The organism is Salegentibacter agarivorans (genome assembly GCF_900113135.1).
Classification (GTDB): domain Bacteria; phylum Bacteroidota; class Bacteroidia; order Flavobacteriales; family Flavobacteriaceae; genus Salegentibacter; species Salegentibacter agarivorans.
The window spans coordinates 1-114,843 of the sequence record NZ_FOOH01000001.1; the positions used below are offsets into that span (position 1 = coordinate 1).

Sequence of the window (114,843 nt, forward strand, 5' to 3'; positions counted from 1 at the left end):
AAGAGGGATGAAGATAATAAATGCTCAAATATTTATTATCTTCACCCTACTTGATTGTATTCAAATTTTGAATCTTCTTAAGCTTTAGTAGCTTTAAGATTAACTTTTAAAGTAATATCGTCACTTACAAAGTTGTCTCCAAGTCCGTCAAAAACAGATTTAGAACCAAAATTCACATTCCAGTTTGTTCTATCTATAGTGAATTCTTCGCTGGTGATTTCAATACTATCATCAGATTGGTTAATGCTAACCGGGAAAGTAACGTTTTTAGTTTCCTCTTTTATTGTAAGGTTACCAGATAGCATTTTCTGGCCGTTTTCTTCAGTAATTTCAGTTACTTCAAAAGTAGCTTCCGGATATTTTGTAGCGTTAAAGAAATCTCCTTCTTTACCTTCTACAGTTCCCATTAAATGAGCTTCAAGATCTTTTTTATCGTCTCCTTCAAGATCGGTTACATTAATAGACTGCATATTAATCACGAAATTTCCGCTTTCAATAATGCTGTCATTAGCACTAAAAGTACCTTCAGCAAGTTTAATAGTACCAGTATGCTCACCTGTAGGTTTGCTACCTTTCCACTCAATAGTAGAAGCCGAAGTATCTACTGAAAACTCCATAGCTTCAGCTTGAGCAGTAGCTGCATCTTTAGCTTCAGAAGTTTCTGCTTTATTTTTATCGTTTTTACATCCTACAACCGCAGTTAAAAAAGCTGCAATTACAAAAGTGCTTAAAATTGATTTTCTCATTTGTGTTAAAATTTAGTTTTATTTTAGTCTGCAAAATTACATAAACTTCATACACCCTAATGCTAAATATTTACTAAATAATTTTAAGAATTATTGCGTAGTGACATTTTGACACCGAATCATAATTGGCAATGATTTTGACCCGTTGAGGCTGTATTAAAATGCATAAAAATGAGCAATAAGAAAGAAGATATAAGAGAAGAGCAACAGGACCAACCTGTTAAAGATCAAATTGAAGATGCTATAGATGAAGCTATAGACGAGGTAGAAGGTGAAAAGGAAAACGAGGATAACAATGACGACTCGCCTGAATTTACTGAGGAAGAAAAGCTAAAAGAAGATCTTCAAAAAGAAAAAGATAAATTTTTACGTCTTTTTGCAGAGTTTGAAAATTACAAAAGAAGAACTTCTAAAGAGCGTTTAGAGCTTTTTAAAACTGCCAACCAGGAAGTAATGACCGCCATGTTGCCAGTTTTAGACGATTTTGACAGAGCTTTAAAAGAAATTGGAAAATCTGGTGATAAAAATTTAGTACAGGGCGTAGAACTTATTCACAATAAATTTAAAGAAACGCTTAACAGTAAAGGGCTTGAGGCAATGAATGTGAAAGAAGGCGATGCCTTTGATTCCGAAATTCACGAAGCTATTACCCAAATACCAGCACCTAAAGATAAGCTTAAGGGCAAGATAGTTGATGTAGTAGAGCGAGGTTACAAATTAGGAGATCGTATTATTAGGTATCCAAAGGTTGTAACCGGCAAATAAAAGCTTTTTTAGAATTCGCAAAACGAGACCATGAAAGAAGATTATTACGACATATTAGGCATTAGTAAGAATGCTTCAACCGCCGAAATAAAGAAAGCATACCGAAAAATGGCCATTAAGTATCACCCAGATAAGAATCCGGGAGATGCTGAGGCTGAAGAAAAGTTTAAAAAATCGGCTGAAGCTTACGAAGTACTTAGCAACGAAGATAAACGAGCCCGTTACGACAGGTTTGGCCACCAGGCATTTGAAGGTGGCGGCGGAGGCGGAGGCTTCGGCGGAATGGATATGGACGATATATTCAGCCAGTTTGGAGACATCTTTGGAGGTGGCTTCAGTGGTGGCGGAGGCTTCTCTGGTTTTGGTGGCGGTTTTGGCGGTGGCCAAAGACGTGCTAAAGGAAGCAACCTTAGAATTAGGGTGAGTCTTACTTTAGAAGAAATTGCTAATGGTGCCGAGAAAAAGATTAAGGTAAAAAGAAAAGTCCAGGCTCCCGGTACAACTTATAAAACATGTACTACCTGTAAAGGTACAGGCCAGGTAACTCGTGTAACCAATACGATATTAGGAAGAATGCAAACTGCATCGCCTTGTACAGCTTGTAGCGGTTCTGGACAGATTATAGACCATAGACCGCCAGAGGCTGATGCGCACGGATTGGTACAAAAAGAAGAAACTGTTTCTATTAAAATCCCATCTGGTGTTGAAGATGGAATGCAGTTAAAAGTTGCCGGAAAAGGAAACGATGCTCCGGGTAATGGAGTTCCAGGAGATTTATTGGTAGCTATTGAAGAAAAAGAGCACCATAGCCTGCAACGTGAAGGAGATAACCTGCATTACGATTTGTACATTAGTTTGTCTGAAGCTGTTTTAGGTTCTTCAAGAGAAATAGATACTGTAACCGGTAAAGTGAGAATAAAGGTTGAAGAAGGCGTCCAATCTGGAAAAATTCTTAGACTTAGAGGAAAAGGAATTGGAAATCTTAACGGCTACGGCAAAGGGGATTTATTGGTCCATGTAAATGTTTGGACCCCGAAAAATTTAAATAAAGAACAACGCGATTTCTTTGAGAAAATGGCTGAAGACGAGAACTTCCAGCCGAATCCGGAGAAAAGTGATAAGTCATTCTTTGAAAAAGTTAAAGATATGTTTTCTTAGAACCCCGGTTTTAAGAAAAAATTTATATATTTGATTATCACTAAGTCTTTTAGTGATAATTTTTCTTTTTCATAGCAATTTTTTTCCCATCCTTAATTTATTAAGGGTGGGTTTTGTTTTTTAGAGCAATCTGGAAAGTTATAATTTCTTCTTAATCCAAAACATCTCTCGGGTGATTTCAATATATTTACTCGATAATGAAGATTAACATTAGCCATAATTGCCCGGAAAATTAAACAGCTGTTTGCTATGAATGCCCGGTGAATTATCTCTCGAGCTATTTTATTTTTTTTACCAACACTTTTATATGGAAAATCTTTTAGTAGCAGAAAATATCTACAAACAATTTGGCAATTTTACTGCACTAAATAATGTCTCAATAGCCATTCCGCGTGGTAGTATTTTTGGTCTTTTAGGCCCTAATGGTGCAGGAAAAACCACTTTGCTACGTATAATTAACCAAATTACCATGCCAGATAAGGGCCAGGTTTATCTAGACGGCAAACCTTTACAGCCCAATGATATTGCGCATATTGGTTACCTGCCGGAAGAACGCGGACTTTATAAATCTATGAAAGTTGGGGAGCAGGCACTTTACCTGGCTCGATTAAAAGGACTTTCTAAAGCTGAAGCCAAAGAACGCCTGGAATACTGGTTTAAGAAATTACAAATTGAAGGATGGTGGGATAAAAAGATCCAGGAACTTTCTAAAGGGATGGCGCAAAAAATCCAGTTTATTATCACCGTTTTACACAGGCCTAAGCTGTTAATTTTTGATGAGCCATTTAGTGGTTTTGATCCTGTAAATGCTGGTTTAATTAAGAACGAAATCCTTCAGCTTAAAGAAGAAGGAGCAACTATACTTTTTTCTACCCACCGAATGGAAAGTGTAGAAGAATTATGTGATTATATGGCTTTAATTCATTTGTCCAATAAATTATTAGACGGAAAAGTTTCAGAAATAAAACGGGAATATAAATCTAACACCTATGAAGTAGGTTTGGAAACAGAAAATGATACCGCTCTTTTAGCAGAATTAAAAGAAAAATTCGTGGTTGGTAATACTAATTTTAAAAGTATAAACGACGATCTTAAATTAACCATTCAGCTTAAAGAAGGTGAAACTCCTAACCAATTATTAAATTATCTTCTTGCTAAAGCCAAGATAAATCATTTTGTAGAAGTTATTCCATCAGTAAACGATATTTTTATAAAAACCGTAACTCAACATGCGTAATTTAAAGCTTATAATTCAGCGGGAATATTTGGCGCGGGTAAGGAATAAAACCTTTATTATCATGACTTTTTTAAGTCCGCTAATTCTGGTTGGGATGTTCGCACTTATCGCTTATTTAAGTATGCTGAATAGCAGCGAACAACGTATTATTGGTTTGTATGATGAGACTGAAATGTTTGCTTCAGAATTTAAAGATCAGGAACAGGTTCAATATTTAGACCTTTCTGGAAAGAGCTTTAAAGAAGCAAAACAAATGGTTAATGAACAGGATTATTACGGGCTTATATATATTCCTAAAAATATTAATAGAGATCTTCAAGGCGTTCAGTTTTTTGGGAAAGAATCTCCCGGTTTAGGAACTATCCAGGCTATAGAAAAAACCATTGCCGATAGGCTTACACGTGAAGAACTTATTGAGCGAGGTATTGATGTAAACCAATTAAACGAAGCTAAAACCGAGGTTAGAATTGAAATTCAGAATTTCTCTGGAGAGCGTACGTCCAAAATGTCTAATTATATAAAAATGTTTTTTGGTGGCGCTGCGGGTTATTTATTAATGATGTTTATTATCATTTATGGTAACATGGTAATGCGCAGTGTTATTGAGGAAAAAACAAATAGAATTATTGAAATTATTGTTTCTTCAGTAAAACCCATTCAACTTATGATGGGAAAGGTTTTAGGTACCTCTTTAGCAGGAATCACGCAATTCACCATTTGGGTACTATTAGCTGGAGTTTTAGCAATGACTTCGTTTTACGTGTTAGGCATTGATATTTTTACTGTTCAGAAATCACAATTAGAGACGGTTGAGCAAATTGCACAACCCGAAATAGCGCAGCTGGTAATGGATGTGCTTAATTTACCAATTCTTAAATTAATTATATTTTTCCTTATTTATTTTATTGGTGGTTATTTCCTTTACAGTTCTATTTACGCTGCAATTGGTGCGGCGGTAGATAGTGAAACCGATACCCAACAATTTATGTTTCCGGTAATTTTACCTTTAATGTTAGGTATTTATGTGGGTTTCTTTTCGGTAATAGAAAATCCGCATGGTACAGTTTCTACTATTTTTTCAATGGTGCCTCTTACTTCTCCAATAGTTATGTTAATGCGTATACCCTTTGGAGTGCCGTGGTGGGAACTCGCAATTTCTGTAGCACTTTTAATTATTACCAATTTTATAGTAATTTGGATAGCAGCTAAAATTTATAGAGTAGGAATTCTTATGTATGGTAAAAAAGCCAGTTACAAAGAACTATTCAAATGGCTCAAATATTAGAGAATGCAGGAACAGCAAAAATCAGAAACATCAGAGGCGATCTTAGAAGTGGTGGAAGAAGATATCTGGGGTAGCCTGGTGGACTTTTGGAATCTTATCCTTTTCAAATATGAGGTTAGTGGTACGCCAATAGAAATAACTGTAGGGCTTATTTTACTGGTAGTTATCGCATTTATTGTGACCAGTGTTGTTCTTAGGTTAATTAGATCTTTTATTACAAGTAAACTGGCCAAGGGAGACAAACAGAAGTTTATAAGCGTTTTTAAGTTTATAAAATATTTTGTCTATTTAGTGGTAATCTTAATCACCTTAAGCTCTGCCGGAATAAATATTACCATACTTTTAACAGCTTCGGCTGCACTTTTTGTTGGTATAGGTTTAGCTTTACAAGAGCTCTTTCAGGATATTATTGGAGGGGTTTTTATAATTATAGATAAATCGCTCTTAGTTGGAGATGTTATTGAAATGGAAGGCAGGGTAGGCCGTGTTTTTGAAATTAAACTAAGAACCACCCGTGCCCTTACCAGAGATGATAAGGTGATGATTATTCCCAATCATAAATTTATTAGCGATGTAATTTATAATTATACCCAAAACCATGCAACTACGCGGGAAGGCGTTCAGGTTGGTGTGGCCTACGGGAGTGACACCCAAAAAGTAAAAGATATTTTGTTGAAATGTGCCAGTGAAAACGAAAGTATTGTGAAAAGCCCTGAATCATTTGTTCTCTTTGACGATTTTGGAGCATCTTCTTTAGTGTTTTCACTCCATTTTTACGTAACCGATAGCTTTGTAGATCCAAAAATTAAAAGTGAGCTTAGATTTAAAATAGATGAAGAATTTAGGAAAAATAACATCACAATTCCGTTTCCACAGCGGGATGTGCATTTTTATCCTACCCAAAACCTAACCCAAAATTTATCAAAAAATGATGAAGACCTTTAAAATTATAGCTTTCCTGATGTTAGGAGCTGTAACTTTTCCGGCAACGTCCCAAACTACAGATTTAGCCCGAATAGAATATACTTATTTTCCGCAGTCAGATTCAGATAATTCATTTCGTAGATTTAGAACCTTTGTTAATTTACCCATTAAATTAAATGGAAAAGGAGCCTATTTAATTCCGGGAGTAGAATATAGAAACGTAAATTTTAAATATAAAAATAGCGAAGCTTTTACCACCAATAACCTGGATAGGTTTCAATCTTTTACAGGTAAAATAGGCTACACATTTAAAATGAACGAGTTATGGCGTTTTGGCGCTGAGACCGGGGTGAAAATTGCTTCTAACTTCGCTACCAGTGAGTTGGTTAAAGATGATTTTATTTACACCGGGTCGGTTTATTTTATAAAAATTAAAGAAGATGAGCGTTACATAGAACCCTGGCGGCTTATTTTGGGACTTAGTTATTCTACCACAACCGGTTTTCCGTTTCCATTGCCTGTAATAAATTATTATAAGCGTTTTGATGAAAATTGGTCTTATGGGCTTGGAATACCTAAAACCAACCTGAAATATTATTTTAACAACAAACATGAAGTTCAGGGATTTGTAACATTAGATGGGTTTTTTGCTAATATTCAGCAAAACTTTAATCCTTATCCGCAAACAAATCCTGGTGCAAACCGGCTTGCAGAAAGTATGTCTATGACCATAGTTTTAAGCGGTTTGGGATACCAGTATAATATCACAGATAATATAGCATTTTATACCTATGCCGGTTATACGGTTATGAATGATATTAGATTAAGAGATAAAGACAGGGAGGACCTGTATACAATAGACGAAAACAATACATTCTACGCCCGTGGCGGCTTAAAATTTAGTATTTTATAATATGGCACGTATTTTATTAATAGAAGATGAAGCAGCAATTAGAAGGGTTTTAGTTAAAATCCTTACCGAAGAAAATGATAGTTATGAAGTTGAAGAAGCAGGAGATGGCCTGGAAGGAATTGAAAAGATAAAAGACGAAGATTATGATCTTGTACTTTGTGATATTAAAATGCCCAAAATGGATGGAGTAGAAGTCCTGGAGGCAATCATGAAAATAAAGCCTGAAATTCCCGTGGTAATGATTTCTGGTCACGGAGATTTGGATACCGCCGTGAATACAATGAAAGTAGGCGCTTTTGATTATATCGCAAAACCACCAGATCTTAATAGACTGCTTAATACCGTTCGCAATGCACTAGACCGCAAAGAGCTTGTTGTAGAGAATACACGGCTTAAGAAAAAAGTTAGTAAGAATTTTGAAATGGTAGGCCAATCAGAAGGGATTGAGCGTATTAAAGAACTTATTGAAAAAGTAGCTCCTACAGATGCCCGGGTGCTAATTACCGGGCAAAATGGTACAGGGAAAGAATTGGTGGCTCACTGGATACATCAAAAAAGTGAACGTTCAAAAGGGCCAATGGTAGAGGTAAATTGTGCTGCAATCCCTTCAGAATTAATAGAAAGTGAACTTTTTGGTCACGTTAAAGGGGCGTTTACTTCAGCAAATAAAGATCGTGCCGGTAAGTTTGAAGTTGCCAATGGAGGTACAATTTTTCTTGATGAAATTGGTGATATGAGTCTTTCGGCGCAAGCCAAAGTATTAAGAGCGCTTCAGGAAAATAAAATCTCCCGCGTGGGTAGCGGCAAAGACATAAAAGTAGATGTTCGGGTTGTTGCAGCAACCAATAAAGACTTAAAAAAAGAAATAGAAGACAAAAAGTTTAGGGAAGATTTATATCACAGGCTTGCGGTAATTTTAATAGAAGTACCCTCGCTAAATGAACGCCGGGAAGATATTCCTTTACTTATAGATTATTTTAGCGAAAAGATTTCTGCGGAACATGGTTCGGGTAAAAAAGAATTTACCGAAGATGCCTTAAAAACTCTTAAAGAATATGACTGGCGCGGAAACATACGTGAACTTCGTAATGTTGTAGAACGGCTCATTATTTTAGGGGGCGATAAAATTACTGAAGAAGACGTAAAACTCTTCGGAAGCAAATTTTAGAGAATTTAATCGATTTTTTTCGGCGGCGGATTATATCTTAAAAAATACATAGTATCTCCGCTTGGGTGTTGCCATTCGTGGAATAATTCAAATCCAAATCGCTGATATACCAGTGCGTTTTTACGCATTCTGGTTTCGGCATATAGTGGAATTTGATATTCTATTGCCTGGCGGTAAAATTCGTCTTTCATTTCTTTACCAACCTGGGTATCTGCACCGCGAGATTCAGCCAAAATACCCCAGAACCAGCAGTAAAGATATTCCCCGGTTTGTGGGCGTTGTTTTTTAATATAATTCTGGTTTTTTACAATGCGATAAGCGTTTTTTATTCCGGTAACATTTAAAACCAAACCAATTTGGCTCCAAATATCTTTCAGAAAGTTATCGTCTTTTTTGCTGGTTTTAAATAAAATAGCAATTCCCATTCGGTTTTCAGAAATAATAAGAGCATCTTTTTCAATCGCCTTCTCCACCATATGTGTGGCGAGATATTCAAAACGTTTGTGACGGTTGCCTCCCTTTTTTACAATATCCATAGAGGACGGGATTTCCTTTAAAAGGCTGGTAACTTTGGTAATTATCTCTTCTTTTTCTGCTTTGTTCAAACTGCTATAATTTAGCGGCGAAGATATAAAATTTATCTTTTTTTAGGTTTAAAGTAAGTCGATTAAAATTCTGCAAATTCAAATACTTTTAAGGCATATTCTTTGTTATCACACAGGTAGCTAGAAATTGTTTCCTAAATTTTATAGAAACTATAAAGAATTAAAACAGAAGCTTCCAAAGGAATATTTATTTTAGCAGTTAAAACATGAAAATTTAAATCCTATTTTCCCGATGAAATTATACATTTTCGCCTTTTTTGGCCTTTTTCTTACACTAAATCTTAATGCACAGGCTCCTGAAACTAAAGAAGATTCTCTTAAAATTAGGGAGATATATTCTGCTGCGCTGGTAAATGGTAAAGCCTACAATTGGCTGGACCATCTTTCTAACAAAATTGGAGGTAGGTTATCGGGTTCGTTAAATGCGCAAAAAGCGGTAGAATATACTAAAACACAGTTAGAAGAACTGGGTCTTGATAAGGTTTGGCTACAACCGGTTATGGTTCCAAAATGGACGCGTGGAGCTCGTGAACACGCTTATATACAAACCGGCCCGGGAATGACTACAGAAGTAAGTATAACAGCTCTTGGGGGCTCTGTTGCCACTGCTACCGGCGGTTTAAAAGCAAATGTTATAGAAGTGCAGGGAATTGAAGATTTAGAAAATTATAAAGATGAAATAAAGGGCAAAATTGTTTTTTATAATCGCCCAATGAATCCTGAACTTATTCAAACTTTTGAGGCGTACGGCGGGTGTGTAGATCAGCGTTATTCGGGGGCTGAAGCCGCTGCTAAATACGGTGCTGCCGGCGTAATTGTACGTTCTTTAAGTCATAAAATAGATGAAAATCCGCATACGGGTTCAATGAGCTATGGCGATTTACCAAATAGTAAACGAATTCCAGCTGCGGCGATTAGTACTAAAGATGCCGAATATCTTTCCGGAATTTTGAAGCTGAAAAAAGACCTTGAATTTTATTTTAAATTGAGTTCAGAAAATCACGGCGAAGTACAATCTTACAATGTAATTGGGGAAATAACAGGTAGCGAATTTCCGGAAGAAATTATGGTAGTTGGCGGCCACCTGGATTCCTGGGATTTGGGAGATGGTTCTCACGATGATGGTGCGGGTGTAGTGCAATCTATGGAGGTTTTGCGCTTATTTAAAGAAACCGTCTATAAACCTAAAAGAACCATTAGGGTGGTACTTTTTATGAATGAAGAAAACGGTTTACGCGGCGGGAATAAGTATGCCGATGTAGCACATAGTAAAAACGAAAATCACATTTTTGCTTTAGAAAGTGATGCCGGAGGATTCACTCCTCGCGGATTTTCTTTTGAAGCCGATGATGCTCAATTTGCGCAAATTGAAAGTTGGAAACCACTTTTTGAACCTTACCTGATTCATTATTTTGAAAAAGGTGGAAGTGGAGCCGATATTGGTCCGTTGAAAAAGGGAGATATTGTACTTGCGGGATTAAGACCAGATTCACAAAGATATTTTGACCATCATCACGCGGCAACTGATACCTTTGAACACGTAAACAAACGTGAGCTGGAACTTGGAGCTGCTACAATGACTTCATTGATCTATTTAGTAGATAAGTATGGAATAAAGCGAATTAATCTGGAAAAAGATCAGAAACTTTAGATTTAAAATTTAATTATTCTTTATCGCAATTTAAATTTTAGAGCAGCAAAATCCTACTATCTTTGCCGCCTAAAATTATGTTTTGCAGCTAAGCGCCTACACACAAGAATTCAGCAAAAATTTAAATATCGCCTTTCCCGTAATGCTCGGGCAATTAGGCCATGTATTAGTTGGGCTGGTAGATAATTTAATGATTGGCCAATTAGGGCCGGCACCACTAGCGGCGGTTTCCCTGGGAAATTCGCTGGTTTTTATAGCCCTCTCTTTAGGAATTGGTTTTTCTTTCGCCATTACACCTTTAATTGCTGAAGCCGATGGCGCGCAGGATATAAACAAGGGCAGAAGCTATTTTCACCACGGTGTAATTTTATGTACTATTAATGGAATTCTTCTTTTTCTCACCTTACTCATAGCGAAACCGGTATTGTATTATTTAGACCAACCGCCAGAGGTGGTAGAACTTGCCATTCCCTATCTTAATATCGTGGCGTTTTCAATGATTCCCTTAATGATTTTCCAGGCATTTAAGCAATTCGCTGACGGACTCTCGCAAACAAAATATGCCATGTATGCCACTTTAATTGCTAACGTGGTAAACGTGATTTTTAATTATCTCTTAATCTACGGAATCTGGATTTTTCCAAGACTGGAATTAGAAGGAGCAGCAATTGGTACCTTGATTTCCCGATTCTTTATGTTATGGTTTGTTTGGGAAATTTTGAGACGAAAAAAGAAATTTGCCGAATATTTCAAATGGGGAAAAAAGGAATCTCTAAACTCTGATGTATTTAAAAGATTATTAAACCTCGGTTTTCCAACGGCGCTGCAAATGCTTTTTGAAGTTGGGATTTTTACCGCTACCGTATTCCTTGCCGGTTTGTTGGGTACTAATCCACAAGCGGCAAACCAAATTGCTTTGAATCTCGCTTCAATGACTTTTATGATTGCTGTTGGACTTGGAGTTACAGCTACTATTAGGGTAGGAAATCAAAAAGGTCTTGCTAATTTTAAAGATTTACGTAGAATTGCATTTTCAACATTTCTGCTTGTATTTTTAATTGAAGCAGTATTTGCTTTAGGCTTTATTCTGCTTAAAGATTGGCTGCCTACATTTTATATAGATAATGCCGAGGTGATTTTACTTGCTGCCCAATTATTAGTTGTAGCTGCGTTATTTCAGCTTAGTGACGGTTTGCAGGTGGTTATTCTGGGAGCTTTAAGAGGTCTTCAGGACGTGAAAATTCCCACGGTAATTTGTTTTATTTCTTACTGGATTATTGGCTTTCCTGTTTCCTGGTATTTTGGCAAAGCCGAAAATCTTGGAAGTATGGGAATCTGGCTTGGGCTCCTTGCCGGGCTCTCTGTTTCGGCATTAATGTTGTACATTCGATTTAACTATTTAACAAAAAAACTTATTTTGCAAGAGTCTAGTCTTGTTCAATCAAAAATATAATTATGGATTTCCCTAAATTTCTTCTCGGTGATAATACCGACTATCCCACTGCTATCTTCGTAATACATACCGAATTCCCACGATTTATCATTAATCTTGAGAACGATGAAGTAGAATGGCTGGAAGAATTTGATCAGCACGATGAAGAAGAACTAGAAAATGAAACCGAAAACCTTATTAAAGAAGCTTCAGAATTTTACGATAGGGAAATTGCAAGATACGAGGACGATTAATGGAGAAATTAATAGAGTTAGATCATAAATTATTTCTTTGGCTAAATAATCTCGGTAATGAAACCTGGGATTGGCTTTGGTTGCTCATTACCGATAAATGGACAGCAATCCCGCTATACGCTTTACTTTTATTCCTTATTTTCAGGAAATTCGGTTGGAAATCAAGCCTGGTCACGGTGGTATTTATAACCTTATTAATTACCGCTACAGATCAATTAGGAAATGTTTTTAAAGATGCTTTTGAACGTTTAAGACCCTGCCGGCAGGAAGGCATTATGGAATATACCCGGTTTGTGGCGGTTCGTTGCGGTTCTTATGGTTTCTTTTCAGCACACGCTTCTAACTCGATGGGCGTTGCTATTTTTCTTGGATTATTATTTAGAAAAGTCTTTCCTAAAATGATATTTTGGTTAGTTGCCTGGGCTTTACTTGTAGCTTATAGTCGGGTTTATCTAGGAGTGCATTATCCGGGAGATATACTTGTAGGAATGTTGATTGGTGGGCTCTTAGGCTTTATTTTCTATAAACTTCACGAATGGGCACAGCAGAAAATTTTCAAAAAGAATTAATCCAGATTTTCAAACTTTTCAATTAATAAATCGGCTGCGGCGAAAGCGGTTATCTTATTATTTTCTATAGCTTTTAATTGAATTTCAAGTTCGTTTTTCATCACAGGATTTTGGTAAAAGCGGTTTTTTAGATGTTCGTTTATAGTTTGTAGAAGCCAGAATTTATTCTGCTCTTTTCTGTTTTTCAGGAAAAAACCATTTTCTTTTCCTAGCTTTTCAAATTCTTTAATCAGTTCCCAAACACTATCAATTCCCGTTTGCTTTAAAGCACTGCTAAGAGCAACTTTTGGTTTCCAGCCGCTTTCTTTGCTTGGGTAAAGTTGCAGCGCACGGTTAAACTCCAGTTTTGCCTCCCTTGCAGCTTTTATATTGTCTCCATCAGCTTTGTTGATCACAATTGCATCGGCCATCTCTATAATTCCTCGTTTTATGCCTTGTAGTTCGTCTCCGGCTCCGGCCAGTTTCAGCAATAAAAAGAAATCGGTCATACTGTGCACCGTGGTTTCACTTTGGCCAACCCCAACGGTTTCAATAAGCACAACATCAAAGCCTGCAGCTTCACATAGAATAATGCTTTCGCGGGTTTTTTTGGCCACCCCACCAAGAGAAGAACCCGAAGCCGATGGCCGTATAAAAGCATTTTCTTCTTTTACAAGGTTTTCCATCCTGGTTTTATCACCTAAAATACTTCCGTGGGAAACACTACTACTGGGGTCTACCGCCAGTACCGCTACTTTTTTTCCTTGTTCGATTAAATATGAGCCAAAACTTTCTATAAAAGTACTTTTGCCCACGCCGGGCACGCCTGTAATTCCAATTCGAATAGATTTTTGAGAATAGGGCAGGGCGCCTTCCAATAACTGTTGCGCCTTTTTTCTATGTGAAAATTGATTACTTTCTACCAAAGTAATTGCACGGCCTAATGCAGTCTTATTTCCATTTAGAAGTTGCTGAAGCAAATCTTCTTCCTCAAATTTATTTTTTCGGGAAGCTCTAATCTTTTGAGCTGATTTTGGATTCACATTCGCCGAGGCCGGCTTACTGCCAGATTCACTTAATGCCGATTTTTGGTTCTTCTCGCTCAAACTATACTTATTTATGACAAATTTATGAATTCGATCTTTGGGAGCCTTGTTTATGCTTGGTATATTCAGGCCTAATTAATGTAACTTAAATAACGATGAAAAATTTGTATAAAACAACGGTAACTACAAAAGGAGCAAGAAAAGGCCACGCCAAAAGTGATGATGGAATATTGGACGTAAAATTAAGTATGCCAAAATCTATGGGCGGTGAAGGCGGAAATTATACCAATCCGGAGCAATTATTTGGAGCGGGGTATTCTGCTTGTTTTGGAGGTGCATTGCAGTTAGCTGCTAAGAATCACGGTATAGATATAGATGAAAATGTTAGTGTGAGCGCAGTAGTAAAATTAGGCCTGACTGATGAGGAAGAAAATTTACAACTATCTGTAGTATTAGACTGCTATTTACCAGGTGTAGATGTTGAAACTGGTGAAAAAATTGTAAATGAAGCCCACGAGATTTGCCCTTATTCTAGAGCCACAAGAGACAATATAGATGTGACGCTTAATCTTTTAGTAGACGAAGATTAAGGTGATATTTTCGAAATTTCGTTATCGTCATGCTGAACTTGTTTCAGCATCTAAGACTTTAAGAAATTAGACACTGAAACAAGTTCAGGGTGACTTAAATTATAAACCTCACAGGATTTTATGACCCTGTGAGGTTTAATTTTTTATGCTTTTTCAGGTTTTATAGGAACACTAACCAGCGTTTCGGCCCAGGCCAGGTTTAAATTTATAAATTCATTTTCTTCATTAAAAGCTATAGTAAATTGTTCAATAGTTCTTTGTAAATCTTTGGTAGGAACTTCCAGTACCAGCGCATCAAACTCAGGATCACGATAAGCTTTTTCCTCCATATCAATTCCCCAGGGATACATATTTTTATTAAAAATCACCTTCCAGGAATCTTCCATGGGGATGGTCCACAAGGTGTATTTCCCGGCTTCTAAAAGGGAACCATCTACCATTATATCTTTATTGGTTTCAAAAGTAGTGGCTTCGTTGGCACCGGTACGCCATACTTCATTATAAGGTACCAGTTCACCAAAAATCACCCGTTCTTTTTTATAAGGGCGGTTATAAAAAACTTCTATTTTCAAATCACCCTGTGTATAATTTACGGTGGCTTCGGGACTATGAGCTTTAGTACTGTAGCGCATTATAAATACCACTACAGCGGCTAAGACAATAATAATTCCGCCAATCTTTAAAAACGTTTTTACCGGTTTTTTCATTATTATTTTATTTTGAAATACTACAGTTCAAAAAGCGTGCAAACTAATTTTTCAGGCTTTAAAAAGGAAAAAACGTATTTTCAGCTACAAAATAACAGAAGCTTGCAACATTGCAAAAATAGTTTCGTCTTTAAAGTACAACCAATCAAAGAAAATGATACAGCATCAATTAATAGAAGCCTGTAAAAATAAAGATCGCAGGGCCCAGCTGAAGCTCTACAATCAGTATTGCCAGGGAATGCATTATGTGGCCTTGCGTTTTTTGAAAGATCCTTATGAGGCAGAAGACGCGATGCAGGAAGCTTTTATAAAAGCTTTTGCAAAACTGCAACAATTTACGGGGGAAGTTACTTTTGGCGCCTGGCTTAAGCGTATTGTAATTAATAAGTGTATAGATAAATTAAAAGCGAAAAAGCTGGAATTAGTTGCTATTAATGAACAGGTATTGAGCACAGCCGAAGAAGACGATAATTGGCAGGTAGACGATGGGATTGGAATGGAAGAAATAAAGCAAAGTATGGAAAAACTTCCCGAAAAATATAAATACCCACTGATGCTGTTCTTAATGGAAGGCTATGACCACGAAGAAATATCAGAGATTTTAAATATTAGGCCGGTAGCCTCGCGGACTTTAGTGCACAGAGGTAAGAAAAAATTGCAGGAAGAATTAAAGACTATAAAAAATGGCACAGGATATTAGAGAAATGTTCAGGAACGAGAAGGAGCCTAAACCCAACACTTTACCCAAAGGGCACCAAAAGCGATTTGAAGATCGCCTGGAGAAAGAATTTCCCGTAGAAAAGAAGAATAATACGTTCTTTTTTCTAAAGATCGCAGCGGTTTTAATTGTTGCGCTGGGCGTGGGATTCTTTTTTCTGAATTCAGGGGGAGATAATTTTACGAATGAGCCATCGGTAGCTGGCACTCCAAATCAGGAAAATTCAGAAGAAAAAGAAAATAAGCCGGGAACAACTGAAAATAATTTTCAGCTAAGTGAAGTTTCACCTGAATTCAAGAAGATTGAAGATTATTATATGGCCAGTCTTAATATTGAACTTTCCAAGATCAATATTACACCCGCAAATAAAGCCCTTATAGATTCTTTTATGAACCAAATGGCTGAACTGGATAAGGAATACCAACGCTTAAATACAGAAATTAAAGAAGCGGGGCCAAACGAGCAAACCCTGGAAGCGATGATAGCGAATCTTCAGCTTAGATTAGACTTGCTATATAAGCTAAAAAGCAAATTAAAGGAAATTAAACAATCAAAAGACAACGAATATGAAAACTACGAGGTATAATTTAATAGTTGCGCTGCTGCTCTGCCTTCCGGTAACATTGAGCGCGCAAACAAAAAAGCTGGATAAAACTTATAAAACCTCCGGCGATGTAGAAGTGAAAATTGATGCCAGTCACACCAATATTATTGTAGAATACTGGGATAAAAATGAAGTGCAAATTGAAGCCTCTCTGGAAACTGGTGAAATTGAAAAAAGTGAAATAAAAGATATTCTTGCGGCCTGGAAATTAAATACTTCCGGAAATGCTTCAGAAGTAAATATATCTTCAGGCGGGGGAATGCAGTGGAGCGGAGATATAGATCTAAGCGGATTGGAAAAACCACTGGCCAGTCTTCCGCAGATGCTGGAGCCATTAATGAATAATTTGGTGACGCCTTTGATGCAAAGTATGGGAGAAAGTATGGGAGCGCCGCTTCCGCCAGAATTCAGTGAAAAAATGGGCAATATCAAATTTGACTATGAAGCTTATAAAAAAGACGGTGACAAATACATTGCGAAGTTTGAAAAGCAAATGGAAGCGAATTTTGGTGAAGATTTTGAAAAAGATATGGAAAAATGGGCTTCTCAGTTTGAAAAAAATGCCGAGAAATGGGAGAAGAATTTTGAAATGAAGATGGAAATAAATAGTGAAGAGCTTGAAAAGTCTATGGAAAAATGGGCCGAAAGTTTTGGTAAAGATATGGAAGCCTGGGGCGAATCTTTTGGAGCGCAAATGGAAGCCCGTTTTGGTGATGCAGAAAATGGAAAACCAAAAGTGATAGGTTTAAGTAATTCTAAGGCCAAAAAGACCATTAAAGTAAAAATGCCTAAAAACGCAAAGCTTAATCTTGATGTACGCCACGGGGATGTAAACCTTTCGGGTACAACGAATAATCTTCACGCCGATCTTTCTCACAGTAAACTAACCGCCGATAGGATAAGCGGTAAAAGTACTAATGTAGAGGCAGCTTACACTCCGGTGAACATCAACTATTGGACTTATGGAATAATGGATGCCAGGTATGTAAAAAACTTTAAAATTAAGAAGGTTAAAAGCATCAAATTAAGTTCCAATTCCAGTAATGTAAATATTGAGGAGCTTGAAGATACCGGGATTTTATCGGGAAATTTTGGGGAGTTGAATATTGCAAGAGTAGGGGCTAATTTTAAAAATCTAGATATTAATTTAGAGAATAGCGATCTGGAACTTGGTTTGCCTTCATCAGCTTTTAATTTTATGTATAGTGGCACCCAGAGCGATATTAAACATCCTGGTTCTTTAAAGGTAACAAGTAGCGAATCTTACGATAATAAAAAACTTACGGGATTTCATAAAACTAAAGATTCGGGAGGGAATATTAGCATTCAAGCTAATTTTAGCGATGTCTTGTTAAATTAAATTTCAAGGTGTAATTTTAGCGATTCTTAAACGGCAAATCGTTTTAAAGATCGCTTATGGGAACCACAAATTTTTCTGAATTTCTTTCGCAGTTAACACCGGGTTTTACCCAGGTTCTGGATGTGAATTTAAAAGAAGAAGATTATATAATTATAGATTTATCTGAAAACAATGTAGAGCTCGGGAAAGTAGATATTTCTTCTTCCCGGGCTTTTTCTAATTATATAGCCGAATATTTAAATGCCTTCGAAAAAAAGGTGGCTTTTGGAGGCTATTCTGAAGTACGAAAACTTTATAAGAGAAGTGAGCTTTTTACAACTTCTGAAGATGAAGATTCTAACAGGAATATACACTTAGGCCTGGATTTTTGGGCTGATGCACATACCGATGTTTTAGCGGTTTTAGATGGAAGAATTCATAGTTTTAATGATAATTCCAGTTTCGGAGATTACGGCCCAACCATAATTTTGGAACACGAATTTGAAGAAAAGAAGTTCTATTCCCTTTATGGTCATTTAAGTAAATCTTCATTAAACGGTCTTGTTCCGGGGAGTTCTGTGAAAAAAGGCGAAAAAATTGCTGAATTGGGAACACCTGAAGAAAATGGCGATTATGCACCACATTTACATTTTCAGATAATTGAAGATTTAGTTGAAAAAATAGGGGATTTTCCCGGGGTTACTTCCCGCCGGGAATTGGACTTTTATCTACAAAACTGCCCAGATCCCAATTATTTGCTCAAATTGAAAAATTCCTGATTATTTTTTTCTTAAAATCAATGCAACAATAGCTGAGGTTACTACACCCATCATTAATGCACCGGCTATAGATTGTACTATATATGAGCTTAAGTTAAAATAAGCTTCAGCATCTTCCTGCTTCATAGCATTTCTTTCTACGCTGCTTTCTATAGCGTTTTCAAAATATTCGGGAGAAATAAGATAGTGTGTAATTAGTTGGCCAATAGGAGAGAGTAAGGCAATAACAATACTTAAAATTACTCCCGAAACGAATCCCTGTCTCCAGCTCATTTTTCCGCGGAAAAAATTCTTTCTTTTATCATGAATGGCAAAGAAGTAAATTGCTATTGCAATTAAACCGAAAAAGTTGGTGTAAATAGCGTGTTTGGCAATGAGCACATCGTGCCAGCCCATGAGTTTCTCAAAATACATCCAAAGTAAAGATGCAGCGAAGAAAATTACGCCCCACTTTATTTCTATTTGGTAGTTTTTCATTTTTTTGATGATTGGTTGAATGAAAAGCTAATGTACTCAAAAAAAGAAAGGGCTGTTTAAAAGTTCCTCTATTTAGGAGGTTTAAACAGCCCTTTTGTATAATTTAAAATTAAATTACTGATTCACAACAACCCAATCTCCTTTTTCAATAAGCGGAATAGCCTGTTTGTATTTAAGAGTTTTATTCTCGCCACTCATTACATTTTTTATAGTTACTTTATCATTACGGCCAATCTTTGGTTGGTCTCTGGTAATGGTTTCGGTCACCTGTGGGCGGCGTTGCTGTTGGGTGTTCTCAGCAGCGCGACTTTGAGCAGCTCTTTCGTCTATATTAGGAATTTCATCTTTTTGAGTTTCTACTTTTTCTTTTTTGCGTTGTCTTGCTTCCTGGATATTTGAAACATTTCCTTCTGGAATTTCACCTTTGAAAAGGAAAGAAATTACATCCCGATTTACGTGATCCAGCATAGATTTAAACAATTCAAAAGCTTCAAATTTATAGATCAATAATGGATCTTTTTGCTCGTGAACCGCTAATTGAACGCTCTGTTTTAACTCATCCATCTTGCGAAGGTGGGTTTTCCAGGCATCATCGATTATTGCAAGACTTATATTTTTCTCAAAATCTTTAACCAACTGAACACCTTCGGTTTCGTAAGCTTTCTCAAGATTCGTAACTACCTGAAGCGTTTTTTGCCCGTCTGAAAATGGTACAGAAATTCTTTCAAAATTGTTGCTTTCGTCTTCGTAAACCTGCTTAATTACCGGGAAAGCCCTGGAAGCGCTGTGCTTCATCTTTTCCTGGTAATGCTGGTAGGCTTCTTTATAGACAATTCCGGCAATTTTTTGTACGCTCATTTTCTCGAATTCTTCTTCTGAAACCGGGGCACTCATAGAGAAATACCTAATCAGTTCAAATTCAAAATTCTTATAATCCTGGGCAACTTTATTATTTTCGGTAATCGCTTCAGAAGTATCAAAGATCATATTCGCAATATCAACCTTAAGCCTGTCGCCAAATAATGCGTGGTAACGACGTTTGTAAATCACTTCCCTTTGGGCGTTCATCACATCATCATATTCCAACAAACGCTTTCTAATTCCGAAGTTATTTTCCTCTACTTTCTTTTGGGCACGCTCAATGGATTTTGAGATCATGGAATGTTGAATTACTTCACCTTCTTCCAGACCCATTTTATCCATTAATTTTGCGATCCTTTCAGAGCCGAATAGACGCATTAGATTATCTTCCAGAGAAACATAGAACTGAGAACTTCCCGGATCTCCCTGGCGGCCTGCACGACCTCTTAACTGGCGGTCTACACGCCGTGAATCGTGACGCTCTGTACCTACAATGGCTAAACCACCGGCTTCTTTAACTTCTTTACTAAGTTTAATATCGGTGCCACGACCTGCCATGTTAGTGGCGATAGTTACAATACCAGATTTACCTGCTTCGGCCACAATATCGGCTTCTCGTTTATGTAGTTTCGCGTTAAGCACGTTGTGCGGAACATTTCTCAATTTCAGCATTCTTGAGAGTAATTCTGAAATTTCTACAGAAGTTGTACCAATAAGTACGGGTCTTCCTGCAATAGAAAGCTGGGTAACATCGTCTATTACCGCGTTATATTTTTCTCTTTTGGTTTTGTAAACCATATCGTCCTTATCCTTTCTGGCAATAGGACGGTTGGTAGGAATCTCTACCACATCTAATTTATAGATTTCCCAGAATTCTCCAGCTTCAGTTACAGCTGTACCGGTCATACCAGATAACTTGCTGTACATTCTAAAGTAATTCTGAAGCGTTACTGTTGCAAAGGTTTGGGTAGCATCTTCAATTTTTACGTTTTCCTTGGCTTCAATTGCCTGGTGTAAGCCATCGCTATAACGGCGCCCGTCCATAATACGGCCGGTTTGCTCGTCTACAATTTTTACTTTATTGTCTATAACCACATATTCGTCGTCTTTCTCAAATAGAGTATAGGCTTTTAGAAGCTGGCGCAAAGTGTGAATACGTTCACTTTTTACGCTGTAATCTCTAAAAAGTTCTTCTTTTTTCTCGGCTTCTTCTTCTTTAGAAAGTCCTTCTTTTTCAATCTTGGCGATTTCCATTCCCATCTCTGGCATAACAAAGAAATCGGAATCCCCATCGGCAGAAAGAAACTCAATACCTTTATCGGTAAGGTCTATCTGATTGCTTTTTTCTTCAATAGTGAAATAAAGGTCTGCATCTACTTTTGGCATTTCACGGTTGTTGTCCTGCATGTAATGATTTTCGGTCTTCTGCAGTAACTGTTTTATACCTTCTTCACTAAGAAATTTAATAAGTGCTTTATTCTTTGGTAGACCTCTATAAACTCTTAGTAACAAGAATGCACCATCTTTGGTGTTTCCTTCTTTGATAAGTTTTTTAGCTTCAGCAAGAACCTTAGTAAGGTGTTTACGCTGAAGTTCTACAATATTAGAAATTGCAGGTTTGAGTTCGTTAAATTCGTGAACATCACCTTTTGGGATTGGCCCGGAAATAATTAAAGGTGTACGCGCATCATCAATTAAAACCGAATCTACCTCATCTACAATGGCAAAGTTATGCGGGCGTTGTACGAGATCGTTTGGAGCGTGAGACATATTATCACGCAAATAATCGAAACCAAATTCATTGTTGGTTCCGTAAGTAATATCGGCATTATAGGCTTTTCTCCTGGAGGCTGAATTTGGCCTGTGGTAATCTATACAATCTACACTTAAACCGTGAAATTCAAAAAGTGGCGCCATCCAGGCACTATCCCTTTTTGCCAGGTAGTCGTTTACCGTTACAAGGTGCACTCCGTTTCCGGTAAGAGCGTTAAGATACATTGGTAAGGTTGCCACAAGGGTTTTACCTTCACCGGTTTGCATCTCGGCAATTTTTCCCTGGTGCATAGCCACACCACCAATTAGCTGTACATCGTAATGAATCATATCCCAGGTTACCGGTTTTCCGGCAGCATCCCAGGAATTGTTCCAGATTGCGTGATCGCCTTCAAGATTTACATAATCTTTTTCGGCAGAAATCTCGCGATCAAATTCTGAGGCGGTAACTTTAAGTTGTTCGTTATGAAAAAAGCGTTTTGCGGTTTCTTTTACCGTTGCAAAGGCTTCGGGTAGAATATCGTTAAGAACCCCTTCAGAGATCTCATAAGATTTAGCTTTCAGCGCATCAATTTCAGCATAAATATCTTCCTTTCGGGTAATATCGTCACTGGCATCGGCCTCGGCTTCCAGCTCTTCAATTTGTTTATTTATATCTTTTAGAGCTTCAGCGATCTTCGCCTTAAAGCTTGCTGTTTTAGCCCTAAGTTCGTCTATAGAAAGGGCTTCAAACTCACCTTCCAGCGCCTTTATCTTATCGACTATAGGTTGTATTTCTTTGACGTCTTTTTTAGATTTATCGCCAACAAATACTTTTAATACAGAATTTAAAAAACTCATAATAGTTTTTGTTTAATACGGGGTTCAAATGTACGCAAAAAAAAAGCCTCACTTTGGAGACTTTTTTCTATTTTTTGCGTGTTATTATTTAATATTCATCCTCATTCCAAAGATAATCTTCATCAGTGGGATAATCGGGCCAAATTTCCTCAATAGAATCATACGAATCTCCTTCATCTTCAATCGCCTGTAGGTTTTCTACTACTTCTAGTGGAGCACCTGTTCTAATGGCGTAATCAATTAATTCGTCTTTAGTTGCAGGCCAGGGTGCATCACTTAAATAAGATGCTAATTCTAAAGTCCAATACATGGGTTGCTCAGGTTTATTATTTTTGCAAAAATAAATTTTTTGTGGTAATAGCCAAGAAAAAAATCTATTATTTAATCAATACTGTTAAGAACATACGCTAAAATTATAGATTTTACTGAATAATTCTTGCTGAAGCCTTAAAATAAGAACTAAGATTTTTCGGGAATCCATTTTACCTCTTCGGCCTCTAATTTTTTAGACAACATCCGTGCCAGTACGAATAGATAGTCAGATAGTCTATTTAGATATTGTAAAACCTTATCGTCAAAAGCTTCAATTTCGTGTAAAGCTGTGGCAAGTCGCTCTGCACGCCGGCATACACACCGCGCAATGTGACAGAATGACACGCTTTGGTGGCCTCCCGGAAGCACAAAATGAGTCATAGGAGGAAGTTCCTCATTCATTTTGTCCATTTCTTTTTCCAGCATTTCTATATCTTCTGCCGAAATTTTAGGAATATTTAATCGCTCTTTTCCGTTTTTTAATTTTTGTTTTTCAGGATCTGTCGCCAGGGTAGAGCCGATAGTAAAGAGCCTATCCTGAATTCTGCTTAAAACCTGTTTGGTATGTTCGCCGGTATCCTGATCGCGAACAAGTCCAATATGAGAGTTAAGTTCGTCTACAGTGCCGTAACTTTCTATGCGAATATGGTGTTTGGGAACCCTGGTGCCTCCAAAAAGGGCAGTAGTACCTTTATCACCGGTTTTTGTATATATCTTCATATAAATGTTTTGTTTCTTACTGGATAATTGAAATTAAAATACTCAAAATTCTTACTTGAATTCCAGGCTTTTTCAAATTAAATTTTTAGTCCCGGACCTAAATTATTTTACTTAAGACTTTGCCTTCCCTGGTAAAGTAATTTACTTTTCAAAAGTACAAAATGAAGAATTAAGGCGGCAATTAATGAGGCTAAGAAGTTAAATATTAGTTTCAGATTTTTCCTCTCTTCGGCGTTCCATATAGCGCCTTCTAAAATTTCTGTTCTTACGAGCCTTACGGTTCTTTTTTGCTCTACGGGAATTCCAAATAAAATAAACGAGAAAAGCCGCAATAAGCGCGAAGTAAATCCAGGTTTCCTGGTCAAACTCAAACATGATAAACTGTTAATTTTTTACAAGATATGAAATTTTGAGTTTTTAAGGAATTAAATTAAATTTTTCAATAGATGCATACTGAAGAGGAAGTTTATGTAAAAATTAAAGTCAGCATAGAAAATTTTTCTATGCTGACTTTTTTATAACTCATTTTTTAAATTTTAATCTTCGGTAGAAGTGGTTACCTGCGGGCCAATCCCACTTAGGTTTTGGTTATAAACCCAAAGTTCCTGAGAAGCGCCATTGGTAATATTCATCCAATCTTGTGTAAAAGAATTAAAAGAACCAGCCCCGTGAACTTCCTCAAACTTCTCTTTAAGCTTTTGATCTTTTCCCAGCCAGGCAAAATCATCGAAGAAATATACTACAGAAAGATCCTGGCCAGAGTTGGTAGACGAAAATTCATTGGTGTAAATTGCGAAAGGCGTTTCAGGTGATTTTTCCTTTAAAACTCCTGTTACCATTTCTAGCTTAGAAATCATATCTTCATATTTTCCTCTTGCTATGTCCCAAACGCTTACTCTAAGTTTGCTCATTTCAAAATTAGAAGGAAAATGAGATAATTTATTATGGAATCTCCAAAAAGTCACTTCCTCTTCGCTCTCTAAATAAGGGATCACATTATTGGTCCAGTCTTCATCATGTGCTTCCTGGGTAGGGCTGGCTTCATCAAAAGCACTCCACGGCATTGGCCCAATTACCGCCATATAATCATACGCATTTTGGCCATTCATGATTGTAAAAATTCGTACTCCCATAGCTCCTTCTGCATGAAACTGCTCATTGTGATTTTTCATACCTTCAGAAAACTCTTTTATTTTATCGCTTTTTGCTGAAAAAATAGTGGATCCAACAATGAGATATTCCTCATTGTTATCTGACTGATTTTGGGAAAATACCAAAAAAGGAATTAGCATCATCCAGTAAAAAATTGACTTCATAACTGTGTATTTAAATGTTAGTAATGCAGCTATGATAGATGAGGCTTCAATAAATAGGTTGTATAAGTTACTGAAAAATAGTGATATAAGAGGATGTAGTATAGGGTTTAAATTAAAAAACGCCCAAAAAGGGCGTTTTAAGTTAAAAACAAAAGATCGTTTTCCTACAAGCCGAAGCTAAGCGATAAAATCACTTTGGAGAGGTCTCTGTCTATATTTGCCGTATTGGTTAAACCAGTTTCATAAAGTCTTGCATTTTCCTCGTAATTTGCGTTGGTGTAGGCAAGGTCTAATTTCATACTTCCAAAATCGTAGCCAATACCACCCGAATAGCCGGTTAAATCGCCTACAGTAGATTCGTTAGCGTAGGGACTTTGCTCAAAACGATAACCGCCTCTTAAGCTCCAGTTATTGATTCTATATTCTCCACCCAATCTAAAAGTAGAAGCCGCCTGAAGTTCTTCTGAAATAAGACCATTTTGAAAATCGAATTCGGGATCATCTGTAGGTCTAAATTCAGTTGCTGAATAATCTTTGTAGGAATAATCAAAACTAATTAATCCTTTGGTACCGAATAGTACAGCAAGGCTACCGGTAATTTTACCGGGAGTTTTAAGATTGTAATCAGGGTAGAGGTTTAAAACGTTGGGGTCTACAACCACCCGCTCATTCGCTTCGTTATTTGTTTCGAGATACTGGGTAGCCTCTTCCACGATACTAAACCAGGTGGGAGAGTGGTATGATGCGCCAACTCTAAATCTATCACTTACTTTGGCAATCGCACCTAACTGAAAAGAAAATCCGTCTCCGGTTGTGCTTAAGTTGTTATTAAAAATTACCTGATTGGTAGCACTACCTGAATTTCTGTTGTTTTCTCTAAACCTTGTACTACGGTCGTAGTTTAAAAAATGGGTATTTAGGTTAGCACCCAGGTATAAGAAATCTTTAAACTGTGTCCCAAAATTAAAAGAAAATTTTCCGTTTAAACCGGTAGCCACAGAACGATATTCCTGGTTAAAATTCCCGGGGCTTATAAAGGAATTATACTCGGTGTTATCTGGTGAATCCTCTGCCTGATCTATAACATAGCCCTGGTATCCTAAAAATGCCTGTTGCGCTCCAAAACCTTCGTTTTCTCCTAAATAAGAATAAAGATCAGAGATGCTTTCATCTTCACGGGTTTGGAGTAAATCTAATGGTATGCCGTTAGCATAATTTAGAAAATACTGGTCTATAGAAGTCTGGCTTGTTCCAGTAGCCAAAAAAGCATCGTCAAAATTATTGGTCTGACTATAATTTAAACCTAAACTAAATTTTCTCCAGGGACTATCACTTCTTGTATCAAAAACAAGTACACCACCGGCCTGATTAAAGTTAAAATCTGAATTTTCATTTGTAGTACCGGTTCCAAAATAATCTACATTTTTATTGGTAGAACGGTGAGACAAAGTCATAGTTCCAAAAGAATTAAGGAAAACGGCAGAACTGGCCGGGTTTACTGTAATGGCAGATAAGTCTCCCCCAAGTGCTCCAAAAGCACCACTAAGTGCCTGGAACCTGGCGGTTCCGTTCAGTTCTTCAGAACTGTATCTATAAGCATCGGTAATGTTTTGAGCCTGGGCGCTTCCTGCTAAAAGAATGCTCAATATTATAAATATCTTTTTCATAAACTATTTTTAAATCCTTTTACGGTTTACCGGGTTTTAGACCGGAGTATATTTATTGATTTCAGAAAAAACCTTACAGCGGGAAACTGTAAGGTTGATTCAATTTTTTTTAAAATACTTTCACGCCAGAAGTTGATTATCCTCTACCGCCACCTCTGGATGAAGAAGAACGACTACTTCCGCCTGAACTTCTTGTACCAGAACTTCTGGAACTACTAGAGCTACTGCGAACAGTACCGCTACTTCTTGAAGAACTATTAGAAGATCTATTATAAGTAGAGTTAGATCTTGAACTTCTATTAGACCTGTTTATAGCCGAATTTGTTCTTGAAGAAGAAGTGTTGATTCTAGATGGTTCGCTCCTTCTGCTAGATCGGGAATAAACGTTAGAATTATCTGAATTACTTCTGGTATAACTTCTACTTCTTGAAGCATTATCATTGCTTCTAATATTTCGAATGCTTCTGGAATAAGAAGATTCGTTAGTTCTAATACGGGAAACATTATCCCTTGAATTTGTACCATAATCTGAATAGCTGGCTCTTCTTCCGCTATTATAAGCTACGTCTCTGTAATTGTTACGATAGCCATAATATGGGTTGTTTAAATATCCTCTTCCTATATATGGGTTATAAAAGCCTCCAAAGCCTCCATATCCAAATCCGAAGCCAAAGTGGTTACCCCAGCCCCATCGTGAGCCGTATGCAAAACCGCCACCCCATGGGCCAAATCCTCCGCCCCAGGGACCAAAACCGGCACCCCAATAACCTGGACCATAAAATGGATCCCAGAAAAACGGATCATTCCAGTAACCTCCAAAACCGTAACCATATCCAAAACGATTCCATCTCCATGGATTGTAAAATCCACCGTGGAAACCGGTATTGTAAATGTTTATAGTATATTGATCTGGATCTTCACCCCAGGGAGCTCTTCCGCCAACATAAGCTTGTTGGTCTTCATAATAAACTTCATCCTCTCCGCCTTCTGCAGAGGAGTAAGATTCTACATCGGTAAAGATTATGTTATCGGCCATCTGGCCATAAAATTCTGATTTTTCTGAAAAAAGGTTCTTATAGTATGAATTTCCCTGATCCTGTTTATTATTATTAGCATATTGGGATGGCTCTTCAGAAGTTGATTGCTGTTGGTTAGAATCACCATAGATCCCATCCTCATAACCAGAATACTGGTAAGAACCGCAAGATGCTAACAATAGCAAGAACATAGGAGCAACAAATAGAATTGCTTTTTTGTGTAAGTCGTAATTGCGTATCATTAGCTTAGTATTTTATTGTTGAACATTACAAAAATAGTTAGTTTTGCGCTAACTAAACCTGCATTTAGATTGTGTTTAACAAAATACAAGATTTATGCCAAATCCAGAGAATGAGTAAAAAGTTAACCAAAAGAAGCGAAGATTATTCAAAATGGTACAACGAATTGGTAGTAAAAGCTGATTTAGCTGAAAATTCCGCAGTACGAGGTTGTATGGTAATTAAACCCTACGGATTTGCCATTTGGGAGAAAATGCAGGCCCAGCTTGATAAAATGTTCAAGGAAACCGGACATCAAAATGCTTATTTTCCGCTTTTTGTTCCCAAGCATCTCTTTGAAGCTGAAGAAAAAAATGCCGAAGGTTTTGCGAAAGAATGTGCCGTGGTTACTCATTACAGGCTTAAGACAGATCCTAATGATAAATCTAAATTAATAGTAGATCCTGAAGCTAAACTGGAAGAGGAACTTGTAGTTAGACCAACTTCTGAAGCTATTATCTGGAATACTTACAAAAACTGGATTCAGTCTTATAGAGATCTTCCTATTAAAATCAATCAATGGGCTAATGTGGTGCGTTGGGAGATGCGAACCCGATTATTCCTGAGAACTTCAGAATTTCTCTGGCAGGAAGGGCATACCGCCCACGCCACCAAACAGGAAGCCCTGGAGGAAACTGAATTAATGAATAATATTTATGCCGAATTTGCCGAGAAATTTATGGCAATGCCGGTTATAAAAGGAAGTAAAACCGAAAGTGAACGCTTTGCCGGTGCTGTAGAAACTTATTGCATTGAAGCAATGATGCAGGACGGGAAAGCTCTGCAAGCAGGAACCTCTCACTTTTTAGGTCAGAACTTTGCAAAAGCTTTTGATGTAAAATTCACTTCTAAAGAAGGAAAATTAGAAAATGTTTGGGCAACCTCCTGGGGTGTTTCTACACGTTTAATGGGAGCGCTTATTATGACGCATAGTGATGATAACGGTTTGGTACTTCCTCCAAATTTAGCGCCTACTCAGGTAGTAATTGTTCCTATATATAAAGGAGAAGGACAATTAGAAGAAATTTCTAAGGTAGCCAACAAACTGGCTGATGATCTTAAAGAAGCCGGTATTTCGGTGAAATACGATGATAGAGATACGCAAAAACCAGGTTGGAAGTTTGCTCAATACGAATTACAAGGAGTGCCGGTAAGATTGGCTATTGGGCCAAAGGATCTTGAGAAAGGAAGTGTTGAACTTGCAAGAAGAGATACCCTCGCTAAAGAGTTTGTAAACCAAACAGAAGTAGTGGAGAAGGTGAAGCACCTTATGGTTGAAATGCAGGATACTTTATTTGATAAAGCTTTCAATTTTAGAAACGAACATATCACCGAGGTAGATTCTTTTGATGAATTTAAAAAAGTTTTAAAAGAAAAAGGAGGATTTATTTCTGCCCATTGGGATGGAACTGCAGAGACAGAAAACAAGATAAAAGGGCTTACCAAAGCCACAATTCGCTGTATACCATTTAATTCCGAAAAAGAGTCGGGAAGCTGTGTGCTTACAGGGAAACCGTCTGAGCAAAGAGTGCTTTTTGCGAAGGCATATTAATTTTTAAAATTTTTTTGTGGAACTCTTGCGGCATTCAAAAATAGTTGTATTTTTGCATCCGCATTGAAACAAAAAAATGGTCCGTTCGTCTAGGGGTTAGGACGCCAGGTTTTCATCCTGGTAACAGGGGTTCGATTCCCCTACGGACTACAACAGAACACAAGTTTTAGTTTTGTGTTTTTAAAGTCCTGAAAAGGCAATTTGAAATAAATTAATGGTCCGTTCGTCTAGGGGTTAGGACGCCAGGTTTTCATCCTGGTAACAGGGGTTCGATTCCCCTACGGACTACTTTAAAAAATAATTAAAGCAATTTTGTAATGGCAAATCACAAGTCAGCATTGAAGAGGATTCGTAGCAATGAGACCAAACGTCTTAGAAACCGCTACCAGCATAAAACTACCAGAAACGCAATTAAAAAGTTGAAGGAGTCTGAGAAGAAAGAAGCTGAAGCTCTTTTGCCTTCTGTTATCTCTATGGTAGATAAATTAGCAAAGAAAAATATTATACATGATAATAAAGCTGCGAACTTAAAATCGCAACTTGCTAAGCACGTAGCTGCGCTTTAATAATATTACAGTGTTCAATTATAAAAAAATGCTTTCTGCGTTTGCGGAAAGCATTTTTTTATTTTTAATAATTTTTGGGTTTAAAAAACCGAAAGACCGGTTAGCGAAGTAAGGCGTTCTAAAGCCTTCATTCCTAATTCTGAATTTCCTTTTTCATTTAAAATAGGACTCCAAACCGCTACTGAATACTGGTCTGGATGAATGGCTACAATACCTCCGCCAACACCACTTTTCCCCGGTAATCCTACTTCAAAACTAAATTCCCCGGCTTCATCATAGAAACCACAGGTTTGCATTAAAGAATTTATCCTTTTTACAGAGGTAGGCGTTAAAATTTCTTCATCTGTACTTAATATTTTACCCTTATTAGCGAAAATCATAAAGGCCTGGGCTAATTGTTTGCAGGACATTGCCAGAGAACAGAGGTGAAAGTAAAAATCTACAATAGGTTCAACTTCACATTTAATATTCCCCAATGCTTTCATATAATTTACCAGTGCTACATTTCTATATCCTGTAGAACGTTCTGAAGCTGCAATTTTGAGATCAAAATTAATGCTATTATCTTCGGTAATTTTCCTTACAAAATCTAATAATTCCTGTTTTGGATCTTCTAATTGATCTACTAAAATATCTGAAATTACCAAAGCGCCGGCGTTTATAAAAGGATTTCGGGGCACACCGCTTTCGTATTCTAACTGGCTTAACGAATTAAATGGATCTCCCGAGGGTTCTACATCTACCCGGTCCCAAAGATCTTCACCCATAATACGCATAGCCATAGAAAGGCTAAAAACTTTAGAGATACTTTGAATAGAAAAAAGCTCTTCGCTATCTCCAAAACTAAAATGTTGCCGGTCTCCACAATAAACGTGCATACCAAATTTACGCGGATCTACTTTGGCGAGTTCAGGAATATAAGAGGCAACTTTGCCGGTTACATCCCGGTAACTCAGTTCGTCATTTATAGTATTTAGTATACTTTGGTAGTCCATATTAATTTAATTCGCTTAAGTCTGAATTGGTTTCTATCTCGAAAGGTAATTTTTCTGATTTAAAAATGCGAGCGCTCAAGCTACCTTTTAACTCAATTTTATTATCTGAAACCAATATCCAGCTACCTTCCCTAAGTCCAATTACGGGTTGCGTATTTATAGTGTGGAATTCTTTTATTCGTGTCTCCCGGGTTTCTCCTTTATGCGTAGAATTTGAATCGGGATCTAAATAATGCGGATTAATATTAAAAGGAACTACTGCCAAAGTTTTAAAACTCGGCGGATAGACTATGGGCATATCGTTGGTGGTTTGCATTGTTAAGCCCGCGATATTCGTCCCTGCACTGGTGCCCATATAAGCTGCGCCATTTTGAATACTTTCTTTAAGCGGTTGCATTAATTTATTTCGGTAGAGCTCAGAAACCAGTAAAAAAGTATTACCCCCACCGGTAAAAATTCCTTTAGCTTGAGTTATAGCTTCAGTCATATCTTCAAATTCGTGAATTCCACGTAAGTTAATTCCGGCTTCGTTAAAAGCTTCGGAAGCTTTTTTAGTGTATTCAGTGTGCGAAATTCCGCCGGGGCGGGCAAAAGGAATAAAGATCACTTCATCTATATTTTTAAAAAATACCTTTAATTCCGGAATTAAATATTCCAGGTAGTCCTGCCCATGTAAAGTTGAGGTGCTGGCCAATAATGCTTTGCTCATAAATGCTTTTATTTTTCTAATGCTAGTATAATATATATTGACTTAAAATTAGTCTAAATAGGGGTTTTAACAAAAGTTTACAAGCTGCTTTACTATAAATAAGGACTAAGAATTGTTACTTTATTAATAGGAAAACCACAACTATGTTAAAGAATACATTTTTTATTATTTTTATTTTATTCAGCAGTATTTTAATTGCCCAGGAGAAGGAACGCACTCTGGTAAACGGTAAAATTATTGTTCCTGAAGAAGATACTCCAGAGGGAATGACCATTTTTAACCGAAACACCGCACGCGGTACCATATCTAATCCCGACGGGGAATTTAAGTTAAGTGTTGCGCTTAATGATACGGTAGTATTTTCTTCCATTCAATTTGAAGAATTTAGAGTAGTTGTAGAAGAAGGCGTTATAAATTCTGGTGAAATGAATGTTTTTCTAACAGAATCTGTTACCGAACTGCCAGAGGTGCTGTTATCTGATAATAAACTTTCTGGAGATATTAGGGTAGATGTTAGTCGAATTGCTGTTAGTGACCCAGATGTTCCCCGGTATTCTGCAGCCGAATTGGAAGCCTTGAATGTTAGAAGACAACCCGATTCTTTAATGGGGCCCGGAAGAAATGCAGCTCTGGCTGCCGGAAATACCAGGCTGGTAAACGGACTCAACTTTGTGAACATCTTTAAATTCCTTGTAGGGGCTGAGGTTGAAAACAATCCTTTTACGAAACAGGAACTCGACGAAAAATTACGGGATCTTTATGACGATGAGTTTTTTAGAACCAACCTGGATATTGAAAAAGATAAAATAAATGATTTTATTTACTACGTTACAGATCACGGTTTAGATAATGACTTATTGGAAGACGGAAACGAATTAAACCTAATTGAATTTCTAATAGAAAAAAGTAAAGAATATAAAGCATTTCACGCTCGGGAATAATACTTAAAAACCTTCATCAATCATCATTATTCATCATCAACATCAATCAATGAAATATTTTTTATCTATTTTATCGTGTTTTTTTGTACTTGCAGTAAGTGCCCAGGAAAAAATACAGCTCACCGGTAAAATTAAAGCCGATAGTATTGAAGCTCCTATTCACATCATTAACATAACACAAGAAAAGGGCAGTGTAAGCGATAAAGCGGGAAATTTTAAGATAGAAGTTTCAGAAAACGATTTGCTGTTAATTTCTTCGGTGCAATTTCAGCGAAAAGAAATAAAGATTACTTCTAAAATTCTTAATGAAGAAACACTAAATATAAAATTACTTCCTGCCCTAACCGAACTCGAACAGGTAAGGGTTCATAATCTTAGTGGAAACCTGGAAGAAGATATTGCCAATATTAAGGTAATAAATATGCCGGTTATTAATGTGCCGCCTTCCCCTACTAGCGTGATTCCACGAGGTACGCCTAACGCAGCATTTAATGCCAGCCAAACCCATGCACCGGCGGGAGCGAATATTTTAGGGTTGGTGGGATTAATAATAGGAAAACCAAATTTTGGCATAATAGGAGCCAAATCTAAATCTCCTGCTAAAAGGGAAAAAGAGATTGTAAATAATCTGCGTAACAGGTTTGACGATTATTTCTTTAATAATCATTTAAAAATTGATACCCCTCATATAATGAACTTTCTAACCTATATTTTTGAAAATGGTTTTCAGGAAAAATTTTTAAAAAAAGAACACGCTTTAGAACTTGTGGTGTTTCTGGAAAATAAAAGTGAATCTTACCGCAAACTTATAGCTGAATAGATGAAAAGCAGTTTCTTTCTTGTATTTCTACTTATTTTTTCAGCTCATTTATTTTCCCAGGATCGTGTACTACTAAAAGGGGAAATTCTTGCTGATTCTATTGAAGCACCAATTCATATTATAAATATTACTGCTGAAAAAGGCACGGTAACCGAAGCAAACGGTGAATTTTCTATAGAAGTAAGAGAAAATGATTTGCTATTATTTTCATCAGTACAATTTCAGAAAAAAGAAATTTTAATTACTGCTGAAATTTTATCTTCCAAAGTTTTAAAAGTTGAATTGCAAAAAGACCTTACAGAATTAGACGAAGTTAGGTTGCACCAATTAAGCGGAAACCTGGCAAGTGATATTGAAGAAATTAAAACCTTTGATCCACGAATCATTGGTTTTGCCCTTTCTGATAGAGAACCACTAAGTATTGAAGAGCGCAAATTGGTTGCAATGAGCAGTCCTATGGATCCTGTTGGTCTCATTTTTGGAGCGCTTTCTGGAGAAAGGGAAAAACTTAAAAAAGCTATAGAAAATAACAGAGTAAGTGCACTGGTTTATAAGGCCAGGGAATTTGTGCCTGATGAGTACTTTACTGAAACCTTGCTTTTACCCTTGAATAAAATTATGGATTTTCTCTACTATTGTAGCTTAAAACCAAATTTTGAAGAATTAGTCAAAAAAAATGATCCCCTGGTTCTAATGGAATTTCTTAAAGAAAAGCTTCCAGAATATAATGAGTTTATCAAGGATTAAAAGCATTAATTTTTTCTTTATACTGTTGCTACCTTTTGCTGGGTTTTCCCAGCAAGAAACTATTTTTTCAGGCCAAATAATTACCGAAGAACCACTTTTATCTCCGGTTCACATAATTAACATTACCCGGCAAAAAGGTGGAGTTAGTGAACTTTCAGGTCATTTTTCTGTAGCGGTAAACAAAGGTGATTCTTTAGTTTTTTCTTCGGTTCAATACAAAAAGAAAACGATTGTAATAGATCGTGAAAAACTTCAGCAGAACAATTTTACAATTAAACTGGAGGAAGATCTTACTGAATTAGATGAAGTAAAACTTCATAAGCTCTCAGGAAGTCTGGCAAAAGATATTTCAGAAATTGAAACTTTTAATAAATTCGATTTAAATGCACCAATGCGCAGAAAACCGCCTCCATCTCAGGTAGAAAGGCAATTATATACCGCTACAACAGGTCCCGGTGGCACCAGGCTTAGTATTTTGGGGGTATTAACCGGAACGATACCTTTAGACCCGGTTATAAACGGGATTAGTGGTAGAACGGCGTGGTTAAAGAAGAGAAAAACAAATGACGAATTTAAATTTACTATTGAAAAAGCCATTTATTTAATTCCTGAAAATACGCTAATTGAAGACTTCGGAATAGCGAAAAGTGCGGTGATGAATTTTGTGTATTATTGTGCAGAAAATTATGATTTGGAAATTCTTCTTGGAAATCCTTTAGAATTATATGAATTTTTTCAATCCAAATCAGTTGAATTTAAAGCTTTAGGTGCTTTGGATTAATATTTGTTATAGAAGAGAAAAAGATTAATGAGAAAAATAAGCCTAATCCTGGCCAGCTTTTTTTTGCTTTCAGCATTTAAATCTGGCGCTCACGAGTTTTACCTAAGTGTTACAGAGATTGAATACAATAACGAGGAGCAAAGTTTACAAATTATTACCAGGGTTTTTATAGACGATTTTCAGAATGTTTTAAACGAACGTTTTGATGCCGATATTCAGCTTTCTCAAGAAGCAGAAGAAGGCGCCGTAACTGAACATATTTCTAAATATCTTAATCAGAAATTAAGGTTGAAAATAGATGGCGAAGAGCTTCAGCTTAATTATTTGGGAAAAGAATACGATGCCGATCAACTGGTGCTTTATATTGAAGTGGAAAACGTAGCTGCTTTTGATGAAATTGAAGTCACCAACGAGATTTTAACCGATTTGTTTGATGACCAGAAAAATGTGGTGCACGTAAAAGTAAATAACAAAACCAAAAGTTTATTACTTATGCGGCAGCAAGAGACAGAAAAACTCACATTTCCTTAAGGAAAACCTGATTAAAATATTTATTTTTAGCAATCTTTAAATTAAAACATAATTGATGAACAAATTAAGACTCTTAAGTTTCGCTTTAGTGATGCTTTTTGTAAGCGGTCTTCAGGCCCAGGAATCGGAAGCCGAAGAGCAGCAACCAAAACAGGAAGGTCACGAGAATAACAATAAGTTTAAACAACTTTACGAGACTTTCGCAACTCCCAATCAATACCGAACCGGTGCCGGAGCTCCCGGAGAAGCTTATTATCAAAACCAGGCCGACTATAAAATGGATATCGTTTTGGACGATAAAAATACCCGTTTAGATGGTGAGGCCGAGGTTACTTATTATAATAATTCTCCCGATAAACTAGAGTATTTGTGGGTGCAATTAGACCAAAACGTACGTAAGAAAGATGCACCGGCTTTAGAGCGAAATCCTAGTGGAATGAGTCCCGTGGCTACTCCACAACGTTTTGTAAGTCAGCATATGGAAGAGTCGTTTGACGGCGGTTTCAATATTGTAGGTTTAACTCACGATGGCGATAAATTAAATTACACCATAAATCAAACGATGTTAAGAATAGATTTGGAAGAGGCTTTAGAGCCCGGTGAATCTTTTGAGTTTGAAATGAAATGGTGGTACAACATCAATAACCATATTACCGATAGGGCTAGAAGTGGTTATGAGCATTTTCCTAAAGATGGTAACAATGCTTATGTAATTGCACAATTCTTCCCAAGAATGGCGGTTTATAACGATGTTGAAGGCTGGCAGAATATGCAATTTTGGGGCAGTGGTGAGTTTGCCCTTCCTTTTGGTGATTACGAAGTGAATATTACCGTTCCTGCAGATCATATTATGGAGGCTACAGGAGAACTTCAAAACCGCAAGGATGTTTATACCAAAGAAATGATGAGCCGTTATGAAAAGGCAAAGAAATCTTACGATAAGCCTGTAATAGTTAGAACTCAAGCTGAAGCCGAAGAAGCCGAAAAGTCTTTTTCTAATAAAACCAAAACCTGGAAATATAAGGCCGAAATGGTTAGAGATTTTGGATTCTCTACTTCAAGAAAATTTATTCTTGATATGATGGCTACAGATGTTGGTGGTAAAGATGTAATGGCAGTTTCTTTATATCCTAAAGAAGGAAATCCACTTTGGGAAGAATGGTCTACAAAGGCAGTAGCCAGCACTTTAAAATCTTATTCTAAGCAAACTTTTCAATATCCATATCATAAAGCGGTTTCGGTTCACGCTAGAAACCAGGGAATGGAATATCCAATGATTTGCTGGAATTATGGTCGTCCCGATGAGGATGGAACGTATTCCGATAGAGTTAAATTTGGGATGATAAGTGTAATTATTCACGAAATTGGACATAACTTCTTCCCAATGATTGTAAACAGTGATGAACGCCAGTGGGGTTGGATGGACGAAGGTTTAAACACCTTTAGCCAGTATCTTGCCGAGCAGGAATTTGGAGAAAAATATCCCGAAGCTATTACTCCTTTAGAGCAATATCCATCTCGAAGAGGAATTCCGGCGAAAATTGTTCCTTATATGAAAGGGAATCAAAAGTATATCGCACCAATTATGTCTAATCCAGAGAATGTTTACCAGTTAGGAAATAACGCTTACGGTAAGCCGGCAACCGCGCTAAATATTTTGCGAGAAACTGTAATGGGACACGAGCTTTTTGACCACGCCTACAAAACATTTGCTCATCGTTGGATGTTTAAACACCCCACCCCTGAAGATTTCTTTAGAACAATGGAAGATGCTTCAGCCGTAGATTTAGACTGGTTTTGGAGAGGATGGTTTTATACTACCCATAATGTAGATATGGGAATTAAAGAAGTGAAGAAGCTTTATGTTACAGATAATGCTACGAAAGAAGGAAAAGAATTCCTGGAACGTTACGGCGCAGATCCTGAAGAAATTGATGCAATTTATGTAGTAGAAGAAGATAGTGAAGAGTTTGATGAAAACTTAAAGGGAAAATCTGCTTTAGAGAATTCATCTACTTTAAAAGAGTATGTGATGGATAATTTTTCTGAAGAAGAACGAAGGAAATTAAAAGATCCTAAATATTTCTACCAGGTAATTTTTGAAAAACCGGGTGGAATCCCAATGCCTTTAATAGTAGAATTCACTTACGCCGATGGTTCTACCGAAATGAAAAGATATCCCGTACAGCTTTGGAGAATGAACGATGAGGTAGCTACAAAAGCTATTGCTACCAATAAGGAAATCGTAAAAATGGTGGTAGATCCAAATTTAGAAACCGCCGATGTTGATGTAAACAACAATACCTGGCCTAAAGAAGAAACTACCAGTAAATTTGAAGAATTCAAGGAGAGCCTTGGAAACTAAAATCTAAAATAAATTTAGCCGACTTTAACGAGTCGGCTTTTTTTATACCTAAATTTGTGGCTATATTTGTTTTGCTATGAACATCATACCTCTTTTTATTAGTGGTGCCGAAATTGCCTTTATCCTGTTTATTCTGGTAATGGTTTTTGGTGCCGATAAGATTCCCGACATTGCCCGTGGTATGGGTAAAGGGATGAAAATGCTTCGTAATGCCTCTAACGACATTAAAACAGAAATTCAGAAAAGTGCCGAAAAGCAAGGCATTGATACCGATATTTCTAAAGATGTGAGAGGAGAGATAGATAAAGTGAAAGAAGATATTGACGAGATTACCGGTTCAGTAAAACGTAGATTTTAATTACTATTTATGTTAGAACAGCTAAAACAATGGGACCGTGAGCTGTTTGTTTATCTCAACGGACTGGGAATTGAAACTTACGATAATTTTTGGATCACCGTAACTACTATCCAAAACTGGATCCCGCTTTATATCACTTTTTTTATTCTTTATTTTGTGGCTTTTCACTGGAAAAAGGCACTTTTTACCACTTTTTTTATTCTTGCAACGGCGCTTTCAACTTATGGTTTTACCAACGTTGTTAAAAACTTTTTTTTACGTCTTAGGCCTAACAATCAACCCGAAATTGCTGATGTTATTAGAATCCTGCAAACTCCAGATAACTATAGTTTTTTCTCCGGGCATTCTGCGGTTTCTGCCGCTGCGGCCCTATTTTTCATCCTTTCACTAAAAGATAAATACCCCTGGATTTGGGTAGTACTTATCTGGCCGTTATTATTTATGTTGAGTCGAATTTATGTAGGCGTTCACTATCCCGGTGATGTATTAGTAGGTGCGGCTGTAGGAATTATTTTCGCAATTATTTTCTTTATGCTCTACCAACGTTCAGGAAAACGCTTTATTTAACGCGCGTTAAAGTTAATCCGTCGCGAATAGGCAAAATCACCGTTTCTACGCGTTCATCTTCCGCCAGCATTTTATTATATTTTAAAAGGGCTTGTGTAGATTCATCTTCAGCTTTAACAGGTTCTACAACTTTACCGCTCCATAGAACATTGTCAGATAATATTACTCCGCCGGGATTCATTTTCTCAATAATTAAATCGAAATATGCGGGATAGTTAGGCTTATCGGCATCAATAAAAACTAAATCAAATTTCTCCTCAATTTGCGGAATTATTTCCTGAGCATCTCCAATATATTGCTTAATCTGATTTTTGTATTCTGAAGCTTGGAAATATTTCTGCTGAAAATCGTATAATTCTTCATTGATATCTATGGTATGCAAAATTCCCTCTTTGGGTAAACCTTCAGCCAGGCATAAAGCCGAATAACCCGTGTAAGTACCAATTTCCAGGATAGTTTTTGGAGCTATTATTTTTGAAATAAGGCTTAAAATTCTTCCCTGATAATTTCCGCTTAACATTCGTGGTTGCAAAACTTTTTGATTGGTTTCGCGATTAAGCTTTGCCAAAAACTCAGGTTCTTTAGCCGAATGTTCTAAAATATACTGGTCTATGGCTTCAGGAAGAAAATGCATAAGATTCAATTTTTACCAAATTTAGAGAATTTAATGTTTTTAAAATAATAGCTTTCTACACAAATACCAATTGGTTTTCACTTCGGGTGATTTCTGCCAATAAATTGTATTTTTACTTCAAACTAAAACCACACATGCAATTTCAAAATACACTTGAATATGCCCGGGAACTGGATTCCCAGGATAAAATAGCATTATATCGTGACCAATTTATTTTCCCACAGCACGAAGGGAAAAATGTGATTTATTTCACCGGAAATTCACTTGGTCTTCAACCAAAATCAGCAAAAAAATATGTAGACGAAATAATGACCGATTGGGCAAATCTTGCCGTAGAAGGTCATTTCTATGCCGAAAAACCCTGGTGGGACTATCACGAAAGGTTTTCAGAAAAACTAGCTAAAGTTGTTGGTGCTAAACCAGCTGAGGTTACGGTAATGAATACCCTTACGGTAAACCTGCATTTACTAATGGTTTCCTTTTATAGACCTGAAGGAAAACGCTATAAAATTATATGTGAAGAAAAAGCTTTTCCCAGTGACCAGTATATGATCTCGAGCCAGGTGCGTTTTCACGAGTATGATCCCAAAGACGCTATTGTTGAAATTAGAAGGCGCGATGGTGAAAATAATTTTAGAACTGAAGATATTATAGCAAAGATCAATGAAGTAGGAGAGGAGTGCGCTTTGGTTTTAATTGGGGGTGTAAATTACTATACTGGACAGGTTTTAGAGATGGAAAAAATCACAAAAGCGGGACACGAAGTTGGCGCTTTTGTAGGTTGGGATCTTGCCCACGCCGCCGGAAATATTGAGCTTAAACTTAGTGAGTGGAAGGTTGATTTTGCTGCCTGGTGCAGTTATAAATATATGAATAGTGGTCCGGGAAATGCTTCCGGATGTTTTATAAATGAAAAATATCACAACCAAAAAGACATTCCGCGTTTTGAAGGCTGGTGGGGACATAACAAAGAACGTCGCTTTTTAATGGAACCAGAATTTCAACCCGAAAACGGTGCCGATGCCTGGCAAATTTCTAATGCCCCGGTTTTGGCACTTGCACCATATTTGGCTTCGTTAGAAATGTTTGATGAAGTGGGAATGCCGGCTTTAATAGAAAAACGAAATAAGATCGTTGCGTACCTTGAATTTGTTTTACACGAAATTGACAAGGAAGTGGAGAGTAGTTTTGAGATAATTACTCCTTCGAATCAGGAAGAGCGCGGTACCCAGCTTTCGGTATTTTTACACGGGGAAGGAAGGGAATTATTTAATTATTTAATGGAAAACGGCGTAATAACTGACTGGCGAGAACCGAATGTAATCAGGCTGGCTCCAGCACCATTTTATTGTTCTTTTGAAGATATGTACCAATTTGGGCAAATTTTGAAGAATGGAATTCTTAAAAAGACCAAAGAAGATAGAGTTTCGAAAAGAGATTAAAAATGTTTTAAATTGAAATAAATTAACCTGGATTTAAAATAATTCATTGCAAAATGAGAAAGCTAATACTTACTACTCTTATAGCGATTTTTTTTATTGCTGAAAATATCGCTCAACAGGTTGAAGTTGATTCAATTCTTGAGCAGAAATTAGAAGAATTAACAGCATCATTTAAAGGTGATGTTGGTGTTTATGTGAAACACTTAAAAACGGGAAAAGAAGCTGCAATAAACGCCGATAGTATTTTCCCTACCGCCAGTATAGTAAAAGTGCCTATCCTGGTAAAGATTTTTGATAAAATTGAGGAGGGAGAATTAAGCTATAGAGATTCACTGGTTTATTCAGAAGATAGAATTTATGGCGGTTCGGGTTTGATGCAGTTCTATAAAGATAGCACTACAACCGATCTTAGAACTTTGGTGGCCTTAATGATTAGTTACAGTGATAATGTAACTTCTTTATGGAACCAGGAACTTGCCGGTGGTGGAGAAGCTATTAATAAATTAATGACCGAACTTGGCCTAGAGCACACCCGGGTAAACTCAAGAACAGAAGGTCGTGATAAAGACTGGGAAAAATATGGCTGGGGACAAACTACTCCGCGAGAAATGGCTTCAATTCTAGAACAAATTAGAAAACGAGAATTGGTAAGTGCTGCAGCAAGTGACGAAATGTATAGGTTGCTCGGTAATTCTTTTTACCAGGATTATGCTTTATCACAAGTGCCGCCTTATATACAGATGGCGGCAAAACAAGGAATGGTCAATAAATCCAGGTCTGAACTTTTTATGGTTAATGGGCCTTCTGGAGATTATGTGTGTTATATAGCCACAAAGAATAATGAAGATGAATCCTGGGATGACGATAACGAAGCCTGGCAATTACAAAGGGAGATTTCAAATTTATTATGGAACTATTTTGAACCCGATTCTAACTGGAAACCGGCAGAAGGAGCCGGAGAAATTTTGAGCGGTTTAAAATATTAAAACCTCTTTTTAGAAAAAATAAAAAGCCACGAATTCAGCGATTAATGAGTTCGTGGCTTTTTTATTTCAATCTTTATTTTACTACAATATCGGTAAAGAACAATTCAAAGCTACCATCGGGAGATTTATGGGATTTAGAAATTTTTAAGCCCTGAAAATCTTCAAAATCTTCCCAGGTAGTAGGCATTTCCCGTTGCCCATCTGCAGATTTGTAGATCCATTCCTCTAATAAATAATCGTCTTCGTAATAAACTACATAAGTGTCACCAGGAGTATAGCCGCCTTCATCTTTATAAGAAACCTCGAGATATTTCATCTCTTTTTTACTAATTGGTGCAAGGCCGGTTTTTTCTTCAGAAATTTCAGCGTCACTCCACACCATTTGGAATGGAAAGAGAAACCAGTAAGAATCATTGATAAACTTCTGGTCTATATCTTTATCCTCTTCAGCAATATCGCCGGTTTTGGTGTAAGTGCGGCTAATATCACCTTCGGTAAGTCTAATCTCGTCGGTTTTGGGTTTCCAGGTCCATTCCCGGCTGGTTCTAAGTGAATCCCCAACCTTTACATTAAAAGTAAATTGAATTTCCTCAACTTCTTCAAAATTATTTAATCCGTGTGCTTCGGCTATTTGTTGCTCAATGCTTTTTTCGGCTTCAGTATCAACTTCCTGTCCTATTTTGGTTTCGTTATTTTTACAGCTTATAAATACTGAAAATAGAAAAGTAACAAGTAGTAGTTTTTTCATGGTGTTGGTTTTCCATTAAAGATACAAAAAACTGGGTTTATATTGCATTAATGCTCATTCCACCATCTGCGATAATATTTTGCCCGGTGATATAAGACGATTTGTCCGTTGCCAGGAAAGCAATAATCGAAGCAATTTCGCCAGCTTCTGCAACTCGTTTTAAAGGAGTTCTTCTAATAATAGGATCCATTCTATCGCTCTCGCTTAAAAGTCCCTGGGTGAGTGGCGTAACCGTAAACCAGGGTGATACTGCGTTTACCCGAATTCCATCTGCGGCCCATTCTACTGCAAGACTTCTTGTTTGCTGTAATAATCCAGCTTTAGACATTGCATAAGGCGTACCAGTACCAACATCCTGCAGCGCTGCAGAAGACGCGACATTTACAATCTTTGCACTGCCACTTTTTTGAAGTAGGGAGTGAAGTTTTCGGCTTAGTTGAAAAGGAGCGTTAAGGTTTATTTCCATTACTTTTCTAAACTCTTCTTCAGAATAATTATTTGCTTTTTTCCTGATATTTATCCCGGCATTATTTACCAGAATATCCAATTTGCCCCAGACTTTATCAATAAAATTGTGCATTTTTTGCCGGTCTTCTGCTACGGTAACGTCAGCTACCATTCCGTAGATTTTTTTATCGTATTCTTTTAATTCCTCTAAAACAAGGTCAATATCCTTTTGTGTCCTGGAAGTAAAGAGTACTTCTGCTCCCAATTCCAGGAATTCCAGAACTGCAGCTTTACCTATTCCTTTAGTGCCACCGGTAATCAGGGCATATTTATTATTTAAGTTCCACATATTAGTTTTTAATTTCGAAGATAAGGTTTAGCTGGTAAATAGGATATGGGAAAGCTTTTAGGATTAGATGATAAAACAAAAAAAACCCTTTGATGTTCTCAAAGGGTTTATAAGATTCGAAAAAATTCTTACTTACAGGCGGCGCCCGGTTAATAATTTATACAAAATTAGGATAACGGCTATAACAATTAGAATGTGGATTATGCTTCCCAAATCTGGAAATGCAAAATAGCCAATAAGCCATCCTATTACTAATAATACTACGATAAGCCATATTAAATCTCTCATACTGGTTGGTTTTGTGTAGCTATGCTACGTTGGTTAATTGTTTATACAAGTTAATAAATAAATTCGTGTTTTAAAAAGACTGAAAAATATAAATTTTTGGTTTACAGTCTTCTACCGGTCGCCAAACGATATAAAATACCAATTATGGCCAGGACTAATAAAATATGGATTAGGTTTCCTACGGCTTCCCCAAATCCAAAATATCCTATAAGCCATCCTATGATAAGGATAACTACAATAAGCCAAATTAAATCCCTCATATTATAGTTTTAATAATTAGCTATGAACGAATTTATAGAATATGTTACTTGAAAGAATAGCTTTTAACTAGTGTTTAACTCAAATGTTAAAATTTTTGAATAATATAGATATATAGGTAATCTGTGCAGTGAGTTTAATTAGAATTGGTTAGTCTTCTTTCCTAAAAAACGACTTGATCTCCTGGCCCGGCCTGGCGTAATGAAAGCGATCTAAAAGATTAGGAAGGGCATAACCATCTAAACCATTTATAGCCACAGTCTCTGCATCGTCCAACCTCAACCAGCCATCTGGCGCCTGTATACTTTCATCAAAATAAATATGCTTAATAGCGCCAATAAGCATTACCGTTTCATTTTCTTTAATGTAGTATTCATTCACGTATTCGCATCCTAATTTTATATTAAACTGCTTAACATAGGGTGCAAAAAAATTGTCCAGATATTCTTCTTCCAGGCCGGTTTGCTGGAATTCAGAAATTTCTTCATCATATTTAGCAGCGGTTTGATGGGCGCTTTCTATCATATCCTTTTGAATATGATTTACCGTAAAATATTTATTCTCTTTAATATTTTTATAGGTATTCCGGGCTACCTCTTTAGTTGGCCGGGTAATAAAACCAAGTAATGCAGGGTTGCTTCCCAAATGAGTAACCGAACTAAAAACCGCCACATTTACACCTTTTTCCTCTGATTTTGTAGCGATAAGATTAGCCGATTTATAACCGGTTACACTATTAATTAGATTGAGACGGAAAAGTTTTTCCATTTCCCCTATTTCTGCTGAAGTAATATGTTGCATAAGAATCTGTTTAATAAAAAAGATGACTAAAAATAAAAATACCTGTTATCGGCAAATTTATGCTTTAGTCATCTTAAGACTGGAATCATTAGCTTTTCTTTAAAAGTTGATTAGCCTTGATTTTCCAGTTTATTAATTCTCATTTCATATTCTTCCATAGCCTCACGAACCGCATCTACGTTATCTGAAGATTTTTGGTGCGCACTGTTCATTGCTTTCTCCAATTCTTTATCGGGATGTTGAAACAAATCGGTAATCACGTGATTTATCTTATCAATAATACTTTCCTGGCTGTTTTTAATGTCTTCCAGCTTATTCAAAGTGGACCTCATTTGTTCAATTTTCGACTCATCCATATTTTAAGTTTTATAGGGTTGAATATTAAATTTACTTTTTTCTGGTTAGACGTTTCGTGCAATTAACCTGCTTTTAAGGACATTTAATCTAAAATTAAGAATTTCCTATTTAGGTTTTTCAGAATCGTATTCGGGATAATCTGTGTAACCTTTTGGGCCTGGCGTATAAAAAGTATCTTCATCCCATTCGGCCAAAGGTGCATTCTTAGAAAAGCGCTCTGGTAAATCGGGATTAGAAATAAAAAGTTTAGCGAATGAAACCATATCAGCATTACCTTCGTCAATAACTTTATTTCCTGATTCTTGATCAAAGTCTGCGTTAATCATTAATTTTCCTTTATAAATAGGGCGGTAATGTTTCGCAATGTTTGTTTCCAGGTAATCTATCTGGCTAACATCTGTAAAAGGTTCAGAGAGATGTAAATACGCTAAATCGTAAGCATTTAATTTTTCAATTAGGTGATCAAAGGTTGCAATTGATTCTTCTGAAGCTGTAATTCCAAAGGCGTCGTTTAGCGAAGGATTAAACCTTACTCCAATTCTATTTTCTGGCCAAACTTCACTTATCGCTTCAAGAATTTCAAAAAAGAAACGTGCCCGGTTCTCGATACTTCCACCGTAATCATCGGTTCTAATATTTGCATTTTTATTGAGAAATTGATGAATTAAATAACCATTAGAGCCGTGAATCTCTACCCCATCAAAACCGGCACGTTTGGCATTTTCTGCGGCGTGTTTAAAATCCAGGACGGTTTGTTTTATATCGGCTACACTCATCGCTTGTGGTTCTACAGTGTCTTCAAAGCCATCTGGGGTATAAGCTTGCGTATTTGGATTCACGGCGCTTGGCGCCAATGGTTTTTCTCCATCGTGAAATTTAGGGTGAGAAATACGGCCGCAATGCCATAATTGTAAAAATATCTTTCCTTCATTTTTGTGAACAGCTTCAGTTACTTTTTCCCAGCCTTTTACCTGGTTTTCGGTATAAATTCCCGGGGTATTTATATAACCCACTGCGGCATCAGAAATTTGAGAACCTTCAGAGATTATAAGTCCGGCACCGGCGCGTTGCGCATAATATTCGGCGTGTAACTGGGTAGGTGCATTATCTTTATTATCAGCGCGATTACGTGTCATTGGAGCCATAATAACCCGGTTTTTTAATTCCAAGTCTCCAATAGTAACCGATTTTAGTAAGGCTTGAGTACTATGCATATTAAATAAATTTTAATATTAAATTTAAGGGAAGCATATAGTAAGTGCTGTTAATTAAATGGTAAATAGGTTTTTCTTAAATAGCTGAGAGAGCCTTAAATTGAGTAGAAATAAGTAAATTCGTAACTTAAAATTGCATTTTCTAATAACCGTTTTCTGGAAAATGTACAGCAAGAATTTATGCAAACACCCAAAAAAATCGCCATTGTTGGCTCAGGCCTGGTTGGATCTTTACTCGCTATTTTTCTTAGAAAAGCCGGCCATGAAGTTGAGGTATTTGACCGCAGAAAGGATATTAGAAATGTAGAATTTTCCGGTAGGTCTATAAATTTAGCCATGTCTAACCGCGGCTGGAAATCTTTAAGGGCTGCCGGCATAGAAGATGAAATTAAAAAACTGGCGCTTCCTTTAGATAAAAGGGCGATGCACGTTAACGATAAACCGCTTTATTTTCAGAAATACGGAAAAGAGGAAGAAGCTATTTATTCTATTTCCCGTGGGGTTTTAAATCGAAAAATGATCACCCTGGCCGAAGATGCTGGGACCACTTTTAGGTTTGAAGAAAAAGTTTGGGATATAGATATGGCGGAAGCTAAATTGTATACCGGTGAGAGTGAAAAAGGGGAGTGGAAAGAATATAAATTTGATCTTATTTTTGGTGCCGATGGAGCTTTCTCCCGGGTTAGACATAAAATGCAACGGCAAAGCAGGTTTAATTATTCGCAACATTTTATAAATGTTGGTTATAAAGAATTGCGCATTGCGCCCAACCCAGATGGAAGCCATAAACTGGATAATGCCTCTTTTCATATTTGGCCTCGTGGGGAATTTATGCTTATTGCAATGCCTAATTTAGATGGTAGTTTTACCTGTACTTTATTTATGCCTTTTGAGGGCGAAAATTCTTTTGAAAGCATCAAGACCGAAACCGATGCCGAGCTATTTTTTCAGAAGCATTTTCCAGATATTAACCAGGAAATTGAAAATTTAAAAAAGGATTTCTTTAAAAACCCTACCAGCAGTATGGTTACCATAAAATGTTATCCCTGGTCTTATTGGGAAAAAGTGACTTTGGTTGGAGATTCAGCGCACGCAATTGTACCATTTTATGGGCAGGGAATGAATGCGGGTTTTGAAGATATTCTGGTATTAAACCAAAAAATGAAAAAATATGGGGACGATTGGGAAAGTATTTTTGAAGAATACCAAAAAGCCCGAAAACCCAATACAGATGCCATTGCAGAACTTAGCTACCGTAATTTTATTGAAATGAGCAGCAAAACTGCAGATCCCGATTTTCTACTGCGGAAGAAGATTGAAAACTGGTTTTCTAACAAACATCCCAACACCTGGGTACCGTTATATTCCCGGGTTACTTTTTCTGATAAACCTTATGCTGAAGCTCTGGCAATTGGGGATTATCAACGTAAAATTATGGATGAGGTGATGGAGATTTCAGGGATTGAAAATAAATGGGATTCTATTGAAGTTGAAAATAAAATTCTTAACCTACTGGATAACAAACCGGCTTTTTCATTCTAATTTTTCTTCAAAATCTGGTTCTATATTCAGGCTTTCATAAACACCTTCCATGGTTCTGTGATCTTCGGTTAAAACAACCAGCATATCATCTGCTTCAATAACCGTATTTCCGTTTGGAGTAATAAATTGATCGTCTCTTGAAATCATGGCGATTATCGCTTTCTTTGGAAATTGTAATTCTACAATCCTTTTGCCTACCGAATGGTTTTGTTCGGGAATATTAATTTCTCTTAAAAAAGATTTAGCCCCATCGGCCATAAATGCATCTACCGGTGATTTTTGTTTGGCCTTCATTGGTAAAGCCACGTGCAACCAACGTGCCACCACAGATAATGTAGTTCCCTGGATTAATACCGAAGTTAGCGATACAAAAAATACGATGTTAAAGATCATATCGGCTTTTTCAATTCCCGCAAGTAGCGGATAAGTGGCAAATACAATAGGTACAGCCCCTCTAAGCCCCACCCAGGAAATATACCAACGGCGGCGCATTTTCATTTTAAAGAATATTAGACTTAAAAAAACGCCCAGAGGCCTGGCTATAAATATTAAAAACACAGAAATAAAAATACCCACGCCTATAACCGGAACAATGTGCGATGGATAAACCAGCAATCCTAAAGTAAGGAATAGTACAATTTGCATTAACCACGCAAGCCCATCAAACATTCGCATGATTGTCTTTTTGTGAATAATGTTGTGGTTTCCAAGGTAAACTCCGCTTAAGTAAACCGCTAAAAATCCGTTGCCACCAAGTGCATCAGTAGCAGAAAATACAATAAACATTAGCGCGATAGCGAGAACGGGATATAAACCTTCAAAATCTAATTTTATACGGTTAATTACCAATTTACTCAACTTTCCGAAGATAAATCCGAGAGCGGCACCAATTAAAATTTGCTGAAGAAAAAGCGGAATAATACTATAAATACTTTGATCCTGGTTCACCACCAAACCTAAAAAGGCAATGGTAAGAAAATAGGCCATAGGATCGTTACTACCACTTTCTAGCTCCAGGGTTGGTCTTAAATTAGATTTTAAGGCAAGGTTTTTAGCCCTTAAAATGGAAAATACCGCGGCGGCATCTGTAGAAGAAACAATGGCGCCAAGCAATAAACCTTCGTAAATAGTAAAATCTGTTATGTACCAAACAAAGGCGCCAACACTTACCGCTGTAAATAAAACTCCTAGAATGGAAAGAGAAATTCCCTGCCACATTACCGGTTTTATAGTTTTCCAGCTAGTATCAAGTCCCCCGGAAAATAAAATAAAATTAAGGGCAACAATTCCTATAAATTGAGCGAGTTGTGGGTCGTTAAAATAAATTCCACCAATTCCCTCTGATCCTGAGAGGATTCCAACTGCAAGAAAAAGTACTAAGGTAGGTACGCCAAAACGATAAGATGTTTTCCCGGCCAGGATACTAATAAATAACAACAGAGAGCCTATTAAGAGAATGTTTTCTATTGTTATGCTCATTGTTTATCTGTTGTTTTAATCAGTTGGTGGTATTTAAAATACATCAGTGAACCGAAGTTTTTTAGCCGAAAGGTTTCCTGTTTTTTCCTAAACGATTTCTGTGGTAAAAATACATATTCGGCCCTATTAAATAAAGCCGAATATATTTATTATTAAAAAGCGTTTAGAAAATTTAAAACGAAAATTAATGCGAATTATCTTTCAGGATTTCGGGAAACTTTTCTTTAAAGCGGTTTAATCTTGGAATAGAAACCTTTTGAATATAGGGATTGTTAGGATTATTCTTTTCGTAATTTTGATGATAATCTTCTGCTATCCAAAATTTTTGAAACGGTAAAACTTCAGCAGCAATGGGTTGCTCATAATCTTTTGCTACTTCAGTTTTCACCTTGTTTATAATATCTTTTTGCTCCTTATTTTGATAAAAAATAATAGAACGGTACTGCGAACCAATATCGGGTCCCTGGCCGTTTACCTGCGTGGGATCTTGTGAACCAAAATAAACTTCTACCAAAGTTTCAAAACTTACTACTTCTGGGTTATAAATGACTTCTACAGCTTCAGCGTGACCGGTTTTGCCGGTATTGCTGGATTCGTAAGTTGGGTTTTTTGTATGCCCTCCGGCATAACCGGAAACAGCTTCCTTCACGCCTTCAATACTTTCGTAAACTGCCTCAACACACCAAAAACATCCGCTGGCAAAATAGGCTTTTTCATATCCATTTTCTGCCGGTACTTCCACAGGATCGGCGTTAGCAATTTCGGGTTTGGTAACTGTTTTTTGCTGGGCGTTATTTCCGCAGGAAATCAAAAGGAATATAAATGTAGGTAAGAAAAATCGTTTCATTAATTATTGTTTTTTATAAGTTCCTTCAAGTGTTTTTTTGCCATAAATGGCGTAATCTACCGCAAGTTCACCATCTATGTAAAAACCTTTCCAGTCCAATTCTATATTACCATTTTTAGCGGGACTTAAAACGGCAATAGGGGTATTGGTATCAAAATCTTCCCAGGGTAGATCTTTATTAGTGTTTTTGTTAGACGGGCTCACATAAAATATATTAACTGAATTCCCTGTTTTTGCATACCTGGCATTGATAAACATTTCATTTTCAGCCAGGCATAATTCTGTATTATTATTCATATCTAATTCCAGACAGTAGCAGCTACAATTTGCATCGCTTTCATCTACTTTTATATAAGTAGCGCCGGGATCAATTAATATAGAAGAAGATGCTTCGGTTTCGTTGTTATTAGTATCTGACGCTTCTAAGGTTTCCTTTTCACTTTTATTATAATTTGAATTGGCTGAAGTAGAATTTTCAGTATTTACCTCTGTAGTGGTTTTATTTTCAGTTTGTTCCGTTTTAAAATCAGGATCACTTTCCGGGTTTTTATCTTGGTTTTTACAGGATACTAACACTAAAATTAGGCAAAGTAGGCTTGCATAATATCTCATAATTAAGGGTTTTAGTTAGTAGAAATAAAGGTAGCTTTAAAATAGATTAAAAATGTGAAAAGCTTGTTAATCAATATAAAACCTTGAATTTTGGGTAATTTAAGAGGTGCAGCTTATTATAAAATTTAACTAGAATAATTTATTAAATGAATTTCAAATAAATTAACAAATTTTAATAGATTTACATAATAATCAATTGCTTATAGCTGGAAATTTATAGAGACTGTTTAAAAATGAATTACATTAGAAGTATAGCATTACCCAGCCTGTAACTTCTAAAATTTTTAAGTTAGAAAAGCAGTGATCTAGCGAAAATTAACTGATTTAAAATAGAATAACTAATTAACACCAAAATCGAAATGAAAAAAATTACACAATCACTTTTAAGTATTTTAGTACTTAGCGTTATCCTGCATTCCTGCAGTACAGATTCTGAAGAAAATCCGGCTGCCAATCAGGAATTGGAAAAGGAGTTGGCTTTAGAAAATGACGGCGTTCTTAAGATCCAATCGGCTACTTATATTTTTAAGAACACCGGTGAAACCGCTAAATTTATTAGCCAGGATAGGGATTTTAATTTCAAATTCGTAAATGAGTTATCTTTTGAAGCTAGTCAAAACAAACACGCTGTAGAAGGACTTAAAATAACGAATCCTGAAACCGATGAGTATTTAATTTTTTTACATTTTGAAGAATTAAAAAACGGTTTCGTGAAATTTGATGCAGAATTAAGTACCGGGGAAGTGCTTAGATCATTAATGTATAAACCGGGTAACGCTAACGGCTCGCCAAACAAATGGCACGATGAACCCGCTATAGGTGTTACTCCTCCGGTGATAGGCGCTATGATAGAATACTCACAGCAAGAACAATTAAAAAATTGTAGGGCTGCTTTACAGGTTTGTGCTAATACCAATGGTTTTCCTACAGTTGCTTTAACTAACGGTAAAGGTTGGTTTACATCAATTGAATCTTGCGCGATAGACTGTCACGATTAAAATAAATTCAGCTCAGCAATTATTAACCATAAAAAAAGCCTCAAAATTGGAGGCTTTTTTTATTGTATTTCTTTTCTGCTAATTAAACTTTAGCGAAAAGATTTTGCATTTTTTCCTGCTCTTCTTTTGCAAGTTCTTCGTCTACCAGGATTCTACCGCTGTGTTCATCGGTAATAATTTTCTTTCTACCGGCAATTTCCATAATTACCTGTGGCGGAATGGTAAAATAAGAACCTCCAGAAGCACCACGTTCTACAGGCACAATAGCAAGTCCGTTTTTAACGTTGCTTCTAATTCTTTTATAGGCATTTACTAAACGATCTTCAATATTCTTCTCGAATTCTGCAGATTTCTTGATTAGTGCTTGCTCTTCTTTTTCAGTTTCGGCAAGAATCTCGTTAAGTTCGCTTTTCTTGTGCTCAAGGTGTTTTTTCCTTTCATCAAGGCGCTCCTTAGTTTGCTCGATAACCTCTTTTTTCTGCTCAATTTGAGCGCGGTATTCTTTGATGTGTTTTTCGGCAAGTTCTATTTCCAATTCCTGGAATTCGACCTCTTTGCTAAGCGCATTAAATTCGCGGTTGTTACGCACGTTTTTTTGCTGCTCAGCATACTTCTTCATGGTCACTCTAGACTCATCAATAAGATTCTTCTTGCTCTTTATATCGTTCTCTATTACCTCAATATCGGCATCCATTTTATCCAAACGCTTGCTCAATCCGGCTACTTCATCCTCCAAATCTTCAACCTCCAGCGGAAGCTCACCGCGTACGTTTCTTATTTCGTCAATTCTGGAATCAACCAGTTGAAGGTCGTACAACGCTCTTAACTTGTCTTCTACAGTAACATCGTTCTTTTTTGCCATAGTTATATATACTTGATTGGATTGGTGTTTGTCTCTCCTAAAATAAGTGCAAAATTACTAATTTTTTTTGTAAGATAAGAATGTAATAAATCTTTTGTGTATTGCTCACTTTCGTAGTGTCCAATATCGGCTAAAATGAAGTCCTTATCACCTTTATAAAAGTCGTGATATTTTAAATCTGCAGTAAGGTAAATATCGGCTCCTGCAGCTTTTGCTTTACTTATAGCAAAACTTCCGCTACCGCCCAAAACTGCTACTTTTTTAATTGGTTTTCCGCGTAATTGAGAATGCTTTATACAGCCACAATTAAATTCGTTTTTTATGCGTTCTAAAAAGCTTTTTTCATCTTCAGGGCTTGCTAATTCCCCAAACATTCCCATTCCCAAATGCTGATTTTCGTTATCTAAAGCACTTACTTCATAAGCTACTTCTTCATATGGGTGAGCGCTAAAAAGTGCCTGAAGCAGCTTTTTCTCAATAATAGATGGATAAATAAGACTAATTTGTGTTTCTTCTTCCAAATGAACTTCCCCACGTTTTCCTATTACCGGATTGGCTTCTTCATTAGGCTTAAAGCTGCCTTCTCCTTTTAAATTAAAGCTGCAATTATCATAATTTCCAATATTTCCTCCCCCAGCTTCAAAAAGCGCTTTTCTTACTGCTGAAGCCTGTTTATTGGGAACAAAAGTGGTAAGTTTTTTAATGCTGTCTTTCCGCGGAATTAAAATTTTCCGGTTTTTTAGCCCCACTTTTTCGCAAATCATATCGTTCACACCCTTGTATTGGTTGTCCAGCGCGGTGTGAATGGCATAAATAGCAATATCGTTTTTAATGGCCTTAATTACTGTTTTTTCTACATAGTCTTTCCCCGTAAGCTTTTTTAAACCCGAAAAAATAATAGGATGAAAGCTAATAATAAGGTTGCATTTTTTTTCAATAGCTTCATCTACCACTGTCTCCAAGGTGTCTAAAGTGATAAGCGCGCCGGTTACATCAGCATTTTTATCGCCCACCAAAAGACCTACATTATCAAAATCTTCGGCGTACGTCGTAGGCGCAAAATCTTCAATTATATCAATAACTTCTTTTACAAGCATCTTGTTTTTTGGTTTTTATAGACTTAGCAGAGTTGCTTTTTATTAATTTCGTAGTAGTTAATTTCAGCCCAACTTCAAATATAATTATTATAGCCTGCCCTGTATGAAGATTTTACGAAAAATGCTACTTCCTTTTGCTTTGTTGTACGGATTTGTAACCTGGAGCAGAAATTTCTTTTATAACTCTGGAATTCTAAAATCTAAATCTTATAAATTTCCAGTGTTATGTGTGGGAAATCTTAATGCAGGAGGAACCGGAAAATCTCCAATGATAGAATATTTGCTGAAGCTTTTACTACCTGAATTTAAAGTGGCTACGTTAAGCCGTGGATATAAACGAAGCAGCAAAGGTTATAGATTATTAAGCGGAACGGAAACTGCCACAGAAGCAGGGGATGAGCCTTTACAATTTAAAAGAAAGTTTAAAAATGCACTTATTGCGGTAGATGCCGACAGGCGGAATGGGATTGAAAAGCTTCAGCAAGAAAATGCTGAAATTGTTCTACTGGACGATGCTTTTCAGCATAGAAAAGTACAGGCTGGACTCAATATTTTACTCACCGCTTACGGCGATCTCTATGTAAACGATTTTATGCTGCCCACCGGATATTTACGCGAACCTACAGTAGGTGCAGAACGCGCAAAAATAGTAGTTGTTACCAAGTGCCCTCCAAATCTCACCAAGACTGAAATGGAATCGATTAGAGTTAGGCTTAAATTACAGAATTATCAGCAGCTTTATTTCAGTTTTATTGATTATGGGGAAGAAATTATTTCTGAAACTACAATAGCTCCCTTAAGCAGTTTAAAGGATAAAAATTTCACCCTCGTTACCGGAATAGCGAACCCTAAACCTCTCACAGATTACCTGGAAGCACAAGAACTTGATTTTAAACACCTCGCTTTTAACGATCATCATAATTTCACCAATACCGAAATAGTGCGTTTACAAAAGGAATCACTGCTTTTAACCACCGAGAAAGATTATGTTAGACTACGCGAGAATTTCGAAAATGGACAGCTATTTTATTTACCAGTAAAAACTTCATTTTTAAATAAAGAAGAAGTTTTTAAACAGGAAATTTTGAGTTTTGCACATAAAAAATGAGGTGAGTTCACACCTCATTTTTTATTTTGGCTAATTCAAACTATATATGTTTTTCTTTGATATATAATTCAATTAAGCCTGAATTTACAAAGCGCGTGCCAAAGGATTAAACAGCACTTTCCCTAATTGCTAATTGTCTGTTAATTTTAAGGAAGAATTCTTCAGTTTTATAGGGTTTTGGGATAATATCACTAAAGCCATTTAAGAAAAATTCATCAAGGTTTTCATCTAAAGTTACTGCGGTTAGCGCAACGATAGGAATTTCAGAATTAAATTTCCTGATCTCTTTTGTAGCTTCAATCCCACTAATTCCCGGCATATGGATATCCATTAAAATAAGATCGTAGTCTTTTTCTTTTGTTTTTTCTATCGCGATAGTTCCATTATCTGCCACCTCACAAGTTACCCCTTGCTTTTCTAAAATCTTGCGGGTAATCATTTGGTTTATCTTATTGTCTTCCACAATAAGAATATTTTTTCCATCTAATTTATCTTCTAGGGGCTCGGCTTCAATTCTTGGGCTGTTATTAAGTTGATTTTCAACCTCTTTTGCTTCAAATTTTAACTGAAAAGCAAAAGTAGATCCTTCGCCTAAATCGCTTTTTAATTCTATCTCACTACCCAGTAAACTTAGTAAGTTTTTCACAATAGAAAGACCTAAACCTGTTCCTCCAAACTTGCGGTTAATTTGAGTAGAACCCTGGGTGAAATTTTCAAAAATAGCTTTCTGTTTCTCCTTACTTATGCCTTCCCCATTATCTTTTATTTCAAAATCCAGCAGCACAAAGTTCCCTTCCCGACTGTTTTTAGAAACATTAATCCAAATATCACCGTCTTCAGTAAATTTTATGGAGTTCCCGATAAGATTTATAAGAATCTGGGAAATTTTTAGCGGATCGCCTTTTAATTCATGCGGAATAGAATCATCGTAATTAAAATGGATTTTGGTATTTTTTTCATCAGCCGAATTTTTTAGAGCTACCAAAACATCCGAAATTCGTTTTTTAAGATCAAAAGAAGCTTCCATAATCTCCACTTTGTTCGCTTCTAATTTGTTTAGATCTAATATATTATTGATAAGTGAAAGCAGGTATTCCCCAGAAAATTTTAGCGAATTAAGATGTTCTTTTTGATTTTCGGTAGGGCTTTCTTCTAACAATAAATGGGTGAGGCCCGTTACTGCATATAAAGGAGTTCTTAACTCGTGGGTAATTGTAGAGAGAAATTGCGCCTTAGCCAGCGAAGCTTTTTCGGCATTTTCCTTGGCTTTTGTAAGTTCAGCATTTTTCTTTTGCAGCAACTCATTAGCGCGGGCTCTTAAATTATTATTCTTATATAGGGAAAGAGTTAAAAGTGATAAAATAGTGATAAGAGCCACACTTAAAATTGTGGTTAGCTTATTCACTTTTAAATTTCTTTCCTGTTCTGCGTTTTGAAGACTTAATTCATTTAGGCTACTTTGTAACGCATCTACACCGTACCTGGCATTAACCTGTTCGGCCAGTACTGCATTATTCATAGCGATTATAGAGTCCTTACGGGCAAAACTTTTTTGTAAAAAAACTAATGAAGATTCAAAGTCTCCGGTTTCTTCGTATAGCTTACTCATTAGTTTATTGGCAGACATAATCATCCCGCCAAAATTTTGAGCATAGGCAATCTCTAAAACACGTTTATTATTTTCTTTGGCTAATGCATAATTTTTTAATTCTAAATGAGCCCGGGCAGTATAATAATAGAGGCGAGAAAGTTCATATTTCTTATCGGTCTCTGAAAGGGTGGTCCTTGCCTGCTGAAGAAGATTTAATGCTTTTGCTGGTTCATTTTCAGTATTAAGGATTATGATGGCACGGTTTAAATTTACAATACCAAGGTATACTTCGTTATCTAGTTTTAGATATATTTCTTCAGCAAGATTCAGGTAGCGATTGGCTCTTTCCTTATCTTTTTGCCCCATTAAAATCTTGGCAAAATTCACATAACTATATGCCAAACCATTTTGGTCTTCAATATCTCTTTGAATCGAAATTGCTCGTTGCAGCTCGGTAATGGCTTTATCAAAATCGTGCCTTAAGTAATAAAGTTTGGCGAGAATACTGCTGGAGAGTGCAATAGCACGTTTATCGTTAATAGATTTTGAAAGTTCCAGGGAAGAATTTAACTGCTCAATAGCATTATCAAAATCTAGCATATTTACCGAAACTTCGGCATCGTTAAGTAATTGTTGAATTCTCTCGTTAGTTATTTGAGAATCTTCGGTTTCATCTTGCTGAATTGCATAAGCGAACGAGCACCAAAATGCGAGAAGTAGTATAAGAGTAAAGTTCTTCATTCGGGAAATTCAGCTAAAAGCTTAATTGAGATAAATATAGTTATTTATCATTAACGATAGAAATTAAATCGATAAGACGACTGGAATACCCGATTTCATTATCATACCAGCCAATTATCTTAATTAATTTCCCATCAATTACCGACGTCATTTGAGCATCAAAAATACAGGAATGCGGATTATTATTAATATCAATAGATACTATTGGATCTTCGGTATAACTAAGAATTCCCTTTAACGAACTGTCTGACGCTTTTTTGAAGATTTTATTGATTTCTTCAATATTGGTCTGTTTGCTTACATTAATCGTCATATCGGTTAGAGAGCCATTAGGTACGGGAACTCTAATTCCGCAGCCACCAATAACATCACTAATATCAGGAAAAATGCCAGTTAAGGCTTTTGCTGCTCCCGTGGTTGTTGGGATTATAGATTGAGCGGCGGCCCGGCTTCTTCTTAAGTCGCGATGAGGTTTATCGTGTAAACTTTGGTCTGAAGTATACGAATGTATCGTGGTGATATAAGCCTGTTGGACTTTAAAATTTTCGTGAATTAACTTCAACATTGGCGCTGCGTTATTAGTGGTACAGCTGGCATTAGATATTATTTTTTCAGTGCCGTCCAGGATATGTTCATTTACTCCTAAAACCACCATTTTAATTTCTTCGTCTTCTGGTGGAACCGATAGAATCACTTTTTTCGCTCCATTTTCAATGTGATGCTGAAGATCTTTAGCGGTTTTAAACTTTCCTGTAGATTCTACTACTGTATCAACCTTATAATATGCACTCCAATCTATGTCTTGTGGATGAGCATAATTTAAAAGTGGAATTGATTGCCCATTAACAATTATATTATTTCCTTCTGAAGAAATTTCCGCGGGAGAAACACCGTGAATACTATCGTATTTTAATAAATGAGCAAGGGTTTTAGCATCGGTGAGGTCGTTTATTGCAACCACATTGATGCTCTTATTTTCGATTAAAAGTCTAAAAAGGCTACGTCCAATACGGCCAAAACCGTTTATGGCAATATTGATGCTTTTGTTCATTTATTTCAGAAAAAAACTTAGTCGATATGTTTGTGTGCTTTGTAAGAAGAGCGAACCAAGGCGCTACTTTCTACATGCCGAAATCCCAGATCAAGACCAATAGCTTCGTATTTCTTAAACTGGTCTGGTGTAATAAATTGCTTTACCGGTAAATGTTTTTTACTGGGCTGCAGGTACTGGCCTATAGTAACCACATCTACATCTACACTTCTAAGATCGTGCAGGGTTTGAATAACTTCATCTTCCTGTTCGCCGAGACCGAGCATAATTCCAGATTTAGTTCTATTAACTCCCTGTTGCTTTAAGTATCTAAGCACTTCAAGACTGCGATCGTATTTTGCCTGGATCCTCACTTCACGGGTTAATCTTTTTACGGTCTCCATGTTATGAGATACAACTTCTGGCATTACTTCTACAATTCTATCTAAATTACGCTCATTTCCCTGGAAATCTGGGACAAGGGTTTCAAGTGTGGTTTCAGGATTCATCCGGCGAATCGCCTTTACGGTTTCTGCCCAAATAATAGAACCCATATCTTTAAGATCGTCGCGGTCTACACTGGTTACCACGGCGTGCTTAATACCCATAATTTTAATAGACCGGGCTACTTTTTCTGGTTCGTCCCAATCTACTGTTTCAGGGCGGCCGGTTTTTACACCACAAAATCCGCAGGAACGGGTACAAACATTTCCTAAAATCATAAAAGTAGCGGTACCTTCACTCCAGCATTCCCCCATATTTGGGCAACTACCCGACGTACAAATGGTGTGCAAATCGTATTTGTCTACCAGGCTGCGAAGTTCGGTGTATTTTTTTCCGGTTGGAAGTTTTACCCTTAACCATTTTGGTTTGGCTTTTGGCTTTTCTTTTACTGGGCTTATAGTGTCTGTACTCATAGCAAAAATCTAGGTTTCAAAGATACAATAATCTACCGAACTGCATAAATTAGAACGTTAAGTCGGTAATAACTTACACCGATTTTCGGGCTTCAATAATTTCAGCGAGTAACTTTTTAGCTCTCAGGAGTTTAATTTTCACATTGTTCATAGGTTCGTCAAGGCTCTGGGCTATTTCTTTATAAGATTTCTCCTGAAAATATCTAAGATTGATCACTTCCTGGTAATGAGGCTTCAGTTGTTTAATATCGGTAAGCAGTTGCGCTAAATGTTGCTCGCTTATTAATTTATCTTCAATAGTAGGTGTTTCATCAGCAATACGGTACACCTTGTCATTTTGATCTGAAGTGGTTTGAGACCTTATAGAAGACTTTTGCTTTCTAAGCATATCTACATGAATATTCTTTGAAATGGCAATAAGCCAGGTGCTAAAAGAATAATCTTCATCAAAGGTGTGAATTTTATTAAATGCCTTGGAAAAAGTTTGAATGGTAATATCTTCAGATTCGTACGCGTTGCCGGTTTTTTTTAACTGAAAACCGTACACGTTATCCCAAAAGGTATCAAGCAAATAATTAAACGCTGATTGACTCCCTTTTTTGGCAGCTTTAATTTTGGTAAGTAGCAATTCGTGATTTATTTCCAATGCGTAGGTTTTGAAACGCTGTTTGCTATAAATATGCCAAATTGGGTAAATATTAAAAATACTTCTAAAAACGGAAATAACCAAACCACATCTGTCTCCTCAAGTTTTTTTGCCGATTTAGCGTAGACCACCGCCTGTACCAGTAATATGAATACTGCAACTCCTAAAACAAGTTGCCATTGAAATTGAATTATTAATAATGCAGCTAATAAGATCCAGAAAAAGAATCTGGAAGCGTAAAATAAACCCAGTAAAACTTTATCTTTTGTTTTGTAAAAACCGGCTACTGAGGCGTGCCTTCTTTTTTGTTTAAACCAGGATTTTAAATCGGTTTTTGGGACACTTCGTGTGCTTGCTTCGGGATGATGACAAATAAAAGTATTCTCTTCGTTGCCTCCTTCATTTACAAAAAGATCATCGTCCCCGGAACGTAAGTGCAAATGATTAGCAAAGCCTTTTTGGTCATAAAACTGTCTGGAGGTATAAGCGAGATTTCTGCCTACACCCATATACGGATTTCCTAATTTTGCATAAGAAAAATATTGAATAGCGGTGAGTAAAGTTTCAAACCGAATAAGCTTGTTAAGTAAAGATTTACTGTTTTTAAAATAACCACCGTAACCTAAAACAATACTTTTTTCTTCCACAAATCCGGCAGCCATATGGGTAATCCAGTTTCGGCTTTGTGGCGCGCAATCGGCATCGGTAAATATTAAATAAGGATTTTTCGCTTTTTTAATTCCAAGCGTCAGTGCATACTTTTTATTAGCCCAAAAAGCTTCGTTATTCTGAACATCTACCAGTTTCACTCGGCCATCCAGGGCCTGGAAATTTTCAATAACTTCTAAAGTTTCATCGTGGGAAGCATCATTAATCACGATAACTTCAAAATCGGGATAATCCTGATCCAGGATAGGAGGAAGGAAGTTTCTAAGATTTTCTGCTTCGTTTTTTGCACAAACTATTACCGAAACAGGCAGGTTCAATTTCCCGGGCTTTTTGGGGGTGTTGTTGGCAAATGCGAAAAAGGCCAGGTAATAGGCCAGGATAATTAAGGAAAATAATAAGAAGAATCCCAGTAAAAGTGTTGCCATTTAATCTAATTAGCCGCTTTTTTTTCTCCAGAGCAATCAGACATTTCATCGGGTAATTTACCGCAAAAACTGCAGGCTTCACCTTCTTTATTTAAAAACGGACTTTGGCTTGCGCAGGTTCCTGCAAATTTACCGTCCTTCTTTCCCCATATTTTTATGGCAATTCCGGCAAAGGCCAGTCCTAAAAGTACTATTGTTATTAATAATAATTTCATAGCTATATTTTTCTAAAATCGCTTTTTTAGAGCAGATTTTTATTTTAATAATTCCCGAAAATTATCGGGCGTATTACTAATGCAAAAATAACAATAAAATGACGTTTGGGAAAATTAGAGCGCATATTAGTATAAGCTTTACATACTTTAACTAAAATTTAATCGTAAAACCCTAAAAATGTCGAGATTAGAGAATAAATTAGTTCGATTAAACTACTAAAAACTAAATTTATGAAAACTAAAATTTTAATAATTCTTCTGGCAGTTTTTGCTTTCAGTTTTACTTCTTGTGAAGATACCAAAAAGAAAGAAGAAGAAAAAGCTAAAATGGAGCAGCAGGAAGCCGAACGCCAGGCTGAAATGGCTGCAGAAGAAGAACGGATGGAAATGGAGTCTAACAGTATTGCTGCAAAAGCAATGGAGACCGATTCTTTAAGCACTCTTGTAAGTGCATTACAAAATGCTGATTTAGCTGATACTTTTACCGAAGATGAAGGCCCATATACGGTTTTTGCTCCCACCAATAGCGCTTTTGAAAAAGTTGACGAGGCTACAATGGATGAATTGATGAAGAGTGAAAATCAAGACCAATTAGCTACTGTCTTAAAATACCATGTGATAGATGATGAAATAACAGCTTCAGATCTAAGCCAAATGATTGAAGATGGCGAAGGAGAAGCAAGTATTTCTACCTTGGATGGTGCTGAACTTAAGGTAATGAGGGAAGGGGACAATATTGTTTTGCAAGATGAAAATGGAAACAAAGCAACTATTATTGCTACAGATATTGAAGCCTCTAACGGAATGGTGCACCTAATAGATGGGGTGGTAATGAAGAAAAAAGAATCTTAGTTAGATAAAAAGATTGATTTTGAATAAAATCCACTGGTAATATTTTACCGGTGGATTTTTTTTGGAATTATTTTAAAAAAGAAAAGCTTCATTTTCTTTGCGGAAAATGAAGCTCTCTCTTAAAAGACAATAAAGTCTTTACAGATTCAATATTTCCTACGCTGGGATTAACCAGATCAGGTTTTACGGGTATATCTCAGCCTAAGCACCCCGATATTGATTTTATAAATATAAGATTATTTTTGAATGTAAACTGCTAATTGTAAGTTAATTAAGGAAGTGGTTTTGTAGGGGAAGCGTTAATTTTTTTCCTACAAATATTTAAAATACATTAACTTCAGGTTCAAGTTTGACATTGTAATTTTTATAAATTTTATCCTGAATTTCCCTGGAAAGTGCTAAAATTTCTTCCCCGGTAGCGTTTCCATAATTAACCAATACCAACGCCTGGTTTTTATGAACTCCTGCATCTCCCTGTCTGTAACCCTTTAAGCCAGCCTGGTCTATTAACCAACCTGCGGGAATTTTTATGTTATTTGCCTGCAAGGCATAAAAAGGCATTTCTGGGAATTTTTTTTGAAGTTTTTTAAATTCAGCCTCTTTTATCACCGGATTTTTAAAAAAACTACCGCTGTTTCCTAATTCCCTGGGATCGGGTAATTTTTGCTGCCTAATGCTTATAACAGCATCAGATACATCTTTAATGTTAGGTTTTTTAATTTGCTTCTTATCTAATTCAGCCTGGATGGCACCATATTCGGTTCTTAATTGATGATCTTTTTTGCTTAATCTAAAATTAACCGATGTGATAATATATTCTCCCTTCAGCTTATTTTTAAATACTGAATTACGATAATCAAATTCACATTGTTGCAGGTTAAAAGTTTCAATTTCCAGGGTTTGTATTCGCATAGCCTCGCAAGATTCAAATGTATCTTTGAGTTCCACGCCATACGCTCCTATATTTTGAACGGGTGCTGTGCCCACATTTCCAGGTATTAGGGAAAGGTTTTCTAATCCGCCGTAAGCCTTTTCTATACAATAAAGCACAAATTGATGCCAGTTTTCACCGGCACCAACTTTTAAAACTACTTCATCCCGACTTTCAGAAATAAGTTCTATTCCCTTAATGCCAATATGAACCACTGTTTTATCTATATCCTGGGTAAGCAACATATTGCTGCCGCCGCCAAGTACAAAAATTTCTGAGGCATAGGTTTGCTGTAAAACATCACGCAATTCATCAGTAGAATGCACCGAGACGAATTTCCGGGCATTTACATCTACTCCAAAAGTATTGTGTTCTTTCAGTGAAAAATTTTCAGCAACCTGCATAGCCTATTTATTATATTCTTCCAGGGCTATTTTTAGAATTTCTATGGCTTTTTCCAGGTTTTCTTTTTTCAAAACATAGGCAATTCGCACCTGGTTCATACCGGTATTTGGAGTAGAGTAGAAGCCGTTAGCAGGAGCTACCATTACTGTTTCCCCGTTATACTGAAAATCTTCAAGTAACCACTGAGCAAATTTATCGGCGTTTTCAATGGGCAATTCTGCGATGCAGTAAAATGCACCTTTGGGTTTTGCTACTTTTACCCCGGGAATTTGCTCTAAACCTTCAATTAAAAGGTTTCTTCGCTCGGTATATTCCTTATTTACTTCTTCAAAGTATTCATCTGGAGTATCTAATGCAGCTTCAGCGGCAATTTGAGCAAATGTAGGCGGGCTTAATCTTGCCTGAGCAAATTTCATCGCGGCAATCATAACTTCCTTATTTTTTGAAACCAGGCAGCCAATTCTTGCACCACACATGCTGTAACGTTTAGAAACAGAATCTACCATAATAGCGTTTTGATCAAGACCGGGAATGCTCATAATTGAATGATGCTTAACCCCATCGTAAGCGAATTCACGATAAACTTCATCTGCAACAATAAACAAATCGTGTTTTATTGCTAAATCTGCCAACTGCTGAATTTCATCACGCGTATAAAGATACCCGGTTGGGTTTCCAGGGTTACAAAGCAAGATCGCTTTAGTTTTATTGGTAATTAATTTCTCAAACTCTGAAATAGCAGGAAGCGAAAAATTATCTTCAATAGATCCTTTTATAGGCACGATATCAACTCCTGAAGCTGTAGCAAATCCGTTGTAATTTGCATAAAAAGGCTCGGGAATTATAACTTCATCGCCGGGATCGGTAATGCTTCCCATAGCAAATAATAAAGCTTCTGAACCTCCGGTGGTTATAATAATATCTTCAGCATCTACCGGGATATCATTCTTATGATAGTATTTCGCTAATTTGGTTCTATAAGATACAAAACCCGCAGAATGGCTATAAGAAAGAACATCTATATCATTATTCTTAACCGCGTCTAATGCTGCTTTAGGTGTTTCAATATCTGGTTGCCCAATATTTAACTGGTAGATTTTTTTTCCTTTTTTTACTGCTGCTTCAGCAAAAGGAACTAGTTTTCTTATGGGAGATTCGGGCATATTGCGCCCTTTGTTTGAAATACTTGGCATGAGATTGTTTTTAATACTGTGCAAAAATGCAAAATTCCTTTAAAATTTTAGGCCTATTTATGTTATAATCGGCCTAAAAAAAATATGTACATTTTTAAGATGAAATGTACAATTATGAGCGTAAAAAAGCCGTTTGAAAAGTCTTATTTCTGTCAGGCTGTTCCCATCGATTTAGGATGGTTTCAGCTTCTAAGATTTTAGATCCTGAAATAAACTCAGGATGACTTTATAAAAACATTTCAAACGGCTTTTTATTTCTTCATCTTAAAATTAACGGCTGCTATCGTCCTCGATAACTCTACCTTTAATTTTAAGCGATTTTGTGGCTTCTTCGGCATTAGAATAAACGGTAACCGTTTTTCTAATTGGGCCCACAAGTTGAGTGTTATATTTTACCTGGATTTCGCCGGTTTCTCCCGGTTGAATTGGTTCTTCTGGTTTCTTTGGAATTGTACACCCACAACTTGAAGTTACATTGGCAATAACCAATGGAACATTCCCCGTATTGGTGAATTCAAAAACGCGAACACCGTCACTTCCTTTTTTTATTTCGCCATAATCAATAGTTTCACTCTTGAATTCTATTTTGGCTGTTTCCTGCGCCATTGCTGTGCCTAACCCGGCAACAACAAAAATGGCAATTGCGATTAACTTTTTCATAATTTCTGGTTTTTAATAAACGAAAGGTAAAGATAAGTTGAAATGACGTACACTCAAAATTATATTCAAATCAACTTCTTTTATAATCCTTAAGTTATAATTACTTTTGCCTTTATTTTTCAAAAACCAGACCAAATATGGCGATTGCTTCCCAATACGATTCAAAAAAAGTAGAAGATAAATGGTATAACTACTGGATGGAAAACAAGTATTTTCATTCTGAAGTAGATGAGCGTGAGCCTTACACCATTGTAATACCGCCGCCAAACGTGACCGGGGTTTTACACATGGGCCATATGCTGAATAATACCATTCAGGATGTTTTGGTGAGACGCGCCAGGTTAAAGGGCTTCAACGCTTGCTGGGTGCCGGGAACAGATCACGCTTCTATTGCAACTGAAGCTAAAGTAGTAGCAAAATTAAAGGCTGAAGGAATTGATAAAAACGATCTTAGCCGTGAGGAATTTCTACAACACGCGTGGGATTGGACGCATAAGCACGGTGGTATTATCCTAGAGCAGTTAAAAAAGCTGGGCGCATCCTGTGATTGGGACCGAACCAAGTTTACGATGGATGATAATATGTCAGCCTCTGTAATTAAGGTTTTTGTAGATCTATATGAAAAAGGTCTTATCTACCGCGGTTACCGAATGGTAAACTGGGATCCCGTAGCGAAAACCACACTTTCTGACGAAGAAGTGATTCATATTGAAAAGCAGGGAAATCTTTATTATTTAAATTATAAAGTAGAAGGCAGTGATGATGTTTTAACTATTGCTACCACACGTCCTGAAACTATTCTTGGTGATACTGCGATTTGTATCAATCCAAACGATGAACGTTTTACACATTTAAAAGGGAAAAAAGCAATAGTGCCAATTTGCAACCGTGTAATTCCAATTATTGAAGATGAATATGTAGATGTGGAATTTGGTACCGGGTGTTTAAAAGTAACGCCGGCACACGATGAGAACGATAAAATGCTTGGAGATAAGCATAACCTGGAGGTAATTGATATTCTTAATGATGATGCCAGCCTAAATGCCCACGGAATGCATTATGAAGGCAAAGACAGGTTCCAGGCCAGAAAAGAAATTGTAGAAGAATTAAAAGAAATGGGTGTGCTTACCAAAACTGAAGAGCACATTAATAAAGTAGGAACCAGCGAGCGTACCGGTGCGGTAATAGAACCAAAACTTAGCGATCAATGGTTTTTAAAAATGAAGGAGCTGGCTAAACCGGCAATTGATGCCGTGGTTGGCGATGAAATTAACCTGGTGCCAGATAAATTTCTGAATACCTACAAGCACTGGATGGAAAATGTGCGGGACTGGAATATCTCACGTCAGCTTTTGTGGGGGCAACAGATTCCCGCTTATTTCTACGGAAGTGGAAAAGAAGATTTTGTAGTTGCTGAAACTGCTGAAGAAGCCCTGGAAAAAGCAAGAGAAAAGTCAGAGAATGCTGATCTAAAGGCTGAAGAATTAATTCAGGATAAAGATGCACTGGATACCTGGTTTTCTTCCTGGTTATGGCCAATGAGCGTTTTTAACGGTATTCTGGAGCCAGAAAATGAAGAAATTAAATATTACTACCCTACCAACGATCTTGTTACCGCCCCCGAAATTTTATTTTTCTGGGTAGCACGTATGATTATGGCAGGCTATGAATATAGAGGTGAGCGTCCTTTTAAAAATGTCTATCTCACGGGAATTGTACGGGACAAGCAACGTAGAAAAATGTCTAAGTCGCTGGGGAATTCACCAGATCCGCTGGGACTAATTGAACAATATGGCGCCGATGGCGTTAGGGTAGGAATGCTATTGAGTTCTCCTGCCGGGAACGATTTAATGTTCGAGGAAGACCTATGTAAGCAAGGAAGTGCTTTTTCAAATAAGATATGGAATGCCTTCAGGCTGGTAAAAGGCTGGGAAGTTTCCGAAGAAAAAGAGCAGGACGAAACATCTAAAATCGCGATAGACTGGTACACAGCCAGGTTTAGAAAAACGCTTGTAGAAATTGAAGACCATTACTCTAAATACAGAATGAGTGATGCTTTAATGAGCACTTACAAATTAATTTGGGACGATTACTGTTCCTGGTTTCTTGAAATGGTAAAACCCGCTTACGGGCAGCCTATAGATGTAAAAACATATAAAGCGGTAATAGAAATTTTAGAAGATAATTTAAAGATTCTTCATCCTTTTATGCCGTTTGTAACCGAAGAGATTTGGCATGAAATTACCGAAAGAAAAGCATCTGAAGCTTTAATTATCGCAAAATGGCCTGAGCTTAAAGATTTCAATGAAGAAATAATCAATGAGTTTACTTTGGCTTCAGAAGTTATTGCGGGAATTAGAAAAATAAGGAAAGAGAAGAATATTTCATTCAAAAATACCATAGATCTTATGGTGATGAATAATGAAAAAGCTTCAGAATTATTTGATCCCGTAATCTTGAAAATGGGAAATATAGATGCTTTTAGCTATGTAGATAAGCAGGTTGAAGGTGCACTTTCATTCCGTGTAAAATCTAATGAATATTTTATTCCAATTGCCGGTTCAATAGATGTGGAAGCTGAAATTGAAAAACTGGAAGAAGAATTAAAATACAATCAAGGCTTTTTGAATTCCGTGGAAAAGAAACTTTCTAATGAGCGTTTTGTAAATAACGCCCCGGAAAAAGTGGTTGCTATAGAAAAAGCGAAAAAGGCAGATGCTGAAGCTAAAATTGAAGCGATTAAAGCCAGCTTAAAAAGTTTAAAATAAAATTAAGGGAGATTTTGGCGAGGTAGCTATGGGGTTACTTCGCCAATATGTTCTTCTACAAGTTCTACATATTTTTCGCGAGCTTCCTGCTTGCTTAAATTTTTCACCTGTAATAAAGCGTTTATTTTAAAAGCATTTCTAAGATCCCCTTCGTTGGTAGGCGGGACGTAAAATCCGTTTACCTGAGTGGCTTTCTTGTAATAGGCGTAGAAATGAAGCATAACATCTGGCGCAAATTTTTGCGTGGTTTTGCTGGCCATATCATAGGCTTTTAAAAATTTTTCATCTGTTGTTTCAGGCATAACGTACTGCTTATTCATCAATTTTGGCTATTACACTTAGCCCACCTTTTACCTTCTGGTTAAGTTTCACCGAAATTGGTGTGTTTAAAGGTAGAAACACATCTACCCGAGAACCGAATTTTATAAATCCGCTGTCACTGCCCTGGATTACTTCATTTCCAACTTCAGCATAGTTTACAATTCTTTTTGCCATTGCTCCGGCAATTTGCCGGTATAAAACTTCGCCGGCAATATCATTTTCAACCACTACCGTTGTTCTCTCATTCTCTTCACTGGATTTTGGATGCCAGGCCACTAAAAATTTCCCGGGGTGATATTTACTGTATTTTACTTTTCCACCAATTGGATGCCTGGTTACGTGCACATTTATTGGTGACATAAAAATAGAAACCTGCAAACGTTTGTCTTTAAAGTATTCTTTCTCTTCTACTTCTTCAATGGCCACTACTTTTCCGTCTACCGGAGCAACGACGTGAGCATCGTTTAAAAGTGTATTCCGTTTTGGGTTTCTAAAAAATTGAATAATTAGAAAAAACAGTATTATGGTGGCTACCAGGATAGCAAATTTTATCCAGTATGTATTTATTAACGAATAAGATACCACGTTTATTGCAATAAGCAGCAAAGCTGCCCACGCCATTATTTTATAACCTTCTTTATGAAACATAATCTAGAATATATAGATAAGCATATACAAATGGACTCGAAAAAATAATACTGTCTAATCTGTCAAACAAGCCGCCGTGTCCTGGCATTAAGGTGCCGCTATCTTTCACACCGGCCTGCCGTTTAAATTTTGATTGAATAAGATCTCCAAGAGTTCCAAAAACACTAAGTATTATGGCCATTCCCAGCCAGATAGGGAAGGTGAGGAACTGGGTGTAATAAAATATAAAAAAACTGGCTACACCACTAAAAATAACTCCGCCCAGAAAACCTTCTACAGTTTTATTGGGAGAAATACGTTCAAAGAGTTTTTTGCTTCCAAAATTCTTACCAACAATATAAGCAAAAGTATCATTAGTCCAAATCAGGATAAAAATACCTACTACCAATTTTGGAATAAAAACGCCTTCTATGGTTGGAATTAGCGTGAGAAAAATTACCGAAGAAATTAGGTAAAAAATAATAATGATATACTTCTTCTTTTCAAAAACAGGTATTTTTCTTACTACCAGTAAATCTTTTACAAGAAATAAGTTTACGAATATGGTAATAAAGAGCAACAGGATTGTAGCATCCTGATTAAATTTTAAATAGCTGAAAAGATAAAAAAGTAAAGCTTGTACACCATAAAGTGCATAGCTTTTTAAATGCAGAAGTTTTTGCATTTCTATAAGACAAACTAGTCCTAAAAGATAAAATAAGCTGATAAAAATTAATTCTGAAGAAAGTATAGAAGCCACCAATATGGATACGTACAACAATCCTGAAATAGTTCTAATAATAGCTTCCCTCATGTGTTATAAATCTTCCAGCAGGAGCAAATATAGGTTTTTTGTACTACTTCCATAGCTCATAAAATCACCTTCTTTCTGCGTTTCAAAATTTTTGATGGTAGTAATATTAGAAGGAATTCGCTGTTTGTTTCTAAATTTAATGCCGCGAAGGCCTTCGCCAATTGTATCTATTAACTGGCTTGTAGAAGAAATAATAACAAAATTATCGGGTAAATCGTTGAGTTTGCATTCTTTAATCTGGTTAGAAGAAATAAGTATAGAACCATCGTTTGCTACCAGGTACTCACAGGTAGAAAGAAAGAATGGAGCCGAACCAGACCTGGTAAAACTAAGGTTGAAACCTTTAAATTTATCCTGAAGATTGGGATCAAGACAAAAACATTCTTTTTCGTACCAATCGTTTTCCAGTAAAATATTATCAAAAGCTTCTTGCATCTCTTTATTGTCTTCACAATAGAGAAATTTACCCCCATTATTTTTAAAATTGAGCATAAAGCGCTCATCAGTAGGGAGTTTTACCTCTGGCATGTATTTTCCCCGCTCAGCTTTTTCAGGAGATTCCTGTTTTTTGTCTGATTTAGATTTAGGGTTAAGAAATCTTCTAAATAGACTCATAGAGTTTTGGGTGTGGTTCTCAACGTCATTTTAACCAAAGGTAAAAAATCTTAATTTAACACTTAGATAAATTAAGATTTTTTAAACCGTGGTTGTGAACTATTTATTAACTGAATTATTTTCAGTTATCGTGTTCTCTTCAGAATCACTTCCGGGGGTGGGATTTTGTTCTTCGGTTTCAGCGGCTTTTTCTTCGATTTTAGGAGTTTCTTCTTTCTTTCCTAAAACTTCAGTTTTTTCCTTGTCCTTATCATAAGGTCTTTTTCCGAAGATAGTTTCCAAATCATCTTTAAAGATTACCTCTTTATCAAGAAGAATATCGGCTAACTGTCCCAGTTTATCTTTATGTTTGGTAAGTAGATCTATGGCTCGCTGATATTGGGTTTCAATTAAATTTGAAATCTCTTTATCAATAAGCTCAGATGTACTTTCACTATATGGCTTGGTGAAATTATATTCACTCTGGCCAGAAGAATCGTAATAAGTAAGGTTTCCAACTTTATCGTTCAACCCATAAATAGTAACCATTGCTTTAGCTTGTTTAGTTACTTTTTCAAGATCACTTAAAGCTCCGGTTGAAATTTTATCAAAAACCACTTTCTCTGCGGCACGTCCACCCAGGGCAGCACACATTTCATCCAGCATTTGCTCTGGTCTTACAATAAGACGTTCTTCAGGCAAATACCAGGCGGCACCAAGTGATTGTCCACGCGGAACAATAGTTACCTTTACCAGTGGCGCAGCATGCTCTAACATCCAGCTTACAGTCGCGTGACCGGCTTCGTGGTAGGCAATTGCTTTCTTCTCGTCTGGAGTAATTATTTTATTCTTTTTCTCAAGTCCTCCCACTATACGGTCTACCGCATCAAGAAAATCCTGTTTTCCTACCGCTTTATTGCCTTTACGTGCAGCGATAAGTGCAGCTTCGTTACAAACATTGGCAATATCAGCTCCAGAGAATCCCGGAGTTTGTTTTGCTAAAAATTCAGTATCAAGTTCTTCGGCTACTTTTTTAAGTGGCTTTAAGTGAACTTCAAAAATTTCTTTTCTTTCATTTAAATCTGGAAGATCAACATAAATTTGTCGGTCAAATCTTCCAGCACGCATTAGCGCTTTATCCAGTACATCGGCACGGTTGGTTGCGGCAACTACAATAACGTTAGTATTGGTTCCAAAACCATCCATTTCTGTTAATAGCTGGTTTAAGGTATTTTCACGTTCATCGTTAGAACCCGAGAAATTACTTTTTCCTCTGGCACGTCCAATAGCATCAATTTCATCAATAAAAATGATGGAAGGTGATTTCTCCTTGGCTTGCTTAAATAAGTCACGAACCCTTGAAGCACCAACTCCTACAAACATTTCTACGAAATCTGATCCAGAAAGTGAGAAAAAAGGCACTTTAGCTTCTCCTGCAACTGCTTTTGCCAACAAGGTTTTACCGGTTCCCGGAGGTCCTACAAGTAGAGCTCCTTTAGGAATTTTACCACCTAGCGAAGTATATTTCTCTGGATGTTTAAGGAAATCTACTATCTCCTGAACTTCTTCTTTTGCGCCTTCCAACCCGGCAACATCTTTAAAAGAAGTTTTTACATCGGTATTTTGGTCAAATAATTTTGCTTTTGATTTACCAATATTGAAAATCTGGCCTCCCGCACCGCCACCGGCACCAGAGCTCATTTTTTTCATTATAAAAATCCAAACACCAATAATGAGGATAAAGGGTAATAATGCCCAGAAAATCTCGCTCATTACGTTACTTTGCGTATCGTAAACAACAGTGGTATCTAAATTATTTTCAGCTTTTATTTCCTTGATATCGTCTTCAAGGTTTTGCAAATCACCAAACTCAAAACTATAAGCCGGAGTTTCACCACCGGTGTTAAAAAGTTCGGGATCGTTAGCTTGCCTATGTATATCTTTTTGTGCTGCCTCTTCGGTTAGATAAACCTTAGCTTGTTTTCGGTTTACAATCTCTACCTTTTTTACATCACCGTCTCTAAGGTAAGATAGAAATTCAGCCGGATTGGTTTGCGCTGGTTCACTAAAACCGCCTCCACTAAAGAAATTGATTCCTATAAATATAATAATTATAGCGGCATAGATCCAGTAAGCATTAAACTTGGGCTTCTTGGGATCTGTATTTTTTTTGGGTTGCTGTTTCGCCATTCTTGGTAATTCTAAATTAAATAATTAGTAATTGGTTTCTATGGAAGTGATTTTAGCATCACCCCAAAGACTTTCAATATCGTAAAACTCTCTAATATGCTTCTGGAAAACGTGAACAACCACGTTTACATAATCTAAAAGTACCCACTCTGCATTTTCTCCGCCTTCTACGTGCCAGGGTTTGTCTTTAAGAGCCTTACTTACAGTTTTTTGGATGGAATTCACAATGGCGTTTACCTGTGTGTTGGAAGTCCCGTTGCAAATTATAAAATAATCACATACGGTATTTTCTATTTGCCTAAGGTCAAGAATATCAATGTCGTTACCTTTTACTTCTTCAATTCCTTTAATTATATGCGCAATAAGTTGATCGTTGTTCGCTTCTTTTTTTGCCATTAAAATTAATTATTTTCGCAAAGTTATTACTTTTTAGCTGTTTATAGGCTTAGTTTACATAACATTTAACGCCCGTTTCATTTCTTACTATTACTATGCGTATAATCAAAGTTAATGCCACCAATTCTACTAACGAATTTGCCCGGGAGCTCTACCGGGACAATACCTCTTTTGAGTATATATGTGTAGTGGCCCAGGAGCAAACCAAAGGCCGCGGCCAACGCGGGTCTGGTTGGGTTTCAAATGCAGGGGAAAACCTTACTTTTAGCGTTTTATATCCAAAAATAAAAGTTGGGGTAAACCATCAGTTTTTAATGAGCGCCACCGTTTCACTGGCAATTATTGAAGTGTTAAACAAATTTAATGTGCCTGCCTTAAAGGTAAAATGGCCTAACGACATAATGTCAGCACGCTATAAAATTAGCGGAATTCTTATTGAAAACATCCTGAAAAATAATGAAATAGTAGCTTCTATAATTGGAGTTGGATTAAATGTGAATCAAACTGAATTTCCCGGCCTTCCACAGGCTTCTTCCTTAAAATTAGTCACTGGGAATAATTTTAACCTGGATGAATTATTAAAAAGAATTACCGATGAATTTGAAGATAAATTAACTCAAATTAATGCTGATACTGAAGCCTCAATTTTAGAAAAATATGCCAGGAATATGTTTAGGCGGGATTTGGTATCTACCTTTCAACTGCCAGATGACACTTATCTCACGGGAATTATTCGCGGTGTCACCACTTCAGGTAGGTTGAATTTGGAAATAGAAGATTCGGTTTTTAAAACCTTTGATTTAAAAGAAATTAAACTGATGTATTAAAAAAACTGTTTGAAGGCTTTATTTCCGTCAACCTGAACTTGTTTCAGGTTCTAAGTCGAATAAAAAAACATTCAAACAGCCTTTTAAAATTTATAGCTTCCCAATATTTTCAGCTAAAGTATTTATGAATTTGGTTAATGGTTTTTTCACCATCATCGCCATCATCGCATTAAATTCACCATTAAATTCCATCTTCACTTCACTTTGATTTTCGTTTAAAGCTTCGATATGCGCTTTTAATTTAAAATCAAATTTATCTGATGTAGAACCTAATACAACCAATTCTGGCTCTATGGTTTCCTGGATTTCTAATTTTATAACCGGCATTCCTTTAAGGCCAAAAACAAAAGTTTTCTCATCTCTAACTTCAAATACTTCCTTGCTCTCAGGCATTAATTGTTCATAATTCTCAACCTTGGTCAAAAAATTGAACATTTCCTGCTGACTTTTATCTGCAGTAACTTTTGGGCTTTCTATATCCATTATTTATTTTTCCAGTTTGCGGGATCCTGACGCCATTCTCTTAAAATACCGGCTTCAGTTGCATTAATATAATTGGTGCGTTGTGCAGTTTCCAATAAAAAATCATAATCGCTAAGCGTATGTAATTCTATTCCTTCTTTTTCAAAATTTTCATCGGCAGTTTTAAAACCGTAAGTAAAAATGGCAAGCATACCTTTTACATTAGCTTTGGCTTCTTTTAGAGCTTTTACCGCGTTTAAACTACTGTTTCCGGTACTAATTAAGTCTTCAATTACCACCACGGTTTGGCCCTCAGAGAGATTTCCTTCAATCTGGTTTTTTCGTCCGTGGCTTTTAGCTTCTGGGCGAACATAGATAAACGGAAGACTTAAAATCTCGGCTACCAACATCCCAATACCAATGGCGCCTGTTGCTACCGCTGCAATAACATCAGGTTTTCCATAAAGCTCTTCAATTTGGCGTGCAAACTGTTCCCTTATGTGATTTCTAATTGGCGGATAGGAGAGAACTATTCGGTTATCGCAGTATATTGGCGATTTCCAACCGCTGGCCCATGTAAATGGTTCTTGTGCATCTAATTTTATTGCTTTAATTTGCAATAACAGTTCAGCAGTTGTTCTGGCTGTTTCTTTATTTAAAATCATACTGCAAATGTATAAAGTTTTTGTAAATGATATTCCCTTAATTCTCTCAACAAAGAAAGATTTAGGTGAAAACTATGTATCACTGCCAATTAAGAAGGTTAGAATTAAGCGGATAATTAAAAAGATTACTAAAGGTGAACTGCTTTATGTGAATCTTTACCACGAAAAAGAAGAAAAACTATTAAAGCATTTGTTTAAAAAGTTACGCGTGGTTACCGCCGCCGGCGGAATGGTTTTAAACGATAAAGATGAAATTCTTTTTATCTACCGAAAAAAACGTTGGGATCTTCCAAAAGGTAAGACTGAAAAAAACGAAACTATAGAAGCTTCTGCGATAAGAGAAGTGGAAGAAGAAACGGGGGTTGAAGGTTTAAAAGTGACTAAATTTCTACAGAAAACTTACCATATATTTAAACGAAAAGGACGTTACAGGCTTAAAGTTACCCATTGGTACGAGATGCGTACTTCTTATGATGGAGAATTGAGGCCCGAAACCAAAGAAGGAATTGAAAAAGCAAAATGGAAAGATTTGAAGAAAAGCCAAAAGGCCCTTCAAAAATCTTATGCAAATATTAAACTTCTTTTTTCTGAAAAATATTTAACGAGGCATTCTGAAGATAGGGTAGCGTAAATGCGCCGTTTCATAATGTTTAGATTGTTTATGCAACCAGTCTAATTGGTAGTAAGAGTTGTTTGAAAATTCTGCGTCATTACGTTTCTTTTCTTCAAAACGTTCTTTTAAGTCGGGATTTTTATCAAGCATTTTTTTAGCGATATCTTCAAAAACATAAGGTGAAAACCCTTCTTTTTGCTGCAGAACGGTATCAAAGAAATTCCAGTTAAAGAAAGAATCCGGCGCTTCTGGCTCTAAAGTTTCAATTAAATAGCGCGCACCTTCCTGAAAGGTTTTAACCACAAAATCTCCTTTTCTAAACCTTACTGAATCCATCTTTTTAGAAACTTTGGTTTCACTATGCATATAATGGCCTTCATAAGCCTGATCTCTGGTTTTAAAATCTTCTATTTTATAAGTTTCAACATATAAAGTGGTATCGCTTTGTAGTGGTTCCAGTTTAATTTTGTTCAGCTTTAAAAGATCGGTGAGTTGCCACCATCCTTGCGGAACAATATAAGCCCGGGGAATTTCAATAGTGTCTTCAGCAATAAAATTATTATAGTAGTCTATTTCTTTGGTAAAAGGTTTTTTGCTGTCATACTTTAAACGTTCGCCACCGGTAACTTCACTGGCAATCATTTCACCTTCGTAACCTTTAAAACTGCGCCGGCTGGGATTTTCCGTATCAGGTTTAAAATTTATAGGATACCAGCGATCTGTGAGATATTTCCTGGAGGCCCGGTTGCGAATATCTTTCATGCGTTCCCTGTCATTTTCAGCAATGCCAATCATACTGCGAATCAGCTCATATGTTCCTCTTACACGTTTTGGATAAGGTTTTAGCATATGTGTTTCTACCATCATTCCAATGGTGTTCCAAAGCGTGGTATAACCTGTAGAATAACGAGCATGATCGTTGAACTGCGAGAATCCTTCTTCAGGTACTTCATTAAAAACATTCACATAAGGCGTAATATCCCAGTCTTTTTTAGCTAATGAATCCTCTAACGCAGGCATAATTTGTTCATCTAAATAAGCACCAAGCTCGCCGCCAAGTTTATTATGTTGAGTAAAAAGATGGGTGAGGGTGTATTGATAATCGGCGCCATTACTTACATGATTGTCAATAAAGATATCGGGTTTTACGTGGTGAAAAATCTCGTAAAAGCTTCGGGTGTTTCGGGTATCGGCTTTTATAAAATCCCGGTTTAGGTCGTAGTTTCTCGCATTTCCTCTAAAACCGTATTCAGCAGGACCATTTTGATTGGTTCGGCTGGTAGAATTTCGGTTTAAAGCGCCACCTATATTATAAACAGGAATTGTTGCTAAAACGGTATTTGTTGGAGTTTTAATAGAATCTCCCGCCAGATCCCTAAAGAGCATCATCGTTGCATCTATCCCATCACTTTCCCCCGGGTGAATTCCATTATTTATTAGAATTATACTATTTTCTTCTCTTAATTCTTCAAAATCAAAATCTTCATTTGGGCTGTAAATGGCAAGATGAAGCGGTTCGCCACTGTCAGTTTTTCCGAATTCTTCCAGGCTTATTTTGCCAGAGCTTTCAGCAAGTAGGGTGTAAAAATCAATAATTTCGTCATACGTACCGGTTTCTTTACCACCACTTTTTTCAAAACGGGTTTCAAGATCATAATCGGTAACTAATTGATATTTTTCTAAATCGCAGGAAATCAGCGAAAGTAGCCCCACACTCAAAACGAGAATTTTTTTCATAGTATCCTTTGCAATTGAAAGTATAAACTTAACTAAAACGTGCCTAGCCACCAAAAAACTTGGACTAATTGGCGTTTGTTAAAGTAAACCTAATCTGCTTTAAAAACTTTTCAGCCGAAATATTAAAAGCTAATTTTAAACTAAAATGCTGAAATTATGAAAAAGCTTACTACAATTATAGGCCTTTCTCTTTCCTGCTGCTTAGCCATTCCGGCCCAGGCTCAGGTAAATACAGACCTTAGTGAAGAGAAGAAAAAAGAACTGTCGCAACAACCTGCAGACGTAGTAGAAACTGCAATTGGCGAACTTAGGTTAGTGCCACCTTTTTCTTCAGAATCTGTTACTAAAGAGAGTGAAGTTATTGGCTGGGGAGATAAAAAACCACAGGCGCCCGCGGGATTTAAAGTGACGATGTTTGCAGAAAACTTAAAGCATCCGCGTAGAACTTATATCGCACCTAACGGTGATATTTTTGTTGTTGAATCTAATACAAAAAACAGCGCCGACAGGATTATCTTAATTCGTGATAAAGATAGTGATGGTAATCCAGATTATCAGGATGTATTTTTGGATGACTTAAATCAACCTTACGGAATGTTAGTTTTAGATAATTATTTCTACGTTGCCAATACCGACGGACTTTACCGATATCCATATACTGAAGGGGATATGAAAATTGAAGCTGAAGGAGAGAAAATTCTTAGTCTTCCTGCAGGTGGGTATAATAATCACTGGACGCGTAATTTACTCGCTAATGAAGATGGAAGTAAAATTTATGTGTCCGTAGGTTCTGCCAGTAACGTGGGTGAATACGGAATGGATAAAGAAGAAAGACGTGCCGCAATTCTGGAAATTAATACCGACGGAAGTGGGGAGAAAATTTATGCTTCAGGATTAAGAAATCCTGTTGGAATGGACTGGAACCCGGTAACTGGGGAACTTTGGGCTGCCGTAAATGAACGAGACAAAATTGGAAATAATCTAGTGCCAGATTATATTACTAGCGTAAAAGAAGGCGGCTGGTATGGCTGGCCTTATTCTTATTTTGGGCAAATTCAGGATCCTCGCTGGGCCGATGATCCACATATGGAGTTGGTGAAAAAAACTATTGTACCAGATGTACCCGTGGGACCACATACCGCATCTTTAGGATTGGCATTTTACACCAAAGATAAATTCCCTGAAAAATATAAAAACGGTGCTTTTGTAGGGCAGCATGGTTCCTGGAACCGGGCCGTTTTCTCCGGTTACAAAATTATTTTTGTGCCTTTTGATGAAAATGGAAAACCAGGCCAGCCCGAAGATTTTCTTACCGGATTTATAGCTGATGAAGCAGAAAGTAAAGTCCACGGGAGACCTGTAGGAGTTACAGTTACTCCAGACGGAGCTCTTTTGGTAAATGATGACGATGCAAATGTAATCTGGAAAGTTTCAGCTGAATAAAATATAAAATATTGGAAAAAAAATTACTGGCACTTTTGTGCCTACTTTGGATAGGAAACCTGTTTTCTCAGGAAAATCAATTTAAAATACTGAATGCGAATAATAACGAACCTATAGAAGATGTTTCAATTTACAAGGCTTCATCGCTGGTTGCTGTTACAGATGAAGATGGGAATTTCAGCTTTACTTCAGGGGAATTACCTGGGGATTTTCAGATTTCCGCCCTTGGTTTTGAAACCCTAGAAGTTGAACTTACCTCAAGCACTCCGCAGGAAATATATTTGAGTCCGACTTCCGAAACGCTTTCAGAAGTTGTGGTGCGTAGTACCGTAATTCCGAAATCACTTAGAGAAGTTCCGGCTTCGGTGAATCTTGTAACACAAACAGATTTTAATAGAACCGATGCTACCAACGTTCTGGAAACTTTTAATAATGTCCCCGGAATGTTTGTAAATCAGGGAGCTTTAAATACCAATAAGATCAATATTCGTGGTATTGGTGCGCGTTCGCAATACAGTACCAATAGAATTCAGGCGTATTTTGATGGTATACCGTTAACAACTGCAGAAGGAGAGCTCACCTTAGACGATTTTGACCAGGAAAGTTTAGATCGAATAGAAGTGATAAAAGGTCCTACTTCCAGTATTTACGGCGCTGGATTGGGCGGTTCCATAAATCTATACTCCAAACAGTTAGGAAAAGAAGAAGCCCGCTTAGGATTAAAAACGCAGTATGGAAGTTTTAATACCCGCAAACAGGTTTATCAGGCTTCAAATACAACCGCTAATTCTGGTTTATTTGCAACTTTTAGTAATTTAACCAGCGATGGCTACCGCGACAATGGAAATTACGATCGGAAGTCGGCTTTAGTAAACGGAAGTCTTAAAACCAACGAAAATGGAAGTTTATCTTATCTCGCAAATTTCACCCGCTTAAAAGCTTTTATTCCGAGTTCTATTAATGAAGAAGATTTTTTAAACAATCCGGGACCCGCGGCATTTACCTGGGGCCAATCGCAGGGATATGAATCTTATGATCGTGGCATGCTGGGAGGTTCTTATACACATTCACTTTTTGATAATTTAAAGAATACCACAAGTATATTTCTGAGTTTTAGAAATGCCTACGAGCCGCGACCATTTGACATTTTAAAGGAAGAGCGTGTTTCGGCGGGGGTTCGAACTAAGTTCAATTTAAATACCCAGGTTTTTGAATTTCCTTCAGAAATTAGTTTTGGTGCCGAATATTATAATGAGTGGTATGAAACCGGAACTTTTGCTAATTTATACGAAGATTTTCCCGGCGAAGGAAGTGTTTTAGGTGAGCGTGAAAGCAACAATGAACAGGACAGAAATTATGCTAACTTTTTCGCTCAAATTAATTTTGAAATTACTGATAAATGGAACCTAGAAGCAGGTTTTAATTTAAACACCACAAATTATAGTTTAACCGATCTTTATACGCAAGACGAAGTAGACCAAACCGGGGATTACGGTTTTGATCCTGTTTTTTCGCCAAGACTTGGAACAAGTTATGAAGTTGGCGCCGGAAAGAATATCTACGCGTCCATAAGCCACGGATTCTCAACACCCACCGTTGCTGAAACCTTAACTCCTGAAGGGCAGATAAACACCAGTCTGGAACCCGAAACCGGAATCAATTATGAAGCCGGATTTAAAGGAAATTGGCTTCAAAATAAATTATATACAGAAATTTCTGTGTACTCCATTCAGATAGAGAATTTGCTGGTTGCGCAACGCGTGGCAGAAGATCAATATGTGGGTATAAACGCAGGAAAAACCAATCATAACGGAATTGAGTTTCTTACTAACTACCGTTTTTTAGTTGGTCCTGGTATTTCAATTAAACCTTATGTAAACGGAGCCATAAACTTTTTCGAATTTGATGAATTTGTAAATAATGATGAAGATTTCTCCGGAAATGAACTGCCCGGTGTACCAAAATATACAATAAACCTTGGAGTCGATGTTCAGAGCGAATCAGGTTTTGAATTTTTTGGAAATTTTAGAAACGTAGGAGAAATTCCTCTGGATGATGCCAATTCAGGTTACACAGATGAATACAGTTTAGTAAACTTAAAAGCTGGTTATACTTTCAATATTTTTCAGGAACTAAATTTAAATTTATACGGCGGTGTAAATAACGCCCTGGATGAGCATTATGCCGCGAGTGTATTAACCAATGCCGTTGGCTTTGGGGGTGCCGCTCCACGTTATTATTATCCCGGGAATCCCAGAAACTATTTTGGAGGTGTTCAACTGAATTATATTTTTTAAAAACTCAGGAAAACCTCACAGGGTTCCTAATCCGGTGAGGTTTTTCTAAATTTTAATATTAAACGTCATCGCAAGCGAAGATTGAGCGCGGCGATCTTTTTTAGTTAAAAGTTAAAAGTTAAGAGTGAAGAGTGAATAGTTAAAAGTGAAAAGGTAAGAGAGAAAAGTTAAGAGTAAAGGATAAGAGAAAAAAGCTAGAAAAAAGAGAGTAGGGGTTAAATTCTGAAATCAACATTACCAACTACTAATTCAAGACACAGAATAGATTGCCACTTCCCGCTACTGCATTCTCGCAATGATGCGCAACCCAAAATAATAAACCCTCAACAACAAACATACAAGAACCAAGAACTCACAACCGATAACCGAAAACTCAAAACTCACAACTGCCAACCGGGAACCCACAACCGAAAACCGAAAAAACTTTTATATAAAATTTAGCATAAAAATATCCCATACTTCTGAATGTTTTAATAGTTTACGGCAATAACTAACTATTGCTAATTAACTCAGCCAAAAACATGATGATTCAAAAAGTATTAGTAGCCAATCGTGGGGAAATCGCGATTCGAATTTTTAGAGCCTGCACTGAAATAGGAATAAGAACGGTAGGTATCTTTACCTTTGAAGATCGCTACTCCCTGCACCGCTATAAGGCCGATGAATCTTACCAAATAGGCCCCGATAAAGAGCCCTTAAAACCTTACCTGGATATAGATGCGATAATCAATACCGCCAAAGAGGTGGGGGCTGATGCTATTCATCCCGGTTACGGATTTCTCTCAGAAAACGCCGATTTTGCTCAAGCCTGTAAAGACAACAATATTATTTTTATTGGGCCAGAGGTTTCGGTATTAAAAAGCCTGGGCGATAAAGTCACCGCCAAAACAGTAGCGGTAAAAAACAATGTGCCGGTGATTCAGAGCAACGAAAAAGATCTGGAAAGTCTGGATATTGCTATTGAAGAAGCCAACCGTATCGGCTATCCCATTATGCTGAAAGCCGCCAGCGGTGGTGGAGGCCGCGGAATGCGAGTGCTTAGGGAAGAAGCTGAATTGAGAAAAGCTTTTTCAGAATCTAAACGCGAGGCACTGAATGCCTTTGGAGATGATACTGTTTTTATTGAAAAATTTATTGAAAATCCGAAGCATATTGAGATCCAGATCGTGGGAGACAACCACGGGAATATGGTGCACCTTTTTGAGCGTGATTGCTCTGTGCAACGCCGTTACCAAAAGGTGATTGAATTCGCACCTTCCTATAACCTTGACCAAACTACCAAGGAGAAACTTTATGAGTATGCCGTGAATATTTGTAAAGCGGTGAATTATAATAATATTGGTACAGTAGAATTCCTGGTCGATCACGATGGCAGTATTTACTTTATCGAGGTGAATCCACGAATTCAGGTAGAACATACCGTTACCGAAGTCGTTACCGGTATAGACCTGGTTAAAGCGCAGTTGTTTATTGCCGGTGGATATAAACTAAGTGACGAGCAGATAAAAATTAAAGATCAGGAATCGCTTAGCACAAACGGATTTGCCCTGCAATGCAGAATTACTACCGAAGATCCCGCCAACGATTTTCAACCCGATTATGGTACCATTACCACCTATAGAAGTGCCTCTGGATTTGGAATTAGGCTGGATGCCGGGAGTTTGTATCAGGGCGTGACTATTTCGCCTTTTTTTGATTCTATGCTGGTAAAAGTTTCTGCCAGCGGTAGAACTTTAGACGGTGCCTGCCGTAAAATGCGTCGGGCTTTAGCTGAATTTAGAATTAGGGGCGTAAAGACCAATATTCCGTTTTTAGATAATATTCTTCAGCATGAAAAATTTAGAGAGGGAAGCGTAACGGTAAATTTTATCGCCAATAACCCCGATCTATTTAAACTGAAAGAAACCCGAAACCGCGCTACCAGGATGGTTGAATTTCTAGGTGATGTAGTGGTGAATGGAAATCCCGATGTAAAGGAAATAATAGAAACACCAAAACTAATAAAAGCCGATGTTCCTGCTTTTGATCACAACGTGGCGTATCCAAAAGGAACCAAAGATTTGCTTACCGAGTTAGGCCCCGATAAGTTTGCCGAATGGTTAAAGAATGAAAAGAAAATTCATTTTACCGATACAACTTTTAGAGATGCCCATCAAAGCTTACTGGCCACCAGGATGCGAAGTACAGATATGCTAAAAGTGGCTGAAGGTTTTGCTAAAAATCATCCCGAAACATTTAGTATGGAAGTTTGGGGAGGCGCTACTTTTGATGTTTGTCTTAGATTTTTAAAAGAAAATCCGTGGGAACGTTTGCAATTACTGCGAAAGGCGATGCCGAATATCTTGCTGCAAATGCTAATGCGAGGTTCAAACGGTGTTGGCTATACCGCTTATCCCGATAATTTAATCGAAAAATTTGTAGCTGAAGCCTGGGAAAATGGGGTAGATATTTTTAGGATTTTTGATTCCCTGAATTGGATGAAATCTATCGCGCCCTGTATTGAATATGTACGCAAAAACACTTCAGGCCTTGCGGAAGCTTCAATCTGTTATACCGGCGATATACTTAACAAAAACAGTAAGTATAATTTGGAGTATTATCTTCAGCTGGCAAGAGACATTGAAAATGCCGGGGCACATATTTTAGCGATAAAAGATATGGCCGGACTATTAAAACCTTACGCTGCCGGCGAACTGGTTTCCGCATTAAAAGCTGAGATCAATATTCCGGTGCATTTGCATACCCACGATACTTCGTCTATACAGGCGGCTACTTATCTGAAGGCCATAGAGGCCGGGGTAGATGTGGTAGACGTTGCGCTGGGTGGACTTTCGGGGCTTACCTCGCAGCCTAATTTTAATTCCCTGGTGGAAATGACGAAATCTGGCGAGCGTAAAGCTGATTTCAATATGGAAAAACTCAATGAATATTCGCATTATTGGGAAGCGGTAAGAAAGTATTATTTCCCATTTGAAAGCGGACTTAAAGCTGGTACTGCCGATGTTTATAAACACGAAATTCCCGGCGGACAATATTCTAATCTTAAACCTCAAGCCGAATCTTTAGGCCTGGCTTCAAGGTTTCACGAAATCACCGCGATGTATTCTAAGGTGAATAAGCTTTTTGGCGATATTATTAAAGTTACGCCAAGTAGTAAGGTTGTGGGCGATATGGCGCAGTACCTGGTGAGTAATAATTTGAGTATAGAAGATGTGATGGAGAAGGGTGAAAACCTTTCTTTCCCGCAGTCGGTGGTAAATTTCTTTAAAGGTGATTTAGGGCAACCTCACGGCGGTTTTCCTGCTGAGGTGCAAAAGATCATTCTAAAAGATCAAAAACCTTATACCGATAGACCGAATGCACATTTAGAACCTATAGATTTTGAAAAAGAATTTAAGGAATTCTGCGATATTTTCAAGGAAGGAATGGGTCGAAAACTGGAAATGACCGATTTCCTTTCGTATAAATTATATCCAAAAGTATTTACCGAATATTTTAATCATTACCGAAAATTTGGAGAAGTAATGAATATTCCGACGCCAAATTTTTTCTACGGAATGCAACCAGGTGAAGAGATTACCGTAGAAATGGATAAAGGAAAAACCTTGCTTATCGAATTCTTATCGGTGGGAACTGCAGATGAAGATGGACTCGTAGATGCGTTTTTTAAGGTAAACGGCCAGACCAGAACGGTGAAAATTCAGGATAAATCGGTTAAGGTTGAAAAAGTGGTTCACCAAAAGATCGATAAGTCTAATGATAAAGAAGTAGGCGCTCCAATTCAGGGTTCAATTTCCTCAATTTTAGTCGAAAAAGGACAGAAAGTCAAAAAGAACGAACCTTTATTTGTGATTGAAGCCATGAAAATGGAAACCACCATCACGGCGAATAAAGAAGGCGAAATAGACGAAATAATACACAAAGAAGGTACCATGGTCTTTGCCGATGATTTGGTTATTAAGCTGAAAGAATAGGTTGAATTTATATTCAATTAAAATCCTTTTTCGCAGAATATGTAGCCAAAACCTCGAGATTCAGAAAGTCCGATTTTTTATCGGATTTTCGCGAGGTTTTGGCTACGGTTTTTGGCATTTTTGCCAAAAAATTCCTTGCAAAAGGCGTCTTTTTCTTTGCTTCGTTTCTTTTGGACGAGCAAAAGAAATGAAGGGCAGATACAACCAAACCCAGCTTTTGTCACGGAAGATTAAAAAATAACAAGAAACCAACGTAAAAAACGAAGCAGAATGTTTCACCACACACATCCTTATAAACCTTTTATTCCGGAAAACGCTACAAAACTAATTGTAGGCACATTACCGCCCCCAAGATTTACGAAAGGGGAATTTAAGGAAGGAGACGTGAACTTCTGTTACGGCAGTCGGGACGGACTTTTATGGATTGTTTTGGATAATATTTTTGATCTCGATCTAAAATTTGAAACTACGAAGGCAGCTATAAAGCAACGCAAAGAATTTCTTGAAAAAAGAGGAATTGGTATCTGCGATATGGTAGAAAGCAGTAGGAGAGAAAAGGTAGATGCTTCCGATCTCGGGATGCAAAAGGTGGAACTTAGAAATATGGTGGGAATTTTAGAAAAACACCCAAAAATAGAAACCCTGCTCTTTACCGGTGGAAATTCCAAAAATGGTCCTGAGTATTTTTTTAGAAGACATCTAAAGGAAGTTGAAAGTGATATTAGGTTAAAAGTGATTTCTAACGAGGTGCCCAGGATTCACCAGTTTGTGCTAAAGGGCCGACTTATAAGAACGGTTTCTTTAACGGCACCATCGGGTTCGGCCAATCGAGCTATTGGTAGTATGGAGCTTTATAAACAACTGAAACAAAAGAATGAAGATTTTAATACGATAGATTTTAGAGTGATGCAGTACAGAGAGTGGTTTTAAAGTATTTAATATTCGTCATCGCGAGCGAAGGCAAGAAGCGCGGCGATCTTTTATTTTGAGTGAGGATTCAAAAAAACTATTTTATCAAGAAGAGATTGCCATGGCGACTGCGTCTCCTCGCAATGACGATCCAAAATATTCGGAATTCGTGGGGCAGTTTCATTACCATCATCGCGAGCAAGCCACACGTCAAGCTCCAAAATAAATTCGGGGTGACGAATGATACGTCATCCTGAACTCGTTTCAGGATCTAAATTGAAATTCTACCTACTTTTACCCTGAATGAAAGATTGAGTGAGACTTTGAAATGATTTAGAGAGAAGAACTTATAAATTTCGTTTAAAAAAATAATCTTAGTATAAACAAAAACCCTGAATCTAAAAGTATAAACTTTCAAATTCAGGGTTTTCAGACGTAGTCAACTTACAACTACTGTAATTCTTTCTTTTCCTGTTCGGCCATGGTGGTTGGTTTTACCTTAAATTTTTTACGTTTAGGTCTTAATTTTCCATGAGTACCGATCGCAATTTTTCCGCGTTTCGTTTTTTTGTCTCCACGTCCCATAAATTACTTTTTATTCTGTTGGTCTTTTATGGTTTTTTCATCAATATCAACCTTATTGGTCTGTTTATCAGTTTTCCCCGTTGGGTTGGTTGGATTTTCCTGACCTTTCTCTCTTTTTCTTTTATTATCTTCAATTGGACCGCCCATAATTGTTGTTTTTTTGATTCACTTACTAAGATAATAATTCAGAATCTTAAAACCTGCCAAGACCATGTTAGAATTTGGTTAAACCGGTCTGATGTTTTTCACAAAATCGCCTATATTATTTTTCCCATTAGCATTAAGATGTTTGATAAATGCCGAACCAATAATAGCGCCTTTTGCATATTCCGTAGCCTGGTTGAAGGTCTCTTCGTCGCTAATTCCAAAGCCTACAATTTGCGGATTTTGAAGTTTCATTGCTGAAATTCTTTTAAAATAATCTCTGGTTTCCTCACTAAATCCGGAAGTAGAACCCGTAACACTCGCAGTACTTACCATATAGATAAATCCGTTAGAAACAGAATCAATAAACCGAATACGCTCTTCAGAAGTTTGCGGCGTGATCAGGAAAATATTCTGAAGCCCGTTTTCTTCAAAAATCGACTTGTATTCTTCATTATACACATCAACGGGTAGATCCGGAATTATAAGTCCGTCAATTCCGGTTTCAGCGCATTTTTTGCAGAATTTCTCTACACCATACTGAAGAATTGGATTAAAATATCCCATAATAACCAGTGGAATTTCAACAGAGTCCATAATTCCTTTAAGCTGTTCAAAGAGTCTATTGGTAGTCATTCCGCTTTTCAGCGCCTTGGTAGAACTCTCCTGAATAGTTGGGCCATCGGCCAGGGGATCGCTAAAAGGCAAACCGATTTCAATAAAATCCACCCCGTTCTTTTCTAAATCCTGAATAATGGAAACTGTATCTTCGAGTTCAGGATAACCGGCGGTAAAATAGATAGAAAGCATCTTTTGCTCTTCCTGAAGTTTTTTATTTATTCTGTTCATTTTCAATATTCTTATAAATCGTCATTCTGTCCCGAAACTTCGGGATATTTCAGAATCTAATTTGTTTTCAATTTTTTCGCCACGAATACACTAATATTTTTTATTCCTAAATTTTTAGCACTCGTAGCAATCTATATTACTGTATACGTCATTCTGAATTCATTTCAGAATCTAAGTTGTTGTCTTATTTTCTTGCCACGAATACACTCATCCCTATTATGTCATTGCGAGGGCAGCGCCCGTGGCAATCTTTTTACAAATCGAAATAATCAATATAGGTACTCAAATCTTTATCGCCACGACCCGAAAGATTGATTACTACTACATCATCTTCTTTAAATTTTCGGTTTTCAAAAATCGCCAGGGCGTGAGAAGTCTCAATAGCAGGAATAATCCCTTCCAGTTTTGCCAGTTCCTGGCCGGCATTCATAGCCGCTTTATCGGTTATGGAAATAAACTCTCCACGGCCACTTCTAAACAAATTGGCGTGCATTGGTCCCACACCCGGATAATCGAGGCCGGCAGAAATAGAATACGGCTCAGTAATTTGTCCGTCATCGGTTTGCATCAGCAGCGTTTTACTGCCGTGAATAATACCTTCTTTTCCTAAAGCTGAGGTTGCAGCACTTTCACCGCTTTGTATACCTTTTCCGGCAGCTTCCACCGCAATAATCCCAACTTCCGGATTGTCTAAATAATGATAGTAAATTCCGGCTGCATTACTTCCTCCACCTACACAGGCCACTACATAATCAGGATTTTCCCGATTTTCTTTTTCTTTCAGCTGAACTTTAATTTCCTCAGAAATCACCGCCTGAAATCTCGCTACCATATCGGGGTAGGGATGAGGCCCAACCACGGAACCAATGATGTAATGAGTATCCAGCGGGTTGTTGATCCAGTCTCGAATCGCCTCGTTCGTGGCATCTTTTAAGGTTCGACTTCCCGATTTTGCCGGAACTACTTTGGCTCCAAGCATCTTCATTCTGGCCACGTTTGGCGCTTGTCGTTCAATATCAATTTCGCCCATATAGACAATACATTCAATGCCCATAAGCGCACAAACGGTAGCCGTAGCTACACCGTGCTGGCCAGCACCGGTTTCAGCGATTATGCGGTCTTTTCCAAGGCGTTTTGCCATTAAAATTTGTCCTACGGTGTTATTGACCTTATGCGCACCGGTATGGCATAGATCTTCCCGTTTCAGATAAATTTTTGTGCCGTATTTCTTACTGAAACGCTCTGCATAATAAAGCGGTGTTGGGCGCCCTACATAATCGTGCAACAAATCTTTAAACTCTTTCTGAAAAGATTCCTCTTTCATAATATCCAGGTATTGCGAACGCAACTCCTCTACATTGGGATAGAGCATTTCGGGAATAAAAGCTCCGCCAAAATCGCCGTAATATCCTTTTTCGTTAGCCTGATAGCTCATTTTTATTTTTTTTATTTGAGTGCTTCGAATGCACTAATTTCTATCTAGTTATTGCGAGGGCAGCGCCCGTGGCAATCTTTATAATTTTAAACAATAGATTGCTTCTCCCCATCGGGATTGCAATGACGTAGTTATTATTAAAACCGCTTTTTAAATTCTTTTAATTTTTCAACATTCTTAAAACCAGCTTTCTCTTCAAATTTACTATTTACATCTATGGCGTACAGCAAATTTTCTTTACCATTTTCTACAAAATAGGCTTTAAGCTCTTGAATTGCTTCAACTTCTTCCGGTCCAATTCCTCCACTTAAAAAAAAAGGTTTTGTTGAAGGATAATCTTTTAAAACCTCCCAATTAAAAGTAATTCCGTTTCCGCCTTTATTTTTCCCTTTAGTATCAAAAAGGAAATAATCTACAACAGTTTCATATTCCTTTAAACGCTCAAAATCGAAATCGTCTTTAATAGAAAACACCTTTATAAATTCCACTTCAGTTTCGATCAAAAGCGTTTTTAGTTCAGCGCAAAAAGCAGCGCTTTCCTCACCGTGTAACTGAATAGCATTTAGATCATGCTCTTTAATTCTCTCAAGGATAATATTGATCTCTTCATCAACAAAAATGCCGGTTTTTTTAACTGCTGAAGGAATTTTAGGCATCTTAGCCTCGAAATACCTGGGAGTTTTTTCGTAAAAAATAAACCCCATATAATCAGGCTGAAGTTTTGCAACTTCGCTGATGTTTTCGGGATGCTTCATCCCACATATTTTGAGTTTTATGTTTTTCATTTTTAGCGTTCTTTTATTCTCCACCTTAGCTTCGGAATTACTGAAAGTCTATTAAACGTCATCCTGAATTTATTTCAGGATCTAAGTTATTGATAATCCAAATTTGTTAGAATCCCGAAGTAAATTCGGGATAAAGTCTGAAACAAGTTCAGCTTGACGAAAACCAGACTTTAGGATAGCCCAACTATTTTATTATTTGCTCAATTCTCTCACAAACTCAGCCGCAGCTTTTCCCGGATCATCAGTTTTCATAAAATTCTCACCGATCAAAAATCCTTTGTAAGCAAATTCCTGCAAATCTTTGATTGCGTCAACTGAGCTAATTCCGCTTTCAGAAACTTTTACAAAATCATCGGGGATCTTTTCTGAAAGCTTTTTGCTAATATCGGTAGATACTTCAAAAGTCTTTAAATTCCTATTATTTACACCCAACATATCTAAACTAGGCATAATAGACTTTTGCAATTCTTCTTCGTTATGCACTTCCAGCAATACTTCCAGACCTATACTTTTTGCAAATTCTGAAAGTCTTTTAATTTCTTCCCGTTCCAGCACCGCAGCGATAAGTAAAATCACATCGGCACCGTGAGCTCTGGCTTCCAAAAGTTGATATTCATCAATAATAAATTCCTTTCGCAATAAAGGCATTTTAACCGCCGCACGGGCATAAAGCAAATCGTCTAAAGATCCGCCAAAATATTTGCCATCGGTTAATACAGACATTCCGGAAATTCCTGCATCTTCATAGCCTTTAGCTACATCTTCAACATTCAGATCCTGATTAATTACCGATTTTGAAGGGGAACGTCTTTTATGTTCAGCAATAATCCCGGTTTTACTGGTTCTTAATTTTTCTGCCAGAGAAATTGTTTCGCGCTCAAAAAGCGCCGATTGTTCCAATTGTGACACGGGAACTACCAGTTTTTTTAAGACCAGTTCTTTATGTTTGTCGGCAATTATTCTATCTAGAATGTTCATTTTTATAATCTTTGTTCTATAAAGTTTTTTAATACGTCATCCTGAACTCGTTTCAGGATCTAAGTTGATTAATAATCAAAACATGTTAGAAGCTGAAACAAGTTCAGCTTGACGGTCGTAAGACTTTCTACCTCTTTTTAATGCTAACTTCTTTACTCGATAATCGAGATTGAATGCTCTAAGGCTTACGTCGAAATCAAATTATATTTTTCAATAATAATGCTTCGTGAGCTTGCTCCGAAGTATTTTAATTGCTCAATTCCTGTAACTTCTCCAATACTTTTAAAGCTTTCCCTGAATTTATAGATTCCCGGGCGGTTTCAAAACCTTCTTTAACACTAATTTGTTTAGCAGTTGCGATTGCCATTCCGGCGTTAGCGCAAACCACGTTATTTTGGGCCTGGGTACCTTTTCCTTTTAATATATTCACGAAAATTTCTGCAGAACTTTCAATGGAACCGCCACCGGCAATTTCTTCCTGATTTAAGGTTTCTACCCCAAAATCTTCCGGACTCAGCATTCCTTCAGAATTATTGGAAATTGTTTTGGTATTTCCGGTAAGGGAAATTTCATCATAACCATCTAAAGCATGCAAAATAGTGAAATTCTTATCGGTGTTTTGATATAGGTAACCATACATTCTGGCTAGTTCCAGGTTAAAAACTCCTACAAGCTGATTTTGCGGAAAAGCAGGATTTACCATTGGCCCAAGCATATTGAAAAAAGTCTTTACCGCAAGCGACTTCCTGATTGGCGCCACGTTTTTCATCGCTGGGTGGAATAGGGGAGCGTGTAACACACATATCCCGGCTTCGGCGATACATTTTTCAAGAAATCCGGCATCATTACTAAATTTAATTCCCAGGCTTTCCATAACATTAGAACTACCACTTACCGAAGAAACTCCGTAGTTTCCGTGTTTTGCCACATTTACTCCCGCTCCTGCCGTTACAAAAGAGGAAGTGGTAGAAATATTAAATGTATTTTTCCCATCACCACCGGTTCCGCACAGATCTATCGGGTTATAGTCACTTAAATCTATGGCTACACAAAGTTCTAAAAGCGCATCCCGAAATCCCTCCAGTTCTTCTATAGTAATGCTTCGCATCATATAAACCGTGAGAAATGCAGCGATCTGACTTTCGTTATATTCTCCATTAGAAATACTGAAAAGCGCCTGCTTCGCTTCATCTTTGGAGATGGTTTCGTGATTAATTAACCTGTTTAGTAGTTCTTTCATATCTAATTTTGTCATTCCCGTAAAAACGGGAATCTGTTTAATTGGAATTTGTAACTCCCGCGAAAGCGGGAGTCTTCTTAAGCATTACTATCACTTCTTAGAGATTTCCGCCTGCTCGGAAATGCCTATGATTCTACCCAATTCTGAATCATTTTTTTTCCATCTGGAGTCAATACCGATTCTGGGTGAAACTGCACTCCACGCACATCAAACTCACGGTGACGAAGGGACATGATTTGTCCTTTTTCATCGTAGGAAGTTGCTTCCAGGGAATCGGGAAGCTCTTTTAAAACTACCCAGGAATGGTAACGGCCTACGTTCATTCTTTTTGGAAGATCTTTAAAAAGTGGTTCATCGTCTACACAAAGATCCATCGTGGTAGCAATGCCGTGATAAACCGATTCCAGATTGCCCAACGTCCCGCCAAAAACTTCGCCTATGGCTTGTTGCCCGAGGCACACACCTAAAATGCTTTTAGTTGAAGCATATTTTTCTATAATTGGTTTTAATAATCCGGCTTCACTTGGAATTCCCGGGCCGGGAGAAAGCAGGATCTTATCATATTCCTCCACGTCTTCCAGCTCTAACTGGTCGTTTCTTATTACGGTGACCTCGCAATCTAATTCTTCTAAATAATGTACAAGGTTGTACACAAAAGAATCGTAATTATCTATAACTAATATTTTTTTCATTCTACCTGGTGTAAAATTCTATTTTTAATTCCTTTATATATCTTCAGCGATATCCAATGCCTTGGTTAATGCCCCTAGTTTATTGTAAACCTCCTGTAATTCGTTTTCTTCTACAGACTCTGAAACCACGCCTGCGCCGGCTTGATAATGCAATTGGTGATCTTTACTTACAAAAGATCTAATAATAATCGCGTGGTTAAAATTTCCGTGGAAATCCATAAAGCCAATAGCACCTCCATAGGCATCACGATTTACATTTTCGTATATCTCTATGAGTTTCATCGCGCTATGTTTTGGGGCACCGCTTAAAGTTCCCGCCGGGAAAGTATCGGCTACCACCTGCATTGTAGGCGTTTTAGGGTCTTTGGTGCCGGTTACTTTGCTTACCAAATGTATGACGTGAGAGAAAAACTGAATTTCTCTATATTTTTCAACCTTCACATTACTTCCGTGTCGGCTTAAGTCGTTACGAGCCAGATCAACCAACATCACGTGTTCAGCATTTTCTTTTTCGTCGGCGGCTAGTTTTTTGGCTAGTTCAGCGTCTTCTTCATCGTTTCCGGTACGTTTAAAAGTTCCGGCTATAGGATGGATTTCTGCCTGCCCATCCTGAACAACCAATTGTGCTTCAGGGGAACTTCCGAAGATTTTAAAGTTTCCATAATCAAAATAGAAAAGGTAGGGTGAAGGGTTTACGCTACGTAAAGCCCGATAAACATTAAATTCATCTCCCTTAAACTTCTGAGAAAACCTACGCGACAGTACAATTTGAAAAACGTCACCACGATAGCAGTGCTTTTTTCCCAGTCGTACATTTTCCCTGAATTCTTCGTCTGTAAGGTTTGAAATTGGTTCCTGCTGACGTTCAAAATTATAAGTCGCGAAATTTTTGACTTTTATCAGTTGCTCGATTTCAGCGATCTTTGAATCGGTATCGTAACTGTGATCAAAAATATAAGCTTCATTATTAAAATGATTTATAGCGATAATATTTTGATAAACTGCGTAATAAATATCCGGAAGTTTAAGATCACCATTTCGCTTTTTAATCTCTAAATCTTCAAAATACCGAACTCCATCATAAGCGATATAGCCAAAAAGACCGTTGTTGATAAATTTAAAATCAGAATCTTCAGTTTCGAATTGCTTTGAAAATTCCTGGATTTGTTGCGGTACGTTAACTCCAGGAGTGATCTCTGTTACTTTTTTGCTTCCGTCAGGAAAAACTTCGGTAATCACTTCGTTTTGAATCTTAATAGAAGCGATAGGATTGCAGCATATATACGAGAAACTATTATCGTTGGCATGATAGTCACTACTTTCCAGTAGGAGACTGTTAGGATATTTGTCCCGAACTTTTAAATAAACACTTACCGGTGTAATGGTATCGGCAAGAAGTTTTTTATAGGTGGTCTTTAGTTGATACATAAATTATTTATTTCTGTCGCTCCCGTTAAGGCGGAGGTTAATTTTCAAATTTCTTATATAAAAAAAGGCTTGTCGTGAGACAAGCCTTTTGTATGAGATTATACTATAGCGATGTTACTTCACGACGTTTGACGTAAATTTTTCCACCACCAGGTATTTGTTGTAATTGTTTTCATAAAATATAATAAATGCCAATTATTGGCTTTCATTGCTTCAAAGATAGAAAGCTCTTTTAAATAAACAAGGAGATTTTATAAAAAGAAAAGCCGGAAAAGTAAATTTAACTTTTCCGGCTGGAATTGTGCAATCTAATTATTAGAATTTCAACTCAATATTTAAATCGAAATTATCGTAAATCGTTTGATCTCCAAGTCCGCTAAAAAAGCTACCGGAATTGTATTTCACATTGTATTTAGAACGGTCTATACTCAATTTAGTAGTCGCAGTATTTCCGTTTTTATCCAAATCGAAAGTTACCGGATGGGTGTTTTCTTTAATAGTAAGATCTCCAACCACACCATATGTGCCATCGTCTTTTTTAGCTACGCTGGTAATTACCAGTTTTGATGTTGGATGATTATCTACTCCAAAGAAATCATCTGAATTTAAGTGACCTTCCAAACCTGCTTTATCGTCTCCTTTAAGATCGGTTACGGTAATTGTGGTCATATCCATTACAAATTCACCTCCTGTAATTTCGTCATTTTCCAATGTTAATTTACCTTCTTTAAGATCTATAGTTCCTGAGTGTGATCCTAAAACTTTTTTTCCTTTCCAGGCGATATTACTAGCCTGGGTATTGATTTGTTTTTCCATAATAATTATTAATTTTTCTTTTTCAATTTTCTTTATAGCAATTAATTTCCCTTTAGAATTAGAATTTTAATTCTACCTCAAGTTCAAAATTATCGTAGATGGTTTGGTCACCAAGGTTATCAAAGAAACTCCCTGAACCATAACGAACATCGTATTTAGAACGGTCTATAGTTAGCTCTGTAGAAGCTGAATTATCTTCCCAATCTAAATCGAACGTCACGGGATTCGTTTTATCTTTAATAGTAAGATTGGCTACCACCCCGTAAGTTCCATTGCTCTTTTTAGCAACGCTTGTAATAACCAGTTTTGAAGTTGGATGGTTTTTTACTCCAAAGAAGTCATCAGATTTTAAGTGACCTTCTAATTTTCCTTTATCTTCACCAGTAAGATCGGTAACGGTGATAGAGCTCATGTCTATTACGAATTCCCCTCCGGTAAGTTCACCATTTTCCATAGTAAAATGTCCGTTTTTAAGGTCTATGGTTCCGTAGTGAGAGCCGGTTACTTTTTCACCTTCCCAGTTAATGTTGCTTTCTTTTACATCAATTTTTTTATCCTGAGCATTCACTGTTGTAAACGATAAAAATGATACAAGAAATGCAGATGCAAATACAGTTTTTAAAAGATTCTTTTTCATAGCAATTTTTAATTTAAATTAATTTGATTTTGGTTTATATTAAATGGAATAATTCTTCTTCTTGTTTTCTAACTTTTTTTGCGTGTTGCAATTGGTCTTCTTCACTTCGGTACCCGGCTGTAGCGATCACTGCAGTAGTTAAATTTGTTCCTGAAATTCCCAGTATTTCATCGAACTTTTGCGCGTCAAAACCTTCCATAGGGCAGGTGTCAATTTTTAAATTTGCTGCTGCAGAAAGTAAATTTCCAAGCGCGATATAAGCTTGTTTCTGCGCCCAAACAGATTGTTGTTCTTCGGTCTTACCTAAAATATTAGAGGTTAACATATCTTTTAATCCGCTTAGATCCTGCACCTGAACTTCTCGAATTTTACTAATATTCTCCAGATAAGCATCAATATAAGCCTCATTCAATTTCTTAAGTCCTGCGAAGACAAATACGTGTGAAGCATCAGTAAGTTGAGACTGGTTCCAGGCAGCCGCTTTTAATTTCTCTTTGGTTTCCCTGTCGGAAATCACAAATACCTCGTAAGGCTGAAGTCCGTATGAAGAAGCAGAAAGCTGAATGCTTTTTTGAAGTTTCTCTACGTCTTCCTGATTTAAAGATTTTTCTGCATCAAACTTCTTGGTGGCATAACGCCAGTTTAAATTTTCTATATAATTTTCCATAGTTATTTTCTTATTTTCTTATTTTATTTAAACAATCAGTAACAATTTCAATTTCTTCTTCGCTAATATCCTGAATTAGCTCTTTTTCTACTGCATCAACTTTTGGGTCAATTTCTTTCAAAAGCTCTAAACCTTTTTCAGTAATACTTATTTCCACTTTTCTACGGTTAGCTTCGCAAATAACCCTTTCAGTAAGGCCTTTGGTGATAAGTTTGTCTACCAACCTGGTGGTATTACTCATCTTACTCACCATTCTTTCCTGTATAGTGCTAAGATTTGCCGGTTTTCCTTTTTGCCCTCTCAATATTCGAAGCACATTAAATTGCTGTATAGAAATATCAAAAGGCTTAAGGGCAGTAGCTACTTGCTCGTCTATAAGATTTGCAGTAACCAAAATGCTAAGACTTAGCTTCCTGGCCGGTGGTAAATTGTTCGTTTTTAATTGATCTTCTATATTCATTTGTCTAAACAACATTTGTATGTACAAATATAAGCTAGTTTTGTAATTTAATTCCAAAATAAATGTTAATTTTTTTCGGCCGGAATCGAAGGCAAATGGAGGCGCTGTTTTTTAAAACTTTCAATATCTTTACACTGAAAAATATATTAGGAATCACAGATCACCTTTGTTTAGGGGATTAATAAAAAATAAAATTTATGAAAGAACTTAGTCAGGATGAATGGCAGTCACAGCTGAAAAAAGATGAAAACGCGGTGATTTTAGATGTAAGAACCGAAGAAGAAGTAGAGGATGGGTATATCCCTAAAGCTAAAAACCTCGATATCTATAAAGGCCAGGAATTTGTAAATGAGGTTGAAAAACTTGATAAAGATAAGAATTACTATATCTATTGCCGTTCTGGAAAGCGTAGTGCACAGGCTTGCACAATTTTAGATCAGATGGGTTTTGCTAATACCTACAATCTTGAAGGCGGCTTTATGGAATGGGAAGGAGATAAGGCTGGAGATTAAGTTATTAAAAAGCAGTAAAATCAATTTTACTAGATAATCGAGATTTAAATGCTCCGAGGCATACCGCGAAATTTAAACAATAGTTTTCACTGAATGCCCCGTGGGCTTGCTCCGAGGTAGTTTTACTGCTTTTTTATTTAATTAGATCTATCAATTAACAACCAACGTGTTCCTATACTTATTATAGTAAGGATTTTACCATTTGATTTACTGGTTATACTATTATCCTGCATATCGTCCAGTTTATCTCCATTTACGAAATTAAGCGGCGTGGTACTACTTCCCTTACCTATTAATACCAGTTCCCGACCTTTATTGGACGAGGCATCAGGAAATGTAATTGATGAAATATTCGGGTTAATCCTTAAGAAATAAACTTCTTCCCCAATGGTGTAAGTTCCAGTTTGACTTCCTGTACTTATAAAATTTCTGGTGTGGTTGTGTTTCCAATTGAGATTACCTGAATTATCTGAAACTAAAATCTGATTTTCTGCTCCCCGGGAATCCGGAAAAATATATTCTTCAGCCTGAGTTCGACCTATTCCTATACGGCCAGCGAAATATCCGGCAAAAACCCTCGAGCTAGAATTGCCTTCGGCACGAGCGTAAATTCCGTAGATATTTCCTCTTCCGGTGGAAGTTCCAATTTCAGTTAAAATTCCGTAATTATTGCTGTTTGCACCTTCTGTTCGTCCTACTTTATTGTAAATCCCAAAAATATCACTGCTACCGGTTGTTTTATTGGTGTTAAGATGAAGACCATATCGCTCACCCTCTCCCTCACCGGAAATATTTAATTTTATGCCATACTTTATAGCATTGGTTTTACTACGATTCCTTATTTCAATTCCATAAGTATTTCTGGTTTCAGCAGAATTATTATTATCTATTTCAAGGCCTTTTTTAATATCCTGGGAATCATCTGGATTTATGGCAATTTGAAGTTTGCTTTCAATCTCTTCAGTCCCGATACCAATATTTCCTTCCCTGAAGATATTATCTACAATATTGCCCGGACTTTCGGTAGAATTAGGTTTATAAAAATTTGCTGCTTTAGCATCATCAACTATAGATTTCCAGATATTTTCCCGATGATGCCAGTAGTAAAATCCTGATGGTGAATTATTAAAATTCTCACTAAGAAAAATTAGCATTCCGTGTTGTGCACTTCCGGGATTTTGAGCGGTAAATTTTTTTAGACGGGGAATTAATATTCCGTCTATGCTGGAAGGGCTGTCCTTATCTGAAGCAACTATATCTAATTGAGCTCCCGGTTCGGTAGTTCCAATTCCTACCTGGGAGAAAGCTGTGGTGGCTAAAATTAAAAAATAGAAAAGTATAATTTTTTTCATCCTACTAAAAATACCGGTTAAGACTAAGGTGTTTTTTAGTTAGGGGTGTTTTGGATTTTTAAATATACTTTCTGAAAAAAAATTTTACGGCTTCAACTAATAATAAGGGATTTCCCTAGCTCTGCGTTTCTTTAATTTTATTCTGAAGCATTTTTATTTCGTCTCTGTGTTTTGCCGCCGCCATAAAGTCCAGATCTTTTGCTGCCTTTTCCATTGCTTTTCTTTTTTCCCTAATTCTTTTTTCCAAATCTGGTTTGGTCATATAGGCTACTTCGGCTTCGGCAGCTTTAGTAGTTAATGGTTTTTCAGCGTCATAAACATCCAGTTTTTCTTTAATTAGTGTACTGTTCTCTAATCGTTTAACCAATGCCGTTGGACGAATGTTATTTTCTTTATTATAATTTATCTGCTTGTTTCTTCGATATTCGGTTTGATCTATGGTTTTTTGCATACTGTCGGTAATTTTGTCGGCATACAAAATCGCTTTTCCTTCTACGTGACGTGCGGCACGACCAATAGTTTGGGTAAGGGACCGGTTGCTTCTAAGAAATCCTTCCTTGTCAGCATCAATAACCGCTACCAGAGAAACTTCCGGAAGATCCAGACCTTCTCTTAGCAGGTTTACTCCAATAAGAACATCAAACAATCCCCGGCGTAAATCCTGCATAATTTCTACTCGTTCCAGAGTATCAACGTCTGAATGAATGTAACGGCACCTAATATTAATACGGGTAAGATATTTGGTGAGTTCCTCTGCCATTCTTTTAGTAAGCGTAGTGACTAGCGTTCTTTGATCTTTCTCGTTCCTGGTGTGAATTTCTTCAATGAGATCGTCAATTTGATTTAAGCTGGGACGTACTTCAATAACAGGATCTAGAAGTCCTGTGGGTCTAATTACCTGTTCTACGTAAACACCTTCAGATTTCTGTAATTCGTAATCGGCAGGGGTTGCACTCACATAAATCACCTGGTTTTGTAGCGCCTCAAATTCTTCAAATTTTAAGGGTCGGTTGTCCATTGCGGCCGGCAGCCTAAATCCATATTCAACTAAAGTCTCTTTCCTGGACCTATCGCCACCATACATAGCGTGTACCTGCGGAATGGTTACGTGACTTTCGTCAACTACCATTAAAAAATCATCTGGGAAATAATCTAAAAGACAGAAGGGTCGTGTACCGGGTTGCCTGCCGTCAAGATAGCGAGAATAGTTTTCAATACCTGAGCAATAGCCCAGTTCCCGAATCATTTCCAGATCAAAATTGGTTCTTTCGTCCAGGCGTTTTGCCTCCAGGTGTTTACCAATATCCCTGAAATAATCAACTTGTTTTACAAGATCGTCCTGAATGTGGTGAATCGCATTTTGCATCACATCAGGCGATGTCACGAACATATTGGCAGGATAGATATTCAGGCGTTCGTATTTCTCGATAATATCGTTGGTGCCGGGATCAAAAGCTTCAATTTCTTCAATTTCATCTCCAAAAAAATGTACGCGGAAAGCATTATCGGCATAACTAGGGAACACATCTACGGTATCCCCTTTAATCCTGAAATTACCGTGGGAGAATTCAGCTTCGGTACGGGAATACAAACTTTGAACCAGTTGATGTAAGAATTTGGTGCGGGAAATTTGCATATCCCTTTCAATAGAAACTACATTTTTACGAAACTCAACCGGGTTACCAATGCCATATAGGCAGGAAACCGAAGCCACGACAATCACATCCCTTCTTCCACTTAACAGCGAAGAAGTAGTACTGAGTCGTAATTTTTCAATTTCTTCATTAATCGAAAGGTCCTTTTCAATATAAGTTCCCGAAGTAGGAATAAAAGCTTCGGGCTGATAATAATCGTAATAACTTACAAAATATTCCACCGCATTATTCGGAAAGAATTGTTTGAATTCTGAATAAAGCTGGGCAGCAAGTGTTTTGTTATGTGCCAAAACCAGGGTAGGTTTTTGGACTTCCTGAATAACATTGGCTACAGAGAAAGTTTTACCAGAACCCGTCACTCCCAGCAGGGTTTGGTATTGGTCATTATTATTTATTCCGGTTACCAGTTGTTCTATCGCTTTTGGCTGGTCGCCGGTGGGTTTGTAATCTGATTCTATCTTAAACTTCATTCGTGTTCCTCGCTTATTCTCACGAAGCTAATCAATAATCCTGCCTATTCAAACTGATAAACTTTTCCTTAACGTTTTTATTGCGAAAGCTTTAGAAACCAAAACTGATATTGCTAAAATGTCATATTTTTTGAACTACAAATCGCGCTTTTTAAGTAAACGGTATGAAAGAAAAACAAAGATAGTAGTCCAGAAGATAACAATTAATAGCTGATCCCAATGGATTCCATAATCTTTATCAAATTCAGATCCTAATTGGGTGGCGGCGGTTTGCACCGCAGATAACCTGGAGAACGGTTCTTTAATGAGATTACTCATAGATTCCAGCGGAAAAAATCGTGCGATATTATCGGCAATTTCGGAATCCCTAAAAATCTGCCATTTTAAAACTCCATAGACAATACTTTCCAGAATCCACCAGATAAAAAGAAAACCAAGTGCGAAAGCAGAACGTTTAATAAGAATTCCAAGAAACATACAAAAGGCAAAAAAGCCGGTAAGTTTCACGAAATAGGCGATCATATATTCCATATCTGAAAAGATGATGGAAGCTTCTGTAAAATCTGAGAATGAAAGTCCTAAAATCAACGAAACGATGAATAGAAATAAGGTCGAAATTAAAGAAAACACCGTGACAGTTAAGAATTTTGAAGCGATGAACTCCTTTTTGCTCAGGCCGTCTATCAGGTTTTGTTTTAAAGTCCGGTTGCTGTATTCATTAGACATCATCGAGACGATTACGATGGCCAGGAATAGTTTTAACAAAGCCGCGATATAGGAATTAAAATGCCAGATATATGGGAAATTAAAAATCCCCTGATCGGCAACGCGAAAGTTTATTGCACCTAGATTGAATTCAATAGAAGCAATTAAAGCGATAAAAGTTATTAAAATAAAATAGGTGAAAACCAGTATTTTTGCCGAGCGGCTATAGCGTAATTTATGATATTCTATCTCTAAAAGTCGTAGCATTATGCAGATGGAGTTTGATTGGTTAATGTAAGGAATTGTTCTTCCAGGCTTTCTTTACGTTTTACCAGGTAAGAAAGTGAAAGTCCTTTTTCAAACAAATATTCGTTAATAGTTTCAGCATCCATAGGTTCCTTCAGAATAGCCGTAACAATATTTTCTTTTTCTGAAACATTTTCTATTCCGGGATGCGCAATAAGTAATTCCTGAAGAAGTTTCATATTTTTTGCCTGCAGTTCAAAGAAACCGTGGCTGGCATTTATAGCATCTACAGGGCCGCTGTAAAGTTTCTTCCCATTTCTTATAATAACTACGTGAGAGCAAACTTTTTCAACTTCGTCAAGTAAATGGGAAGCGAGTAAAATGGTAGTTCCTCCAGCTGCAATTTTCCGGATAATCTCCCGAATTTGATGAATTCCCTGTGGATCCAATCCATTTGTAGGTTCGTCTAAAATTAGAATTTTCGGATCATTAAGCAGGGCAGAAGCAATGGCCAGGCGCTGCTTCATCCCCAAAGAAAAGGTTCTAAATTTACTGTCTTTTCTATCCAGCAATCCAACAATTTCCAGTTTTTCGTCAATTTTATCTTTTGGAACATCTTTAATCTTACACACCAAAGCCAGGTTTTGCGCAGCTGTCATATAAGGGTAAAAATTGGGATGTTCTATAATGGCGCCCACTTTCTTTAAAGCTTCGTGCGTATCTGTGTTTCCGTTAAACCAGGCAAATTCGCCAGAAGTTTTATTGACTACGTTAAGTACCATCCCAAGCGTAGTAGATTTTCCACTTCCGTTAGGCCCTAAAATACCGTAAACATTGCCTTTTTCTATGGTAAAAGACAGTTTGTCTACCGCGGTAAGTGCGCCATATTTTTTAGTAAGGTCTTTGAGACTTAGAATTGTTTCCAAAATTGAAGAAAAGTTTAAAGTATGACGACGAAGTTATGGAATTGTTACAGATTTCGCTTGAGAAAGCTTATTTTTGAGAAAAAGCATACATAATATGGAAGAAAAGCTGATGTCTAAAAAGAAACCTTCATTTGCCGTAAATGAAAGGTTGAACCGATATCTGGCCAAACATAACCGAAACACTAAAATTCCGGTTTTCTATGATGATTTATTGCGCTTTTCCGGATCGGTGGTGGTGTACGATCAGCACGAAGAAGATACATTTTGGGTACGCTGCTATTATCCAGATTTTGAACGGGAAGAAATAGATAACAGCCTGAAACAGGTGTACACCATTATGCATTCAGATGGGAGTGACGACTCGCTGGAATTCTTAAATGTTGATGCTATAGATTATTGCACCTTCGGAAATTCAAAACCTTTTCGTATAAAAGTGCGAAATATTTTGAATGATAGTTTTACCTATTTCTATGTAAAAAAAGCTGATGCTTCCAGGATCTATGGACTCGAATTTGAACATTTGCTTTCTCCACACCGAATAAATTTTCTGGTTTATAAAGACACTTTAATTGAAGAACATATTGCCGGAATTCCGGGTGATGTATTTATTGAAGATCATTTGCCGAGTTGTGATAATAGGGCACAAACGCAAATTGCAAAACAATTTGTAAAGTTTAATGAACGTTGCACCGTAAGGCTTTTGGGCGATATGCGTTCTTATAATTACGTGGTGATTCCCACGCACGATTTTGACCATGTGGAATATCAAATTAGGGCAATAGATTTTGACCAGCAATGTTTTGAAGGGAATTTAAAAGTTTATCGTCCGCAGTTTTTTAAAGAGAATTTAAAAATGGTGGAGTTGGTGCAGGACAAACTCCAGGAATCTTCAATAGAACAGTATAGAAAAGAAGAGCGTTCCCTGCTGGCAAAAAGGATTATTAATACCCGCCCGCGATACAAAGAATTGCTGCGTTGTATGATTAACGATCACGTTTCTACCCAGGCGAATGTAAAAACCTTAAGAAGCGACCTCTATAAATATACCAAGGATATTAAGTTTAAGCGTGCCAGTACTATGGGCCAGATTCTTAGAACGGCGCTAGATTTTGTACGCCGCAATTATGAAGATGTAAATATGAAACGTTTGCTGGAAAGTTCGTAGGAATAAAAAAGCCCTCACAGGTATCAAAAATCTGTGAGGGCCGGTTATCTCTCTAAATCCACAAAAATTATTGGTGGATTCGTGGCTATTTTTTCAGAAAATTTTCTTAACTTTTCTCTTCCTTATTAAAATAAACAAGGTAGTAATACATTTGCTTTTCTTCGTCCCAGCCTTTTTCCACAAACTTATCGGCAGACTCTGCGTTTACAAAGTCCATTTTAATCTGAATATGCGTATCAAGATTAATTACGCTTTTAATTTTCTTTCTCGCATCGGTTACTGCTTTGTTGGCGATAGGGAAATTGGTAAGATCTTCAATTTTGTATTTTGGTGCTTTTTCGGTTTTATAATGCTGAAATTCAGGTAATAATTCGGGATTATCTATTACCGAATTCAGGAAATTACTTTCTTCAAAATCATCGTTTTTCGCGAAGTAATCCATACTTCGGTTCATAAACATCACCTCTTCTTTTTTATCTTCGGCAGGTAAAACTACATCTTTAGCGAAGTTCTTGCAGAAGTTTAGATAACTTTTGGTATTGTAATTCTCATCGCGCATTACATCTACCCCTAAAAAGTTTTCCAGCCAGTATTTGGTATCGTATTTATTAGAATCTACTGAAAGGATTTTATAACCTTCTTCACGGTTTTTATTGAAAATTAGTGCGCCTTTATCGAGTTTGTTGAGATTTATTCCTTGTTGAACAATCATCTCCAAAATACTGCCATTTTCTTCAAACTGAAGAAAATCGTGCTTTAATTCAGATTTAAAAATCCCGATTCCGGAAACCTTTTCATTATCTATTTGCAGGTTTTCAAAATAAACCACATAAACTTCACCGCTTTTTATGTGCGGGTGAGAAGATTGCTCAAACAATAAAGTAGTGATCTTTTTTGAAGCTTCGTGAATATTTCCCGGATCGTCAAAAACTGCATTCGCCAGGTTATATAATTCGTTGAATTCAAGATCGGTTTCGTGAGAAAAATTGAAATAATTTTCCTCTTTTTCTCTAAAAGGTTTTAGAAAATATTCCTTTATCAAAGGAGTTATTTCATCGTTTAATTGATAAGGAGCCGCAGAGAGAAAAATATTCTCGTTTCGGCTTTTGTTCCCAACCCTGTGAATAGAAAGGGATTCAATTTGCGCATTAAAAAGGTTGATCATTCAGTATATAATTTTTGTCATTTCCGAGAAGTCGGAAATCTATTTTAATCATCTCCGTCCCAATAAATATCGGGATAAACTGCAGCGGAAATCTTATTTTATTAGTAAGGTATGACGAATTAAATTTAATATCAATTCGTCATTGAGGATTACTTCACTCCATTCTTAATTACGATTCTTAATGAAATAGGAACGACTTAGATCCTGAAATAATCCCGACGCCTCGGGACAGGATAATGGTAAACCAAGATCCCGAAACAAGTTCGGTATAATTGCTTCGCAATTAATTCCAGTTTTCATCAAAAGAAAGATCGTCGTAATCGTTGGTGTTAAATCCCTGGTCAAACATATCTCCACCACCGGCGTCTTCATCGTCTTCGCCTACAAAATCTTTATCCGGTGCACTATCAGGCAATTGGCCGTGAACAAACATAAGGTTTGGGTAATCTCTACCAGCTTCAATTTCACCAATCTGGGCAAGTTCAATTAAGAAAGTCCACATCTTTAGAAAATCGTAAATATAGATTATATTTCTATTGTCTTCATCTAAAATAGACTCGAGGCTGGTTTCGTTCATTAATCGTACTTCACCGCCCATATCAAACTGAGAGAATTCTTCTCCCTGTTCCCATTTTTCATCGCTTAAATAGAAGGAAGCCATTTCTGTGCCATCAAAGCCAAACGACTGTAAAATGGTGTTATGAAGGTCTTCCAGGCTACTTTCCTGTAGTATTTCTATATCCCTAAATACATCTTCTTCAGCATCAAGAATTACTCTAAATCGGTAAACCATAATATCAAATTTTAAGGGGCAAAGTTACAAAGTTTTCAACTTTCTGCCCGCCGCAAAGCTTTCCAATAATAAATAAAACTGAAATCCGAACAATATTGAGGCAATTACTAAATGGAGCGGTTGCGAAAGAAATGGAAAATCAAAATTATACATCGCAATTCCGGTAGCGATTTCTAATAATAGTAGTATTAAGACCCAGTTTATCTTTCCAAATTGAAGCTGAAGTTTTCGGTTTTTCCACCATAGAACAAGGTTTACAAAAAGAACAAGAATTGAAAAACTGCGGTGTACATAGAAGTTAAGGTCGGGATTAGCTAACCATAATTCTTTTGCATCGTATCCAAGTATTTTAACCTGTTCATCAACCAGCTGTCTTACCTGGGTTCCTAAAACCACCTGGATTAGTGTTAATCCCACGGCGAGAATCATTAAATTTCTAAATGTTCTATTCGGAACTTTGTTTTTTACTTTTTCTTCGGCAATAAATAATAAATAGAGAAGAAGGGCCACAATTACCAGGGCCATAACCATATGAATGGTGATTCTAACCGGCGATAAAACAGAATACACTACGGTGGCACCCAGCCACGCCTGGAATCCCATAAGAAAAACGCTAAGCCAGGAGAGGAGAGTGATTCGTTTTCTTTTTTTCCATTTTTTGAAGGAAAGTACTGCCATAATTAGCACGGCAAAACCGGCTAAAGCACCCGCGAGCCTATTTATATATTCCACCCAGGTATGCGCAGGATTAAAAATAGCGTAATCGTGTTTGGTGTAAGTTTCCCAGTTTTCTTCGGAATATTTTTCTTCAGAAGTAAAATCGGTTGCGGCTACTTTCAAAGTCTCATCCACAATTATCACCTGTCCTTTTTCATATTCTCGATTGGCCTGAAATTCCAATTCTGAAACTTCTGTAGGTGGAATATAATAACCGAAACATTTTGGCCAGTCTGGACAACCCATTCCTGACCCTGTCATTCTTACCACTGCACCGGCAATAATTACCAGGTAAACCAGGATAAGGGAAATTTTAACCGATTTTCTATACATTTTATTCAATCTTTATTTCTAGTGCAAACTGCCTACTGAGACTGCCCACTGTTTACTGATAAGCCCAGTTCTTTTCCCTTTTTTAGCATCAATTCCCTGGCCGCTTCGTGTTCGTTGGGAATTTCTCCTTCCAGAATTGCTTCTTTAATGGTTTCTTTTATTATACCTATTTCCCGGGAAGGTTTAATATTAAAAGTTTTCATAATTTCTTCGCCACTTACCGGAGGTTGAAATTGACGAACGTGATCGCGTTCTTCTACCTCTTTCATCTTAGTGCGAACCACCTTAAAATTATTGTGGTACTGTTTATAGCGCTTCGGATTCTTAGTAGTTATATCGGCCTCACAAAGTGTCATTAAATCTTCAATATCTTCTCCTGCGTCAAAAATAAGTCGGCGAACGGCAGAGTCGGTTACGTCGTTATCCACAATCGCAATAGGACGGGAGCTCATTAAAACCAATTTCTGAACATATTTCATCTTATCGTTAAGCGGAAGACGAAGTCGTTTAAATAGTTTGAAAACCATTTTTGCGCCCACAAACTCGTGCCCGTGAAAGGTCCAACCGATTTTCTTATGGAATTTTTTAGTCGGCGCTTTTCCAATATCGTGTAATAAAGCAGCCCAGCGAAGCCAAAGATCATCGGTGTTTTCTGAAATATTATCCACTACTTCCAGGGTATGCCAGAAATTATCTTTGTGTTTTTGGCCTTCAATTTCGTCTATGCCTTCCAAAGCGGTTAATTCTGGCATTATAATATGAAGTAATCCTGTTTTATGTAATAGCGAAAAACCATTTGAAGGTTTTTCGGCCAGCATTATTTTATGCAGCTCCTCGGTAATTCTTTCTTTCGAAATAATCTTGATGCGTTTCTTATTTCTGGTAATCGCATCTAAAGATTCCTCTTCAATCTTAAAATTAAGTTGCGTGGCAAAACGAATAGCACGAAGCATTCGAAGTGGATCATCAGAATACGTGATATCGGGATCTAACGGAGTTTTAATGATTTTAAACTTCAAATCTTCAAACCCATTAAAAGGATCTAAAAGATTTCCGAAGTTATTTTCATTCAAACCAAGCGCCAGAGCGTTTATAGTGAAATCTCTACGATTTTGGTCATCTTCTAAAGTACCGTCTTCCACGATGGGTTTGCGACTGTCTTTTTGATAGCTTTCTTTGCGAGCGCCTACAAATTCAATTTCCATATCATATGCGCGGAGCATCGCAGTACCGTAATTTTTAAAAACCTGTACTTTTGGTTTATGCGGAAGGAGTTTAGCTACTTTTCTAGCTAATTCTATCCCACTGCCCACCGCAACTATGTCAATATCTTTAGGCTCACCACGTTGCAAAATATGATCCCGAACAAAGCCTCCTATAACATAACTTTCCAGATTGAGTTCTTCTGAGGCCTGGGTAATGACTCTAAAAATATTGTGGGTTAAGGCTCCTTTATAATTCTTCACTATTGTAATTTCTTTGTAAACTTTTAAATCGTTAAAGCCCTTTCATTTTGAACTCTTTTGCGGGGATTCTTAGGAAACGTCATCCTGAATTTATTTCAGGATCTAAGTTGTTAATAGTTAAAAGATCTTAGAAGCTGAAACAAGTTCAGCTTGACGGAAAAAAGTTATTTAATTGCACTTATTTCCTAATCACTTTTACCTTCCCATCATTGCTTAATTTAATGATGGCCGAGGGTTTAGCCGATTTTTTATTTTTCTGCAAATTTACTATATAGTCCACACCTTCTAAAATTTCGGGGCTTATTTCAGCGAAAGATCCGGGTGTTTTTTCACCACTTATGTTGGCCGATGTAGAAACAATTGGTTTTCTAAATCTTTTTGCCAAATCGTTACTGAATTTATCTTTTGAAACCCTAATTGCCAAAGAATTATCATCGGCAATTAAATTTTCGGCTACGCGAATTGGATCGTCATAAATAATGGTTGTGGGTTTTCTGGCAAATTTTAAGATATCGTAAGCTACTTCCGGCACATCTTCTACAAATTGATTGAGCATTTTATAATCTGAAACCAGGCAAATAAGCGCCTGACTTTCATGTCGATTTTTAAGTTTATAAACTTTTTCTACCGCTTCAGCATTGGTGGCATCGCAACCAATTCCCCAAACCGTATCGGTAGGGTAGAGTATAAGTCCGCCGCGCTTTAAAGTGGCTAAGGCGTTTTGTATTTCGGTTTTAAGATCTTCCATAAAGGACGTTTTTGTATTCTTGTAGTGTTTGTTTTGCCATTTGTTTAGTAGTAAAATTTTCTACCAATTTTCTATGCGCATTTTCAGTAAGACGCGGAATTAACTCCCGGTTTTTTTCTAGAAACAGGATATGTTCAGCCAGTTTTTCAGCATCCAAAGCATCGGCTAAAAATCCGTTTTCTAAATGGCTCACAATTTCGGGAATTCCACCCACATTTGTAGCAATTACAGGAACTTTGTGGTAAAAAGCTTCGTAGATTACATTGGGGAGACCTTCTACCTGGGAGGTTAAAAGGAAATAATCAAAAATTTTAAAGAATCTTGATGCATTATTTTTAAATCCGTAGCATTTAACGTGGTCTTCCAGTCTTAGTTCTTTCAGTCGTTTCAACAAATGCGGGGTTTCCCTAAAATAAAATCCAATTTGTACAAAGTAAAGATCTGTGCGGTTTTCGGTATAAATTAAATGGTGCGCGACTTTTAGAAAAGTTTCCAGGTCTTTTGGCCAAATATGGTTAGCAATGTTTCCTATAATGGTTTTCTCTTTCGGAATATTCAATTCGGCTAAGAGGTCTTCCCTCTTGCTCTTAAATTGCTCTCTTTCCAGTCTAAAACCGTGATAGATTTTCACAAGTTTTGAAGAATCATTAATATTTTCTCCAATTATGTTTTTACTCTTTTCGGAAACACAAAGTATCTTTTTAATTTTTGGATAATTGTATTTATAAAGAGTACGTTTTCTATCTCTAATAGGAAAAGAGGTTTTTTTGCTGAAGATAAAAGGTGGTAGTGATGTAAACTTATCTGCGAATACAGCAAAAGCCAATGCTGTAGGATCGTGAATATGAATAAGGTTAATTTGCTTTGTTTTAACCAGGCTAATTAATTTAATAATATATCGAAAATCAAAATTGGTTATAATAGGCGCAGCGGCATACGGCAGGTTATTATTTTGAAGGCTTTTTTCAAATAGATCACCTTTTTTGCATAGAACAAAATTGTTTACTTCCGGGTTTGATTCAGCCAGTTCCAAACATAAATTCTCAATATGTTTTTCCCCACCGCCCCAGTTTCTAACAGCCGAAAGATGGAGAATATTCATATTTTATAATTGATTATTTGGACTGAAATTAAGGACAAAACTACGGTAAAATTACAAATATTTTAATGCCAAAGGCCGGGTTAGAGTAATTGTTATAGCTTATTTCTTTTGAAATTGCGCTTTAATTATTGGCATCCAGAAATCAACAACTTTTGGTTTATTAAATCCATGGCAACCCAATGGTAATTGGCCTGCATTTATTTTTAAACCAATTTTAGGTTTTCTATCCAGCGCAAATGCAGCAGCAATTTTATAGTCGGGAATGTTGAAATTTGGGAAATATTCAGGTACTTTTAAAGACCAAAATACATCTTCAATAGCATAAATTTCATCTTTTTTCTCAAGCTGTTCTTTAATTAGAGGGGCAAGTTCGTTGGAAATTTGATAAAAAACCTGTGTTTTACGCAGGGAAAGCCCTCCATTTCCTACCTTATAAAAAATAGGAGCCCTTTTTTTCTTCTTTTTAGATTGAAAAGGTTTTAAGATTTTGGAAGTAAGGTTATTGGTAGCCAACCAGGGTGCTCCAATATAATCGTAAGATTTACTACACCAATTTTCTAATTCATTTTTAAAGATAAAAGCATCTAATTGATGAATTAAAATATAGTCATAATTTAGAAAGCGTTCGTAAAAGTGAGAGGCTAACATTAAGCTATTATAACCAGAAATACCTTTAAAATAATGAGTTTCAAATTCTTCAAAAGTTAGATTAAATTTTTCGTAAGATTGTTTATTAAAATTTTTTGGGCAAATAATAAATACTGGAAAATCGCCAAGAATTTGTAAGCATTGCATCAAAGAAATTTCTTCCATTTTAGACATTTCTTGCTTGTAAACAGGAATCACAACTGCGGCGCTCATTTCGTCATATTAACTTTAGGGACGAATATAATATTAAATTTGTAGTTTAATTATTCTAAACCATATCTCGCTTAACCTAATTCATTATTTGAATTCAAATTCAACAAAAACGCGGCTGTATTCATAATATTTGGTCGCTATTTATACTTTTGGATATATTATATCCTAAATTTGCCGCTATAGCGATTTTAGCTTAATTAGTTTCTATGAAAATTATAACTTCAGAAAATCACCGGCATCTCCAGGCTGAAATTGAAAATTTAATTCACAATTTTAATGAAACCGGTGACATGCTGGTAGACGGGAAGCGTAATAAACTGAAATTATTTGAATTAAAAGGAATTAAGGTAAACGTGAAATCTTTTAAAATTCCCAATGCCGTAAATAAAATAGCTTATCGCTTTGTTAGAAAATCTAAAGCCGAACGTTCTTTTAAATATGCTGAATATTTATTGAGTAAGAAAGTAGGTACTCCTCAGCCTATTGCTTATGTAGAAGAGACCACTGCTTTTTCTTTTTTACGAAGTTTTTATTTAAGTGAGCAGCTGAGTTATGATTTGACATACAGAGAGATTGATTTAAATAAATCCGGTCACGAAGCCATTTTAAGAGCATTTACACGGTTTATTTTTGAACTTCACGAGAAAGAAATTGAGTTTCTGGATAATTCACCCGGCAATACATTGATCAGGTTAAATGAGGGGAATCCTAAATTTTTCCTGGTAGATTTAAATAGAATGAATTTTAAAGCTCTTAATTTTTCAGAACGAATGAAAAATTTCTCGAGGCTAACGCAAGAAAAGGAGGTGGTGAGAATTATGGCCAACGAATATGCGAAGCAAATTGATAAAAATGAAGAAGAGGTTTTTGAGGCTATGTGGTTTTATATTAGAAAATTCCAGGAAAGTTTTGTTCGCAAAAAAGCATTTAAGAAAAAATTCAAACTTTAGAGAGTCAATTTTAATTTACAATTATGTTTCAACACTATATTCTTACACGCTTTAATTTAAGAGCTGAAGACTGGACTACCACAAAAAATAATGAAAAAGTACTCACCGAAGAATGGTTAGAAGAGCGCTTTGATTTATTTGAAAATTTTTGTTTTACATCGGTTAAAAATCAAACTAATCAAAACTTTAAATGGTTAGTTTTCTTTGATATTAATACTCCTGAAGTTTATAAAGAAAAAGTAGAAAATTATAGAAAATCTTACGATAATTTTCTTCCATTTTTTATTGATGGAATGAATAATTTTTTACCGGAAATTGTAAATAATATTAATAAGCTCGATTCCCAGGAATATATAATTACCTCCCGGCTAGATAATGATGATTGTATTCATGAGAATTATACCAATGTAGTGCAAAGCTATTTTAAAAAACAAGATCACCAGGCGCTTGATATCATTGAGGGCTATACCCTGGAAACAGGAAAAAACACACGTTTAGGAGCTTTAACAAAATTGAATAACCCTTTTATTAGCCTCATAGAAAAAAAGGAAGATTTTAAAACGGTTTGGTTTAGAAATCGTCATGGTTCCTGGAAATATGAAAAAAATATGACCAGAATTAAAAACCAAAGACTCTGGTTGAGTATTATTCACTCAAAAAATAAAGTAAATAGATTTTCGGGCTACGGAAATGTAGACCCTAAAAAACTTTATGAATTCCATATTTCAAAAGAACGAACTGCAGAAATTATGGAGAATTTAGTGAGCTTTAATTCCTGGAGAATTTTGAGCTTTAAAAACAGGCTAAGCTTAACAAGTAAAAGATATTACAAAGATTTTAAAGCCTTTATTGGTGTTTATAAAAATAAGTAGTTGGGATTTAAATATTTTCAGGATAAAGTTATTTTCTGTTTAAATTACTACCGAAATTTCATCTACGGAATTTTAATCATTGAAAAATATCTCCTTAATTAATAGGTAGGAGGTTTGCGATAAGTTTTTATGGGGTAGAAGCCCAGGTTTTTACGCACTTTTAGTTTTCGAATAATATTTAATGGTTTTGGTTTTAAATAGCTTTTATCGGCGTGTAAGAAATCTATAGCAGCTTCAATAAGTCGTTCGCTGGATTTGCCATCCTTATAAGGATGCATGTTTGCATTGAATTCTCGAATTTCTTCCAATAAACTCACATCAGGATCAAGTGCATTTTGCAAGGCATTCTCAATTTTATTAACTTCAGTTATATTAATTAAATGGGGTCCGGGTTGGCTGTTTCTAAAAGTTACTACCGGTTTTTCCTGAAGCAGAAATTCAGTAACCACCGAGGTTGAATCTGCTAAAAGCACATCGCTTTCCTGGAACAACGGAATAAGATCTGTGGTGTCATAATACTTAAGGTTTTCGTTTTCAATTTCCCTAAATTTATCAAGCCTTTCCTGTGGTAATTTGGGATGAAGCACAACCTTAAATTGCCATTCTCCATTTTTAGAAATACGTTCTATTTCCTTAATCACTTCGTCGTTATAAGCCAGGCTAAGCTTTTTGCTAAAAGTGGAGGATACTAAAATTGTTGGTTTCTCGTGAGGCACTTCTACCAGCGGAAATAAAGGATCAAGTTTTGGCCAACCTGTTTCCACCACTTCAAAATGCTGATGTTTTTTTTGTAGGTCTTTAAAGGGTTTAGTAGTAAATGGTCCTTGCGTGGTATAAAGATCAAAAAAACCACGAATTCTAAAATGCCCTTTGGTAAAATTTCGTTTACTCGGAGCTATACCATGAAAAACCTGCACTTTTAAACCCGGCAGAAAATCGGCAATATTATTGGTAATACTTAAAATAATATGCGGTTGGTAATCTATAACCGACTGGATATTTTGTAAAACCACTTTGTCTTTACTAAACTTTGCTTTGGTTTCTTCTGCATCGGCAAACCATTTTATCTCATACCCCCGCTTTTGGATTTCCTTTTCTAAAGGCTCTCCAATGGGAAATGCATAGCTATAACTTATATATATTAAGAATTTATAATTCATTATTTAAGTCTTTCCAGAAATTTTATTAAATAAGGCTTAATAAAATGCGGTTTAAATTTTTTGTAAAGTGCCGGAGTTTTTTTGCGTATCTGTTGTTTAGATTTGTTTTTAAATTCTTCGGGAAAATAGTCTTCAAGATGAGTAGACACCTGTTTTAGTCCATCTTCATAAATATTCCAGTTTATTCTTTTAATTGAAGGAGAAAAAATTGCGAAAGTGGGAATATTAATTGCTTTTGCCATATTTATGGCACCTCCTTCATTACCTATCATTGCATCGCAATAGCTTGTTAATGCCATAAACTCCCTTAAACTTTTTCCGAAAATCTTTAGATGAATATGTTGTTGCGTTCCAGGCAAACAATGATTATAAACTTTTAAAGCTTTTTCTGTTTGAGAAGGAATATAATTAAATAAAAGATTTCCAGAGGTTTCCTGTACAATTACATCTAATAATTCAGCCAAATACTCAGCCGGATAGGTCTTTTCTGAAGAACTTCCCAGTACTGAAATCATAAAGAGTGATGTTTCACCTAAAAGCCCTTTATCATCTAATATACTTTTCGCCTTTAGTGATTCTTCTTCAGTTAAATATATTTTAGGTTTTATAGCTAAAGTTGGGCTTAAATTTAAAGGCTTTAAAAACTGAAGTCGTTTTTCTATAGCCACCCCAGCTTCTATTTCGGGCTTTATATTTCTATTAAATACCCTGTTATATAAAAATGAAGTATACCATTTTTTATAGGAAATCCTCATTTCAGCATTAGTGAAACCCGTTATGATAGCTGAGTTTGCTTTAGAGTAAACATCTATAACCACCTGGTACTTTTCTTTTCTAATCTTAAAAAGAAATTTGAGAAAATTAAATGGATTTTTGTATTTCTGTGGATGAAACGAAATAACCTTGTCTATAAAAGGGTTATTTTCTATTACGGGTTTAGTATGCGGGTAAATTAAATAATGTAATTCAGCTTCCGGATACTTCTTCCGAATGGCTTCAAATAAGATTGAGGATGTAAGAACATCCCCAATCATTTTTTGCTGAATTATAAGTATTTTCATTGGCAATTCTACTCGTAGCTTTCCTATAGCTAAAATTACACCGCGACATTATATTCGCGCAAAGCATCATTTAGCGAAGTCTTTTTATTGGTAGACTCTTTTCGTTTTCCAATAATAAGGGCGCAGGGTACATTATATTCTCCTGCAGGGAATTTCTTGGTATAACTACCCGGAATAACTACCGATCTTGCCGGTACAATTCCT

116 protein-coding genes, 2 tRNA genes and 1 riboswitch (1 of these 119 only partly in view) are annotated in these 114,843 nt (G+C 36.7%); of the genes, 46 read left to right on the forward strand and 72 right to left on the reverse strand.

Going from position 1 to position 114,843, the window contains the following annotated elements; genetic code table 11:
• Positions 1-77: 77 nt before the first annotated feature.
• Entirely contained in the window at positions 78-746 is a 669-nt protein-coding gene (locus tag BM084_RS00005) for a YceI family protein (protein WP_075326164.1), read from the reverse strand.
• A 171-nt stretch (positions 747-917) separates the two neighbouring features.
• Here BM084_RS00005 and BM084_RS00010 point away from each other — a divergent pair, with 171 nt between their 5' ends.
• The 7 genes from BM084_RS00010 to BM084_RS00040 all read left to right on the forward strand — a co-directional run bounded on the left by BM084_RS00010 (position 918) and on the right by BM084_RS00040 (position 8,196).
• On the forward strand, positions 918-1,511 hold the full coding sequence (locus tag BM084_RS00010; protein WP_075326165.1) for a nucleotide exchange factor GrpE: 594 nt from the start codon (positions 918-920) through the stop codon (positions 1,509-1,511).
• A gap of 30 nt (positions 1,512-1,541) precedes the next feature.
• A complete protein-coding gene (dnaJ, locus tag BM084_RS00015) occupies positions 1,542-2,669 on the forward strand; it encodes a molecular chaperone DnaJ (RefSeq protein ID WP_075326166.1) in 1,128 nt (375 codons plus the stop codon).
• A 307-nt stretch (positions 2,670-2,976) separates the two neighbouring features.
• On the forward strand, positions 2,977-3,906 hold the full coding sequence (locus BM084_RS00020; RefSeq protein WP_075327936.1) for an ABC transporter ATP-binding protein: 930 nt from the start codon (positions 2,977-2,979) through the stop codon (positions 3,904-3,906).
• Positions 3,899-5,191 carry an ABC transporter permease gene (locus BM084_RS00025; protein WP_093301897.1) on the forward strand — a complete coding sequence of 431 codons (1,293 nt, stop codon included), beginning with the start codon at positions 3,899-3,901 and terminating at the stop codon, positions 5,189-5,191. The genes BM084_RS00020 and BM084_RS00025 overlap by 8 nt, the downstream gene beginning before the upstream one ends.
• Before the next feature lie 3 nt (positions 5,192-5,194).
• Entirely contained in the window at positions 5,195-6,136 is a 942-nt protein-coding gene (locus BM084_RS00030) for a mechanosensitive ion channel family protein (RefSeq protein WP_075326168.1), read from the forward strand.
• On the forward strand, positions 6,120-7,028 hold the full coding sequence (locus tag BM084_RS00035) for a DUF6268 family outer membrane beta-barrel protein (protein ID WP_075326169.1): 909 nt from the start codon (positions 6,120-6,122) through the stop codon (positions 7,026-7,028). Before BM084_RS00030 ends, BM084_RS00035 begins: the two co-directional genes overlap by 17 nt.
• Position 7,029: 1 nt before the next feature.
• Positions 7,030-8,196, forward strand: a complete 1,167-nt coding sequence (locus tag BM084_RS00040; RefSeq protein WP_093301900.1) for a sigma-54-dependent transcriptional regulator — start codon at positions 7,030-7,032, stop codon at positions 8,194-8,196.
• 5 nt (positions 8,197-8,201) lie between these two features.
• Here BM084_RS00040 and BM084_RS00045 read toward each other — a convergent pair whose 3' ends face one another.
• Positions 8,202-8,732, reverse strand: a complete 531-nt coding sequence (locus BM084_RS00045; RefSeq protein WP_394333630.1) for a hypothetical protein — start codon at positions 8,730-8,732, stop codon at positions 8,202-8,204.
• A gap of 301 nt (positions 8,733-9,033) precedes the next feature.
• Here BM084_RS00045 and BM084_RS00050 point away from each other — a divergent pair, with 301 nt between their 5' ends.
• The 4 genes from BM084_RS00050 (at position 9,034) to BM084_RS00065 (ending at position 12,707) form a co-directional block, all read left to right on the forward strand.
• The gene (locus BM084_RS00050; RefSeq protein WP_093301902.1) at positions 9,034-10,452 is read left to right on the forward strand and encodes a M28 family peptidase; all 1,419 of its coding nucleotides are present in this window, start codon (positions 9,034-9,036) and stop codon (positions 10,450-10,452) included.
• An 82-nt stretch (positions 10,453-10,534) separates the two neighbouring features.
• Positions 10,535-11,905, forward strand: coding sequence for an MATE family efflux transporter (locus tag BM084_RS00055; RefSeq protein ID WP_093301905.1), 1,371 nt, complete (start codon positions 10,535-10,537; stop codon positions 11,903-11,905).
• A gap of 2 nt (positions 11,906-11,907) precedes the next feature.
• Positions 11,908-12,138 (forward strand): hypothetical protein, encoded by a 231-nt coding sequence (locus BM084_RS00060; protein WP_075326174.1) that lies wholly within the window; start codon positions 11,908-11,910, stop codon positions 12,136-12,138.
• Positions 12,138-12,707, forward strand: coding sequence for a phosphatase PAP2 family protein (locus tag BM084_RS00065; RefSeq protein ID WP_075326175.1), 570 nt, complete (start codon positions 12,138-12,140; stop codon positions 12,705-12,707). The genes BM084_RS00060 and BM084_RS00065 overlap by 1 nt, the downstream gene beginning before the upstream one ends.
• On the opposite strand, the gene meaB is transcribed toward BM084_RS00065, so the two are convergent.
• Entirely contained in the window at positions 12,704-13,792 is a 1,089-nt protein-coding gene (gene meaB, locus BM084_RS00070) for a methylmalonyl Co-A mutase-associated GTPase MeaB (RefSeq protein ID WP_093301907.1), read from the reverse strand. The genes BM084_RS00065 and meaB overlap by 4 nt on opposite strands.
• Before the next feature lie 95 nt (positions 13,793-13,887).
• On the opposite strand from meaB, the gene BM084_RS00075 reads away from it, so the two are divergent.
• Positions 13,888-14,322, forward strand: a complete 435-nt coding sequence (locus BM084_RS00075) for an organic hydroperoxide resistance protein (RefSeq protein ID WP_075326177.1) — start codon at positions 13,888-13,890, stop codon at positions 14,320-14,322.
• A gap of 143 nt (positions 14,323-14,465) precedes the next feature.
• On the opposite strand, the gene BM084_RS00080 is transcribed toward BM084_RS00075, so the two are convergent.
• Positions 14,466-15,029: a DUF2911 domain-containing protein gene (locus BM084_RS00080; protein WP_075326178.1), complete on the reverse strand. Its 564-nt coding sequence runs from the start codon at positions 15,027-15,029 to the stop codon at positions 14,466-14,468.
• Positions 15,030-15,183: 154 nt separating this feature from the next.
• On the opposite strand from BM084_RS00080, the gene BM084_RS00085 reads away from it, so the two are divergent.
• From BM084_RS00085 to BM084_RS00100, 4 genes are read left to right on the forward strand one after another with little or no spacing between them, the layout of a single operon-like run.
• Positions 15,184-15,729, forward strand: a complete 546-nt coding sequence (locus BM084_RS00085) for an RNA polymerase sigma factor (RefSeq protein WP_093301910.1) — start codon at positions 15,184-15,186, stop codon at positions 15,727-15,729.
• Entirely contained in the window at positions 15,713-16,333 is a 621-nt protein-coding gene (locus tag BM084_RS00090) for a hypothetical protein (protein ID WP_093301912.1), read from the forward strand. Before BM084_RS00085 ends, BM084_RS00090 begins: the two co-directional genes overlap by 17 nt.
• A complete protein-coding gene (locus BM084_RS00095; RefSeq protein ID WP_093301915.1) occupies positions 16,314-17,711 on the forward strand; it encodes a DUF4097 family beta strand repeat-containing protein in 1,398 nt (465 codons plus the stop codon). The genes BM084_RS00090 and BM084_RS00095 overlap by 20 nt, the downstream gene beginning before the upstream one ends.
• 56 nt (positions 17,712-17,767) lie before the next feature.
• Entirely contained in the window at positions 17,768-18,469 is a 702-nt protein-coding gene (locus BM084_RS00100) for a peptidoglycan DD-metalloendopeptidase family protein (RefSeq protein ID WP_093301917.1), read from the forward strand.
• On the opposite strand, the gene BM084_RS00105 is transcribed toward BM084_RS00100, so the two are convergent.
• The 6 genes from BM084_RS00105 to BM084_RS00125 all read right to left on the reverse strand — a co-directional run bounded on the left by BM084_RS00105 (position 18,470) and on the right by BM084_RS00125 (position 24,768).
• Complete coding sequence (locus tag BM084_RS00105) at positions 18,470-18,946, reverse strand: DUF4199 domain-containing protein (RefSeq protein WP_075326183.1); 477 nt, start codon at positions 18,944-18,946, stop codon at positions 18,470-18,472.
• A gap of 114 nt (positions 18,947-19,060) precedes the next feature.
• Positions 19,061-22,420: a preprotein translocase subunit SecA gene (gene secA / locus BM084_RS00110; RefSeq protein ID WP_093301921.1), complete on the reverse strand. Its 3,360-nt coding sequence runs from the start codon at positions 22,418-22,420 to the stop codon at positions 19,061-19,063.
• Between the two features lie 88 nt (positions 22,421-22,508).
• A complete protein-coding gene (locus BM084_RS00115; RefSeq protein ID WP_008272287.1) occupies positions 22,509-22,730 on the reverse strand; it encodes a DUF2795 domain-containing protein in 222 nt (73 codons plus the stop codon).
• A 149-nt stretch (positions 22,731-22,879) separates the two neighbouring features.
• Positions 22,880-23,452, reverse strand: a complete 573-nt coding sequence (locus tag BM084_RS00120; RefSeq protein ID WP_093301924.1) for a cob(I)yrinic acid a,c-diamide adenosyltransferase — start codon at positions 23,450-23,452, stop codon at positions 22,880-22,882.
• Between the two features lie 198 nt (positions 23,453-23,650).
• Entirely contained in the window at positions 23,651-23,827 is a 177-nt protein-coding gene (locus BM084_RS19050) for a hypothetical protein (RefSeq protein WP_177195632.1), read from the reverse strand.
• Between the two features lie 161 nt (positions 23,828-23,988).
• Positions 23,989-24,768 carry a hypothetical protein gene (locus BM084_RS00125; RefSeq protein WP_143083603.1) on the reverse strand — a complete coding sequence of 260 codons (780 nt, stop codon included), beginning with the start codon at positions 24,766-24,768 and terminating at the stop codon, positions 23,989-23,991.
• Positions 24,769-24,799: 31 nt separating this feature from the next.
• Here BM084_RS00125 and BM084_RS19635 point away from each other — a divergent pair, with 31 nt between their 5' ends.
• Positions 24,800-24,949 (forward strand): HK97 family phage prohead protease, encoded by a 150-nt coding sequence (locus BM084_RS19635; RefSeq protein ID WP_143083604.1) that lies wholly within the window; start codon positions 24,800-24,802, stop codon positions 24,947-24,949.
• Here BM084_RS19635 and BM084_RS00130 read toward each other — a convergent pair.
• Both BM084_RS00130 and BM084_RS00135 read right to left on the reverse strand, forming a co-directional pair.
• A complete protein-coding gene (locus tag BM084_RS00130; protein WP_093301925.1) occupies positions 24,933-26,435 on the reverse strand; it encodes an OmpP1/FadL family transporter in 1,503 nt (500 codons plus the stop codon). The genes BM084_RS19635 and BM084_RS00130 overlap by 17 nt on opposite strands.
• Positions 26,436-26,571: 136 nt before the next feature.
• Entirely contained in the window at positions 26,572-27,714 is a 1,143-nt protein-coding gene (locus tag BM084_RS00135) for a hypothetical protein (RefSeq protein ID WP_245764314.1), read from the reverse strand.
• A gap of 110 nt (positions 27,715-27,824) precedes the next feature.
• Between BM084_RS00135 and proS the strand changes: the two genes are divergently transcribed.
• The 4 genes from proS (at position 27,825) to rpsT (ending at position 29,869) form a co-directional block, all read left to right on the forward strand.
• Positions 27,825-29,303: a proline--tRNA ligase gene (gene proS / locus BM084_RS00140; RefSeq protein WP_075326188.1), complete on the forward strand. Its 1,479-nt coding sequence runs from the start codon at positions 27,825-27,827 to the stop codon at positions 29,301-29,303.
• 78 nt (positions 29,304-29,381) lie between these two features.
• Positions 29,382-29,453: transfer RNA gene (locus BM084_RS00145), tRNA-Glu, on the forward strand.
• Between the two features lie 66 nt (positions 29,454-29,519).
• Positions 29,520-29,591: transfer RNA gene (locus BM084_RS00150), tRNA-Glu, on the forward strand.
• A 29-nt stretch (positions 29,592-29,620) separates the two neighbouring features.
• The gene (gene rpsT, locus BM084_RS00155; protein ID WP_075326189.1) at positions 29,621-29,869 is read left to right on the forward strand and encodes a 30S ribosomal protein S20; all 249 of its coding nucleotides are present in this window, start codon (positions 29,621-29,623) and stop codon (positions 29,867-29,869) included.
• An 80-nt stretch (positions 29,870-29,949) separates the two neighbouring features.
• Here rpsT and BM084_RS00160 read toward each other — a convergent pair whose 3' ends face one another.
• Positions 29,950-30,864: a glutaminase gene (locus BM084_RS00160; RefSeq protein ID WP_075326190.1), complete on the reverse strand. Its 915-nt coding sequence runs from the start codon at positions 30,862-30,864 to the stop codon at positions 29,950-29,952.
• A 1-nt stretch (position 30,865) separates the two neighbouring features.
• Positions 30,866-31,573 (reverse strand): dipeptidase PepE, encoded by a 708-nt coding sequence (gene pepE / locus BM084_RS00165; RefSeq protein WP_075326191.1) that lies wholly within the window; start codon positions 31,571-31,573, stop codon positions 30,866-30,868.
• Positions 31,574-31,716: 143 nt separating this feature from the next.
• On the opposite strand from pepE, the gene BM084_RS00170 reads away from it, so the two are divergent.
• The 8 genes from BM084_RS00170 to BM084_RS00205 all read left to right on the forward strand — a co-directional run bounded on the left by BM084_RS00170 (position 31,717) and on the right by BM084_RS00205 (position 38,683).
• Positions 31,717-32,514 (forward strand): peptidase associated/transthyretin-like domain-containing protein, encoded by a 798-nt coding sequence (locus tag BM084_RS00170; RefSeq protein ID WP_075326192.1) that lies wholly within the window; start codon positions 31,717-31,719, stop codon positions 32,512-32,514.
• Positions 32,515-32,563: 49 nt separating this feature from the next.
• Complete coding sequence (locus BM084_RS00175) at positions 32,564-33,334, forward strand: carboxypeptidase-like regulatory domain-containing protein (RefSeq protein WP_093301929.1); 771 nt, start codon at positions 32,564-32,566, stop codon at positions 33,332-33,334.
• Positions 33,335-34,081: a carboxypeptidase-like regulatory domain-containing protein gene (locus tag BM084_RS00180; protein WP_075326194.1), complete on the forward strand. Its 747-nt coding sequence runs from the start codon at positions 33,335-33,337 to the stop codon at positions 34,079-34,081.
• Positions 34,062-34,862 carry a carboxypeptidase-like regulatory domain-containing protein gene (locus BM084_RS00185; RefSeq protein WP_075326195.1) on the forward strand — a complete coding sequence of 267 codons (801 nt, stop codon included), beginning with the start codon at positions 34,062-34,064 and terminating at the stop codon, positions 34,860-34,862. The genes BM084_RS00180 and BM084_RS00185 overlap by 20 nt, the downstream gene beginning before the upstream one ends.
• A gap of 27 nt (positions 34,863-34,889) precedes the next feature.
• Positions 34,890-35,393 (forward strand): DUF6702 family protein, encoded by a 504-nt coding sequence (locus tag BM084_RS00190; protein WP_075326196.1) that lies wholly within the window; start codon positions 34,890-34,892, stop codon positions 35,391-35,393.
• 55 nt (positions 35,394-35,448) lie between these two features.
• Complete coding sequence (locus BM084_RS00195) at positions 35,449-37,758, forward strand: M1 family metallopeptidase (protein WP_093301931.1); 2,310 nt, start codon at positions 35,449-35,451, stop codon at positions 37,756-37,758.
• A 76-nt stretch (positions 37,759-37,834) separates the two neighbouring features.
• Entirely contained in the window at positions 37,835-38,116 is a 282-nt protein-coding gene (locus BM084_RS00200; RefSeq protein WP_075326198.1) for a Sec-independent protein translocase subunit TatA/TatB, read from the forward strand.
• Between the two features lie 9 nt (positions 38,117-38,125).
• The gene (locus BM084_RS00205; RefSeq protein ID WP_075326199.1) at positions 38,126-38,683 is read left to right on the forward strand and encodes a phosphatase PAP2 family protein; all 558 of its coding nucleotides are present in this window, start codon (positions 38,126-38,128) and stop codon (positions 38,681-38,683) included.
• On the opposite strand, the gene BM084_RS00210 is transcribed toward BM084_RS00205, so the two are convergent.
• Positions 38,676-39,317, reverse strand: coding sequence for an O-methyltransferase (locus BM084_RS00210; protein WP_075326200.1), 642 nt, complete (start codon positions 39,315-39,317; stop codon positions 38,676-38,678). The genes BM084_RS00205 and BM084_RS00210 overlap by 8 nt on opposite strands.
• A 134-nt stretch (positions 39,318-39,451) precedes the next feature.
• On the opposite strand from BM084_RS00210, the gene kynU reads away from it, so the two are divergent.
• Together kynU and BM084_RS00220 are read left to right on the forward strand one after the other, a co-directional pair.
• Entirely contained in the window at positions 39,452-40,759 is a 1,308-nt protein-coding gene (gene kynU, locus BM084_RS00215) for a kynureninase (protein WP_093301934.1), read from the forward strand.
• Between the two features lie 53 nt (positions 40,760-40,812).
• Complete coding sequence (locus BM084_RS00220; RefSeq protein ID WP_093301935.1) at positions 40,813-41,745, forward strand: serine hydrolase; 933 nt, start codon at positions 40,813-40,815, stop codon at positions 41,743-41,745.
• A 73-nt stretch (positions 41,746-41,818) separates the two neighbouring features.
• On the opposite strand, the gene BM084_RS00225 is transcribed toward BM084_RS00220, so the two are convergent.
• The 7 genes from BM084_RS00225 to BM084_RS00245 all read right to left on the reverse strand — a co-directional run bounded on the left by BM084_RS00225 (position 41,819) and on the right by BM084_RS00245 (position 46,207).
• Entirely contained in the window at positions 41,819-42,493 is a 675-nt protein-coding gene (locus tag BM084_RS00225) for a hypothetical protein (RefSeq protein WP_093301938.1), read from the reverse strand.
• 37 nt (positions 42,494-42,530) lie between these two features.
• Positions 42,531-43,289, reverse strand: coding sequence for an SDR family oxidoreductase (locus BM084_RS00230; protein ID WP_093301940.1), 759 nt, complete (start codon positions 43,287-43,289; stop codon positions 42,531-42,533).
• 132 nt (positions 43,290-43,421) lie between these two features.
• On the reverse strand, positions 43,422-43,577 hold the full coding sequence (locus BM084_RS18980) for a lmo0937 family membrane protein (RefSeq protein WP_106197114.1): 156 nt from the start codon (positions 43,575-43,577) through the stop codon (positions 43,422-43,424).
• 101 nt (positions 43,578-43,678) lie between these two features.
• Complete coding sequence (locus tag BM084_RS18985; protein ID WP_143083605.1) at positions 43,679-43,837, reverse strand: lmo0937 family membrane protein; 159 nt, start codon at positions 43,835-43,837, stop codon at positions 43,679-43,681.
• Positions 43,838-43,985: 148 nt separating this feature from the next.
• The gene (locus BM084_RS00235) at positions 43,986-44,636 is read right to left on the reverse strand and encodes a flavin reductase family protein (RefSeq protein ID WP_093301943.1); all 651 of its coding nucleotides are present in this window, start codon (positions 44,634-44,636) and stop codon (positions 43,986-43,988) included.
• Between the two features lie 110 nt (positions 44,637-44,746).
• A complete protein-coding gene (locus tag BM084_RS00240; RefSeq protein ID WP_075326206.1) occupies positions 44,747-44,992 on the reverse strand; it encodes a hypothetical protein in 246 nt (81 codons plus the stop codon).
• Positions 44,993-45,097: 105 nt separating this feature from the next.
• On the reverse strand, positions 45,098-46,207 hold the full coding sequence (locus BM084_RS00245; RefSeq protein ID WP_075326207.1) for an alkene reductase: 1,110 nt from the start codon (positions 46,205-46,207) through the stop codon (positions 45,098-45,100).
• A gap of 180 nt (positions 46,208-46,387) precedes the next feature.
• Here BM084_RS00245 and BM084_RS00250 point away from each other — a divergent pair, with 180 nt between their 5' ends.
• Entirely contained in the window at positions 46,388-47,749 is a 1,362-nt protein-coding gene (locus tag BM084_RS00250; protein WP_093301947.1) for an FAD-dependent oxidoreductase, read from the forward strand.
• On the opposite strand, the gene BM084_RS00255 is transcribed toward BM084_RS00250, so the two are convergent.
• The 3 genes from BM084_RS00255 to BM084_RS00265 form a co-directional block, all read right to left on the reverse strand.
• Entirely contained in the window at positions 47,741-49,228 is a 1,488-nt protein-coding gene (locus tag BM084_RS00255; RefSeq protein ID WP_075326209.1) for a potassium/proton antiporter, read from the reverse strand. The genes BM084_RS00250 and BM084_RS00255 overlap by 9 nt on opposite strands.
• Positions 49,229-49,412: 184 nt before the next feature.
• Positions 49,413-50,075: a peptide-methionine (S)-S-oxide reductase MsrA gene (gene msrA, locus BM084_RS00260; RefSeq protein ID WP_075326210.1), complete on the reverse strand. Its 663-nt coding sequence runs from the start codon at positions 50,073-50,075 to the stop codon at positions 49,413-49,415.
• A 3-nt stretch (positions 50,076-50,078) separates the two neighbouring features.
• Positions 50,079-50,687 carry a hypothetical protein gene (locus BM084_RS00265; protein WP_075326211.1) on the reverse strand — a complete coding sequence of 203 codons (609 nt, stop codon included), beginning with the start codon at positions 50,685-50,687 and terminating at the stop codon, positions 50,079-50,081.
• A 359-nt stretch (positions 50,688-51,046) separates the two neighbouring features.
• On the opposite strand from BM084_RS00265, the gene BM084_RS00270 reads away from it, so the two are divergent.
• A complete protein-coding gene (locus BM084_RS00270; RefSeq protein ID WP_075326212.1) occupies positions 51,047-51,685 on the forward strand; it encodes a hypothetical protein in 639 nt (212 codons plus the stop codon).
• Positions 51,686-51,767: 82 nt separating this feature from the next.
• Here BM084_RS00270 and BM084_RS00275 read toward each other — a convergent pair whose 3' ends face one another.
• Both BM084_RS00275 and BM084_RS00280 read right to left on the reverse strand, forming a co-directional pair.
• The gene (locus BM084_RS00275; RefSeq protein ID WP_075326213.1) at positions 51,768-52,547 is read right to left on the reverse strand and encodes a zinc ribbon domain-containing protein; all 780 of its coding nucleotides are present in this window, start codon (positions 52,545-52,547) and stop codon (positions 51,768-51,770) included.
• Positions 52,548-52,549: 2 nt separating this feature from the next.
• Positions 52,550-53,644, reverse strand: coding sequence for a Nif3-like dinuclear metal center hexameric protein (locus BM084_RS00280; protein WP_075326214.1), 1,095 nt, complete (start codon positions 53,642-53,644; stop codon positions 52,550-52,552).
• 103 nt (positions 53,645-53,747) lie between these two features.
• Here BM084_RS00280 and lpxK point away from each other — a divergent pair, with 103 nt between their 5' ends.
• The gene (lpxK, locus tag BM084_RS00285; RefSeq protein WP_093301950.1) at positions 53,748-54,752 is read left to right on the forward strand and encodes a tetraacyldisaccharide 4'-kinase; all 1,005 of its coding nucleotides are present in this window, start codon (positions 53,748-53,750) and stop codon (positions 54,750-54,752) included.
• Positions 54,753-54,858: 106 nt separating this feature from the next.
• Here the strand turns inward: lpxK and BM084_RS00290 are convergent, their stop codons facing one another.
• The 6 genes from BM084_RS00290 to BM084_RS00315 all read right to left on the reverse strand — a co-directional run bounded on the left by BM084_RS00290 (position 54,859) and on the right by BM084_RS00315 (position 60,986).
• Positions 54,859-57,084, reverse strand: a complete 2,226-nt coding sequence (locus BM084_RS00290) for a tetratricopeptide repeat-containing hybrid sensor histidine kinase/response regulator (protein WP_093301953.1) — start codon at positions 57,082-57,084, stop codon at positions 54,859-54,861.
• 40 nt (positions 57,085-57,124) lie between these two features.
• Positions 57,125-58,135, reverse strand: coding sequence for a type I glyceraldehyde-3-phosphate dehydrogenase (gap, locus tag BM084_RS00295; protein WP_093301957.1), 1,011 nt, complete (start codon positions 58,133-58,135; stop codon positions 57,125-57,127).
• A 17-nt stretch (positions 58,136-58,152) separates the two neighbouring features.
• Positions 58,153-59,031, reverse strand: coding sequence for a lipoyl synthase (lipA, locus tag BM084_RS00300; protein ID WP_075326218.1), 879 nt, complete (start codon positions 59,029-59,031; stop codon positions 58,153-58,155).
• 73 nt (positions 59,032-59,104) lie between these two features.
• On the reverse strand, positions 59,105-59,677 hold the full coding sequence (locus BM084_RS00305; protein ID WP_083634160.1) for an RNA polymerase sigma factor: 573 nt from the start codon (positions 59,675-59,677) through the stop codon (positions 59,105-59,107).
• Complete coding sequence (locus tag BM084_RS00310; RefSeq protein ID WP_093301960.1) at positions 59,668-60,771, reverse strand: glycosyltransferase; 1,104 nt, start codon at positions 60,769-60,771, stop codon at positions 59,668-59,670. Before BM084_RS00310 ends, BM084_RS00305 begins: the two co-directional genes overlap by 10 nt.
• 5 nt (positions 60,772-60,776) lie before the next feature.
• Positions 60,777-60,986, reverse strand: a complete 210-nt coding sequence (locus tag BM084_RS00315; protein WP_075326220.1) for a membrane or secreted protein — start codon at positions 60,984-60,986, stop codon at positions 60,777-60,779.
• A gap of 231 nt (positions 60,987-61,217) precedes the next feature.
• On the opposite strand from BM084_RS00315, the gene BM084_RS00320 reads away from it, so the two are divergent.
• Complete coding sequence (locus BM084_RS00320) at positions 61,218-61,838, forward strand: fasciclin domain-containing protein (protein ID WP_093301963.1); 621 nt, start codon at positions 61,218-61,220, stop codon at positions 61,836-61,838.
• A gap of 136 nt (positions 61,839-61,974) precedes the next feature.
• A riboswitch (TPP riboswitch) is annotated at positions 61,975-62,061 on the reverse strand.
• Positions 62,062-62,159: 98 nt separating this feature from the next.
• On the opposite strand, the gene murB is transcribed toward BM084_RS00320, so the two are convergent.
• The 3 genes from murB to BM084_RS00335 form a co-directional block, all read right to left on the reverse strand.
• The gene (gene murB / locus BM084_RS00325) at positions 62,160-63,173 is read right to left on the reverse strand and encodes a UDP-N-acetylmuramate dehydrogenase (protein ID WP_075326222.1); all 1,014 of its coding nucleotides are present in this window, start codon (positions 63,171-63,173) and stop codon (positions 62,160-62,162) included.
• Between the two features lie 3 nt (positions 63,174-63,176).
• Entirely contained in the window at positions 63,177-64,367 is a 1,191-nt protein-coding gene (locus BM084_RS00330) for a pyridoxal phosphate-dependent aminotransferase (protein ID WP_093301966.1), read from the reverse strand.
• Between the two features lie 270 nt (positions 64,368-64,637).
• Positions 64,638-65,027: a DUF1573 domain-containing protein gene (locus BM084_RS00335; protein WP_075326224.1), complete on the reverse strand. Its 390-nt coding sequence runs from the start codon at positions 65,025-65,027 to the stop codon at positions 64,638-64,640.
• Positions 65,028-65,164: 137 nt separating this feature from the next.
• On the opposite strand from BM084_RS00335, the gene BM084_RS00340 reads away from it, so the two are divergent.
• Positions 65,165-67,795 (forward strand): valine--tRNA ligase, encoded by a 2,631-nt coding sequence (locus tag BM084_RS00340; RefSeq protein ID WP_093301968.1) that lies wholly within the window; start codon positions 65,165-65,167, stop codon positions 67,793-67,795.
• Between the two features lie 26 nt (positions 67,796-67,821).
• Here the strand turns inward: BM084_RS00340 and BM084_RS00345 are convergent, their stop codons facing one another.
• From BM084_RS00345 to rsfS, 6 genes are all read right to left on the reverse strand, one after another.
• The gene (locus tag BM084_RS00345; protein WP_232228816.1) at positions 67,822-68,115 is read right to left on the reverse strand and encodes an acyl-CoA-binding protein; all 294 of its coding nucleotides are present in this window, start codon (positions 68,113-68,115) and stop codon (positions 67,822-67,824) included.
• The gene (locus BM084_RS00350; RefSeq protein ID WP_075326227.1) at positions 68,108-68,764 is read right to left on the reverse strand and encodes a phosphatidylserine decarboxylase family protein; all 657 of its coding nucleotides are present in this window, start codon (positions 68,762-68,764) and stop codon (positions 68,108-68,110) included. Before BM084_RS00350 ends, BM084_RS00345 begins: the two co-directional genes overlap by 8 nt.
• A complete protein-coding gene (locus BM084_RS00355) occupies positions 68,754-69,557 on the reverse strand; it encodes a phosphatidate cytidylyltransferase (protein ID WP_075326228.1) in 804 nt (267 codons plus the stop codon). The genes BM084_RS00350 and BM084_RS00355 overlap by 11 nt, the downstream gene beginning before the upstream one ends.
• A gap of 3 nt (positions 69,558-69,560) precedes the next feature.
• Complete coding sequence (locus BM084_RS00360; RefSeq protein WP_075326229.1) at positions 69,561-70,172, reverse strand: LUD domain-containing protein; 612 nt, start codon at positions 70,170-70,172, stop codon at positions 69,561-69,563.
• 99 nt (positions 70,173-70,271) lie between these two features.
• Complete coding sequence (gene ftsH / locus BM084_RS00365) at positions 70,272-72,341, reverse strand: ATP-dependent zinc metalloprotease FtsH (protein ID WP_075326230.1); 2,070 nt, start codon at positions 72,339-72,341, stop codon at positions 70,272-70,274.
• Between the two features lie 24 nt (positions 72,342-72,365).
• Positions 72,366-72,737 carry a ribosome silencing factor gene (rsfS, locus tag BM084_RS00370; protein WP_075326231.1) on the reverse strand — a complete coding sequence of 124 codons (372 nt, stop codon included), beginning with the start codon at positions 72,735-72,737 and terminating at the stop codon, positions 72,366-72,368.
• Between the two features lie 95 nt (positions 72,738-72,832).
• Here rsfS and BM084_RS00375 point away from each other — a divergent pair, with 95 nt between their 5' ends.
• Entirely contained in the window at positions 72,833-73,564 is a 732-nt protein-coding gene (locus BM084_RS00375; RefSeq protein WP_093301971.1) for a biotin--[acetyl-CoA-carboxylase] ligase, read from the forward strand.
• Positions 73,565-73,654: 90 nt separating this feature from the next.
• Here BM084_RS00375 and BM084_RS00380 read toward each other — a convergent pair whose 3' ends face one another.
• Together BM084_RS00380 and pyrE are read right to left on the reverse strand one after the other, a co-directional pair.
• A complete protein-coding gene (locus BM084_RS00380) occupies positions 73,655-74,047 on the reverse strand; it encodes an SRPBCC family protein (RefSeq protein WP_075326233.1) in 393 nt (130 codons plus the stop codon).
• Positions 74,047-74,691 carry an orotate phosphoribosyltransferase gene (gene pyrE, locus BM084_RS00385; RefSeq protein WP_075326234.1) on the reverse strand — a complete coding sequence of 215 codons (645 nt, stop codon included), beginning with the start codon at positions 74,689-74,691 and terminating at the stop codon, positions 74,047-74,049. Before pyrE ends, BM084_RS00380 begins: the two co-directional genes overlap by 1 nt.
• A 7-nt stretch (positions 74,692-74,698) precedes the next feature.
• Here pyrE and BM084_RS00390 point away from each other — a divergent pair, with 7 nt between their 5' ends.
• The gene (locus BM084_RS00390; protein WP_075326235.1) at positions 74,699-75,322 is read left to right on the forward strand and encodes an NUDIX hydrolase; all 624 of its coding nucleotides are present in this window, start codon (positions 74,699-74,701) and stop codon (positions 75,320-75,322) included.
• On the opposite strand, the gene BM084_RS00395 is transcribed toward BM084_RS00390, so the two are convergent.
• Entirely contained in the window at positions 75,290-77,041 is a 1,752-nt protein-coding gene (locus tag BM084_RS00395; protein WP_093301973.1) for a M14 family metallopeptidase, read from the reverse strand. The two genes, BM084_RS00390 and BM084_RS00395, sit on opposite strands and share 33 nt — an antisense overlap.
• Positions 77,042-77,197: 156 nt before the next feature.
• On the opposite strand from BM084_RS00395, the gene BM084_RS00400 reads away from it, so the two are divergent.
• The 4 genes from BM084_RS00400 to BM084_RS00420 all read left to right on the forward strand — a co-directional run bounded on the left by BM084_RS00400 (position 77,198) and on the right by BM084_RS00420 (position 85,685).
• On the forward strand, positions 77,198-78,484 hold the full coding sequence (locus BM084_RS00400) for a PQQ-dependent sugar dehydrogenase (protein ID WP_075326237.1): 1,287 nt from the start codon (positions 77,198-77,200) through the stop codon (positions 78,482-78,484).
• Positions 78,485-78,495: 11 nt separating this feature from the next.
• Complete coding sequence (locus BM084_RS00405) at positions 78,496-80,781, forward strand: TonB-dependent receptor (RefSeq protein ID WP_093301976.1); 2,286 nt, start codon at positions 78,496-78,498, stop codon at positions 80,779-80,781.
• A gap of 521 nt (positions 80,782-81,302) precedes the next feature.
• Complete coding sequence (locus tag BM084_RS00410) at positions 81,303-84,755, forward strand: pyruvate carboxylase (RefSeq protein ID WP_093301978.1); 3,453 nt, start codon at positions 81,303-81,305, stop codon at positions 84,753-84,755.
• A 270-nt stretch (positions 84,756-85,025) separates the two neighbouring features.
• Positions 85,026-85,685: a uracil-DNA glycosylase family protein gene (locus BM084_RS00420; protein ID WP_093301981.1), complete on the forward strand. Its 660-nt coding sequence runs from the start codon at positions 85,026-85,028 to the stop codon at positions 85,683-85,685.
• Between the two features lie 429 nt (positions 85,686-86,114).
• Here BM084_RS00420 and BM084_RS00425 read toward each other — a convergent pair whose 3' ends face one another.
• The 13 genes from BM084_RS00425 to BM084_RS00480 all read right to left on the reverse strand — a co-directional run bounded on the left by BM084_RS00425 (position 86,115) and on the right by BM084_RS00480 (position 96,380).
• A complete protein-coding gene (locus BM084_RS00425) occupies positions 86,115-86,249 on the reverse strand; it encodes a 30S ribosomal protein THX (protein WP_070054019.1) in 135 nt (44 codons plus the stop codon).
• A 3-nt stretch (positions 86,250-86,252) separates the two neighbouring features.
• Complete coding sequence (locus BM084_RS19055) at positions 86,253-86,396, reverse strand: hypothetical protein (RefSeq protein WP_177195633.1); 144 nt, start codon at positions 86,394-86,396, stop codon at positions 86,253-86,255.
• Positions 86,397-86,474: 78 nt separating this feature from the next.
• A complete protein-coding gene (trpA, locus tag BM084_RS00430) occupies positions 86,475-87,242 on the reverse strand; it encodes a tryptophan synthase subunit alpha (protein ID WP_093301984.1) in 768 nt (255 codons plus the stop codon).
• A gap of 253 nt (positions 87,243-87,495) precedes the next feature.
• Positions 87,496-88,677, reverse strand: a complete 1,182-nt coding sequence (trpB, locus tag BM084_RS00435; RefSeq protein ID WP_075326243.1) for a tryptophan synthase subunit beta — start codon at positions 88,675-88,677, stop codon at positions 87,496-87,498.
• A 137-nt stretch (positions 88,678-88,814) separates the two neighbouring features.
• A complete protein-coding gene (locus BM084_RS00440) occupies positions 88,815-89,462 on the reverse strand; it encodes a phosphoribosylanthranilate isomerase (RefSeq protein WP_245764315.1) in 648 nt (215 codons plus the stop codon).
• Positions 89,463-89,654: 192 nt separating this feature from the next.
• Positions 89,655-90,440, reverse strand: coding sequence for an indole-3-glycerol phosphate synthase TrpC (gene trpC, locus BM084_RS00445; protein ID WP_093301987.1), 786 nt, complete (start codon positions 90,438-90,440; stop codon positions 89,655-89,657).
• Between the two features lie 247 nt (positions 90,441-90,687).
• Positions 90,688-91,680 (reverse strand): anthranilate phosphoribosyltransferase, encoded by a 993-nt coding sequence (trpD, locus tag BM084_RS00450; protein ID WP_075327940.1) that lies wholly within the window; start codon positions 91,678-91,680, stop codon positions 90,688-90,690.
• A gap of 125 nt (positions 91,681-91,805) precedes the next feature.
• A complete protein-coding gene (locus tag BM084_RS00455) occupies positions 91,806-92,372 on the reverse strand; it encodes an anthranilate synthase component II (protein ID WP_075326245.1) in 567 nt (188 codons plus the stop codon).
• Between the two features lie 33 nt (positions 92,373-92,405).
• The gene (locus BM084_RS00460; protein ID WP_093301991.1) at positions 92,406-93,800 is read right to left on the reverse strand and encodes an anthranilate synthase component I family protein; all 1,395 of its coding nucleotides are present in this window, start codon (positions 93,798-93,800) and stop codon (positions 92,406-92,408) included.
• A 315-nt stretch (positions 93,801-94,115) separates the two neighbouring features.
• Positions 94,116-94,616: a YceI family protein gene (locus BM084_RS00465; RefSeq protein WP_093301993.1), complete on the reverse strand. Its 501-nt coding sequence runs from the start codon at positions 94,614-94,616 to the stop codon at positions 94,116-94,118.
• Between the two features lie 58 nt (positions 94,617-94,674).
• Complete coding sequence (locus BM084_RS00470; protein ID WP_093301996.1) at positions 94,675-95,253, reverse strand: YceI family protein; 579 nt, start codon at positions 95,251-95,253, stop codon at positions 94,675-94,677.
• Positions 95,254-95,287: 34 nt separating this feature from the next.
• A complete protein-coding gene (locus BM084_RS00475) occupies positions 95,288-95,920 on the reverse strand; it encodes an NAD(P)H-dependent oxidoreductase (protein WP_075326249.1) in 633 nt (210 codons plus the stop codon).
• 10 nt (positions 95,921-95,930) lie between these two features.
• Positions 95,931-96,380 carry a MarR family winged helix-turn-helix transcriptional regulator gene (locus tag BM084_RS00480; protein ID WP_093301999.1) on the reverse strand — a complete coding sequence of 150 codons (450 nt, stop codon included), beginning with the start codon at positions 96,378-96,380 and terminating at the stop codon, positions 95,931-95,933.
• Positions 96,381-96,577: 197 nt separating this feature from the next.
• Here BM084_RS00480 and BM084_RS00485 point away from each other — a divergent pair, with 197 nt between their 5' ends.
• The gene (locus tag BM084_RS00485) at positions 96,578-96,892 is read left to right on the forward strand and encodes a rhodanese-like domain-containing protein (RefSeq protein WP_075326251.1); all 315 of its coding nucleotides are present in this window, start codon (positions 96,578-96,580) and stop codon (positions 96,890-96,892) included.
• A gap of 137 nt (positions 96,893-97,029) precedes the next feature.
• Here BM084_RS00485 and BM084_RS00490 read toward each other — a convergent pair whose 3' ends face one another.
• The 4 genes from BM084_RS00490 to BM084_RS00505 all read right to left on the reverse strand — a co-directional run bounded on the left by BM084_RS00490 (position 97,030) and on the right by BM084_RS00505 (position 102,246).
• Positions 97,030-98,244, reverse strand: a complete 1,215-nt coding sequence (locus BM084_RS00490) for a hypothetical protein (protein ID WP_093302001.1) — start codon at positions 98,242-98,244, stop codon at positions 97,030-97,032.
• A gap of 115 nt (positions 98,245-98,359) precedes the next feature.
• Entirely contained in the window at positions 98,360-100,369 is a 2,010-nt protein-coding gene (gene uvrB, locus BM084_RS00495; protein ID WP_075326253.1) for an excinuclease ABC subunit UvrB, read from the reverse strand.
• 135 nt (positions 100,370-100,504) lie between these two features.
• Complete coding sequence (locus BM084_RS00500) at positions 100,505-101,341, reverse strand: ABC transporter permease (protein WP_075326254.1); 837 nt, start codon at positions 101,339-101,341, stop codon at positions 100,505-100,507.
• Positions 101,341-102,246: an ABC transporter ATP-binding protein gene (locus BM084_RS00505; protein WP_075326255.1), complete on the reverse strand. Its 906-nt coding sequence runs from the start codon at positions 102,244-102,246 to the stop codon at positions 101,341-101,343. Before BM084_RS00505 ends, BM084_RS00500 begins: the two co-directional genes overlap by 1 nt.
• 94 nt (positions 102,247-102,340) lie before the next feature.
• On the opposite strand from BM084_RS00505, the gene BM084_RS00510 reads away from it, so the two are divergent.
• Positions 102,341-103,411 (forward strand): hypothetical protein, encoded by a 1,071-nt coding sequence (locus BM084_RS00510; protein WP_075326256.1) that lies wholly within the window; start codon positions 102,341-102,343, stop codon positions 103,409-103,411.
• A gap of 106 nt (positions 103,412-103,517) precedes the next feature.
• On the opposite strand, the gene BM084_RS00515 is transcribed toward BM084_RS00510, so the two are convergent.
• From BM084_RS00515 to BM084_RS00545, 7 genes are all read right to left on the reverse strand, one after another.
• Positions 103,518-104,576, reverse strand: a complete 1,059-nt coding sequence (locus tag BM084_RS00515; protein WP_075326257.1) for a nucleoid-associated protein — start codon at positions 104,574-104,576, stop codon at positions 103,518-103,520.
• 283 nt (positions 104,577-104,859) lie between these two features.
• A complete protein-coding gene (locus BM084_RS00520) occupies positions 104,860-105,369 on the reverse strand; it encodes an IS1096 element passenger TnpR family protein (protein ID WP_075326258.1) in 510 nt (169 codons plus the stop codon).
• Positions 105,370-105,393: 24 nt separating this feature from the next.
• Positions 105,394-106,419, reverse strand: coding sequence for a COX15/CtaA family protein (locus BM084_RS00525; RefSeq protein WP_093302004.1), 1,026 nt, complete (start codon positions 106,417-106,419; stop codon positions 105,394-105,396).
• Positions 106,420-106,451: 32 nt separating this feature from the next.
• Entirely contained in the window at positions 106,452-107,885 is a 1,434-nt protein-coding gene (locus tag BM084_RS00530; protein ID WP_075326260.1) for a CCA tRNA nucleotidyltransferase, read from the reverse strand.
• Between the two features lie 178 nt (positions 107,886-108,063).
• Positions 108,064-108,633 carry an L-threonylcarbamoyladenylate synthase gene (locus BM084_RS00535; protein WP_075326261.1) on the reverse strand — a complete coding sequence of 190 codons (570 nt, stop codon included), beginning with the start codon at positions 108,631-108,633 and terminating at the stop codon, positions 108,064-108,066.
• On the reverse strand, positions 108,620-109,735 hold the full coding sequence (locus BM084_RS00540) for a glycosyltransferase family 4 protein (RefSeq protein WP_075326262.1): 1,116 nt from the start codon (positions 109,733-109,735) through the stop codon (positions 108,620-108,622). The genes BM084_RS00535 and BM084_RS00540 overlap by 14 nt, the downstream gene beginning before the upstream one ends.
• Before the next feature lie 99 nt (positions 109,736-109,834).
• Positions 109,835-110,596, reverse strand: coding sequence for a DUF5672 family protein (locus BM084_RS00545; RefSeq protein WP_093302007.1), 762 nt, complete (start codon positions 110,594-110,596; stop codon positions 109,835-109,837).
• Between the two features lie 206 nt (positions 110,597-110,802).
• On the opposite strand from BM084_RS00545, the gene BM084_RS00550 reads away from it, so the two are divergent.
• Together BM084_RS00550 and BM084_RS00555 are read left to right on the forward strand one after the other, a co-directional pair.
• On the forward strand, positions 110,803-111,546 hold the full coding sequence (locus BM084_RS00550) for a lipopolysaccharide kinase InaA family protein (RefSeq protein ID WP_075326264.1): 744 nt from the start codon (positions 110,803-110,805) through the stop codon (positions 111,544-111,546).
• 23 nt (positions 111,547-111,569) lie between these two features.
• Entirely contained in the window at positions 111,570-112,418 is an 849-nt protein-coding gene (locus BM084_RS00555; RefSeq protein WP_093302010.1) for a glycosyltransferase, read from the forward strand.
• Positions 112,419-112,516: 98 nt separating this feature from the next.
• Here the strand turns inward: BM084_RS00555 and BM084_RS00560 are convergent, their stop codons facing one another.
• The 3 genes in view from BM084_RS00560 to BM084_RS00570 are tightly spaced (at most 35 nt apart) and all read right to left on the reverse strand, a layout consistent with a single transcriptional unit that may run on beyond the window.
• The gene (locus BM084_RS00560) at positions 112,517-113,578 is read right to left on the reverse strand and encodes a CDP-glycerol glycerophosphotransferase family protein (protein WP_093302012.1); all 1,062 of its coding nucleotides are present in this window, start codon (positions 113,576-113,578) and stop codon (positions 112,517-112,519) included.
• Positions 113,578-114,639 carry a glycosyltransferase family 9 protein gene (locus tag BM084_RS00565; protein WP_075326267.1) on the reverse strand — a complete coding sequence of 354 codons (1,062 nt, stop codon included), beginning with the start codon at positions 114,637-114,639 and terminating at the stop codon, positions 113,578-113,580. The genes BM084_RS00560 and BM084_RS00565 overlap by 1 nt, the downstream gene beginning before the upstream one ends.
• A gap of 35 nt (positions 114,640-114,674) precedes the next feature.
• On the reverse strand, positions 114,675-114,843 hold the 3' end of the coding sequence (locus BM084_RS00570) for a 2,3,4,5-tetrahydropyridine-2,6-dicarboxylate N-succinyltransferase (protein WP_075326268.1). Its footprint extends 647 nt past the window's final position; the window shows 169 of its 816 coding nt (coding positions 648-816); the start codon falls outside the window, past its right edge — the gene reads right to left on this strand; it ends in the stop codon at positions 114,675-114,677.

Excerpts from the sequence above, each read along its gene's own strand:
- BM084_RS00005 (WP_075326164.1), bottom strand. The coding sequence starts at position 746 with ATGAGAAAATCAATTTTAAGCACTTTTGTAATTGCAGCTTTTTTAACT.
- BM084_RS00010 (WP_075326165.1), top strand. The coding sequence starts at position 918 with ATGAGCAATAAGAAAGAAGATATAAGAGAAGAGCAACAGGACCAACCT.
- dnaJ (WP_075326166.1), top strand. The coding sequence starts at position 1,542 with ATGAAAGAAGATTATTACGACATATTAGGCATTAGTAAGAATGCTTCA.
- BM084_RS00020 (WP_075327936.1), top strand. The coding sequence starts at position 2,977 with ATGGAAAATCTTTTAGTAGCAGAAAATATCTACAAACAATTTGGCAAT.
- BM084_RS00025 (WP_093301897.1), top strand. The coding sequence starts at position 3,899 with ATGCGTAATTTAAAGCTTATAATTCAGCGGGAATATTTGGCGCGGGTA.
- BM084_RS00030 (WP_075326168.1), top strand. The coding sequence starts at position 5,195 with ATGCAGGAACAGCAAAAATCAGAAACATCAGAGGCGATCTTAGAAGTG.
- BM084_RS00035 (WP_075326169.1), top strand. The coding sequence starts at position 6,120 with ATGATGAAGACCTTTAAAATTATAGCTTTCCTGATGTTAGGAGCTGTA.
- BM084_RS00040 (WP_093301900.1), top strand. The coding sequence starts at position 7,030 with ATGGCACGTATTTTATTAATAGAAGATGAAGCAGCAATTAGAAGGGTT.
- BM084_RS00045 (WP_394333630.1), bottom strand. The coding sequence starts at position 8,732 with ATGGATATTGTAAAAAAGGGAGGCAACCGTCACAAACGTTTTGAATAT.
- BM084_RS00050 (WP_093301902.1), top strand. The coding sequence starts at position 9,034 with ATGAAATTATACATTTTCGCCTTTTTTGGCCTTTTTCTTACACTAAAT.
- BM084_RS00060 (WP_075326174.1), top strand. The coding sequence starts at position 11,908 with ATGGATTTCCCTAAATTTCTTCTCGGTGATAATACCGACTATCCCACT.
- BM084_RS00065 (WP_075326175.1), top strand. The coding sequence starts at position 12,138 with ATGGAGAAATTAATAGAGTTAGATCATAAATTATTTCTTTGGCTAAAT.
- BM084_RS00075 (WP_075326177.1), top strand. The coding sequence starts at position 13,888 with ATGAAAAATTTGTATAAAACAACGGTAACTACAAAAGGAGCAAGAAAA.
- BM084_RS00080 (WP_075326178.1), bottom strand. The coding sequence starts at position 15,029 with ATGAAAAAACCGGTAAAAACGTTTTTAAAGATTGGCGGAATTATTATT.
- BM084_RS00085 (WP_093301910.1), top strand. The coding sequence starts at position 15,184 with ATGATACAGCATCAATTAATAGAAGCCTGTAAAAATAAAGATCGCAGG.
- BM084_RS00090 (WP_093301912.1), top strand. The coding sequence starts at position 15,713 with ATGGCACAGGATATTAGAGAAATGTTCAGGAACGAGAAGGAGCCTAAA.
- BM084_RS00095 (WP_093301915.1), top strand. The coding sequence starts at position 16,314 with ATGAAAACTACGAGGTATAATTTAATAGTTGCGCTGCTGCTCTGCCTT.
- BM084_RS00100 (WP_093301917.1), top strand. The coding sequence starts at position 17,768 with ATGGGAACCACAAATTTTTCTGAATTTCTTTCGCAGTTAACACCGGGT.
- BM084_RS00105 (WP_075326183.1), bottom strand. The coding sequence starts at position 18,946 with ATGAAAAACTACCAAATAGAAATAAAGTGGGGCGTAATTTTCTTCGCT.
- secA (WP_093301921.1), bottom strand. The coding sequence starts at position 22,420 with ATGAGTTTTTTAAATTCTGTATTAAAAGTATTTGTTGGCGATAAATCT.
- BM084_RS00115 (WP_008272287.1), bottom strand. The coding sequence starts at position 22,730 with ATGTATTGGACTTTAGAATTAGCATCTTATTTAAGTGATGCACCCTGG.
- BM084_RS00120 (WP_093301924.1), bottom strand. The coding sequence starts at position 23,452 with ATGAAGATATATACAAAAACCGGTGATAAAGGTACTACTGCCCTTTTT.
- BM084_RS19050 (WP_177195632.1), bottom strand. The coding sequence starts at position 23,827 with ATGTTTGAGTTTGACCAGGAAACCTGGATTTACTTCGCGCTTATTGCG.
- BM084_RS00125 (WP_143083603.1), bottom strand. The coding sequence starts at position 24,768 with ATGAAGTCAATTTTTTACTGGATGATGCTAATTCCTTTTTTGGTATTT.
- BM084_RS19635 (WP_143083604.1), top strand. The coding sequence starts at position 24,800 with ATGATAGATGAGGCTTCAATAAATAGGTTGTATAAGTTACTGAAAAAT.
- BM084_RS00130 (WP_093301925.1), bottom strand. The coding sequence starts at position 26,435 with ATGAAAAAGATATTTATAATATTGAGCATTCTTTTAGCAGGAAGCGCC.
- BM084_RS00135 (WP_245764314.1), bottom strand. The coding sequence starts at position 27,714 with ATGATACGCAATTACGACTTACACAAAAAAGCAATTCTATTTGTTGCT.
- proS (WP_075326188.1), top strand. The coding sequence starts at position 27,825 with ATGAGTAAAAAGTTAACCAAAAGAAGCGAAGATTATTCAAAATGGTAC.
- rpsT (WP_075326189.1), top strand. The coding sequence starts at position 29,621 with ATGGCAAATCACAAGTCAGCATTGAAGAGGATTCGTAGCAATGAGACC.
- BM084_RS00160 (WP_075326190.1), bottom strand. The coding sequence starts at position 30,864 with ATGGACTACCAAAGTATACTAAATACTATAAATGACGAACTGAGTTAC.
- pepE (WP_075326191.1), bottom strand. The coding sequence starts at position 31,573 with ATGAGCAAAGCATTATTGGCCAGCACCTCAACTTTACATGGGCAGGAC.
- BM084_RS00170 (WP_075326192.1), top strand. The coding sequence starts at position 31,717 with ATGTTAAAGAATACATTTTTTATTATTTTTATTTTATTCAGCAGTATT.
- BM084_RS00175 (WP_093301929.1), top strand. The coding sequence starts at position 32,564 with ATGAAATATTTTTTATCTATTTTATCGTGTTTTTTTGTACTTGCAGTA.
- BM084_RS00180 (WP_075326194.1), top strand. The coding sequence starts at position 33,335 with ATGAAAAGCAGTTTCTTTCTTGTATTTCTACTTATTTTTTCAGCTCAT.
- BM084_RS00185 (WP_075326195.1), top strand. The coding sequence starts at position 34,062 with ATGAGTTTATCAAGGATTAAAAGCATTAATTTTTTCTTTATACTGTTG.
- BM084_RS00190 (WP_075326196.1), top strand. The coding sequence starts at position 34,890 with ATGAGAAAAATAAGCCTAATCCTGGCCAGCTTTTTTTTGCTTTCAGCA.
- BM084_RS00195 (WP_093301931.1), top strand. The coding sequence starts at position 35,449 with ATGAACAAATTAAGACTCTTAAGTTTCGCTTTAGTGATGCTTTTTGTA.
- BM084_RS00200 (WP_075326198.1), top strand. The coding sequence starts at position 37,835 with ATGAACATCATACCTCTTTTTATTAGTGGTGCCGAAATTGCCTTTATC.
- BM084_RS00205 (WP_075326199.1), top strand. The coding sequence starts at position 38,126 with ATGTTAGAACAGCTAAAACAATGGGACCGTGAGCTGTTTGTTTATCTC.
- BM084_RS00210 (WP_075326200.1), bottom strand. The coding sequence starts at position 39,317 with ATGCATTTTCTTCCTGAAGCCATAGACCAGTATATTTTAGAACATTCG.
- kynU (WP_093301934.1), top strand. The coding sequence starts at position 39,452 with ATGCAATTTCAAAATACACTTGAATATGCCCGGGAACTGGATTCCCAG.
- BM084_RS00220 (WP_093301935.1), top strand. The coding sequence starts at position 40,813 with ATGAGAAAGCTAATACTTACTACTCTTATAGCGATTTTTTTTATTGCT.
- BM084_RS00225 (WP_093301938.1), bottom strand. The coding sequence starts at position 42,493 with ATGAAAAAACTACTACTTGTTACTTTTCTATTTTCAGTATTTATAAGC.
- BM084_RS00230 (WP_093301940.1), bottom strand. The coding sequence starts at position 43,289 with ATGTGGAACTTAAATAATAAATATGCCCTGATTACCGGTGGCACTAAA.
- BM084_RS18980 (WP_106197114.1), bottom strand. The coding sequence starts at position 43,577 with ATGAGAGATTTAATATGGCTTATCGTAGTATTATTAGTAATAGGATGG.
- BM084_RS18985 (WP_143083605.1), bottom strand. The coding sequence starts at position 43,837 with ATGAGGGATTTAATTTGGCTTATTGTAGTTATCCTTATCATAGGATGG.
- BM084_RS00235 (WP_093301943.1), bottom strand. The coding sequence starts at position 44,636 with ATGCAACATATTACTTCAGCAGAAATAGGGGAAATGGAAAAACTTTTC.
- BM084_RS00240 (WP_075326206.1), bottom strand. The coding sequence starts at position 44,992 with ATGGATGAGTCGAAAATTGAACAAATGAGGTCCACTTTGAATAAGCTG.
- BM084_RS00245 (WP_075326207.1), bottom strand. The coding sequence starts at position 46,207 with ATGCATAGTACTCAAGCCTTACTAAAATCGGTTACTATTGGAGACTTG.
- BM084_RS00250 (WP_093301947.1), top strand. The coding sequence starts at position 46,388 with ATGCAAACACCCAAAAAAATCGCCATTGTTGGCTCAGGCCTGGTTGGA.
- BM084_RS00255 (WP_075326209.1), bottom strand. The coding sequence starts at position 49,228 with ATGAGCATAACAATAGAAAACATTCTCTTAATAGGCTCTCTGTTGTTA.
- msrA (WP_075326210.1), bottom strand. The coding sequence starts at position 50,075 with ATGAAACGATTTTTCTTACCTACATTTATATTCCTTTTGATTTCCTGC.
- BM084_RS00265 (WP_075326211.1), bottom strand. The coding sequence starts at position 50,687 with ATGAGATATTATGCAAGCCTACTTTGCCTAATTTTAGTGTTAGTATCC.
- BM084_RS00270 (WP_075326212.1), top strand. The coding sequence starts at position 51,047 with ATGAAAAAAATTACACAATCACTTTTAAGTATTTTAGTACTTAGCGTT.
- BM084_RS00275 (WP_075326213.1), bottom strand. The coding sequence starts at position 52,547 with ATGGCAAAAAAGAACGATGTTACTGTAGAAGACAAGTTAAGAGCGTTG.
- BM084_RS00280 (WP_075326214.1), bottom strand. The coding sequence starts at position 53,644 with ATGCTTGTAAAAGAAGTTATTGATATAATTGAAGATTTTGCGCCTACG.
- lpxK (WP_093301950.1), top strand. The coding sequence starts at position 53,748 with ATGAAGATTTTACGAAAAATGCTACTTCCTTTTGCTTTGTTGTACGGA.
- BM084_RS00290 (WP_093301953.1), bottom strand. The coding sequence starts at position 57,084 with ATGAAGAACTTTACTCTTATACTACTTCTCGCATTTTGGTGCTCGTTC.
- gap (WP_093301957.1), bottom strand. The coding sequence starts at position 58,135 with ATGAACAAAAGCATCAATATTGCCATAAACGGTTTTGGCCGTATTGGA.
- lipA (WP_075326218.1), bottom strand. The coding sequence starts at position 59,031 with ATGAGTACAGACACTATAAGCCCAGTAAAAGAAAAGCCAAAAGCCAAA.
- BM084_RS00310 (WP_093301960.1), bottom strand. The coding sequence starts at position 60,771 with ATGGCAACACTTTTACTGGGATTCTTCTTATTATTTTCCTTAATTATC.
- BM084_RS00315 (WP_075326220.1), bottom strand. The coding sequence starts at position 60,986 with ATGAAATTATTATTAATAACAATAGTACTTTTAGGACTGGCCTTTGCC.
- BM084_RS00320 (WP_093301963.1), top strand. The coding sequence starts at position 61,218 with ATGAAAACTAAAATTTTAATAATTCTTCTGGCAGTTTTTGCTTTCAGT.
- murB (WP_075326222.1), bottom strand. The coding sequence starts at position 63,173 with ATGCAGGTTGCTGAAAATTTTTCACTGAAAGAACACAATACTTTTGGA.
- BM084_RS00330 (WP_093301966.1), bottom strand. The coding sequence starts at position 64,367 with ATGCCAAGTATTTCAAACAAAGGGCGCAATATGCCCGAATCTCCCATA.
- BM084_RS00335 (WP_075326224.1), bottom strand. The coding sequence starts at position 65,027 with ATGAAAAAGTTAATCGCAATTGCCATTTTTGTTGTTGCCGGGTTAGGC.
- BM084_RS00340 (WP_093301968.1), top strand. The coding sequence starts at position 65,165 with ATGGCGATTGCTTCCCAATACGATTCAAAAAAAGTAGAAGATAAATGG.
- BM084_RS00345 (WP_232228816.1), bottom strand. The coding sequence starts at position 68,115 with ATGAATAAGCAGTACGTTATGCCTGAAACAACAGATGAAAAATTTTTA.
- BM084_RS00350 (WP_075326227.1), bottom strand. The coding sequence starts at position 68,764 with ATGTTTCATAAAGAAGGTTATAAAATAATGGCGTGGGCAGCTTTGCTG.
- BM084_RS00355 (WP_075326228.1), bottom strand. The coding sequence starts at position 69,557 with ATGAGGGAAGCTATTATTAGAACTATTTCAGGATTGTTGTACGTATCC.
- BM084_RS00360 (WP_075326229.1), bottom strand. The coding sequence starts at position 70,172 with ATGAGTCTATTTAGAAGATTTCTTAACCCTAAATCTAAATCAGACAAA.
- ftsH (WP_075326230.1), bottom strand. The coding sequence starts at position 72,341 with ATGGCGAAACAGCAACCCAAAAAAAATACAGATCCCAAGAAGCCCAAG.
- rsfS (WP_075326231.1), bottom strand. The coding sequence starts at position 72,737 with ATGGCAAAAAAAGAAGCGAACAACGATCAACTTATTGCGCATATAATT.
- BM084_RS00375 (WP_093301971.1), top strand. The coding sequence starts at position 72,833 with ATGCGTATAATCAAAGTTAATGCCACCAATTCTACTAACGAATTTGCC.
- BM084_RS00380 (WP_075326233.1), bottom strand. The coding sequence starts at position 74,047 with ATGGATATAGAAAGCCCAAAAGTTACTGCAGATAAAAGTCAGCAGGAA.
- pyrE (WP_075326234.1), bottom strand. The coding sequence starts at position 74,691 with ATGATTTTAAATAAAGAAACAGCCAGAACAACTGCTGAACTGTTATTG.
- BM084_RS00390 (WP_075326235.1), top strand. The coding sequence starts at position 74,699 with ATGTATAAAGTTTTTGTAAATGATATTCCCTTAATTCTCTCAACAAAG.
- BM084_RS00395 (WP_093301973.1), bottom strand. The coding sequence starts at position 77,041 with ATGAAAAAAATTCTCGTTTTGAGTGTGGGGCTACTTTCGCTGATTTCC.
- BM084_RS00400 (WP_075326237.1), top strand. The coding sequence starts at position 77,198 with ATGAAAAAGCTTACTACAATTATAGGCCTTTCTCTTTCCTGCTGCTTA.
- BM084_RS00410 (WP_093301978.1), top strand. The coding sequence starts at position 81,303 with ATGATGATTCAAAAAGTATTAGTAGCCAATCGTGGGGAAATCGCGATT.
- BM084_RS00420 (WP_093301981.1), top strand. The coding sequence starts at position 85,026 with ATGTTTCACCACACACATCCTTATAAACCTTTTATTCCGGAAAACGCT.
- BM084_RS00425 (WP_070054019.1), bottom strand. The coding sequence starts at position 86,249 with ATGGGACGTGGAGACAAAAAAACGAAACGCGGAAAAATTGCGATCGGT.
- BM084_RS19055 (WP_177195633.1), bottom strand. The coding sequence starts at position 86,396 with ATGGGCGGTCCAATTGAAGATAATAAAAGAAAAAGAGAGAAAGGTCAG.
- trpA (WP_093301984.1), bottom strand. The coding sequence starts at position 87,242 with ATGAACAGAATAAATAAAAAACTTCAGGAAGAGCAAAAGATGCTTTCT.
- trpB (WP_075326243.1), bottom strand. The coding sequence starts at position 88,677 with ATGAGCTATCAGGCTAACGAAAAAGGATATTACGGCGATTTTGGCGGA.
- BM084_RS00440 (WP_245764315.1), bottom strand. The coding sequence starts at position 89,462 with ATGAAAAACATAAAACTCAAAATATGTGGGATGAAGCATCCCGAAAAC.
- trpC (WP_093301987.1), bottom strand. The coding sequence starts at position 90,440 with ATGAACATTCTAGATAGAATAATTGCCGACAAACATAAAGAACTGGTC.
- trpD (WP_075327940.1), bottom strand. The coding sequence starts at position 91,680 with ATGAAAGAACTACTAAACAGGTTAATTAATCACGAAACCATCTCCAAA.
- BM084_RS00455 (WP_075326245.1), bottom strand. The coding sequence starts at position 92,372 with ATGAAAAAAATATTAGTTATAGATAATTACGATTCTTTTGTGTACAAC.
- BM084_RS00460 (WP_093301991.1), bottom strand. The coding sequence starts at position 93,800 with ATGTATCAACTAAAGACCACCTATAAAAAACTTCTTGCCGATACCATT.
- BM084_RS00465 (WP_093301993.1), bottom strand. The coding sequence starts at position 94,616 with ATGGAAAAACAAATCAATACCCAGGCTAGTAATATCGCCTGGAAAGGA.
- BM084_RS00470 (WP_093301996.1), bottom strand. The coding sequence starts at position 95,253 with ATGAAAAAGAATCTTTTAAAAACTGTATTTGCATCTGCATTTCTTGTA.
- BM084_RS00475 (WP_075326249.1), bottom strand. The coding sequence starts at position 95,920 with ATGGAAAATTATATAGAAAATTTAAACTGGCGTTATGCCACCAAGAAG.
- BM084_RS00480 (WP_093301999.1), bottom strand. The coding sequence starts at position 96,380 with ATGAATATAGAAGATCAATTAAAAACGAACAATTTACCACCGGCCAGG.
- BM084_RS00485 (WP_075326251.1), top strand. The coding sequence starts at position 96,578 with ATGAAAGAACTTAGTCAGGATGAATGGCAGTCACAGCTGAAAAAAGAT.
- BM084_RS00490 (WP_093302001.1), bottom strand. The coding sequence starts at position 98,244 with ATGAAAAAAATTATACTTTTCTATTTTTTAATTTTAGCCACCACAGCT.
- uvrB (WP_075326253.1), bottom strand. The coding sequence starts at position 100,369 with ATGAAGTTTAAGATAGAATCAGATTACAAACCCACCGGCGACCAGCCA.
- BM084_RS00500 (WP_075326254.1), bottom strand. The coding sequence starts at position 101,341 with ATGCTACGACTTTTAGAGATAGAATATCATAAATTACGCTATAGCCGC.
- BM084_RS00510 (WP_075326256.1), top strand. The coding sequence starts at position 102,341 with ATGGAAGAAAAGCTGATGTCTAAAAAGAAACCTTCATTTGCCGTAAAT.
- BM084_RS00515 (WP_075326257.1), bottom strand. The coding sequence starts at position 104,576 with ATGATCAACCTTTTTAATGCGCAAATTGAATCCCTTTCTATTCACAGG.
- BM084_RS00520 (WP_075326258.1), bottom strand. The coding sequence starts at position 105,369 with ATGGTTTACCGATTTAGAGTAATTCTTGATGCTGAAGAAGATGTATTT.
- BM084_RS00525 (WP_093302004.1), bottom strand. The coding sequence starts at position 106,419 with ATGTATAGAAAATCGGTTAAAATTTCCCTTATCCTGGTTTACCTGGTA.
- BM084_RS00535 (WP_075326261.1), bottom strand. The coding sequence starts at position 108,633 with ATGGAAGATCTTAAAACCGAAATACAAAACGCCTTAGCCACTTTAAAG.
- BM084_RS00540 (WP_075326262.1), bottom strand. The coding sequence starts at position 109,735 with ATGAATATTCTCCATCTTTCGGCTGTTAGAAACTGGGGCGGTGGGGAA.
- BM084_RS00545 (WP_093302007.1), bottom strand. The coding sequence starts at position 110,596 with ATGAGCGCCGCAGTTGTGATTCCTGTTTACAAGCAAGAAATGTCTAAA.
- BM084_RS00550 (WP_075326264.1), top strand. The coding sequence starts at position 110,803 with ATGAAAATTATAACTTCAGAAAATCACCGGCATCTCCAGGCTGAAATT.
- BM084_RS00555 (WP_093302010.1), top strand. The coding sequence starts at position 111,570 with ATGTTTCAACACTATATTCTTACACGCTTTAATTTAAGAGCTGAAGAC.
- BM084_RS00560 (WP_093302012.1), bottom strand. The coding sequence starts at position 113,578 with ATGAATTATAAATTCTTAATATATATAAGTTATAGCTATGCATTTCCC.
- BM084_RS00565 (WP_075326267.1), bottom strand. The coding sequence starts at position 114,639 with ATGAAAATACTTATAATTCAGCAAAAAATGATTGGGGATGTTCTTACA.